The organism is Enterobacter cloacae complex sp. P13B (assembly GCF_014895915.1).
In the GTDB taxonomy this organism is placed as follows: domain Bacteria; phylum Pseudomonadota; class Gammaproteobacteria; order Enterobacterales; family Enterobacteriaceae; genus Enterobacter; species Enterobacter bugandensis.
On the sequence record NZ_JADBQN010000027.1, the window covers coordinates 1 to 85542 of the forward strand.

Genomic DNA, 85542 nt, shown 5'->3' on the forward strand with positions numbered 1-85542 from the left:
ACTCCATAAACGGGTTCTTATGCCTCAGTTGTAAGTGTCTACCATGTCCCCGAACAAGTGTTCACTATGTCCCCGGACCGTACACCCCTAAGGGGAGAGGGGCAAGGTAAAGGTTTTCTATTTCCTCGGGTAAAGCTCTTTACGCTTATAGGGCTCCGTCTCCCCCGGCTTCCGCGTTTTCAGCAGCTTCAGTATCCACGTGTACTGTTCGGTATGCGGCCCCACCAGCAGCTCCACCTCTTCGTTCATGCGGCACGCGATGGTGCGATCGTCCGCAGTCAGCAGGTCGTCCATCGGCGGACGGACTTCAATGCTCAGACGATGCGTTTTACCGTCGTAAACCGGAAAGAGCGGGATCACGCGGGCACGGCAGACCTTCATCAGGCGCCCAATGGCGGGGAGCGTGGCTTTGTAGGTCGCAAAGAAGTCGACAAACTCGCTGTGCTCGGGTCCGTGGTCCTGGTCCGGCAGATAGTAGCCCCAGTACCCCTGACGTACCGACTGAATAAACGGCTTGATGCCGTCGTTACGCGCATGCAAACGTCCGCCAAAACGACGACGTACCGTATTCCAGACAAAATCGTAGATTTTATTGCCCTGGTTATGGAACATCGCCGCCATTTTCTGCCCCTGGGAAGCCATCAGCATTGCCGGGATATCCACGCCCCAGCCGTGGGGCACGAGGAAAATGACCTTCTCATCATTGCGACGCATTTCGTCGATGATTTCCAGCCCTTTCCAGTCAACGCGGTCGATGATTTTTTCCGGTCCTTTCAGCGCCAGCTCCGCCATCATCGCCATGGCCTGCGGTGCGGTGGTATACATCGCGTCGATGATGGCCTCGCGCTCGGCATCGCTTTTTTCAGGAAAACAGTAATAGAGGTTGATCTGCGCACGACGACGCGCGCTTTTACCTAAGCGCCCGGCCAGACGGCCAATTTTTCCCAGTACGGGATCGCGCAGCGCGGCAGGCAGCATAGCGATGCCCGCAAAGGTGTAAACCCCCAGCCAGGCGCCCCAGTTGCGCGGGTGTCGAAAGGATTTTTCAAACTCAGGAATGTATTCAATATTATTTTTTTTTGTTTCCATGCTGGTTCCAGGGTCTGGTGACGCAAAAAATTATTCAGATAGTGTAGCGAGGCAGTCGCCCACGCACAAAAGAAAAAGCCGGCGCATGCTGACACCGGCTTTTTTCACAAAACAGAGAGCTTAGTTTAAGCTCAGCTGCGGTATCACCTCTCTCGCCTGCGCCAGGTAATCGGAACGATCTTTACCTGTCAGGCCTTCGGTGCGCGGCAGTTTGGCCGTCAGCGGGTTCACGGCCTGCTGGTTGATCCACACTTCATAGTGCAGATGCGGGCCAGTAGAGCGTCCGGTGTTGCCGGAGAGCGCGATACGGTCGCCGCGTTTAACTTTCTGCCCCGGTTTGACCAGCAGCTTGCGCAGGTGCATATAGCGGGTGGTATAGGTACGACCATGACGGATAGCCACGTAATAGCCCGCTGCACCGCTGCGTTTTGCCATCACCACTTCGCCATCGCCAACGGACAGCACCGGCGTGCCCTGCGGCATCGCGAAGTCTACCCCGCGGTGAGGCGCAATGCGCCCGGTAACCGGGTTCAGACGACGCGGGTTAAAGTTAGAGGAGACGCGGAACTGTTTCGCCGTCGGGAAACGCAGGAAGCCTTTCGCAAGGCCCGTACCGCTGCGGTCATAGAACTTGCCATCTTCAGCGCGAATGGCGTAGTAATCTTTTCCCTCGGAGCGCAGACGCACCCCCAGCAGCTGGCTCTGCTCGCGCTTGCCGTCCAGCATTTCGCGGGACATCAGGACGGAAAACTCATCGCCTTTCTTCAGCTTACGGAAATCCATCTGCCACTGCATGGCTTTGATCACCGCGCTGATTTCACCGCTGGTCAGGCCCGCATCACGGGCGCTGGAAACAAAGCTTCCGCCCACGGTACCTTTCATCACGCTGTTAACCCAGTCGCCTTTCTGCATTTCACTGGTCATTTTGAAACCGTTTGCAGTGCGGTCATAGGTGCGGGTTTCGCGGCGGGACATTTCCCAGGTCAAACGCTGAAGATCGCCATCCGCCGTTAATGTCCAGGAGAGCTGTTGCCCGATTTTCAGGTTACGCAGGTCTTTATCCGCAGCGGCCAGCTGGCTGATATTGCCCATGTCGATACCGTACTGGTTGAGCACGCTGCTCAGCGTGTCACCGGTAGAAACAACGTATTCGTGGATCCCCGCTTCGTTCTCGGTTTTATCGTCCAGTTCATCCTGAGGGATAGCTTCATCTTCCTGAGCGGCCTGGTCGATAGGCTCGCTGGCTTCAGGCAGCAAAGAGCGGATCTCGCTCTTTTCAAGCTCGATGGTTTTAATGATAGGGGCAGAACTCGGGTGGTAAACATAGGGCCGCCAGACGGCGACCGCTAAGGTGAGAACTGTAAGCGACCCCAGCATAACGCGGTGGGGTCGAGGCAGATTGTTAAATGCCAGGGCGACAGAGCGGGCTATCTGTTGCACGTATTCACTTCCTCGTTAATCTCCTTTCAGGCAGCTCGCATACTGGTTCGCCAGTTGGCTGAGGAACTGCGAATAGCTCGCTTTGCTCAACTGGATATTCGTACCTAGCGGGTCAAGGGTTCCCATGCGCACGGATGTTCCCCTGGCCACGGCTTCTACGACCGCTGGCCTGAACTGTGGCTCAGCAAAAACGCATGTCGCTTTCTGCTCAACCAACTGTGTTCTGATTTCATGTAAACGCTGCGCACCAGGTTGAATTTCAGGGTTGACGGTAAAATGCCCAAGCGGGGTCAGGCCGTAGTGTTTTTCGTAGTAGCCGTAGGCGTCATGAAAAACGAAATACCCTTTTCCTTTCAACGGTGCGAGCTCATTACCTACCTGCTTATCGGTTGCGGCTAATTGTGCCTCAAAATCCTTCAGGTTGGCGTCTAGTTTGGCTCGACTTTGCGGCATAAGTTCCACTAATTTGTCATGGATTGCAACCGCTGAAAGCCGCGCTATCTCTGGGGATAGCCAGAGATGCATGTTGTACTCGCCGTGATGGTGATCTCCATCACCTTTTTCACCCTCTGCAGCGTGATGATCATGTTCGTCACCGTCATCATCCGCCCCTTTCATGAGCAACGGTTTCACGCCGGAAAGCCCGGCAATCGCGACCTGTTTTTCATCAGCAATCTGTTTGGCGGATTTCTGCATGAATGCTTCCATCTCCGGACCAATCCAGACAACTAAGTCTGCGTTTTGTAAGCGTTTTACATCAGACGGACGCAGAGAATAGTCATGCTCTGAAGCCCCGTCAGGGAGCAGAACCTGGGTTTCCGTTACCCCATCGGCAATGGCCGACGCGATGAATCCAAGCGGTTTAAGCGAAGCAACAACGGCAGCGTTAACATCTTGTGCGGTTGTTCCCCAAAGGGCAGCGGATAATGCTGCGAAAAGAAGCGTATTTTTATGTAACATAATGCGACTAATCATCGTAGTGAATGCGTGAAATGTGATATTATAACATTCGTTGACTTCTTCAAGCTTAAATTGACATGACGACTCTGGTTTCTCTCGACAATATTTCGGTCTCCTTTGGCCAGCGCCGCGTCCTCTCTGACGTATCGCTGGATCTCAAGCCCGGAAAAATTCTGACGCTGCTCGGCCCCAATGGCGCAGGTAAATCCACTCTGGTGCGCGTGGTGCTGGGTCTGGTTACACCGGATGAAGGTGTAATCACGCGCGAGGAAAAATTGCGGATCGGCTATGTGCCGCAAAAATTACATCTGGACGCCACCCTGCCGCTGACGGTAAATCGTTTTCTGCGTCTGCGTCCGGGCACGCGAAAAGCCGATATTCTCCCGGCGCTGAAGCGCGTGCAGGCGGGCCACCTTATCGACGCGCCGTTGCAGAAGCTGTCCGGCGGTGAGACGCAGCGCGTTTTGCTGGCCCGTGCGCTGCTGAGCAGCCCGCAGCTGCTGGTGCTGGATGAGCCAACCCAGGGCGTGGACGTCAATGGTCAGGTCGCGCTTTATGATTTGATCGACCAGCTCCGCCGCGAACTGAACTGCGCCGTGCTGATGGTCTCCCATGACCTGCATCTGGTGATGGCGAAAACCGACGAAGTGCTGTGTCTCAACCATCACATTTGCTGTTCCGGCACGCCTGAAGTGGTCTCAATGCACCCGGAATTTATCTCCATGTTCGGCCCTCGCGGCGCTGAACAGCTTGGCATTTATCGCCATCATCATAATCACCGCCATGATTTGCAGGGACGAATCGTTCTGCGTCGGGGAAATGGACACTCATGATTGAACTGTTACTGCCCGGCTGGCTGGCCGGGGTTATGCTTGCCTGCGCCGCAGGCCCACTCGGCTCGTTTGTGGTGTGGCGCAGAATGTCTTACTTCGGTGATACCCTGGCGCATGCGTCGCTGCTGGGCGTTGCCTTTGGTTTGCTGCTGGATGTGAATCCCTTTTACGCGGTAATTGTGGTCACGCTGCTGCTGGCGGCCGGTCTGGTCTGGCTGGAGAAGCGCCCTCACCTCGCGATTGATACGCTGCTTGGCATCATGGCGCACAGCGCGCTGTCGCTGGGTCTGGTCGTTGTTAGCCTGATGTCAAATATCCGCGTTGACCTGATGGCCTACCTGTTTGGCGATCTGCTGGCCGTAACGCCTGACGATCTCATCGCGATCGCCATTGGCGTGGTGGTGGTACTGGGTATTCTGCTGTGGCAGTGGCGGAATTTACTGGCAATGACCGTCAGCCCGGATCTGGCGTTTGTCGACGGCGTGAAGCTGCAGCGCGTCAAGCTGCTGCTGATGTTGGTGACGGCGTTAACGATTGGTGTCGCAATGAAGTTTGTCGGGGCACTGATCATCACATCGCTGCTGATCATCCCTGCCGCCACGGCGCGCCGTTTTGCACGTACGCCAGAGCAAATGGCCGGTATCGCGGTGGTTATCGGGATGATCGCCGTCACGGGCGGGTTAACCTTTTCGGCGTTTTATGACACGCCAGCAGGGCCGTCGGTGGTCTTGAGCGCGGCGGTGTTGTTTGTTTTCAGTATGATGAAAAAGACCGCGCAGTAGTGAGCATGTCCCCGGTGGCGCTTCGCTTACCGGGGCTACCATTTATCGCTACTTACGGCATCGCGGGCGGCGTTATCCCGAAATGATTCCACGCTCGCACCGTCGCCATACGACCACGTGGGGTACGCTGTAAGAAGCCCTGCTGGATCAGATACGGCTCCAGCACATCTTCAATCGTCTCACGCTCTTCGCCAATTGCCGCCGCCAGGTTATCCAGCCCGACCGGCCCGCCAAAGAACTTGTCCAGCACCGCCAGCAGCAGTTTGCGGTCCATATAGTCAAAGCCTTCAGCATCGACGTTCAGCATATCCAGCGCCTGGGCGGCGATCTCGGCGGAAATCGAACCATCGTGCTTCACTTCAGCAAAGTCACGCACGCGGCGCAGCAGGCGGTTGGCAATACGCGGCGTACCGCGGGAACGCTTCGCCACTTCATATGCCCCCTCTTCGCTCATATCCAGCCCCATGTAGCGCGCGCTGCGCCCCACGATATGCTGAAGATCGGGCACCTGATAAAACTCCAGACGCTGAACGATGCCAAAGCGGTCGCGCAGCGGAGAGGTCAACGACCCGGCGCGCGTCGTGGCGCCAATCAGGGTAAACGGCGGCAGATCGATTTTGATGGAGCGCGCGGCCGGGCCTTCGCCGATCATGATATCCAGCTGGTAATCTTCCATCGCCGGATAGAGCACTTCCTCCACCACCGGTGACAGGCGGTGGATCTCATCGATAAACAGCACGTCATGCGGTTCAAGGTTGGTCAGCATCGCCGCCAGATCGCCCGCTTTCTCCAGCACCGGGCCGGAGGTGGTACGCAGGTTGACGCCCATTTCATTGGCGACGATATTCGCCAGCGTGGTTTTACCTAACCCCGGCGGGCCAAAAATCAGCAGGTGATCGAGCGCATCGCCGCGCAGCTTTGCCGCCTGGATGAAAATCTCCATCTGGGAACGAACCTGCGGCTGGCCGATGTACTCATCAAGCAGCTTCGGGCGGATCGCACGATCCACCACGTCTTCTGCCTGAAGGGTGCCTGCCGATACCAGGCGGTCTGCTTCAATCATCCTTTACCTCACAATGCAGCGCGCAGCGCTTCACGAATCAGAGTTTCACTGCTGGCGTCCGGTTTGGCAATTTTGCTCACCATCCGGCTGGCCTCCTGAGGTTTATAGCCCAGCGCCACCAGCGCGGCAACCGCTTCCTGCTCGGCGTCATCATCAGAGGCAGGCGCACCCGGAGCAGTCAGAACCAAATCGGCAGCCGGAGTGAACAGATCGCCGTGCAGACCTTTAAAACGGTCTTTCATCTCAACAATCAGACGCTCTGCGGTTTTCTTACCAATGCCCGGAAGCTTAACCAGCGCCGCGGGATCTTCGCGCTCAACGGCATTCACAAACTGCGGAGCGGACATGCCGGACAAAATCGCCAGCGCCAGCTTAGGCCCCACACCGTTGGTTTTAATCAGCTCGCGAAACAGGGTGCGTTCCTGCTTGTTGTTAAAGCCGTACAGCAGCTGAGCATCTTCACGCACCACAAACTGGGTAAAGACAATCGCCTCTTTGCCCGCGTCCGGCAGCTCGTAGAAGCAGGTCATCGGCATATGGACTTCATAGCCCACGCCACCCACTTCCAGCAGCACTAACGGGGGTTGTTTTTCAATGATGATGCCTCTGAGTCTGCCTATCACGTGACGCTCCTGCGTTCTGGGAGAAATTAACTGCCGACATAATAAAAAAAGGCTGGATGTTTATCCAGCCTGATTTCTGATTATCGTAACCTGCCTCGCGCCAGATTGAGCCGCGACTCGCTCATTTGCATCGCGTTCTGGCTGACGTGGCAGTGGGTAATCGCAATCGCCAGCGCATCGGCGGCGTCGGCCTGCGGGTTCGCGGGAAGCTTCAGCAGGGTGCGCACCATGTGCTGCACCTGGCTCTTCTCCGCACTACCGATGCCCACCACCGTCTGCTTAACCTGACGCGCGGCGTATTCGAACACCGGGAGATTCTGGTTCACAGCGGCAACAATCGCCACCCCACGCGCCTGACCGAGCTTCAGCGCCGAATCCGCGTTCTTCGCCATAAATACCTGCTCAATGGCGAAATAGTCTGGCTGAAACTGGGTGATGATCTCCGATACGCCCGCATAAATAAGCTTGAGGCGCGACGGCAGATCGTCCACTTTGGTGCGAATGCATCCACTGCCGAGGTAGGTTAGCTGGCGTCCCACCTGACGGATAACGCCATACCCGGTGACGCGTGAGCCGGGGTCAATCCCGAGGATAATCGACATCACGCGTCTCCCGTAAACGGTTTACAGGCTCTCATCAGAGAGTCGCTGCAACCTCATCAGAGATTTCACCGTTGTGGTACACTTCCTGCACGTCGTCGCAGTCTTCGAGCATGTCGATCAGACGCAGCAGTTTCGGTGCGGTTTCTGCATCCATATCCGCTTTGGTGGACGGGATCATGGAGACTTCAGCGTTGTCCGCTTTCAGGCCCGCCGCTTCCAGCGCATCGCGCACGGCACCCATCTCTTCCCACGCGGTGTAGACGTCAATGGCACCATCATCGTAGGTCACCACGTCTTCCGCACCCGCTTCCAGCGCCGCTTCCATGATCGCATCTTCGTCGCCTTTCTCGAAAGAGATGACGCCTTTTTTGCTGAACAGATAAGCTACGGAACCGTCAGTGCCCAGGTTGCCGCCGGTTTTGGTGAACGCGTGGCGCACTTCCGCAACGGTACGGTTACGGTTGTCAGACAGACACTCAACCATCACCGCAGTACCGCCAGGGCCGTAACCTTCATAAATGATGGTTTCCATGTTCGCGTCTTCATCACCGCCCACGCCGCGTGCGATAGCACGGTTCAGGGTGTCACGCGTCATGTTGTTAGACAGCGCTTTATCTACCGCCGCGCGCAGGCGTGGGTTAGAAGCCGGGTCGCCGCCGCCCAGACGCGCTGCTGTCACCAGCTCGCGAATGATTTTGGTAAAGATCTTACCGCGCTTGGCATCCTGTGCCGCTTTACGGTGTTTGGTGTTGGCCCACTTACTATGACCTGCCATAAAAAGTTCTCCAAAAATCGCGCCTTCTCAGGCCGCGTTAATTACAAATTCTTCAATCGCCTGCCGGTTGCTCCACGACTTGGTCAGTGCGGCGGCATCCGCCGCGTTCACCCAGCGGTAGTTCAGGTGTTCGGTAAACACGATCTCCCGCTCATGGGGGAGCGCGAGACAGAACCACGACTCCGTGTTGCGCTCAATGCCCGGCGCATAGCGATGACGTAAATGGCTAAAAATTTCAAACTCCACCGTGCGCTGACAGTCCTTCAGGGTCAGTTGCTCATGAGCAACGTCAATGGTGACCTCTTCCTTTACTTCACGCGCGGCGGCCTGCGGCGCGGTCTCCCCCTCTTCCAGGCTGCCGGTAACCGACTGCCAGAAATCAGGATCGTCGCGCCGCTGCAACATCAGCACCCGCTTCGTGTCTTCTGCATAAATGACCACCAGGACAGAAACGGGAAGCTTATATGCCATATCAGTTTTTCTCTTCCTTCTTCACCACTTCAATGCCCAGCTCGGCCAGCGCTGCCGGGTTGGCAAAGCTTGGCGCTTCGGTCATCAGACACGCTGCGGCAGTGGTTTTCGGGAAGGCGATAACGTCACGAATGTTATCGGTGCCGGTCAGCAGCATGGTCAGACGGTCGAGACCGAAGGCCAGACCCGCGTGCGGCGGCGTGCCGTACTTAAGGGCGTCCAGCAGGAAGCCAAACTTCTCGCGCTGCTCCTGCTCGTTAATACCCAGAATGCCGAACACGGTCTGCTGCATTTCACCGCTGTGAATACGCACGGAGCCGCCGCCCACTTCATAGCCGTTGATAACCATGTCATAAGCGTTTGCCACTGCCTCTTCCGGCGCCGCTTTCAGCTCTGCCGCCGTCATCTCTTTTGGCGAGGTGAACGGGTGGTGCATCGCGGTCAGGCCGCCTTCACCGTCGTCTTCAAACATCGGGAAGTCGATAACCCACAGCGGCGCCCATTTGCTTTCGTCGGTCAGGTTCAGGTCTTTGCCGAGCTTCAGACGCAGCGCGCCCATCGCATCCGCAACGACTTTCTTGTTGTCTGCGCCGAAGAAGATCATGTCGCCGTCCTGCGCACCGGTGCGCTCAAGGATCGCTTCCACGATGTCCGCGTTCAGGAACTTCGCCACCGGGCTGGTGATCCCTTCCAGACCTTTCGCACGCTCGGTCACTTTAATATAGGCCAGACCTTTCGCGCCGTAGATCTTAATAAAGTTGCCGTAGTCATCAATCTGCTTACGGCTTAAGGACGCGCCGCCCGGTACGCGCAGGGCAGCCACGCGGCCTTTCGGATCGTTAGCCGGTCCCGCGAATACCGCGAACTCAACGGATTTCACCAGGTCTGCTACGTCCACCAGCTCCATCGGGTTACGCAGGTCTGGTTTGTCGGAGCCGTAGCGACGTTCTGCTTCGGCGAAGGTCATGATCGGGAAATCGCCCAGCTCAACGCCCTTCACGTCGTTCCACAGGCTACGCACCAGGGCTTCCATCACTTCACGCACCTGCTCGGCGGTCATGAAGGAGGTTTCCACATCGATCTGGGTAAATTCTGGCTGACGGTCAGCGCGCAGGTCTTCGTCGCGGAAGCACTTAACGATTTGATAATAGCGGTCGAAGCCGGACATCATCAGCAGCTGTTTGAACAGCTGCGGAGACTGCGGCAGCGCGTAGAATTTGCCTTTATGAACGCGGGATGGCACCAGGTAATCGCGCGCGCCTTCCGGCGTGGCTTTGGTCAGCATCGGGGTTTCGATATCGAGGAAACCGTGGTCATCCATAAAGCGACGCACCAGGCTGGTGATTTTCGCACGGGTTTTCAGGCGCTGAGCCATTTCCGGACGACGCAGATCCAGGTAGCGGTATTTCAGACGCGCTTCTTCAGTGTTGACGTGGTTGGAGTCCAGCGGCAGCGCTTCGGCACGGTTGATGATAACCAGATCGGACGCCAGCACTTCGATAGCGCCCGTCGCCATGTCTGCGTTAACGTTTTTCTCGTCACGCGCACGCACGGTGCCGGTGACCTGAATGCAGAACTCATTACGCAGCTCAGAGGCCAGCTTCAGCGCATCTGCGCGATCCGGGTCGAAGAACACCTGAACGATACCTTCACGGTCGCGCATATCGATGAAGATAAGGCTACCAAGATCACGACGACGGTTGACCCAACCACACAGGGTGACCTGCTGTCCGACGTGGGACTGACGCAGCTGCCCGCAATATTCTGTACGCATGAGATATCCCTTAATTAGCCGCAGGCTAAATGTCGCCTGGTATGCAGGCTACTATGTCGCAGCTTTCTGTATGTCACAACTGGATGAAAAAAGGCGGCTATTATACTGGAAATTCCGCCGGACGATAAGAGCGAACCACCGCCAGACGGTCGTTTGCTGCACTCTTATTGCGCATTCTCACAAAAATTAACAAAATTATCCGACCGATAACAGGTCATCACGTCGTAAGGTGTTACGGAAGTGATTAATTTACCTGGAGTGACGATGTTAACACTTGATGCCCGCAAAACCGCGCTTGTTGTGATTGATTTACAGGAAGGGATCCTGCCCTTCGCCGGTGGCCCGCACGCAGCGGATGAAGTCGTCAGCCGCGCCGCTCGCCTGGCCGAGAAGTGCCGCGCCAGCGGTGCCCCTGTGGTCATGGTGCGCGTCGGCTGGTCCGCTGATTTCGCCGAGGCGTTAAAACAGCCCGTTGATGCCCAGGCGCCCGCGCATGCCCTGCCGGAAAACTGGTGGACGTACCCGGTGTCGCTGGGCAAACGCGACAGCGATATCGAAGTGACTAAACGTCAGTGGGGCGCGTTCTACGGGACCGACCTTGAGCTGCAGCTTCGCCGCCGCGGTATCGACACCATTATTCTGTGCGGCATATCCACCAACATCGGCGTGGAATCGACAGCCCGTAACGCCTGGGAGCTGGGCTTTAATCTGGTGATTGCTGAAGATGCCTGCAGCGCGGCTTCCGCCGAACAGCATCAGGGCAGCATGACCCATATCTTCCCGCGCATCGGACGCGTGCGCAGCACGGATGAGATTTTAAGCGCGCTATGATGTACGTGGGCCTGCCCCAGTGGTCGCACCCGAAATGGGTGCGCCTGGGCATTACCAGCCTTGAAGAGTATGCCCGACACTTTAACTGCGTCGAGGGTAACACCACGCTGTATGCGCTGCCCAAAGCCGAGATAGTCGAACGCTGGCGGGAGCAAACAACGGACGATTTCCGTTTCTGCTTTAAGTTTCCGGCGACCATTTCACACCAGGCCGCGCTGCGCAACTGCGGGGACTTAACGGAAGAATTTTTCACGCGCATGTCGCCGCTGGCGAACCGAATTGGACAATACTGGCTCCAGCTTCCCGCCACGTTTGGCCCGCGCGATCTGCCCTCCCTGTGGCAATTCCTGGATGCCCTGCCCCGCGAATTCACCTACGGCGTGGAAGTCCGACATCAGGACTTCTTTGCGAAAGGCGAAGCCGAAAAAGCGCTCAACCGGGGCCTGCTGGATCGTTCCGTTAACCGGGTGATCCTCGACAGTCGTCCGGTGCACAGCGCGGTACCGCATAACGAGGCCATCGTTGAAGCCCAGCGTAAAAAACCGAAAGTGCCGGTCCACGCCATCGTGACCGCACAGAACCCGATGGTCAGGTTCATCGGCAGCGACAATATGCAGCAAAATCAGGCGATGTTCGCCGACTGGCTGCAAAAACTCGCGAGCTGGGAGCACACCACCACGCCGTACCTCTTTTTGCACACGCCGGATATTGCTCAGGCGCCCGAACTGGTCGATGCTCTGTGGCAGGCCTTGCAGGCCGCGGTGCCGTCCGTGGGCAGCGCCCCTTCCATCCCACAACAATCTTCTCTTTTCTGATATCACCCCCTATCATAGTGAAGTGCCATCTGCCAAAAACAGGGAGTTAGTATGGTCAGCGCGCTGTATGCGGTGTTAGGTGCATTACTGCTGATTAAATTTTCGTTTGATGTTGTGCGCCTCAGGATGCAGTACCGCGTCTCTTACGGCGACGGCGGTTTCTCCGAACTGCAAAGCGCTATTCGCATTCACGGTAATGCGGTGGAATACATCCCCGTTGCTCTCATCCTGCTGCTGTTTATGGAGATGAATGGCGCGGAAACCTGGATGGTGCATATTTGTGGCCTGATGCTTATTGCTGGCTGGTTAATGCATTATTACGGCTTTCACCACCGTTTATTCCGCTGGCGTCGTTCCGGCATGAGCGCGACCTGGTGTTCGCTTTTGCTGATGGTGCTGGCTAACCTGTGGTATATGCCGTGGGAGTTGGTTTTCTCCCTCCATTAGCGCACAATACGCCACTTTATTTTTCCCGGATTTTTACGTTATGTCAGATCGCGACACGCTTTTTTCCGCGCCTATCGCCAGCCTGGGCGACTGGACCTTCGATGAACGGGTAGCCGAAGTCTTCCCGGATATGATCCAGCGCTCTGTTCCCGGTTATTCCAATATTATCTCTATGATCGGTATGCTGGCTGAGCGCTTCGTTCAACCCGGTACGCAGGTCTATGACCTGGGCTGCTCGCTCGGCGCGGCAACGCTGTCGGTACGTCGTAACATTCATCATGATGGCTGCCGAATCATTGCCGTCGATAACTCCCCGGCCATGGTGGAACGCTGCCGTCGCCATATTGACGCGTACAAAGCCCCCGTTCCGGTGGACGTGGTGGAAGGCGATATCCGCGAGATCGAGATTAACAACGCCTCGATGGTAGTGCTGAATTTTACCCTGCAGTTCCTGGTGCCTGAAGACCGCCAGCTGCTGCTGGACAAAATTTACCAGGGGCTGAATCCCGGCGGCGCGCTGGTGCTTTCTGAGAAATTCAGCTTTGAGGATACCAAAGTAGGCGAGCTCCTGTTCAACATGCACCACGATTTCAAACGGGCGAACGGCTACAGCGAGCTGGAGATCAGCCAGAAGCGCAGCATGCTGGAAAACGTGATGCTGACGGACTCCGTGGAAACCCATAAAGCGCGCCTGCACAAAGCCGGTTTTGAGCACAGCGAACTGTGGTTCCAGTGCTTTAACTTTGGCTCTCTGGTGGCGCTAAAAGCCGGGGATGCCGCATGATTGAATTCAGCAACTTTTATCAGCTGATTGCTAAAAATCACCTTTCCCACTGGCTGGAGACCCTGCCGGCGCAGATTGCCGCCTGGCAGCGCGATCAGCAGCACGGCCTGTTAAAGCAGTGGTCAAATGCCGTGGAGTATCTGCCGGAGCTGACGCCGCATCGTCTGGATTTACTGCACAGCGTGACGGCGGAAAGCGCAGAGCCGCTCCCTGCCGGGCAGATCAACCGCATCGAAACGCTGATGCGTAATTTAATGCCGTGGCGCAAAGGGCCGTTCTCGCTGTACGGCGTGAACATCAATACCGAGTGGCGCTCAGACTGGAAGTGGGATCGCGTACTGCCGCACCTTTCCGACCTGACCGGGCGCACCATTCTGGACGTAGGCTGCGGCAGCGGTTACCACATGTGGCGCATGATTGGCGCGGGAGCCCATTTGGCGGTCGGCATCGACCCGATGCAGCTCTTCCTGTGCCAGTTTGAGGCGGTGCGAAAACTGCTCGGCAACGACCAGCGCGCGCATCTGCTGCCGCTGGGCATAGAGCAGCTCCCTGCCCTGAAAGCGTTCGATACCGTCTTCTCGATGGGCGTGCTGTATCATCGTCGTTCCCCGCTTGAACACCTGTGGCAGCTCAAAGATCAGCTGGTCAGCGGCGGCGAGCTGGTGCTGGAAACGCTGGTGATTGAAGGCGATGAGCATGCGGTTCTGGTTCCGGGCGATCGCTACGCGCAGATGCGCAACGTTTACTTCATCCCGTCCGCGCTGGCGCTGAAAAACTGGCTGGAGAAATGCGGATTTGTGGATGTGCGCATTGCCGATGTTTGCGTAACGTCTATCGAAGAGCAGCGCCGTACCGACTGGATGATCACCGAATCGCTGGAGCAGTTCCTCGACCCGGCCGACCACAGCAAAACCGTTGAAGGCTATCCTGCACCGATGCGTGCGGTGTTGATTGCGACCAAGCCGTAGTTTTCCCCTCTCCCCTGTGGGGTGAGGGGATAAAAAAAGGCCCCTGTTGAAATTGCAGGGGCCTGGTACAAGCAAGCATCATATTGGGCGACATGATGCGCGGTAAAAATCGGTACGTTGCTACACGTGATGACGCTCAATCAGCGACTTCATTTCCGCAACCGACTCTCCCTCTACGCCGTAGCGAGAATATTCATCCGCTTCAGCATCCGTCGACATTGACAGCCCTGTATTGCGATAACGCATGGGTGAAGGTATCCATTTCCCCGCAGAGCTGTGAAGCTCTTCCACCCCGGCGTTTAAAAACCGTTCCAGATTGCTGGCACGGACTCCCGCACCCGCCATTATTATTGGAACACCGGAATGTGCTTTTAGTTCCGTAATTAATTGCAGACCTTTTTCCGCAGAAGACTGCTGTCCCGATGTCAGGACGCGCGCCACGCCAAGTTCGGCAAGCGTATCAAATGCTTGCAGGGGATCTTTGCACATATCAAACGCACGATGAAAGGTGACGGCCATTCCTTTCGCGGCGTCCATCACCTGGCGCATCCGCGGCAGATCGACGTGACCATCCTCATCAAGCAGGCCGGTCACCAGCCCCGGGAAGCCCAGGTCACGAACCAGCGCGATATCTTCAAGCATGGCACTGAACTCGCCCGCCGTGTAACAAAAATCGCCGCCGCGAGGGCGAATAATCGGGTGGACCGGGATGGTGACGGCCTGGCGGGCAGACTTCAACACGCCGTATGAAGGCGTTAACCCCCCTTCTTTCGGGGCGGCGCATAGCTCAATACGGTCAGCTCCCATCTGTTGCGCCGTTACGGCACACGCCACGCTGTAACAACAAATCTCCAGCAGCGCCATCTGCTTCTCCTTAAAATCAGCTTAACGCGCCATCATGGCACGCCTCTCGTTTCGTGTCTCAGCGACGAATCACAACTCTCAGGCTTCGCTGGCAACGATCTGCTCAATGGTCCAGGGATGAAATTTCACGGTCACCTGCCCGTCCGTCACGGCCAGCGTCGGGTTAGGCAGACGCTCGCGCTCGCCTTTGGGTGAACTCGTCTTCACAAAAATCCCCGGCTTGCTTAACCCGTCGTCTGACAGCAGGGCCAGGGCGCGCGCGTTCAACGTTTCCGGCTCACCCGGCAGGACGATTTCGATATGCTCCCAGCCTTCGTGCGGATAGCGTTTCTCGCCCGGCCACGGCAGTTCAACCACGGTGAACTGCCAGTGCGCCACGTTCACCGGCTCATGCAGTTTGAACAGACAAATGGGGCGTCCATTGATGATGTTCTCAGAGAGCAACTCGCCGCACTGTTCAAACCCGCGACGCCAGCGCTCGGCGGTGGCATTCTGGTGGCAGCGCAAGGAAATGTGATCCGCCTCAAGCGGCACGATATCCAGACCAAGACGGGTGGCAAGTTCTGTGAACGCCTTTGTGAAGCGCGGTAAATCTGCGGAAATATCATGCAGTTCGTCAATGGATTGCCAGTTCGCCATAAGTCAGTCTCTTTTCGTGTCGCAAAGCCGCTAATTTACTCCGTTGCCCCGTTTTGACCAACCGCAGAATCCGGCTTTTTATGACTGCATGGTTATGCACGCTTTCTTAGCCTGGATTCTGAGCAATCTTCGGGCCCCGCAATGCTGACGCCAGAAGGCATTTGCAGTATACTCCCGCCCTAAATTCTTTAACTGGCGCGGGCGGTTGTAAGCCCGCATCAAAAACGTAAGGTATCCAGGTGAATATTCAGGCTCTTCTCTCCGAAAAAGTCAGTCAGGCACTGATTGCCGCAGGCGCACCTGCGGATTGCGAACCGCAGGTTCGTCAGTCAGCAAAAGTACAGTTTGGCGACTATCAGGCTAATGGCGTGATGGCAGTGGCTAAAAAACTGGGCATGCCGCCGCGACAGCTCGCTGAGCAGGTACTGACGCATCTGGATCTCTCCGGCATTGCCAGCAAAACCGAAATTGCTGGTCCAGGCTTTATCAATATTTTCCTTGAGCCTGCATTCCTGGCGAGCCACGTTGACGCGGCGCTGAAGTCTGACCGTCTGGGCGTTTCCCAGCCGGAAGCGCAGACCGTGGTGGTCGACTACTCAGCCCCGAACGTGGCGAAGGAGATGCACGTAGGCCACCTGCGCTCCACCATCATTGGTGACGCCGCGGTACGCACCCTTGAGTTCCTCGGTCACAAGGTGATCCGCGCGAACCACGTGGGCGACTGGGGCACCCAGTTCGGCATGCTGATTGCTTACCTGGAAAAACAGCAGCAGGAAAACGCGGGTGAAATGGCGCTGGCGGACCTGGAAGGGTTCTACCGCGAAGCCAAAAAGCACTATGACGAAGACGAAGCCTTTGCCGAGCGCGCACGCAGCTACGTGGTGAAGCTGCAGGGCGGGGATCAATACTTCCTCGAGATGTGGCGCAAGCTGGTTGACATCACCATGTCCCAGAACCAGCTTACCTATAACCGTCTGAACGTGACCCTGACTCGCGACGACGTGATGGGTGAAAGCCTGTACAACCCGATGCTGCCAGGCATTGTGGCGGACCTGAAGGCCAAAAACCTGGCGGTGGAGAGCGAAGGCGCAACGGTAGTGTTCCTTGATGAGTACAAAAACAAGGAAGGCGAACCGATGGGCGTGATTATCCAGAAAAAGGATGGCGGCTATCTTTACACCACCACGGACATCGCGTGTGCGAAATACCGTTACGAAACCCTGCACGCCGACCGCGTGCTGTATTACATCGACTCCCGTCAGCACCAGCACCTGATGCAGGCGTGGACTATCGTGCGTAAAGCCGGTTACGTGCCGGACTGCGTGCCGCTGGAACACCACATGTTCGGCATGATGCTGGGTAAAGACGGCAAGCCGTTCAAAACCCGCGCGGGCGGTACCGTGAAGCTTTCCGATCTGCTGGACGAAGCGCTGGAGCGCGCCCGTCGCCTGGTGGCAGAGAAGAACCCGGACATGCCTGCTGACGAACTGGAAAAACTGGCCAACGCCGTCGGTATCGGCGCGGTGAAATACGCGGATCTTTCCAAGAACCGCACCACCGACTACATCTTCGACTGGGACAACATGCTGGCGTTTGAAGGCAACACGGCGCCGTACATGCAGTACGCCTATACCCGCGTGCTCTCCGTGTTCCGCAAGGCGAACATTGATGAAAGCGTGCTGGCGAATACGACAGTGACCATCACGGAAGATCGTGAAGCACAGCTGGCGGCGCGTCTGCTGCAGTTCGAAGAGACGCTGACGGTTGTCGCGCGTGACGGCACGCCGCACGTGATGTGTGCTTACCTGTACGATCTGGCGGGTCTGTTCTCCGGCTTCTACGAGCACTGCCCTATTCTGTCTGCAGAAAATGAATCGGTGCGTAACAGCCGCCTGAAGCTGGCTCAGCTTACGGCGAAGACCCTGAAGCTGGGTCTGGATACCCTGGGTATCGAAACCGTAGAACGTATGTAAAAAAGAAACCCGGCGGTCGCCGGGTTTTTTTATGAATGATTGCGGTTAGTCGTGAACGAGCACCTGGAAGGTATCTAATTCATACTCTCTGCCGTTATAACCGATGCAGCATCCTCTGCTGAGGTGGCTTCCTGCTTTACCAACAAAGAGGCCATTATCGAATTTTGCACGTGCAACGTAGAGCTTAGCACCATTGGCTTCATGCCCCGCCTCAACCATATTCGGTGGGAAATTTTTCCCCTTAACGTCTACCCATTTTAACGCGCCCACGTAAATTTCAAATTCATTACACAGGTGCTCGCTCCCTCCCCACGGTACCCAAGCCGTATTGCCGAACACCCATTTACCCGGATGAATACCATTATTCAGTTTTACGCGAATAACAAACAACGGTGAAGGTCCTTTAATACCTGGCACCCCAATTTCATAACCGGCTACAGGCGCGTCCAACGGAATAAATTCATCTCTTTTCGCTGATTTCCACATAATGATTTCCTTTTCAGTTTAAATAATTATCCGTAAATAAAATGATTAGAACTCTGAGATCGAATGAATAGCCAACTCATTGTTCAGGCTTTGAAAAATAATAACCTTAACCAGTGATTTTTCCTGCCCCTTTGCATGCATGAAACGGCGAAGCGCAATAAAGGTATGCAGTTGGCCAGCCACGAGCTGGCTACCGACAAACAGTAGCGGGGTATAGCCCGCGCCGTCGATATCATTGAAAACCGATTCGAACATTTGAAGATGTTCATCTGACATTTTATCGGCATGCATATTTACAGAAGGATTAATAACAATACTACCCATTGCATTTTCCATTGCGTCACTCCTTAAATGTGTATTGGAAGAGTCTTAATGCAATTAAAAAATAGGATAAATACGGAATGCATTTTGTGAAGAAAATCACACTTTAATAACAGCCTGAATTTATTTTAATTGTATTATTCACGTCGTAAATATAATCAGAACATCATATTTATGGCATATTAAATTTACCCGCCGTTATTATAAAAAAAGCCCCTTTAAGGAGGGGCTTTGCAGTAATGAAATTATTAAGCAGCCGTCAGAAATATTTGCGTAAATACTCCGTCAGGCACAGAATCGCCATTGCCTGGCCATACGGCATCGACGTCAGCGGTATATGACGATAAAAATCGAGATCGCTGCCCATTCCCGTCCCGAACGAGGTTTGCAGCAGCTCCCCTTCCGGCGAGATATTTTGCACAATACCGCGAATCGCTTTCTCCGCCACCTCAGCGTACTCTGCGCCGACATAACGCTTGCGCACGGCCTTCAGAATTCCGTAGGCAAACCCTGCCGTGGCCGACGCCTCCAGATAAGAATCAGGATCGTCCAGCAGCGTGTGCCACAACCCGCTTTCGTCCTGACATTTTGCCAGCGCGGCAACCTGCGCCTTCAGCACCTGCACCAGATAACGGCGCACGGCGTTGTTTTCAGGCAGATCAACCAGTTCGAGGAAGTCGGGGATCACGATGGTGAGCCAGCTGTTGCCGCGCGCCCAGCGGGCCCGGGCAAAGTTATGGTTGCCGTCGTAGCTCCAGCCGTGGAACCACAGCCCGGTCTCCCGGTCCATCAGGTTCTGCACGTGCAGCAGGAACTGATAGATCGCCTCCTCTACGTACTCCGGCTTATTCAGCAGCCTGCCGATTTTCGCCAGCGGCAGCACCGTCATCATCAGCGTGTCGTCCCACATCTGTTGATGATTCTCTTCCGCCAGCGTGATGTGCTGCATGCCCCCATGTTCGGTGCGTGGCATCTCATTCATCGCCCACTCCGCCCAGCTTTCCAGCCACGGCAGCCAGGCCGGGTTTTTGCTCTCTTCGTAGCGATAGGCCAGCGTCAGAAACGGCGACATCGTATTGACGTTTTTGGTGGTGGCGCCTTCCGCAAAGCGGTCGGCAAACCAGCTGTCGATAATGTTGCGCATCCCTTCGTCACCGGTCTGGCAGTAGTACTGCCAGATGCCATACAGGCCGACGCCGTGCGTCCACTCCCATCCGGCCCAGCCTTTGGTGTCGATCACGCGCCCGTCGTCCAGCCGCAGCAAAAATTCACCCGTTTTGTCGTGGATATTGACCAGGTTGTGTGTCACTTTTTGAATCAGTGATTTCAGCTCGTCCCGGGCGATAAAGCGCTCTGGCTGACGCAATAGCGGGCTATGTTTGACAGGCCAAACTTTCATCATCTTAACCTCTGTTGTATGTCGAATTGAGTACCGCGCGATCCTTCAGCGAAGATGCCGCTGGCTTATTGCGATTCAGATAACCGATGTTGTTATTGCCCCAAAGTGACTCATAAGGCATACCGGCCAGCATCTCGACGGTGGCGCGGGCGTGTGGCGTCGCTGACTCCGGCATCGCATGACCACACTCACGCATTTTCGCGGTCTCCTCACGCAGCGTGCTGTGGGTCTGCAAATTAAGCCTGAAGCGCAGGGAAACGAGGAAACCGCAGAACAGCACCAGGATGGTGCCCACGCTCAGGATCAGCAGAATGGTGTGGCTCACTTCCGCAGGCTGTACCTTCTGACCGCTGACAAAGCCGGACATTTGCATCACGATGCCTACCAGCATCACCGCACCGGCCTGTGACGCCTTACGGGTCAGGGTCATGATGCCGGCGAAAATCCCTTCCCGGCGCTGGCCGGTGATCGCTTCATCCACGTCAGCAATGTAGGTATAGGTATTCCATGGCACGTAGTTAATACCGCCGCGACCCAGCCCAGCCACCGCAGAGATCAGCAACAGCAGAGCGTAGACGTCGCTCAGACCGGCGTAATAGAGCATGGCGTAAGAGAGAGACGCCAGGCCAAACAGCACCACCACCATGCGGTAGGACGGCGCAGGTCCGAAGCGAATACACAGCGGGATCATCCCGATCACGGCGAGGAACTGGAAGATAGCCATCGTGCCCAGCAGGTTGGACGCTATTGACGCTTCCTGCATCAGCACAAACACCACGTAATAGGTGAAGACTGCGTTAAATACGTCCTGCGCGATGTAGCCGCCGAGGTACATGCCGAGATGCTGGCGGAAAATCTTGATGCGCAGCGTAGAGCTTAATTCGACAAACAGACGATTGATGCTTTGCCCCAGCGTCAGTTTCTTCTTCTCTTCTTCGGCACGCAGCGCCGCTTCAGACCACTCCTCACGCGGGCGCTCCCAGGTAAAGAACCAGACAAAGGTCAGCATCAGGGCGCACAGCACGGAGAAAACCAGGCTTGCGTAAAAGAATGAGACGGCGTTGTCTTTACCGAAGTGGGTGAGCAGGATCCCCGGCAGGAAGGAGGCCAGAATCGCTGACATCTGCGCCATAGAAATACGCGCCCCGGAGAACTTGGTTTTCTGTTTGAAGTCGTCGGTCATTTCCGGCACCAGCGTCTCGTAAGGCACCAGAATCATGGTGTAGACAATATCAAACACCAGATAGGTCAGCAGGTAGTACCAGAAATTCATGTCCCCTACCCACATCAACGAGTAGCTGAACACGCACGGAATGCCTAGCAGGATAAAGAACTTACGGCGACCAAAGCGCTTTCCAGCCCAGGTCGTACCGAAGTTATCCGTCAAAAAGCCCATTAACGGGCTGACAACAGCATCCAGCACCCTCGCAGCGGCAAAGATGAAGGTTGCTTCAATCGGTGTGAGTCCACAGAATGTGGTATAAAAATACAAAAGCCAGGCCGCCGTCAGGGCGGTCGTACCAGCCCCGAGAAAATCGCCTGCCCCGTAAGCAAGATAATTTGCGAGTCCAATTTTACGTGTTTTCATTGCCGTCAACCCTAAGCAAATTTGGGAGACTCCCTGCAAGTAAGGCTCATCGGGGAGTTTTAACACGGCTACAGTAAATGCAACGACGTCCTGATACCTTTCTGTTTCTGCCATCACGGGCAGGGTAAATGGCAAAAATGCAAAGAGTCGCGTCACGCGTGTCACTAATTTATAAAACAGCGTTTCTGTTGCATCAAAAGGTGAGGTCAATTTTGCGAGACAGCCATCAGAATTGACTGATGGCTGGTGACAAAGGCAGGCAGCTAGCGGTAGTTGACGATGACAGAATTGCTCTGCACCTTCAGCGCCGGGATCAAACGTCCTCCGCCCGGCACTTCCCAGATAAAACGTAAAGGTTCAATGGCCGGCACGCCGTTGAACGCCTGCGTTGTGCCATTTTCGCCGTCGATTTCCGTGCAGCGGGTCTGTGAGCAGAGGCGCACCCGCAGTCCGGCTGGCGTTGGGCCAATCAGCCTGTAGTTCCACACCACCATTCCCATCTGACCAGAAACCGTTTCAGAGGGCGACAGCGGATTAGAAGACATGGCGACACCCCGGTTGCTGAGGGTCACGCCCATGCTGCTTGCCTGCCAGGTCCCTTCCCCGGCAGCCTGAGCCGCCAGCGGGAAGAGCAAAATCCATAGCCATTTCATTATTTTCCTCCAATCGTTGCCGTCATGCGGATATGGCGGTTATCCGACAGCTCCAGATTCGACAGCACAACAAGCTGATTCAGGCTGCGGCGCAGGAAGCGCGACAGCAGCGGACGCAGCGCGTGGTTGACCAGCAGCACCGGCGGCGCGCCCAGCATCTCCTGACGCGCCAACGCCTCCTGAGTTTGCTCCAGCAGGCGATCCGCCAGGCCAGGCTCGAGGCCGCCGCCGCCCTGCAGGGCCTGCAGCAGCAGGCGTTCAAGCGGCGTATCGAGGCCAATCACCTGGACTTCGCCGGTCCCCGGGAACCACTGCTGGGTGATCGCACGCCCCAGCGCCACGCGCACCACCGCCGTCAGCTCGTGCGGATCGCTCTGCAGCGGCGCATGCTCGGCAAGGGTTTCCAGAATGGTACGCATATCGCGGATCGGCACTTTTTCCTCAAGCAGGTTTTGCAGCACCTTGTGCAGCGTAGTTAACGTCAGCACGCCCGGCACCAGGTCTTCCGTCAGCTTCGGCATCTCTTGCGTCACGCGATCGAGAAGCTGCTGCGCTTCCTGACGGCCAAACAGCTCTGCCGAGAATTGCCCAATCAGATGATTAAGGTGGGTTGCCACCACGGTACTGGCTTCGACAACCGTATAACCCTGAATTTGCGCCTGCTCTTTCAGCGCGCTTTCAATCCAGATTGCCGCCAGGCCAAAGGCCGGATCGACGGTCTGCTCGCCCGGCAGCGTGCCTGCTGCAGTGCCAGGGTTAATCGCCAGCCAGCGTCCCGGGTAAGCATCGCCGCTGCCAATTTCAACACCCTTCATCAGAATACGATAGCGCGCAGGCGGCAGGTCCATATTGTCCTTGATATGCACCACCGGCGGCAGGAAGCCCATGTCCTGGGCGAATTTTTTACGGATGCTGCGGATGCGGCCGAGCAGCTCGCCATCCTGCTGGAAATCCACCATCGGGATCAGGCGATACCCCACTTCCATTCCCAGGGAATCTTCCAGTTGAACGTCGTTCCAGGTCGCTTCTACGGCCTGGGTGTTCTCCGGCATTTTCACCGGAACCGGATCCGCAGCCGGCCTGGTCTCACGACCACGCATCCACCAGGCCAGCCCCAGCAGCCCCGCCGTAAACAGCAGGAACACGAGGTTTGGCATCCCCGGCACCAGGCCGAGCAGCCCGAGCACCGCAGCCGCCAGCAGCATCACGCGCGGGTTACTGAAGAGCTGGCCCACCATCTGCTCGCCAACGTCCTGATCGGTACTGACGCGGGTCACGATAACGCCCGCCGCAGTGGAGATAACCAGCGCCGGGATCTGTGCGACCAGACCGTCACCAATGGTCAGCAGCGTATAGCTTTCCGCCGCGTGGCCCATGTCCATCCCGTGCTGCAGTACCCCCACCAGCAGGCCGCCGACCACGTTAATCACCATGATCAGGATGCCCGCGATGGCATCCCCGCGCACAAACTTACTTGCACCGTCCATGGAGCCGTAGAAGTCCGCTTCCTGGGTCACTTCCGCGCGGCGCTTTTTCGCTTCATCTTCGGCGATAAGCCCGGCGTTCAGATCGGCGTCGATCGCCATCTGCTTGCCCGGCATCCCGTCCAGCACAAAACGCGCGCCCACTTCCGCGATACGCCCGGCACCCTTGGTGATAACCATAAAGTTAATGATAACGAGGATGACGAACACCACGATCCCGATAGCGAAGTTCCCGCCCACCAGGAAGTGGCCGAAGGCCTCGACCACCTTACCCGCCGCTGCCGCGCCGGTGTGGCCCTCCATCAGGATGATACGCGTGGAGGCCACGTTCAGCGCCAGTCGCAGCAAGGTGGTAAACAGCAGAATGGTCGGGAACGCGGCGAACTCCAGCGTGCGCTGGGTGAACATCGCCACCAGCAGCACCATAATGGACAGCGCAATATTGAAGGTGAAAAGCAGATCGAGGATGAACGCCGGGAGCGGCAGTACCATCATCGACAGAATTAACAGGATGAGGATCGGCCCGGCAAGGATCTGCCATTGGGTCGATTTCAGGTTGCCGGGCAGGCGCAACATTGCCACCAGATTAGCCATCAGTGTCCTTCTCGTTCATAAAATCCAGCGCGGCAGGCACCGGAAGGTTCTCAGGTTTGACAGGCCGTTGACCGCCGGCCAGACGCCAGCGCTTCAACTGCCATACCCAGGCCAGCACTTCCGCCACCGCGGCGTAGAGCTGTCCAGGGATCTGTTGTCCGATATCCGCGTGGCGGTAAAGGGCTCGCGCCAGCGGAGGCGCTTCCAGGATCGGCACGCGGTTTTCGGTACCAATTTCCCTGATACGCAATGCAATCAGCCCCGCCCCTTTTGCCACCACTTTCGGCGCGCTCATTTTGTTTTCGTCATAGCGCAGCGCCACGGAATAGTGCGTCGGGTTGGTAACGATGACGTCGGCTTTCGGCACGTCTTCCATCATTCGGCGACGAGCGGCGGCACGCTGCATCTGCCGGATGCGCCCCTTCACGTGCGGGTCACCTTCCATCTGCTTGTATTCGTCGCGAATGTCCTGACGTGACATTCGCAGTTTCTTGAAGTGGGAATAGAGCTGGAAGATAACGTCAAAACCCACCATCGGAATAATGCTGAGCACCACCAGCAGCGCGCAAAGCCCGACCAGGTTCAGCGCATTGCTCATCGCGGTAAGGGGCGACTCGCTGATAAGGCGCATCATTTCGGGCCAGTGGTACCAGAGGAAAAACCCTGCGGAACTGCCCATCAGCACCGATTTGAGAATAGCCTTGAGCAGCTCGGCCCCGGTCTGCGCCGAGAACATTTTCGCAATGCCCTGCAGCGGGTTCAGTTTTGAAAATTTAGGTTGCAGCGATTTTCCGCTAAAGACCAGCCCGCCCAGCATCACCGGGGAGACCAGCGCCACCAGCACCACGCCGGTAATCAGGGGCAGTAGCGCAACCATGGCCCCTTTTATCAGCTGAATAATCTGGCTGAGGATCAGATTCGGGTCGTTGACCATGCTGTGGTCAAAACGTAAGCCGGTAGAGAGCATCCCCGCCAGCTTGCGGGCGAGCGACTCCCCGCCCCACCAGATAATGCACACGCCTACGATAAGGATCAGCAGGGAGGTCAATTCTCGGGATCGGGGGATCTGCCCTTCCTCACGCGCCTTTTCTAGTCGGTGGGGTGTGGGGGCTTCCGTTTTGTCGTCGTTCTCTTCTGCCACAGTGCATGCTCAGCCCATTACGTCACGGGTATCATGCCAGCGCAGCGGAAATCCAATTGCGGGAAAAGCCCGTTTATTCGGGCTCTTTTCGGTGATTTTGTCGTAAACCGCCTCAGGCGGCGTAACCCCCTGAGGCGAAATGGACAATCAGAAGCCGAGGCTGTCCAGCAGGTCGTCCACCTGATCCTGGCTTGCCACCACGCCCGCCTTGCTGGCGTCGAGCTGCGGGCCATTGAGCAGGCTTTCGTTCTCGCGTTTTGGACGGGCAGCCGGTTCCGGGATGTTCTCCAGCAGCACCATCAGCAGCTGGCGCTCAATCTCCTGAATCACATCCATCATGCGCTTGATGACCTGACCGGTCAGATCCTGGAAATCCTGCGCCATCATAATGTCCAGCAGCTGGGCGTTGGTGAAGCTGGTGTGGCCCGGCACATCCCCAAGGAACTGACGGGTGTCGGTCACCAGTTCGCGGGCATCCGCCAGCTCGATGGGATTCTCAAACCACTCATCCCAGCGTTGGGTCAGGGCTTTCGCGCCCTTTTCCATCGCATCCTGGTGCGGCTGTGAGGCTTCAACGCTGTTCAGCGCGCGTTCAGCTGCCTGAGCGGTCATCTGCACAACGTAGTCCAGACGGTCGCGGGCGTCCGGGATCGCTTCCGCCGCTTCGGCAATGGCCTGATCCAGCCCCAGTTCACGCAGGCTGTCACGCAGCATGCGCGTCAGGCTGCCGATGCGGACGATGATGTCGCTCGGCGAGTGTTCTTCAACGGGTTTCATTGCAGGTTGCATCATCACCAACACCTCACATGCCGAGTTTCTCGAAGATCTTACCGAGCTTCTCTTCCAGGGTCGCTGCGGTGAATGGCTTCACCACGTAGCCGCTTGCGCCCGCCTGTGCAGCGGCAATGATGTTCTCTTTTTTCGCTTCTGCAGTGACCATCAGCACCGGCATAGACGCCATGCCCGCGTCTGCACGAATGGTTTTCAGTAGCTCCAGACCGTCCATATTCGGCATGTTCCAGTCGGAGATGACAAAACCAAACCCGCCAGCCTGCAGTTTGTTCAGCGCATCCACGCCGTCTTCTGCTTCTTCAACGTTGTTGAAGCCCAGCTCTTTCAGCAGGTTGCGCACAATGCGACGCATGGTGGAAAAGTCATCCACAACCAAAAACTTAAGCTCTTTATCCGCCATAAAATAATACTCCTGAGTCAAATACGTATTGCCTGTCCGGCACTGATTTTCGCCAGCATCTGCTGGCTTACTTGGCTAAGATCGACCACTTCGCTCACGCCACCCATATTGATGGCCTCGCGCGGCATGCCGAACACCACACAACTTGCTTCATTCTGCGCAATCGTCCAGGCGCCAGCCTGGTGCATTGCAAGCATTCCGGCGGCACCGTCGTTGCCCATCCCCGTCAGGATCACCCCAACGGCGTTGCGCCCCGCATGTTTCGCCACCGAATGAAACAGCACATCCACCGACGGACGGTGCCGGTTAACCGGCGGTCCGTCATGAATTTTGATTTGATAGTTAGCGCCGCTGCGCGCCAGTTCCATATGCTTGTCCCCCGGCGCGATATACGCATGTCCCGGCAGCACGCGCTCGCCGTCTTCCGCCTCTTTCACGCTGATCTGGCACAGCTTGTTCAGACGTTCGGCGAAGGAGCGGGTAAAGCCAGGCGGCATATGCTGCGTGATCAGAATACCCGGACTTGAAAGCGGCAATGGCTGGAGTACATGGCGAATTGCCTCTGTTCCTCCGGTTGACGCCCCAATAACCAGCAGTTTTTCCGAGCTGAGTAACGGTCCGGCCTTCAGGGTTGCCGGCGCGGCCATCGGCTTGTGGGCCGCGAGCTTCGCGCGCGAGGCGGTGCGAATTTTCTCGGCGATCATCTCGCTGTACGCCAGCATCCCCTCGCGAATGCCGAGCTGCGGTTTGGTGACAAAATCCACCGCCCCCAGCTCCAGCGCGCGCAGAGTGATTTCCGATCCTTTCCCGGTCAGGGAGGAGACCATCACCACCGGCATGGGACGCAGGCGCATCAATTTCTCAAGGAAATCTATGCCATCCATGCGCGGCATCTCGACATCCAGCGTTAGCACGTCGGGGTTATATTTTTTAATTAAATCCCGCGCTACCAGCGGATCCGGCGCAGTGGCCACCATCTCCATGTCGCTGTGGCTATTGATGATTTCAGTCATGATCTGACGCATCAGCGCTGAATCATCGACAGACAATACCCTGATTTTACTCATGCTTTTTCCTTACTCAGCGCGTATACCGTTTGCCCACGCAGGCTAAACTCACGCGCGAGGTTGCTGAAGTTTTCCGAGTGCCCGGCAAACAGTAAACCGTCAGGCTTGAGCAACGGAACAAACCGACGCAGAATGTCCTGTTGCGTCGTTTTATCAAAATAGATCATGACGTTACGGCAAAAAATGGCGTCGAAAGGCCCCGGCACGTTGTACTGCTTATCGAGCAGGTTAACGGGCGCGAATTCGACGCAGTTCGCCAGCTCTTGGCGTACGCGAACCAGGCCTTCATGCGGCCCCGTACCGCGCATGAAGTAACGCTGCAGCTGCTGCGGCGACAGCGTTTTCAGCTCGTCCTGGCGATACACGCCGTTGCGCGCTTTCTCCAGCACTTCGGTATCGATATCGCTGGCGTAGACCTTCCAGCGTCCCGGCGCCATGCCCAGCGTATCGGCAAGGGTGATCGCCAGCGAGTACGGCTCTTCACCCGTTGAGGCGGCCGCACTCCATACGCGATACTCCCCGGTGCGACGGCGCGCATGCTCGGCCAGAACCGGAAAGTGGTGGGCTTCACGGAAAAAGGCCGTCAGGTTGGTCGTGAGTGAGTTAATAAAAGCCTGCCACTCCGCGCTGTTCTGGTTCGCTTCGAGCATGCTCAGATAACGGCCAAAATCATCCAGCCCCAGCGTACGCAAGCGCCGCACCAGTCGGTTGTAGACCATGTCTCGCTTATGATCCGCAAGCACGATCCCCGCACGCTGGTAGATTAACTGACATATCCGACGAAAATGCGCGTCGGACAGCGCGAGGCGCTGTGTCATCTGCAACAATAATGACGTTTGCCCAGGGGGCATTGGTGATGTCATAGCGCCTTCTTAATTACATTCAGGATACAACTGGCACGGCCTGCGACCGCCCGACTTCTGTTACTGCTTCAACGTGCTCTTTCACATTAAATACCGCGACCAGCCCGGTGAGACGATCCGCCTGGCTGGCCAGCTGATCGGTTGCCGCTGCCGCTTCCTCAACTAACGAGGCATTCTGTTGCGTCACCTGATCCATCTGGCTGACGGCCTGAGCCACCTGCTCTATCCCGCGACGCTGTTCGTCCGACGCCGAGGCAATTTCGCCCATGATGTCGTTAACCCGCGTCACTGAGGTGACGATCTCGTGCATGGTATGCGCCGCCGTATCCACCAGGGCAGACCCCTGCTGGACGCGAGAGACCGACTCTTCAATGAGGGACTTAATCTCTTTCGCCGCGTTGGCGCTGCGGCTCGCCAGGTTTCGCACTTCACCTGCCACCACCGCAAACCCACGTCCCTGCTCGCCGGCGCGCGCCGCTTCCACGGCGGCGTTCAGCGCCAGGATGTTGGTCTGAAACGCAATACCGTCAATCACGCTGATGATGTCGCCGATCTTCTGCGAGCTGGCGGCAATCTCCTGCATGGTGCTGGCCACGTGAGAGGCCTGATCGCCCCCTCTCTTCGCCGTCAGCGCCGCCTGTTTTGACAGGTCAGACGCCTGGCGCGCGTTATCGGCGTTCTGGCTTACCGTCGCGGTCAGCTGTTCCATACTGGCCGCCGTCTGCGCCAGCGACGCCGCCTGCTGCTCGGTGCGGGACGAGAGATCGTTATTCCCCGCCGCAATCTCTGAGATCCCCGTATGCATGGCGTAACTGCCCTGACGCACGTCGGATACCGTTTCCCGCAGCGACCCCTGCATGGCCTTCAGGCTGGCAAAGATCGCCGAAATTTCGTTTTTGCCAAACACCGCCACCGGACGCGCCAGATCCCCCTTCGCAATACTGTCGAAGTGGCTGCTGATAATCGCCAGCGGCTGCACAATCATTCTGCGCGCCCAGAGCAGCGCCCCGCCGGTCAGCAGCCCCGCCAGAATCACAACGACGGCAAAGATAACGCCCGACATGTGATAGCTGGTGCGGCTTGCTTCACCGGCGCGCAGAACAGACTGATTGATATCCTGCTGCCATGCGTCAAAGCTGCCGTCAAACGCCGCCTGAGACGCCTGGACCGGAGCGGTCATGAAGTCCGAAAGCTGGTTGTTCTCAAGCCAGGTCGCCTGGTGGTCCAGATCTCTGTACCACTGCTCAAAGTTCTTTTTCATGGCCGCCTTCAGCGCTTTCTCTTTCTCGCCGTCAGCCGCCTGCGCCGTGAAGGCCTTAAACTGTGCGTCTGCCTGCTTCAGGCTGTCGCGCGCCGTTGCCATCAGCGCCTTAATGTCATCCGGCGGATAGCTGAGCGCGGTTAAGGTTCCTGCCTTGTTCAGCGCAGTGCTTGCCTGCAACAGCACGGCACGCGTTTGTGCCAGTGCGGAGCGCTGCTGATTACTCGCCTCAACGTCCTGCAAATTCTGATAGCCATCGCGAAACGCCCAAAAAGACAACCCGTTACTGCCAACCTGCAACACACCGCAAAGGATCAGAATCAAAAACAGTGTGGTCGAGATACGAATACGATTTAACATCCACGCTCCCATCAAGCGGCAAGCAGCCGCGGTTTAATTGTCAGTCAAAATGTTTCCCAGTTTTCATCTTGTCCGGTCGTTGCAGCACGCGTGCAGGTGACCGCCGTGTCGGCGGCTGGCGCGCGGTACGTAGCTTGCGCAGTGACCGTATTTCCAGCGAGTGAAGCGAGACGAAACGCCGAGACGGCCATCTTCAGACGGCTCGCCTGGTCTTCCAGCGCAGCGGCCGCCGCAGCGGACTCCTGCACCAGCGCGGCGTTTTGCTGTGTCACGCGGTCCATTTCCGATACCGCCAGGGCAACCTGGTCGATACCACGACTCTGCTCATCGGACGCAGAGGCGATTTCACCCATGATGTCCGTCACGCGGGTAACGGCATTCACGATGTCATTCATGGTCTCCCCGGCACTCTCCACCAGCACGGAGCCGGTATCCACGCGGGAGACGGAGTCTTCAATCAGCGACTTGATCTCTTTTGCCGCGTTGGCGCTGCGGCTGGCCAGGTTGCGCACTTCTCCGGCCACCACGGCAAACCCGCGTCCCTGTTCGCCCGCACGCGCCGCTTCCACGGCGGCGTTCAGCGCCAGAATGTTGGTCTGGAAGGCAATGCCGTCGATGACGCTGATGATGTCGGCGATTTTCTTCGAGCTGTCGGCGATTTCGTGCATGGTTTTCACCACGCCATCCACCACGCGACCGCCGCGCTGCGCGGTTTCGGAGGCGCTTTCCGCCAGCTGAGACGCCTGGCGGGCGTTATCGGCGTTCTGCTTCACGGTTGCGGTGAGCTGCTCCATGCTGGCGGCCGTCTCTTCCAGCGCCGACGCCTGCTGCTCGGTACGAGATGAGAGATCGTTATTCCCCATCGCGATTTCGCTGGTGCCGGTATAGATCGCCTCGGATCCGTTACGCACGTTGGCGACGGTCTCGATCAATGAACGCTGCATGTGGTCGACACTGTTGGCCAGCTCGGTGATCTCGTTACGTCCGGAAACGGTCAGCGTTTTGGTCAGATCGCCAGAGGCAATCTCGCGAATATGGGCAATCACGCGGCCGAGAGGGTTCAGCAGGATATGGCGAATGCCGTACCACACAGCGAACAGCACAATGACCAGCGCCAGGGCCAATACCGCCATCTGCCATTTCGCAAAGCGGTAGTCATTCTGGCTTTCAGTAAAGGCCGAGTGATACAGATCGCCGCTGGCCTTCGCGTATTCCCCCAGCGCCGCGCCGAGTGCGTTTTGCATACCCTGCGTCGGCTGTGCGAAGTAGGCATCCATGTTGCCGCTCTCCAGGAACTGAATCAGCTCCGTCAGCCCGGCATGGTAAGCGCTGTATTTTTCATCAATGTTCTGGCTCACCTGTGCCATAGCAGGCTGCGGTGCGATCTTCTTGAAGGCGTTGTAATGTTTAGCGGCGTCAGCGAGGGTCGCCCGGGCATTTTTCAGCAGATCGGTTTTCGCGCTGCTCTGCTGGTTGTTGGGATCCATCATCATGCGCGCGGACGAGCGGCTCAGGTTGATGCGCGTTTGCAGCATCAGATCCCACGTTGAGGTGAGCTCACTCTGCTGCAGGCGGAGATCGTTTGAGGCGGCGAAACTGTCCTGGTTCTGTTTTAAAGACGAGAAAAAAAGCCCGCCGGAGATAAGCTGAAGTAGTGCGAAAATGACCAGCACCATCATGAGCATTGTGACAACGCGGATACGGTTCAACATACAACACCTTCTCATAGATTTATTAACGGTGTTATCGGCACAGGCCACAGGAACTTTACATTTGCGAAAGGGAAAAGCGCGGGGGTTAAAATGCCACGTCGACAATCAGCGTATCGGTGTAGGTACCGGCGGGTGGCGTGGCCTGATTCGTCAGGACTTTGGCGGTGTAGTTATAGGTACGCAGCAGGCCGTCGGCGCTGACCAGCGAGGAAGTCGCGCTGGTCCAGCGTTCGCTGCCGCTGCTGCCCCAGCGGTTAGTCGTGGCTTCTTTATAGATGTCATAACTCAGGTAGTTACTGCCGCTCACCATCCGGCGCACGTTATTCAGCGCGTTGGCACCATTGTTAATCCCGATGGTATAGGTACTGCCTTTGGTACAGGTGACGGCAATCGCCTGCGAGACCGTGGGGAAATTTTGCACCAGCGGCGCACTGTTAAAGTTGACGTCCGGCGTGGTCATGGCGCTGCAGTCGTTGGTGACGTTCATGTTAAGCAGAATGCTGGTCGTTGCGGTTCCCGTTTGATTGATGGTGCAAATACCGAGCGCCCCCACGGAACAGACGCTGTAGTTAACGCTGAAGGTTAACTGCACCTGATACGGCCCGGCAGAGACGTTTTGTCCGGCGACGGTGCGGAAATAGAGCGGAATGTTGTACTGCTTTGACCCGAGCAATCCCAGCAAGGTATTTCCGCTCCAGGTATACGATTTACTTATCTGTACCTCACTGCTGCTCGCGCAACCCGAAAGTCCACACAGCCGGGTGGGGATCACGTCCGTGATGGCGGCATTATCGGTGCGTTTCAGGGTCGCACGACTGTTGGCCGATATCGTTGCTGCGGTGTAGTTCAGCGTCACCGAGTCGTTCGTCAGCAGGTTGAGTATCGCATCACACGCCACCACCAGCGTGCCGGTGGTCTCCACCTCCCCGGAGCCGCTCAGCGCAAACGACGTGACGCTGCCGAACGACGCATTGACCGTGCTGACGGTACAGGCCGCCCAGCTGCCGCCGGAGAGCAGCAGCAGGAGCAACATCACCCAGCGCTTCATGGCCCCTCCCGGCAGACCAGCGGGCCGTAGGTTTGCAGCCTGTGGTCCGGGTTCGCGCCGATGGTCAGCGTTGCCCTGCAGCGTTTGCCTGTCGGCGTCGTGACGTCGAGCAGATTGACGTCGCTGAGGTTTTCCAGCCAGGCAATCCCGTCATATCCCACCACCGCATTGCTGCGCGAGGCGCGTCGAACCTGGCTTCCCACCGGAATGGCCTCCCCCTGCGCGTCGTGCAGGATGACGCTCGCTACCCGCTCCTGTTCCATCGGGAAATCCACCAGATAACCGCTGTGGCGGCGGATCGCCACCCGCCGCTCGGTCTCTTTCAGCCGGGTGTCGGCAGGCAGGTTCAGGGTATTAATACTGTAGCTTGCCGGGTAATAGGCCGAGACGCCGCTCACCAGCAGATACCCGTTGCGGTTGGTTTTACCAACCGGCTGGTTTTCATAGCTGACGGGGACATCCGGCTGGCCATCGGTGCTGATGACCACAAACGCATCGTTGATTTTGTTTGCCGCAAACAGTTCGCCGTCCATCAGCACCAGGGAGCCCATCGCTTCGCTCCACCAGGTCATCATGCCCTTCTCGCCGTACCCGCCCCCCTGCAGCTCGATATTGTTATTGCGCCAGCCCACCGTTCCCTGCTGGTAGTTATTCGATCGCGACTGGTTCGCCCACGCCATATTCCAGCTGAAGCCGCCGTCGGAGGGCATCGAGTGGTTGTAGTTGATGCGCTGCGTGCTGCCTGCATCCGGGGTATTTTCCACGGTGAGCGCCGCGCTGTCGCGTTCGCCCAGCGGCACCTGGAATGACATCGCGACCGTCCAGTCGCCCCGCTGCTGGTCCCGGCTGGCGGCGAGGTAAATGCTGCTGGAGCCCCACAGATTTCGGCTCCAGGAGAGGTTAAGCAGCTCGGTTTTCTGGCTGTCAAAGCTCTCCACGCCGATCCAGGCCGCCCCGATGTTGCCGTATTCCCCCAGGTTGAAGGTCAGGGAATATTGATCGGTATTGCGGCTAAAGCTGGCGATGGGGCGGTCATTTTCGTCGTACACCGTCGGCTGGTCATACAGGGCCAGGTTACCAAAGCCGCGATCGCGGCGGGTATGCTGGGTGGCGAGGCTGAACTCGCTGGTGCTGTACTGGTAGCCCCAGTTGATTTGCCCGCCGTCATCTCCGCGCATCCGGCTCTGGCTGTACGAGGTATTCACCACGCCAAAACGCCCCAGCTTGACCACCGTCCCCGCACCGGCGAGCGCCAGTTCCTCCGCGCCTTCGGCGTGCCCCTCCAGCGTCAGCCAGTCCGTCAGGCCGTAGCGATACGATCCGCTCCCCGCCGCCGGGCCGTAGTCAAAATTCTTAATGCCGTAGTTGCGCCGCAGGCTCCCCAGGGTAACGGCCCCGTCGCTCAGCCCTTCTTTCAGCAGATCGCTGGTGACGTAAAACGGCAGCGTGGTACTCACCTGGCGCCCCAGCGCATCGGTGGTGACCAGCACCGCATCCCCGGCGCCGTTAATGTAGGGCAGGTTCGTCAGGGTGAACGGTCCGGGCTGCAGCTGCGTGGACCCGGAGCGGTAGCCGTTGATGAAGAGGTCGACCGAGGTCGGCACCGCCGCTTCACCTGAAAATTCCGGCAGCGGCCAGGTCACCAGGTCCGGACGCAGGGAGAAATCACGCCCATAGCTGATCCCGCCCATGCGGACGCTGCTGCTCCAGCTCAGGGCATCGCTAATGACATCCCCGGCGGTCCAGGTGGTGGCGTCCTCCTCGTTGGTCACCAGCAGGGTGGTGTCATAGCGGACATAGCCCTCCTGCTGACCGTCGTTGCCGGTGAAATTTTCGCGGGCGTAGCCGGTGGAGGAGAATGAACCGTTTTCATTGAAGTAGCGGAATTCATGCCAGAGCGAGGCCTGCCCGCCGACGTGCTCGGTATGGTTGGTATAAAAATCGTAATTGAGCAGCGCGCCTCTGCCATAGTGAGGCTTACTCTGCGTCGGCTGGCCGCCAAACGGGGTGACGCGGGAGGTTATCCACTCACGGGGCACGGTCAGCAGCAGACGCTGGGCGGGACTGTCGTACTCCACCCGCACCGCCGGAAGCGTGCTGAGATTGACGTCGCCGTTGGGCACATGTTCAGGCGGAAGCCCGGCGCGCAGCAAATCGGCGCTGGAGATATAGTAAGCGCCGTCGCGTTGCGTCACGGGAACCACCAGCCCGGTGTCGTAGTGGTTCAGTACCAGGGCGAGCTGGAAAACCGCCTCCCCGTTTATCGCCTGCGCTTGCGGCGGCGGCGGTAAGCTGTCATCACCCGGTTCGGCCCAGGTACTGGTACTCACGCAAAGCAGGATCATCATTGCGGGCTTCAGTTGACGGGCGTCGACTGCCATTGTGCATCCCTGGCATTAATCTGCGCGCTGATCTGGCTGGGCTGGCGGATCCCGGCCGGAATCGGCCAGCTGCGGGTGCTGCCCGGCAGCACATAGCCCAGCAGGCCATCCGCAATCATGCGCTTTTGTCCCCCCTGCTCCAGCGCCACCTGGCTGAGCCTGACGTGAACATCGCCCTGATTGCGCACTTCAATGGCAGGCTGGCCCGCCACCTGCGTGACGCGCCAGCTTAGGTTACGGGTATCCACGAGGGCATGATGCGCCCCCTCTTTTATTGTCGGGATCCCCTGTCCGTAAACGAACAGCGGTATGGAATAGCGCATCTGCAGTTTAAGGCCGATGGCGGGGTCGGCCTTCGCGTCCGGCTGGGGAATTTCATCCACGATAATGCGATAGGCTTGTTCAACGCCCATCGGAACCGTACCCTGTTTGATCAGGCGGATCAGCTGTTTACTGCCTTTGCCGATGGTGACGATGGGCGGGCTGGCGACCACGTCCTGCTGGGCGGTATAGCGCTCAAAGCCCCCCTCCTGCTTCCAGCGCACAATGCGCACCTGCATCGTTGTGGCACTGTTTCCCTGATTCTGGATCCACAATTCAGTCGCTTTGCTGTCGGCCGACAGCCACGGATCGATGGGCCATAACAGAATGGTCGCCGCCGCCTGCGCCTGTCCTGCCGCCATGGCGGTCACGCCCAACATACTCACCAGGTACCAATGCCTGAATAGTGGCTTCATCGAATGTTCTCCCTTTTTCACCATGACAAGGTCACGGTGAGCTGATCGGAATAGGTGCCTGCCGGGCTAAATCCCGTCAGCAGCGCTACGCCAAAAAGTGGTAGTGCAATATTGTTGCTGTTGGTGTAGGTCACCGGGATGGCCTGGTTGACCCCAATCTCACTGTTCGCCGCCAGTGAACTGCTGCTGTAAAGCCGGTAGCCCACCACGTCGGTGCCGCCTGAACGCGTCATGCGGCGCACCGAGGCGTAGTTTTGCCCGCCGTTGATGCTCATGCTCAGCGCCACGCCCGGCGTGCAGGCGATGGACAGCGCCCCGTTGGGCACAAAGCTGGTGCTGACCGGGGCACTCTCCACGCCGGTATGGGTCCCAAAATCCAGCGTCCCGAAGATCCCGCCGGTCCCCGTCGTGACAGAACATCCCGGCACGACGGTCGCGCTCACCTTAAACGACTGCGACGTCACCGCGCCGGCCCCGGAAACCAGGGTCAGCCCCAGCGCCAGCGCAAAAAAAGGCTGCACAATCCCCTCTGCGCAAGCGCGCAGACTTAAAAAGGAGGCCTTCATGGCTGGAGCTAGTAGGTGACGCTGACGTTGATCGTGTCGGTATAAGTGCCCGGCACCACCGTGACGCTGTTACCGCCGCCGGTGATGCGCCCGTAAAGGGTGTAGCTGTTGACCCCGCCCGCCGTCGACGCGACCGGCAGCGCCGCGTTGTTGGCGATGACGTTGTTAAATCCGCTGTCGCTGTACAGACTGTAAGCCACGCCCTGCGCCGCATTGGCGGTATTGATCAGATAGCGCGCAGGCGTGCCCGGCGTGCCGACCACGGTACCGGGTGCGGTGGAGTTAGTGTTGCCGGTGATCGCCACCGTATAGCTGGCGGTGGTGCACTGAATGGTGAACGTATTCCCGCCGCTGGCGCCGGTGAGCTGGGTGGTCAGCGTGGAAAACGTGGCGGGATGGGTACCAAAATCGAGTGTCCCGAAGTTAATACCGTTTTGCGTGGGCGATCCGTTAATCAGACACCCGTTTGTGAGGGTCAGCGTCGCACCGATGGTGCCGCTGCTGGTCACGGCCAGCGCAGGATGTACCGTTGTCGCCGCCAGTAACGCGCCAGCGCAGATTAAAAGGCGTTTTCTTTTCATTTTCCACCCTCCGGAAGTCAAACGCGTTCCCTTGCCACATTTTATTTATGCTGTTCAAGATGTTAGCCCCGCTTAAGGTTCCTCTGAGAGGGGTTAATGAGAATTTAGTTTACGGATATCGCTTCCACCACCCGCCCCAAAACGCATAATCCTTGTGTCCTATTGACTTAATATTCTTATAAATAACAATGAATTAAAATTATTTTGGCCGCATTTTTATTTTTTCAGAAGAGAATATATCCCTTATAGTGTGATCACCATCACAATATATCGTCATGCTACCAACAACAAAATCAATAAAACTTAAAAACTTGTTGTATCCCCCTACGCTTTGCGTCAATTTATGTGCCGAATATTTTCCCGCGCAGTAATAAAAAATTTATATGTATCGGCGCGGGCGACATCTGATAGCGCATAGAGGGTCTTTTTTCGTGGCAAGTGCAAACAAACTTACACTCTTCATCGTGATATTCATGCTGGCGGGTATTCTTTCAGGGGCGGCAATTCACGAGTACGCATCTGCGGATGCCATCAAAGCCTGGTCGGATAATATTACCCTTCTGACCGATATTTTCCTCCGTCTGATCAAAATGGTTATTGCGCCGCTGGTCTTCAGCACGCTGACCGTAGGCATTATGAAGCTGGGAGAAACCTCCACCATAGGCCGGGTGGGCGGAAAAGCGATGGTATGGTTCATCAGTTCATCCGTGCTTTCTATTCTGGTCGGACTGTTTATCGTCACGCTGGAGCGTCCGGGAAGCGGCCTGAACCTGACTATTCCAACCGAGGCGGTGGATACCGGTCTGGCCGTGGGCGGGATGACGCTGAAAGCGTTCCTGTCTCACACCATTCCCACCAGCATCGCGGGGGCGATGTCGAACAATGAGATCCTGCAGATTGTGGTGTTCTCGATGTTCTTCGGCATCGGCGGCGCGTCGCTGGGGCAGAAATTCAACGCGCCGCTGGTGGCCGCACTGGATGTGGTTTCCCATATCATGCTGAAGGTAACGGGTTACGTGATGTACGTTGCGCCACTGGCCATCTTCGCGGCGATCTCCTCCGTCATTGCCACGCAGGGTCTGGGCATCCTGTTGAACTACGCCTCCTTTATCGGCGGCTACTACGTTGCCATTCTTCTCACCTGCATGGTGCTGCTGGCCGTGGGTTACATGGTGCTGAAAAAAGAGGTGTTTCGCCTGGTCAGCATGCTGAAAGATCCGGTGCTGGTCGCATTCACCACCAGCAGTTCTGAAGCGGCCTACCCTAAAACACTGGAGCAGCTGGAGCGCTTTGGCTGCTCGCGCAATATCGCCTCTTTCGTTCTGCCGATTGGCTACTCCTTCAACCTCGTGGGGTCAATGGTGTACTGCTCGTTTGCCTCGATGTTTATTGCGCAGGCGTACAACATTCACCTGAGCTTCTCTGAGGTGACGGTGCTGATGTTAACCCTGATGCTGGCGTCAAAAGGCATTGCGGGCGTGCCGCGTTCTTCGCTGGTGGTGCTGGCCGCGACGATCCCAAGCTTTAACATTCCGGTGGCGGGGATCCTGCTGCTGATGGGGATCGACCACTTCCTGGATATGGGGCGTTCCGCGATTAACGTGCTGGGGAACGGGATTGCGACGGCGATGCTCTCGCAGAATGAAGGTGCGCGGGAAGCTGAAGCTGAACTGGTAAAGCAGGAAGCGTAATGGCATGAAAAAGGGTGAGGCCTGATGCCCTCACCCCAGCCCTCTCCCACAGGGAGAGGGAGCAAACACAAAAAAACGGCAACCTGGGTTGCCGTTTTGCATTTACCTACGCTACATGATTAGCCGCGATATCCAGCAGCGCCATCTCTTCGCTGTTCAGCAGCTTCTCGATGTTCACCAGAATCAGCATACGCTCGCCGAGCGCCCCCAGGCCGGTCAGGTATTCGGTCGACAGCGTGACCGCAAACTCCGGCGCAGGACGAATCTGGTCAGAGGTCAGGGAAAGCACGTCAGATACGCCATCCACCACGATACCCACCACGCGCTGTCCCAGGTTCAGGACGATCACCACGGTATTGTCGTTGTAGTCAACGTCGCCCTGGCTGAACTTCACGCGCAGATCCACGATTGGCACAATCACGCCGCGCAGGTTGGTGACGCCTTTAATAAACGCTGGCGTGTTAGCGATGCGGGTAACCTGGTCGTAACCACGAATTTCCTGCACTTTCAGGATATCGATGCCGTACTCCTCATCGCCCAAAGTGAATACCAGGAACTCCTGCCCTGATGGCTCGCCCGCCAGTTTCGTTACATTACTCATACCGGTCATGTTATTACCTTCTACTTAATCAGGCGGCTGTGTACGCCACACGTTGTTCACGATTTAATCCCTGAAGCGCCGACACGTCGACGATCAGCGCTACGCTACCATCCCCCAGAATGGTGGCAGCAGAAATACCCGGCACCTTGCGGTAGTTGCTTTCGAGGTTCTTCACCACCACCTGGTGCTGACCAATCAGCTGATCGACCAGCAGCGCGTAGCGACGGCCCGCGCTTTGCAGGATCACCACGATACCCTGCGTGGCCTCGGTCTTCGCCCCGTCCACTTCGAACACTTTCCACAGCTCGACCAGCGGCAGGTACTCACCGCGCACTTCGAGAACGCGCTCGCCGCCCGCCAGCGGATGCAGATCTTCTTCACGCGGCTGGAGGGATTCCATCACCGCGTTCAGCGGCAGAATGAAGACTTCGTCCGCGACTTTGACCGACATGCCGTCGAGGATCGCCAGCGTCAGCGGGAGCAGGATGCGGATGGTGGTGCCGGAGCCCTGTTTAGACTGGATCTCAACGTGGCCGCCCATCTCCTGAATGTTACGTTTCACCACGTCCATGCCAACGCCGCGTCCGGAAACGTCCGTCACCTGCTCGGCGGTCGAGAAGCCCGGCGCGAAGATCAGCATGCCCACTTCTTCGTCGGTCATGTTTTCATTCACCGCCATCCCCTGTGAAATGGCTTTCGCCAGGATGCGCTCGCGGTTAAGGCCCGCGCCGTCGTCGGTCACTTCGATGCAGATGTTCCCGCCCTGATGTTCCGCAGAGAGGATCAGATTCCCGACCGGAGATTTCCCGGCGGCAATGCGGTTTTCCGGCAGTTCAATACCATGGTCGAGGCTGTTACGCACCAGGTGCGTTAACGGGTCGATGATGCGCTCGATCAGGCTCTTATCCAGCTCCGTTGAGCTGCCCATCAGGGTCAGTTCAATCTGCTTATTCAGCTTGCTGGCAAGGTCGCGCACCAGGCGCGGGAAGCGGCTGAAGACATATTCCATCGGCATCATGCGGATGGACATCACCGATTCCTGCAGGTCGCGGGCATTACGCTGAAGCTGGCCCATGCTGGTGATCAGATCGCCGTGCGTGACCGGGTCCAGTTCGTTAGAACGCTGCGCCAGCATGGACTGGGTGATCACCAGTTCGCCAACCAGGTTAATCAGCTGGTCAACCTTCTCAACGGCAACGCGAATGCTGGTGGACTCACTGGAGCGCGCGGCTGGTTTTTCACCACGGCCAGGCGCCGCGGCCTCTTTTGGCACCGCCTTCAGCACCGGGGCCGCTGGGGCCACAGCCGGTGCGGCGGCCTGGGCAACGACAGCAACCTCTTCTTCTGCAGCCGGAGCTGCTACCGCAGCGGCTTCCGTTTCGAAGGCGATCTGGTCGGCTTCAATGACAAAGCACAGCACCGCCACGATATCGTCCTGACTGATACCGTCATCGAGGGTCGCTGCGAGGCTGTCTTTGCCTTTCACTACGTTACTTAATTTCGCCAGGTTACCCAGTTCTTCTTCCAGCAGGTTAACTTCGCTCTCTTTTAGGCGTGACAGCACAACGCGCAGCTTGCCCGCTTGCGCGGCGGCTGGCGCGGCCTCTTCAGCAGCAACCGCATCGACAACGCTCAGCTTTGCCGCAGGGACAACGGCTGCAGCGACCTCACCTTTTGCTTCCAGGGCGAGCTGGCGCAGCGCATTGCAGATGTATTCAAAGCTGGCGGCATCAGGCTCTGCCGAACTTTTATAGGCGTCGAGCTGTTCCTGCATAATATCTTTGGTTTCCAAAAACAGGTTGATAATGTCGGTATTGAGCTGCATCTCACCGCGTCGTGCTTCATCAAGCAGGTTTTCCATTAAATGGGTCGTTTCCTGCAGGATGGTAAATCCAAACGTTCCGGCTCCGCCTTTAATAGAATGCGCCGCGCGGAAGATGGCATTGAGCTGCTCGGAGTCCGGTGCTTCGGGCACCAGATCAAGCAAATGTTGCTCCATATCCGCCAACAGTTCGTCGGCTTCATCAAAGAATGTCTGGTAAAAATCGCTAATATCCATGCTCACGCTATCACCTCGGATTGGCTGGTGGCGATGTTGGAACGGCAGCCGCAGGGACGGCCCCAGGCTGTTTTAAATCGTCCAGTGACTCATTCTGACTTTCGGCGTTTTCGTGCAGGATGGCCTGCTCCGCCTGCTGGTTCAGCACTAAAAGACTGATACGACGGTTGATGGCGTCATCCGGCCCGCGGTCGGAGACCCGCATGGTTGCTGCCATGCCGACTACGCGCAGTACCTTGCCATCATCAAGCCCACCTGCCACCAGCTCGCGACGCGAGGCGTTGGCACGATCGGCAGAAAGCTCCCAGTTGCTGTATCCCTTCTCCCCACTGGCGTACGGGAAGTCATCCGTGTGGCCCGACAGGCTGATTCGGTTAGGAATGCCGTTCAGCACCGGCGCAATGGCGCGTAAAATATCGCGCATGTACGGCTCAACTTCCGCACTCCCGGTTTTAAACATCGGGCGGTTCTGGCTGTCGATAATCTGAATACGCAGCCCTTCCTGGACCAGATCGATTTTCAGGTGCGGCCGCAGCGCGCGCAGTTTAGGATCCGCTTCAATCAGCTGGTCGAGATCGCCACGCAGTTTTTTCAGACGCGCCTGCTCCATCTTGCGTTTCAGCTCGTCGATGTTCGGCTCTTTTTTCACCTCACCCTTCTGCTGGGTGTAATCATCGCCGCCGCCAGGGATCGGGCTTTCGCTGTTAGAGATACGCGGCCCACCGGTCACCGCCGTCGCCAGCGGGGTACGGAAATATTCGGCAATCTGGATAAGCTCCTTCGGGCTGGAGATGGAGATCAGCCACATCACCAGAAAGAACGCCATCATTGCGGTCATAAAGTCGGCGTACGCGATTTTCCAGGAGCCGTGGGAACCGTGCCCGCCGCCCTTGTGCTTGCGTTTTTTGACAATGACGATCGGATGGGACTGGTTTTTCATGCGTCCTCAGTTGTCGTCTGTTGGTTTGGGTTTTTCACCGCGCGCACGTGTTCTTCAAGCTCGATAAACGACGGACGCTCGCTGGAGTAAAGCGTTTTACGGCCAAATTCAACCGCGATCGGTGGCGCGTAACCGTTGAGGTTAGAGAGCAGCGTGATCTTCACGCACTGCATCATTTTGGTCGTTTCCGCGCTTTTCTGGCGCAGCACGCTTGCCAGCGGAGAGATAAAACCATAAGCCAGCAAAATACCGAGGAAGGTGCCCACCATCGCATGGGCAATCAGCGCGCCCAGTTCAGCCGCCGGGCGGTCCGCCGAGGCCAGGGCGTGTACCACCCCCATGACCGCCGCCACGATACCAAACGCCGGAAGGGAGTCGCCCACCAGCGCCAGGCTGTTGGCCGGCACTTCAGATTCGCTTTCGTGGGTTTCGATCTCTTCGTCCATCAGCGCTTCGATTTCGAAGGTATTCATATTGCCGCTGATGATGAGACGCAGGTAATCGACGATGAAATCCAGCATCATGGCGTCCGCCAGAATGCGCGGATAGCTGGCAAAAATTTCGCTCTCTTTCGGGTTTTCGATATCCCGTTCAAGCGAGAACATCCCCTGCTGACGCGACTTCGCCATCAGGCGATAGAGCAGCGCCAGCAGATCCATATACATGCTTTTGGTGTATTTCGAGCGACGGAACAGCAATGGAATTGCCTTCAACGTGCCCTTGATCGATTTACCGTTGTTGCCAACGATAAAAGCCCCTACCCCTGCGCCGCCGATGATAATAAGTTCAGCCGGTTGATAGAGTGCTCCAAGGTGCCCGCCGGTCATCATGTAACCGCCGAAAACTGTACCGAGAACTACCAGGTAACCTAATAAGATAAGCACGACATCATCCTTCCGCTAGTGACTATGGCAAGGACGTCCAGCTCGCAGCGTTTACCGTTTGCGGGGTAAAAAAAAGCAGCGGTAATGACTTACCGCTGCTGGAATCTTGCCCACACGTTCGGGTTAAACAGCTTGTTCGATCTGTTCATCCAGCAGTTGTGGAATAATATCGGCAGCATCCCGGGAAAGTTTACGTCTTTTTACTGCGCGGGACGGCGGCTGACATAAACTACAGGCGAAGCTGCCTGCAGGCTGATGAGCATGGGTAATAAAATTGCCGTCGCAACAATTGCAGCGCGACAGTTCAAGCATTCCGCTCTCAACAAAACGCACCAGCGTCCATGCGCGGGTCAGCGCCAGCAGAGGGCCTTCTTCCTGCTGTGGGCATTGTTCAAGGTAAAGTTTGTACGCTTTGATCACGGCGTCTACGCCGCTACACAAACCGGTTTTGAGAAGATACTGCCAGGCATTACAGAACATGGAAGCGTGGATGTTCTGCTCCCAGGTCATAAACCAGTCCGTAGAAAACGGCAGCATGCCTTTCGGCGGGGGACTACCGCGTAACTCTTTATACAGTTTGATGAGGCGACCACGGCTCAGCTGAGTCTCGCTTTCCAGCATTTGTAAACGAGCACCCAGCGTAATCAGCTCCATGGCCAGCTGTATGTCACGCGCTTCCTGAACAATGCTTTTTTCGCTCATTGCTAGGCCCTTTTCTTACGGGCTGCGTCATCAGGTTGACTGATGTCGCTAAGCAAGCGAGTGGAGAGCAGGATACCGGTATGGATCTGTTGCAGATCGTCCACGCGGGATTCCTGCGTCAGACGCGTTATCGTCTGCGGATTATCAAAACGGAACTGGCACACCAGTTGATTCGTTTCCGCCAGTTTTACCATCTGCGGGAGGGTTAATCCACCCAGCATGGTTGCCATTTCTTCGTTAATACCCAGACGAAACATCGCGGACGCTTTGTCCTGACTAATTAAACGCTGCGCGAGCAGTAAATATGACAAATTGATGTCATAGATATGTTTTAGCAACTCGGATGTATGCATTGTTCCCATCCCGAATAACCAACTATTATTTTTATGCGGAAAGACCGCACCCCGTGATGTCGCCGGGAAATCACCCGGTATAAAAAAGAAAAGGCTAAATGCATAGTTGAATCTAGGTTTGTATTCATCCAAACGCGTAAGGGATGCAACGCGGTTACATCTCTTACAGGTTTTATCATTTCTTACAAATAACTAAGATTTTTCCTAATTCGACGCAAACTCTACTCGCCAGATTTGACACATACAATGCAGCCACCCTCAAATTTAAAAAAAATGTGATCCACGTCACACAATTTAAGTGAATGTTACCCATAAATCCATCAGTATGACTTCTAATTTGCTCATTTTTTAAGCAATCAGCACTATTTTGTATTCTTAATCGACGAATACTCATGCATACGCGTGAGAATAAGTGGCACGCAATGTGCTTTTACCCGTGCGTGCGGTATCAGCAATCGTTTACATCGCGCATGCGTCAGGGACACATTTTGATTACTTCGATAAAACATACAGTTATGCATTTCTGGCAAAAAAATTGTTTCATTGCGTGACCATTCGAAATGCGTTTATAACTTGTTAGAACGATTCAATAGTGAAAGCGAGGATTTGTGTGACTTACGTTAAGTTGTTAATTTTTTTCATTTAGGCGCATTTATCAGTTATTCTTCTTATAAGAATAATTAATGAATAATTATGATAAGCTTCACACTAATGTCGTTTTCAAGTCTTGCGAAACCAGGAAATTCGCGGTAATGGTGATGAAACGCTGTCTGTCAGGCATCTAAGGAGTGCGCCATGAGTTACTCCCATCTTCTTGTTTCTGTTGCCGTTTCCCCCGAAAGCCACCAGCTTGTCGCCCGGGCCGTATCCATCGCCCGGCCGCATAATGCGCGCATCAGCCTCATTACCCTCGCGGCCGAGCCCGAGATGTACAATCAACTGGCGGCCCCGATGCTGGAAGATATTCGTGAGGTTTTGCAGGAGGAAACGCAGCAGTTTCTGCGAGAGCTTGTCGAAAAAGCAGAGTACCCCATTGATCAAACCGTTATTGCGACGGGGGAACTGAATGCCCATATTCTTGATATGTGCCGCAAGCAGAATATTGATTTAGTGATTTGCGGGAACCATAACCACAGCTTTATATCGAGGGCTACCTGCGCGGCAAAATCTATTATCGCCTCAAGCCAGGTTGACGTGCTGTTAGTGCCGCTTGGGGGGGCTTAACCCCCCCAGAGGAATATCAGGCGAGTTTAGGGAAGGTCGCGATCTTTTTTTGCAGATCGCCTTCGTGACTTTGCGGGGCTATTTCGCGTAGATCCTGAATAAAACGCGCCTGCCAGTGATTTATATCGTTATTCCGGATCGTCTCCATCATTTCGGCATGGCGGGAAATTCGCTCCGTCAGCGGCATGGTCAGCGCGCGATTGAGGGCATTTGCCACATCATCCCGATCGTAAGGGTTAACGAGCAGCGCTGAGGTCAGTTCGTTCGCTGCCCCTGCAAACTGGGAAAGCACCAGCACGCCCGGATCCGCCGGGTCCTGAGCCGCCACGTACTCTTTTGCCACCAGGTTCATCCCGTCGCGCAGCGGCGTAACCAGGCCAACGTCGGCGTAGCGGAAGACCTTCATCAGGATCTTACGGTCAAAATGCTGATTCAGATAAAAGAGCGGCGTCCAGCCCAGTTGGCCGTAGCGCCCGTTGATGCGCCCCGCTTCGGTCTCCAGCTGATGACGAATATCCTGATAGGCCTGCACTTCCCCGCGCGACGTTGGCGCGATCTGGGTATAGCGGATTTTACCGTGGTGCTGAGGGTATTTATCCAGCAGCGTTTCATACGCCAGGAAGCGTTCCGGCAACCCTTTGGAATAATCCAGACGCTCTACCGAGAAGATATTCTTCACGTGCTTGAGTTCATTCTTAAGCTGGGCCAGCTTCGGCGGCAGCGGGCCCGAGGCCTGTTCCGCAATTTCGTCGGGTTCAATACCAATCGGATAGACCTCGGTGTGGAAGGTTTTGCCCCACGCCGTATGGGTTTTGCCGCCGTTGGTTACCAGGCGCGTTTTGCCTGACACGGAGTCCAGGAACGCGAGACGGTCATTTTCGGTCTGGAAGCCCAGCAGGTCATAATCACACAGCGCCTCCAGCAGTTCTTCATGCGGCGGCAGCGCGGTGAAAATTTCCGGCGTCGGGAACGGAATGTGCAGGAAGAAGCCAATTCGGTTATTGACTCCCCTTTTACGCAGCTCTCTGGCGAAGGGGAGCAGATGATAATCGTGGATCCATAAAATATCGTCTTCCTCAATTAAAGGCAGCAGTTTATCCGCCAGCAGCGCATTCACCCGCGAGTAGCCCTCGAAGGATTCACGCTGAAATTTCACCAGGTCAAGACGATAGTGAAACGCAGGCCACAGGACCGCGTTGGAGAACTGCGAGTAATACTCGTCATAGTCTTTCTCTTTGAGCGCAAATGATGCCCACGTAATGTTCCCGCGCGTTACCTTTTTAAGCGGTTTCTCTTGTTCATTGATTTCACCGCTCCAGCCAAACCACAGCCCGCCAGCAGCTTTTAAGGCACCTAATACCCCTACCGCCAGGCCACCTGCACTGGCTTTTTTATCATCAGGCGGTGCAATTCGGTTAGAGACGACGACTAAGCGACCCATAATGGTTTCCCCCTTTGTTTTGCGCTATTTGTTGTTGTTGCTGGTTAGCGATATCAGAAATCCACTGCCAGACGGCCTCGACATTCGCCAGACGCCACTCTGCGACAGTGTCACCAGGCCCTACCTTGACGGCGATCCCTCCGGCCTGTTTCACCACGCGAAAACCGGCCTCATCGGTCAGGTCATCGCCAAAAAATACCGGTGTACGTCCCTTAAATGGCGGTTCCGCCATAAACGCCGCAATAGCGGCTCCCTTATTGATGCCCTCAGGTTTTATCTCAACGACGCACTTCCCCGGCTGCAGCGCGAGCTGCGGATGTGCATCGGCCACGCTGCGGGCAATCGCAAAGATCGCCGCTTCGTGATGCGGAGCCTGCCGATAGTGCAAGGCGAACGCCATGCCTTTCGCTTCCAGTTCCGTGCCCGGGAGCGACGCCAGCGCCGAGGAGAGTTCAGTATGTAACGCCTGAATTAAGGTATCGGGGAGTGATACAACATGCAGTTGATCATGGATATCGCGGCGCTCCGCTCCGTGTACACCGGCCAGCGGAAAGTGGTAAGGACTGGCGAGCACGTCCAGCTCGGCCATTGAGCGCCCTGAAATCAATGCCAATGCGCCCTCGTTCAATCGAGAGAGCTGCTGCAAATTCTCTAGCACCGTATCCGGTACGACCACGTCGTCAGGATGCGGCTGGATCCCGGCGAGCGTCCCGTCGAGGTCAAAAAAGAAAGCATATTTTCCGGGCAGTACAGGCGGTGCGGTTAACAAGTCAGCCACCCTAATCCTCCTTACGGTTTACGAGAGGTAAACGCCTTTACCTCTTTCATAGCCATGTAAGTATAGACAGTGTGATGGGCCTCGCCATTTGACAACCGCCCCGCCAGCAAAACTGGCGAGGCGGTTCAGAGGTCAACTATGGTTATTAGTTGAGCAATAAAAAGTCAGCGCTGGGGTTACACGGTACGCTTCGCTTTTTGCTTGTAACGGTCGAAAATCACGGCTGCCAGCAGGATCAGGCCGCGCACGACGTACTGAGAGAACGGCGAAATATTCAACAGGTTCATGGCGTTTTCCACCGTGCCCAAAATCAGGATACCGGCCACCACATATGAGATTTTTCCGATGCCTCCTTTAAGGGAAACGCCCCCTAAAACGCACGCCGAGATGACGATCAGCTCATAACCGATAGAAGTCATTGGCTGGCCGCTGGTCATACGCGACGCCAGAATAATCCCCGCCGCGGCGGAGACCAGCCCGGAGAGCACGAAGATAATAATCTTGGTGCGTACAACCGGCACCCCTGCCAGACGAGCCGCTTCTTCATTGCCGCCGATCGCCAGCGTATTACGGCCAAAGGTGGTGCGGTTCAGCAGGAAGCCGAACAGGATCAGGCAGGCCACGGTGAGCCAGATAGGCGCAGGCAGGCCCAGCCAGTTGGCGTAGCCCAGCGTAAAGAAGCGCTCGTCTTCAATCCCTACCGCTTTACCGTCGGAGATGATATAGGCCAGACCGCGGACTATCTGCATCGTTGCAAGCGTGGTAATCAGGGCATTAATCTTCAGGCGTGCGATAACAAAACCGTTCACCAGACCGCTGATCACGCCGAGCAACAGACCGGCAAAAACGCCAATCCACAGGCTTTCCGTCATGTTGATCACCACCGCCGTGGTGACGCCCGCGCAGGCGATAACCGAGGCCACCGACAGGTCGAAATCACCGGAGGCCAGACAGAAGAGCATGCCGCAGGCCACCATGCCGGACATGGAAATCGCCAGTCCCAGCCCTTTCATATTAATGAAGGTGGCAAAATTAGGGACGAAGATTGCACAGGCGATGAAGAGTGCGGCAAAGACCACCAGCATGCCGTACTGATCCCAGATACGTCCAAAACTAAAAGCCGACTTCGGCGCTCCGGATGTAGTAACAGAGGACATCATTAACTCCTTACTCAGGCGACAGCCTGGCTGACTTTAGGCATGGCGAGGTTCAACGCCTGTTGTTCATTCGCCTGTTCATGAAGTAATTCACCGGCGATTTCGCCTTCGCGCATCACTACAATGCGGTCAGCAACGCCAAGCACCTCAGGCAGATCGCTGGAGGCGAACAGCACCGCCACGCCGCGTTTTGCCAGTTCATATATCACGTTGTAAATCTCGTGTTTTGCGCCCACATCGATACCGCGCGTCGGCTCGTCCAGCAAAATGACCTTCATATCCTCCGACAGCCAGCGGCCTAAAATGGCCTTCTGCTGGTTTCCTCCTGACAGATTCATAATCAGCTGTTCCGGTCCCGGCGTTTTGATATTCAGCGAGCGAATATGATGGTCGGCGTTGCTCGACTCCCAGCCGTCGTTAATCAGGCAACCCGCGCGGATAAATTTACGCCGGGCGGAAATGTTGATGTTGTCGCGCACCGAATGCACCGGAATGATCCCCTCCGCCTTGCGGTCTTCCGGGCAGAGCATCATCCCGGCCCTGATTGCGTGGGCGGGTTTCTGGATATCCACCTGCTCGCCGTCAATGGAGACCTGCCCTGCGGTAATGCGTGTACCGCCGAACAGCCCTTTCATCAGCTCGCTGCGCCCCGCCCCAACAAGGCCAAACAGACCGACGATCTCACCGCTGCGTACGGATAACGAAACCGGCGTTCGCACGCCCGGCGCTTTGACGTTGTCCAGACGCAGGCGCTCGGGGCCGTACTCGCGCGGTTTCCAGTGATAGATATCGCCCAGATCGCGCCCGACCATCGCCTGAACAAGCTGATCATGGTTAACCTGCTGCATATCGGTAAAGGTGCGCACATAGCGCCCATCCTTAAATACGGTGATGGCATCGCTCAGGGCAAATATCTCCTCCATGCGGTGCGACACGTACAAAATGGTGCGGCCTTCCTGCCGCAGCTCGCGGATCACGCGGAACAGGTTTTCGATTTCACGCGCGGAGAGCGAACTGGTGGGTTCATCAAAGGCAATAACCCTGGCGTTACGCGCCAGCGCCTTGGCAATTTCAACCATCTGCCACTGGCCGATGGAGAGGTATTTCAGCGGGGTCTGGGGATCGACGTCCAGACCAAGATGCTTAAGCTGCAGCCCCGCTTCATAATTAAGTAGCGAACGATTCACCACGCCGCTTTTGTGCGGAAGCTGGCCTAAATAGATATTTTCGGCCACGGTCATCTCAGGGATGAGGTGCAGTTCCTGATAGATAATGGCGACCCCGGCGTTGAGCGCCGCCGTGGTATCGGCAAAAGCCACCTCTTCACCGCGAATGGCCAGCGTGCCGGTTGTTGGCGCGTAGTTGCCGCTGAGGATTTTTAGCAGCGTGGATTTCCCCGCTCCGTTTTCCCCCATCAGGGCATGAACCTGGCCGGCATAGCAGTCGAAGCTGATATCGGTCAGCGCGTTAACACCGGGAAACGTTTTCCCGATGCCGCGAAAAGAGAGATACGGATTAGACTGTTGCATAACGACTCCGTGATTCCTGTAGTGTGTACGTCTGGCCCCTTACGGCGAGTAAGGGGCACAATCACAGCGTATTACTTACCGCCCAGTCCCTTTTTCGCCAGTTCCTCTTTGAAGTTGTCGCGGGTAATCAGCACCACGTCGGTCACTTCGGTAAATTTCGGCGGTTCAGCCCCTTTGGTGACCCAGTTGTAGAGCATTTCGCTGGATTTGTAGCCGTGAACGTCCGGGCTTGGCAGCAGAGAGCCGTAGAAGCCGGTGGCCTGCGCTTTGGACAGCTCGCTCACCGCATCCACGCCGTTGATGCCGATCCCGATAACGTCAGGCGCCTTGAAGCCCTGACCTTCCGTCGCGCGCACGCCACCCAGCACGGTGTTGTCGTTCATGCCGACCACCAGCCAGTGCTTCACTTCCGGGTGCTGGACCAGCATAGAGTTCGCCGCGTCAAAGGCGCCCGGGATGTCGTTGGATTTGGTTGGCACTTTATAGATCTGTTTTTCAGGGAAGCCGGCCGCTTTCAGCGCGTCCATTGAACCGGTCGTACGACGACGCGCCGTGTCCAGCTCGTCTGCGGTGATGGCCATGACGGCGGTCTCTTTCACATCCCAGCCGCGTTTCTGCATCTCTTTATAAAGCTCCTGCCCCTGACGTTCACCGATTTTGGTCGCCGCCATCATGACCAGCGGAACGCTGTCCATCGGTTTGCCTTTGGCGTTAACGAACTGATCGTCAACCGCAATAACCTTCATGTCGTAACCGCGGGCTTTCGCCGCAATTGCCGATCCGAGTTTTGGATCCGGAGTGCAGATAACAAAGCCTTTCGCGCCGCTGGCCGCCAGGCTGTCGATGGCGTTCAGGGTTTTTTCACCGTCCGGCACGGCGATTTTAATCACTTCAAAACCTAAATCTTTTCCGGCTTTATCAGCGTATTTCCATTCGGTCTGGAACCAGGGTTCTTCCGGCTGTTTTACCAAAAAACCGAGTTTTAAATTCTCAGCGATAGCGGATTGTGACATAACGGCAGCCAGACCGATGGCCGCCAGCGCTTTAGTAAATTTGTGCATGGTAAACTCCAGCTTTAGCATTCTTTTCTGTAGGGAAGATTTGCGTGCTTCTTATTTAATCGGACTTAAAACAAGGCATTAGCGCTTACCTCGTCATAAGCGTTATTGCTGGTGATAGTTTTAGCGGGAAATTAATCATCCATAAGAGAGCCCCATCACACCGCAGAATTACAGTAATTGCGTACATAAATTCAGCGAAAAATGACATAAAAAAGGCAGGAATTGTCTGACAAATGAAAGCAGGGTAAGCAGAATTATCCATAAGATTAGCTAAGAAATCCCTGATGCCTTACGGCGGATGTCGCTGCGGCTCTCCCCTGACGGGGATCCATGCTTTTTATCAAAAAAACGAACGCATCATGAAAAGGCGTTATTCCGTTAAAATTGACTTAGCGCAAATTCAGCAACGCATCATATATTTGAAATGAATAATCTGTATTTATTTTTCTTACAGAGCATTATTCCGGCTAAATGTTCACGAAAGTAAATCAGTATCCCTCCAAAGACACTTAGCCTTTAATATCAACAGCTTAATAAAATTTCATTTGGTGGCTATATATTTGTATTTTTGTACTATATTAAACTTTGTAATGTATGGTAAACACAGCCTAATTAAGAGTTTTCTTAATCCTGAGACAAAGGTATGCTTATTTATATCGAACACAGGAAGTGAATTTTCGATCGATTTTAGTCACTGCAAAAATTGCAATTCTGTTTTTCTTCGTATTTGCCTGGCTGTCAGGTTAAGCAGCGGACATCACGTCCCACAGTCTATAAGGATATGAGTATGGCTACCCAAACGATGATGCAAAAACTTAACGCGCAGATGAACCTTGAGTTCTACGCCTCGAACCTGCACCTTCACCTAAGTGCATGGTGTTCTGAAAAAAGTCTCACGGGCTCTGCCACGTTCTTTCGTTCACAGGCACAAAGCAACGTCACCCATATGATGCGCGTCTTTAACTTCCTGAAGGCCGCGGGGGCTAACCCGGTTGTTAAAGCCCTTGATGGGATCAACGAAAATTACTCTTCTCTGGAAGAACTGTTCCAGAAAACGCTGGAAGAGCATGAGCAGCGCTGTACGACGCTCAACAAGCTGGCCGATGAAGCCAGAGCACAGCATGACATCATCACTCTTAAATTTTTACGCGATATGGATAAAGAACAGCAGCAGGACGGTATGCTGCTGAAAACGCTGGCGGATGAGATCCACAATGCGCGCCAGGCCGGTTTACGCCCGGAGCAAGCCGACCGCCACCTGCTCGATCTTGTGACGGTGCAGCACCACTAAGCGTTTAACCTGCCTTTGCCCTGGTTCAGGGGGGGCAGGTTCCTTCTTATTTCCCCAACCCTCTGCTTTTGCTGAAATTTAACAAATCAGATCTCGCTCTCAATGATTAACCTTACAAAATGTAATGATTTATTTAATTACATAATCATTGACGAGGGAAAAGCATGATCACCATTGAGTTTGTTGTCATTCTCCTCTGCCTGCTGACGGGAACACGTTTCGGCGGCATGGGGCTTGGGTTAATCAGCGGTATTGGCCTTTTTATTTTGTGTTTTGTCTTTGGGCTCCAGCCCGGCAAGCCTCCGGTTGACGTCATGTTAACCATTCTCGCGGTGATAGGCTGTGCCGCTACCCTGCAGACCGCGGGTGGCCTCAACGTCATGATGCAGTTTGCTGAACGCCTGCTGCGCAAACACCCGCAGCACATTACGCTTCTCGCCCCTTTTACCACCTGGATGCTGACCTTTCTGTGCGGCACCGGGCACGTGGTCTACACCATGTTCCCCATCATTGCGGATATCGCCCTGAAAAAAGGGATCCGCCCGGAACGCCCAATGGCGGTGGCATCGGTGGCATCCCAGATGGCGATCACCGCGTCTCCGGTTTCCGTCGCCGTTGTGTCGCTGGTCTCCATTCTGGCCGCACAGCATGGGATTGGGCACGCCTGGGGGATCCTGGAAATCCTCGCCGTATCGGTTCCCGCTTCGCTTTTCGGCGTCGCGATCGCGGCCCTGTGGAGTTTACGTCGGGGGAAAGATTTGGCTGACGACGGGGAGTTTCAGGAGAAACTGAAAGATCCCAAACAGCGTGAGTTTATCTATGGCGGCACGGAGACGTTAATGAACCAGCGTTTTCCGAAGCAGGCCTACTGGTCGACATGGATTTTCTTTGCCGGTATTGCGGTGGTAGTCCTGCTCGGGGCTTTCCCCGAACTGCGCCCGGCCTTCGAGCTGAAAGGTAAAATGACGGCCCTGTCGATGAACCTCGTCATTCAGATGATGATGCTCATCGCCGGTGCCGTGATGCTGATGGCCTGCAAGGTCAATGCCTCAGCCATCTCAAACGGTGCGGTATTCAAGGCCGGTATGGTGGCGATCTTCTCGGTGTTCGGGGTGGCGTGGATGAGCGATACCTTTTTCCAGGCGCATCTCGATGAGTTAAAGCTGGCGCTGGAAGGGGTGGTGAAAAGCCATCCGTGGACGTATGCCATCGTGCTTTTCCTGGTGTCGAAGCTGGTAAACAGCCAGGCGGCGGCCCTGACGGCCGTGGCGCCGATGGGATTGATGCTGGGCATCGATCCAAAAATGCTGATCGCCTTCTTCCCGGCGTCCTACGGCTATTTTGTTCTGCCGACTTACCCGAGTGATTTAGCCTGCATCGGCTTTGACCGCTCGGGAACAACCCGCATCGGCAAATTCATCATTAACCACAGCTTTATTCTGCCGGGGCTAATTGGCGTGAGCTGCGCCTGCGCGGCGAGCTACCTGCTGGTCCAGACCTTCTTTTAACGTTTTCAACGGGCGACACGCGCGGTCGCCCGTTCGCGTTTTAATGAGACTCGCTCTGCGGCGTAAAGCGCAGTTCAATCAGCGCGATGGCTTTCTGGATCGCGCGAAGCGTCACCGGGTCGGCAGCCGCGGGATGGCTGGCAAAATCGATGTTTTTCAGCTGCGTGGACATCTTTTCGCGCACTTCAACCGGTGCAATAACGTCCAGAACATCAAGAATTTGCTTGATAACCAGCTGACAGGCGACAACGTCAGAGACCAGTTCCTGATCGGCGCTCAGGTTTTGTGACATGGGGGTTTCTCCTTATTCAAAGGCCGCCATAGTATCAAAACGTGGCCCGTGACATCTGCCCTTCATTGCCGCAGGACACAAAAAAACCCGCCGAAGCAGGTTTTTTTTATCAGAACATGGCGCCAGGCGGCACGTCTTTAAAAGTGCGGCAGTAATTGGCCCACATACTTTTCAGGATTTTGCGCAGTTTCATTGTGATGCTCCATTAACTTGTTATACAACTTTATTGTCAATGTGCCTATAATATGACCATCGTCACAAAAATCAATATTTTTGTGACGCATATCACAATTTAAACTGCGCAGTGCGCATTAACCCACGATACTGCGAACAAAATCCTCGATCGCCTTATCCTGGCAATTTTCAAAGAAGCACTGCTGGAAACGCGGGCCGGAAACAGCGGTCTTCACCAGCTCAGGATCGATGGCGCGCAGCGAGTCAAGATAGTTATCTTTTACCACGGCCGCTTTTACCTGGTTCAGAATACCGGCGTTACGCACCTGTGGCTCTTTACGCTCTGGAGGATAACCTTCCCCTTTTCGTCCGGTAAACGCCTTTTCAAAGATAAAGCGAACGTTTAGCTCCGCTCCCCAGCCAAACCCTTTGGCAAAAGGCAGAGAGAGCGCATTGCCGTTATTGATTTGCGCGAAGAGAAACGCGTCTGCGGGATCGATGCAGTAGCCGCAAATCACGCCGGGGTGGATGTTTAACGACATCAGCGCCCCCTGCCCGGTGCCGCAACCGGTGACCACAAAATCCACCGCTTTCGCATTCAGCAAAATGCTCGCCATAATACCCAGGTGGATGTAGGTCAGGTGATGATCGTTTTCGTCGCTCATACCCACGTTGTAAACCGGGAACCCTTTTTCATCGGCTACCGTTTTCAGCTCTTTTAATATGACTGGGTTTTTAGCCGCCTGGCTGTTTTCCATCATCAGTGCAATTTTCATCGTGTCTCTCCAGAATGCGCTGCGGGCGCTCCCCGCCATGGATACCTGTTCCCGTTCATTCTGGCATCAAATAAACAGACTTTCAAAGTAAATGAAATAGAGTTTTAAAAATCCAATGCACGCTCACAATTTTGTGAAGGGGAGGATCTACGCCGTCCGTTGCAAAGAGTGAGGGTAGATCGTCCGGCTATTCCTGGCATTGCAGCGGGCATCTGCGGGTACGATAACGTATTTCCATCCACTCAGAGCGAACCATGAAAAGAGCCATCGTAGTCGCTACAGTCCTGCTGCTCGCGGGATGCAGCGTTAAACGCCAGGCGGAAATCAGCAGCCTCGACGCGCCGAACGGCATTGTCCGCCTCGACTATGGCCAGGCCGTGCTGCAAAACGCCTGGTCCGATGAATATGTTAATAACGGTACCGCGGTAAAAGCCTGTCAGAACATGGGCTATGCCACCGCCTCTGCCTACGGGCAACCGGTCAAAACCTGTACCCTGACAAGCGGCTCTTTGTGCCTGAACGAGAGCGTTACTATCCAGTATAAGTGCATGGGGTATGCCGTTAACCCTAAGGCAAATAATCCCTGGTATTAATCAAAGCTGCCAGCGTTTGCTGGCGCTTTATTTAACTAAGAACAAAAATAATTCGCATTAATAAAAATAAATATCGCCAATGCGTTTTATTCCCATTCGTATTTTAAACGAACAAATATTTAATTTTACGTTTTGCAAATAATTAAATAACAAATTATAGTGTCGCTCATTATGAACCCGTAATAATAATCCGGAGCGCCACCATGCTGAAAACTGAAATGATCGACAAGCTCAATGCGCAAATGAACCTTGAGCTCTATTCATCCCTTCTCTACCAGCAGATGAGCGCCTGGTGCAGCTATCACAGCTTTGAAGGTGCGGCCGCGTTTCTGCGTCGTCACGCCCAGGAAGAGATGACCCACATGCAGCGCCTGTTTGATTATCTGACCGATACGGGCAGCCTGCCGCGCATCGAGAACGTGGCATCGCCTTTTGCTGAATATAATTCTCTCGACGAACTGTTCCGCGCCACCTACGAGCACGAACAGCTGATCACCCAGAAAATTAACGAACTGGTTCATGCGGCAATGATCGGCCAAGATTATCCAACCTTTAATTTCCTGCAGTGGTACGTTGCGGAACAACACGAAGAAGAGAAGCTGTTTAAATCCGTGCTGGATAAATTATCCCTGGTGGGTAAATCCGGCGAAGGACTTTACTTTATTGATAAAGAACTGTCGACTCTCGATACGCAGAATTAATATCAGCGCGGTGCCGGTTTCCGGCGCCGCGTTAATTTACCTTTCCCCTGCATTAAAACACGCATTTTATTCCCCATACGCCTTATTTACGTCACGCCTGACCGTCGCCCCACTCAGGATGGGCAGTAGCGCAATACGTAAACTTTTCATTACACGTCTTGTAACGGTGGTTTGACGAATTACCGCTTTTGCCTTACTCTGCGCCGCAGATTTTGTTGCGGTTAAGCGTCGTTGTAGAGGAAAGCGTGAAGAACAGAACCCTGGGAAGTATTTTTATCGTCGCCGGAACGACGATTGGCGCAGGAATGCTGGCAATGCCTCTGGCTGCCGCGGGAGTGGGATTTGGGATGACCCTGCTGCTGCTTGGCACGCTCTGGGCATTAATGTGCTATACCGCACTGCTGCTGCTTGAGGTTTACCAGCATGTGCCCGCCGATACCGGGCTGGGTTCGCTGGCGGCGCGCTATCTGGGACGCTACGGCCAGTGGATCACCGGCTTTAGCATGATGTTCCTGATGTACGCCCTCACGGCCGCGTATATCAGCGGTGCCGGAGAGCTTATCGCCTCCAGCGTCAACGACTGGTTTGGCTCTGACATTACCCCTGCAACGGGGGCCATCTTCTTTGCGCTTATTGGCGGCGGCGTGGTCTGCGTGGGCACATCGCTGGTCGATCTCTTTAACCGTTTTCTCTTCAGCGCCAAAATTCTGTTTCTGGTTGTCATGCTGGCGCTGCTGGCACCGCACGTGCACAAGGTGAACCTGCTGACGCTGCCGCTGGAGCAAGGGCTGGCGCTTTCCGCCATCCCGGTCATTTTCACCTCGTTTGGCTTCCACGGCAGCGTGCCGAGCATCGTCAGCTATATGCACGGCGATGTCCGCAAGCTGCGTCGTGTGTTTGTTATCGGCAGCGCCATTCCGCTGATCGCCTACATTTTCTGGCAGCTGGTGACGCTGGGTAGCATTGACTCTTCAACCTTCGTCGGGCTGATGGCGCAGCACGCTGGCCTGAACGGTTTTCTGTTGTCGCTACGCGAGGTGGTCACCTCGCCGCACGTGGAGCTGGCGGTTCACCTGTTTGCCGACCTGGCGCTCGCGACCTCGTTCCTGGGCGTAGCGCTCGGCCTGTTCGATTACCTGGCCGACCTGTTCCAGCGTCGCAATACTGCCGCCGGACGGTTACAGACCGGAGCCATTACCTTCCTGCCGCCGCTGGCGTTTGCGCTGTTTTACCCTCGCGGGTTTGTGATGGCGCTGGGCTACGCGGGGGTGGCGCTCTCTGTCCTGGCCCTGCTGCTCCCTTCTCTGCTGGCGTGGAAAAGCCGTCAGCAGCATCCTCAGCAAGGATATCGCGTCGCGGGGGGAAAACCGCTGCTGTGCGTTGTGTTTGGCTGCGGGGTAATGATTATTCTGGTGCAGGTGTTGATTGCCGCCGGGATGCTGCCGGAAGTGGGTTAAAGATAAAAGGGGCTATCATCAGCCCCTTTTTTTATCAGTGCAGGCAGCAGCTCTTAAACTTCTTCCCGCTGCCGCAAGGACACGGATCGTTACGCCCCACCTTCGTGCCGTTCACGACAGGCTTCTTCGCTTCCGGCTGCTGCGGGTTCTCCACCCAGTAGTTGTATAAGCGCAGGGCCGCAGGCTGGATGCTCTCGATGCTGGCGATATACTCCTCTTCGGACAGTTCATCCAGCTTCTCGCTGTTCTCTTCCGTTCCGTGCAGGGCAATCACGTCGAGATCGGCCTTCAGGGTTTCCGGCAAGGCTGACCAGTCCGTCAGCGCCACGCCGCGCATATAGCCATAGCACCACTCTTCGAACACGGTGTAACTCTCACCGTCAACGTCGTTATAGCCGAACAGCGGCTCAAACTGATCCGGGTATTCGCTCAGGCGCTCGGCAATGTCGTTCATATGCTTAAAGCAGAGATCGATAAAACGGTTCATCTCGCGATCGTTTTTCCAGCGAGGGATGTACTTCTCCCCGCCCCACACCGCCACCAGCCAGGCATCTGGCTCAACGACAACAGGGCCGGAAAGCACTGCAGTAAGCATGCCGTCCAGTTCGGACACGTCAATCACGGACGCATCGTCATGACCGTAAGACATTAATGTCTCTTCCAGCCACGCCATTTCGCTTTCATTTAATGGACCTTCCGTCATCGCGGACACTCCTGATAAAAAAGGAAAGGATCCTACCACAGATCGCACGCCTGCCCTGGCTGAAGTTTAGGTCTTTATTGCTGCAAAAGTGTGCAAATCGTGACCGTTGCACAACTTATGGGCTTTATTGTTAACGATGTGTGATCTCCGCTGTAAATTCTTCTCCTGGCGCAGGGCGGGATAACGCGGCGCTCTATACTCAAACATGTCATAACCCCGTCAAGGGGTTAACCATTCTGGCAACGTTTTTGCTTGCTGTTCTTCGCGCGACGCTGCGCATGGAAACCTCGCCGTATCACGCAGGATGCCGTTCGTTTAGTGCATTTTGTTCTTGCTCGTGTTTTTGGATTGGCTGCGCCCTGGGCGTTCAGGCTTACGCCGTGGTGCAAAAACCTCTTTGCTAAGGAACATAATAATGTCGCTGAAATTTATCAAAACGCCTGTTTCTCTTGTGCTGGCCGGTTGTCTGGTAACGGCATTTTCCGCCCGGGCAGATATCGTGATCGGTGTCGCCGGACCGTTCACGGGCCCTAATGCCACCTACGGCGATCAGTACTGGCACGGCGCAACGCAGGCCGCCGAAGACATTAACGCCGCAGGCGGTATTAACGGTGAGAAGATCAAGCTGGTTCAGGGGGATGACGCCTGCGAGCCTAAGCAGGCGGTGGCCGTCGCCAACCGCTTAGTCGACCAGGATAAGGTCAACGCCGTGGTCGGCCATTTCTGCTCCTCTTCCACCATGCCCGCCTCCGAGGTGTATAGCGACGCGGGCATCATCGCGATTACTCCCGGCTCAACTAACCCGCAGATCACCGAACGCGGCATGAGCGACATGTTCCGCATGTGTGGCCGCGACGACCAGCAGGGTCAGGTCGCCAGCGACTTCATTATCGACAAGCTGAAAGCCAAACGCGTGGTCATCATTCACGATAAAGACACCTATGGACAAGGGCTGGCAGACGCCACCAAAGCGGCGCTGGCGAAGCGCGGGGTCAAGGATGTGATGTATGAAGGTTTATCCCGCGGTGAAAAAGACTTTAACGCGCTGGTGACGAAGATCGGCGCGCAAAAACCGGACGTGGTGTTCTTCGGTGGCTGTCACCCGGAAGCTGGCCCGCTGGTTCGCCAGATGCGTGAACAGGGGGTGCAGGCGAAATTCTTCTCCGGCGACTGCATTGTCAACGAAGAGATGGTGACGGCAGCGGGCGGCCCGCAATATACCAACGGCATTTACATGACCTTTGGTAAAGATCCGCGCCTGATCCCGGACGGTAAAGCGGTTATCGACAAATTCCGCGCCGGTAAATTCGAGCCGGAAGGTTATACCCTCTACTCCTATGCCTCCGTACAGGCCATTGCCGCAGCTTTCAAGGCCACCGGCGGCAAGGATTCCGCGAAAGCCAGCGAGTGGCTGAAAGCCAATTCCGTCGACACGGTGATGGGCAAAAAAGCCTGGGACAGCAAAGGCGACCTGAAAGTGTCTGACTACGTGGTTTACCAGTGGGACGACAAGGGAAAATATAAGGAAGTGCAGTAACGGGACGGAATCACGCTCAACGTCGGCGGGCTTGCCCGTCGGCGCGTAATAAACATCAGGCTGCGCGCCTCGCGCAGCCTATAAAACGAGCGCGCTAAGATGAGTACATTCTTCCTGCAGCAGTTAGTCAATGGCTTAACGCTGGGCTCCGTCTACGGCCTGATCGCCATCGGCTACACCATGGTGTACGGCATTATCGGGATGATCAATTTCGCCCACGGCGAAGTGTATATGATTTCCGCCTATCTCTGCGCTATTGGTCTGGCGCTGCTCTCTTTCTTCGGGCTTGAGTCCTTCCCCCTGCTGATTCTGGGTACGCTGGTGTTCACCATCGCGGTAACTGGCGTGTACGGCTGGACTATCGAGCGTATCGCCTACAGGCCGCTGCGCAACTCCACGCGCCTGGCGCCGCTTATCTCCGCCATCGGGATGTCGCTTATCCTGCAAAACTACGCCCAGCTGAGCCAGGGCCCGCGCCAGCAAGGGGTGCCGACCATGCTCGACGGCGTGATTCGACTGCATCTTGGCGACGGGTTCGTGCAGATAACCTACACCAAAGTGTTTATTCTGCTCGCCTCGTTTGCCGGCATGCTGGTGCTTACGTGGATAATCAACCATACCCGGCTGGGGCGGATGTGCCGCGCGGTACAGCAGGATCGCAAAATGGCCTCTATTCTGGGGATCAACACCGACCGGATTATCTCCCTGGTCTTTGTTATCGGCGCGGCGATGGCCGCCCTGGCGGGCGTGCTCATCACCATGAATTACGGCACCTTTGATTTCTACGTCGGGTTTGTGATTGGCATTAAGGCCTTTACGGCGGCGGTGCTCGGCGGTATCGGTTCCCTGCCCGGCGCCATGCTCGGTGGCCTAATCCTGGGCGTCGCGGAAGCCCAGTTCTCGGGCATGGTGAACTCGGACTATAAAGATGTCTTCTCGTTTGGCCTGCTGGTCATGATCCTGATTTTCCGGCCCCAGGGTCTGCTCGGGCGCCCGGTTGTGGCCAAAGTGTGAGGAAGAGAATGATGACATCGCACGGTTTTTCTCTAAAGCGCTGCGTTCTGGACGCGATTTTTTCCGGGCTGATTGCGCTGATTATCTTCGGCCCGATTGCTGGCGTGGTGCTGGACGGGTACAGCTTTAACTTTGCCGGACAACGGCTGGCCTGGATGGTCGGCATTGTAATGCTGGGGCGTTTTCTCTTGAGCGCTTTTTTGGGTACCGCCGCGGGCGCTCGTTTCCAGGCGCGCTTCGAAGCCGATAACGCGGGCGTCTATGTTAGGTCTCCGGACTACAAAAGCCGCATGCGCTGGATTATTCCTCTGGTGATTGCGCTTGCGGTTTGCTTCCCGTTTGTCGCCACCAAGTATGTACTGACCGTCGCCATTCTCGGGCTGATCTACGTGCTTCTCGGTCTGGGGCTGAACATCGTCGTGGGGCTGGCCGGCCTACTGGACCTGGGGTACGTCGCCTTCTACGCGATTGGCGCGTACGGTCTGGCGCTGGGATACCAGTATCTGGGGTTAGGCTTCTGGAGCATGCTGCCGCTGGCGGCAATCATGGCCGCCGCCGCCGGTGCCCTGCTCGGTTTCCCGGTACTGCGCATGCACGGCGACTATCTGGCGATCGTCACCCTCGGGTTCGGGGAGATCATTCGCCTGATCCTGAACAACTGGCTGACCTTCACGGGGGGGCCAAACGGCGTTTCAGCCCCTCCCCCCACTTTTTTCGGCCTGGAATTTGGACGACGCGCGAAAGAAGGCGGCGTGCCTTTTCACGAGTTTTTCCACCTGACCTACAACCCGAACATGAAGTTTATCTTTATCTATACCGTACTGTTCCTGGTGGTGATGCTGGTGCTCTACGTCAAACACCGCCTGACGCGGATGCCGATTGGCCGGGCGTGGGAAGCCCTGCGAGAAGACGAAATTGCCTGCCGCTCGATGGGGTTGAATCACGTCCTGGTGAAGCTCTCCGCCTTTACGCTGGGCGCGTCGACCGCGGGGATTGCCGGGGTGTTCTTCGCAACCTATCAGGGGTTTGTGAATCCGACCTCCTTTACATTCTTTGAATCCGCGCTGATCCTCGCCATCGTGGTGCTGGGCGGCATGGGCTCTACCCTTGGCGTGGTGCTGGCCGCCTTCGTGCTGACGGTAACGCCGGAGTTGCTGCGCAGTTTTGCGGAGTACCGCGTCCTGCTGTTTGGCATGCTGATGGTGGTGATGATGATCTGGCGTCCACGCGGCCTGATCCGCATTAACCGCAGCGGGTTTGCCGTGCGTAAGGGCGTGGCGCCATGAACGGGACGATATTGCGCGTGGAACATCTGATGATGCACTTCGGTGGGATTAAGGCGCTTAACGATGTAAATCTGGACGTGCAGCGCGGCTCCATTACCGCCCTTATCGGGCCAAACGGAGCGGGAAAAACAACCGTGTTTAACTGCCTGACGGGTTTCTATAAGGCCTCCGGCGGCAATATTTTATTTTCTACCCGCACTAAAACGACCAACGTTATTCAGGTCCTCGGACAAAAATTCCAGCCGGGCGACTGGATTAACCCCGCGCAGTTCGGGCAGCGCCTGTTCTACAAAATGTTTGGCGGAACGCACCTGGTGAACCGCGCCGGGCTGGCGCGCACCTTTCAGAACATCCGCCTTTTTCGCGAGATGTCTGTCGTGGAAAACCTGCTGGTCGCGCAGCATATGCGCGTTAACCGCAATCTGCTCGCCGGGATCTTAAACACGCCGGCATATCGGCGGGCAGAAAGCGATGCCCTGGACAGGGCCTTCTACTGGCTGGAGGTGGTGGACCTGGTGGAGTGCGCCAATCGCCTGGCGGGAGAGATGTCGTACGGGCAGCAGCGGCGTCTGGAGATCGCGCGGGCAATGTGTACCGGGCCCGAGATGATCTGTCTGGATGAGCCCGCCGCCGGGCTTAACCCGGTCGAAACGCATAAGCTGAGCAGCATTATTCGTTTCCTGCGCGATCGTCATGACATCACGGTCTTACTGATTGAACATGATATGGGGATGGTGATGGAGATTTCGGACGACATTATCGTGCTCGACCACGGCGATGTCATTGCCAGAGGGAAACCCGAACAGATCCAGCATGATGAAAAGGTGATTGCTGCCTACCTGGGTACGGACGAAAGCGAGGTGTCCCTATGACCGAACCGCTGCTGGCATTTCGCAAGGTGGATGTGTTCTACGGTGCCATTCAGGCGCTGAAGCAGGTCTCCCTGGAGGTCAATAAAGGTGAGACCGTGGCGCTGATTGGCGCGAACGGCGCGGGTAAATCGACACTGCTGATGTCTATCTTTGGCCAGCCGCGCATCCGGAGCGGGCAGATTCTGTTCAGTGGTGACGACATTAGCCATCAATCCACCCACTACGTCGCCTCCGGCGGCATTGCGCAGGCGCCTGAAGGCCGGCGTGTCTTCCCGGATATGACCGTCGAAGAGAACCTGCTGATGGGAACCATCCCCATCGGCAATCGGTTTGCGGCTGAAGATATGCAAACCATGTTCGACCTGTTCCCTCGCCTCAAGGAGAGGCGCAAGCAGCGCGCGATGACCATGTCCGGCGGGGAGCAGCAGATGCTGGCGATCGCCCGGGCGCTGATGAGTCGTCCCAGACTGCTGCTGCTGGATGAACCGAGCCTGGGCTTAGCGCCGATAGTGGTAAAGCAGATCTTCCAGACGCTGCGCGAGCTGGCCCGCAACGGCATGACCATTTTTCTGGTGGAGCAGAATGCGCACCATGCGTTGAAGCTTTCCGACCGCGGATATGTGATGGTTAACGGGCAGATCCGGTTGAGCGGCAGCGGGGAGGAATTGCTGGGGAATCAGGAGGTGAGGAAGGCGTATTTGGGCGGATATTAAAACGCCCGCGATAGCGGGCATAAAGATGCCGTATGGATTAACCAAACACCATTATCCAAACAGATAGTGGTTTAATTCCGATCACCCTTATTTACAAAAAACTGCAACTTACAGGCGTAATGTTTCCTTGTTAACCATTAAGTCTATAAGGGATTAAATTATGTGGAGTGCCCACAAAGCCGCAGTTTACGCCCGCCAGCATGCGGGCGAGCATAGCCAGAAAAGATGTGCAGAATTTGTTTCAAAAGCCATTCGCGCTGGCGGTGCTAATCTGCAGAACACACATTATGCTAAGGATATGAAAAGCAATTTGATTTTGGCTGGCTTCCATCAGATTTACGGCGAGCCTGTTGAGGGTGACGTGGCAGTGATCCAGCCTACAGCCCATCACCCCTATGGCCATGCATGCATCTATGGCGGGAACGGCGTCTGGTACTCTGATTTTGTTCAGCGAACAATGTATCCGGGAAAAGAATACCGGGAAGTACAGCCAGCGTATGCAATATACAGGCATGACTAACATGAAAAAAATAATTCTTGCTGCCCTGCTTCTGCCCACTCTCGTATCAGCTGCACAGAAGCTACCCCCTGAGGCATCCGCCGCCCTTCAGTTTAATAAGTGGTACATCTCGCAGATTCTTAGCGGGAAAGAGCCAATAAAAAACTATGAAGCGCTGAGCCGATACGTTACCCGCGAAACAATCAGCAAACTCAAAGCCATGGATAAGCTGGATCCGGATGAATATGACGTGCCTGACGTCGATATGTTCATAAAGGCCCAGGGATATGATGATGACTGGGGCATCGTCAGTGCGCGGGCATTAGATTACGATGCCGCATGCATGCAGGTGTATATATCATTCGGCAAAAAGCGGGATCACACCGTGATTGACTGCATGGTCAAAGAAAATGGCGCATGGAAAGTTCAGTCCGTGGCAAGCGTGAATATTTCTGACAACCTGAGCGCAGAATGATATCGGCGATATGACAGGGGTACTGATGCAATGCATCTTCGCGAATCCCTGTCGTATCGCCGACAAATACACCTTCGCTCTGGATAACTGAATAACTGAATAACTGAATAACTGAATAATAACAATGATGCAAGAAAGTGGATTTCAGGCACAAAAAAACCACCTTTCGGTGGTTTCACGACACTGCTTATTGCTTTGATTATTCTTTGTTTCCCATGGTACCCGGAGTGGGACTTGAACCCACACAGCGCGAACGCCGAGGGATTTTAAATCCCTTGTGTCTACCGATTCCACCATCCGGGCTCGGGAAGAAAGTGGAGGCGCGTTCCGGAGTCGAACCGGACTAGACGGATTTGCAATCCGCTACATAACCGCTTTGCTAACGCGCCGTAAAACTTTTCTAACTGACACCCGCTATTGCGCATGTCTTTAATCTGGAGCGGGAAACGAGACTCGAACTCGCGACCCCGACCTTGGCAAGGTCGTGCTCTACCAACTGAGCTATTCCCGCATGTTATCAAGTTAACTGCTAACCACTTGATTTCATTATCGTCCGGCTTGCTGTGCCGCCGTTCGATGCGTTGCATTCTACTGATATGACGTGATGAGTCAACGTTATTTTTTGCTTGTCTGGATTGTTTGCTGAAAATTACGGCGAAACGATCACTGATCAAGCAAATCCCCGCGCGCAGCGTTCAAATATTGCAGCATTGACCACAGCGTCAGCACTGCCGCCACCCACAGGAGGCCAATCCCCGCCCACTCAACCCAGGCGTTCGGACGCCAGAGCATCCACACCAGCGCCGCCATCTGCGCCGTCGTTTTCACTTTACCAATCCAGGATACCGCCACGCTGCTGCGTTTCCCCAGCTCCGCCATCCACTCACGCAGCGCAGAGATGATGATCTCACGGCCAATCATAGTTGCGGCGGGCAGCGTCACCCACCAGGTATGATAGTGCTCAGCCACCAGCACCATCGCGATCGCGACCATCACTTTATCCGCTACCGGATCGAGAAAGGCGCCGAAACGGGTGCTCTGGTTCCAGCGGCGCGCCAGATAGCCATCAAACCAGTCAGTTACCGCTGCGATAAGGAAGATCAATGCGCAGGCGAACGGTGCCCAGACGACCGGCAGGTAAAACGCCAGCACAAAGAACGGAATGAGTACAACACGAAAGAGAGTGAGCAACGTAGGGATATTATATTGCATAGTGACGGTAACTATTTGTTGTCAGTAAAATTTAGCTCTATGTTGCTACAGAGCCCTCAATGTTTCAACGAGTAGTAGATCTTTTCTGCCAGCCCTTGCGAAATACCCGGCACTTTTGCAATTTCCTCCATACTGGCGTTGAGTAATCCTTGCAATCCGCCCATATACTTCAGCAGCATCTGGCGGCGTTTTGGCCCAACGCCCTCAATAGTCTCAAGCGTGCTCGTGTTTTTGACCTTCGCCCGTTTTTTGCGGTGGCCGCTGATGGCGTGATCGTGTGATTCATCGCGAATATGCTGAATGACGTGCAGCGCCGGGGAGTCCGGCGGCAGGCTGAAGCCCTCACCTTCCGGCTCAAAAAACAGCGTTTCCAGACCGGCCTTTCGATCGGCCCCTTTTGCCACGCCTAACAGCAGCGGATGGTTTTTGTCCCACTCAACGTCGAGCGACTCGAATACCGCTTTCGCCTGACCTAGCTGCCCTTTCCCACCGTCGATAAGAATCACGTCCGGGATCTTGCTCTCTTCAATCGCTTTACCGTAGCGACGGCGCAGCACCTGATTCATGGCAGCATAGTCATCACCCGGCGTGATGCCGGTGATGTTATAGCGGCGATACTCGGCGCGCAGCGGGCCGTTGGCGTCAAATACCACGCAGGACGCCACCGTCTGCTCACCCATCGTATGGCTGATATCGAAACATTCCATTCGCTTCACTTCCGGCAACTTCAGGAGCGTCGCCAGCGCGGTTAAACGCTGGCTCACCGTCGATTGCTGGGACAGTTTAGTGGTGAGCGCCGTCGCCGCGTTGGTCCGCGCCAGCTTCAGATAGCGTGCACGGTCGCCGCGCGGTTTGGTTTGAACATTGACCCGGCGCCCCGCCAGTTCAGAGAGCGAATCGGCCAGCAGGGTTTTATCATCGAGGCTAAAATCGAGCAGGATCTCCGAGGGCAGCGTACGCATCTGGCTGCCCTGAAGATAAAACTGGCCAACAAAGGTTTCCACCACTTCACCCAGCTCGGTGCCGCCAGGCACCTTCGGGAAATAGCTGCGGCTGCCGAGCACTTTGCCCTGGCGAATAAACAGCACATGCACGCAGGCCATGCCGGCGTCGAAGGCCACGCCAATAACGTCGAGATCGTCGCCGGTATTTGAGACAAACTGTTTCTCAGTGACTCTGCGCACCGCCTGGATCTGGTCGCGGATCCGCGCAGCCTCTTCAAACTCAAGTGCGGCGCTGGCTTTTTCCATTCTGGCGATCAGCTGGGTTAAAACCTGATCGTCTTTGCCAGCTAAGAACAGGCGTACATACTCTACCTGCTGCGCATACTCGTCTTCACTGACCAGCCCGGCAACACAGGGGCCAAGGCAACGCCCAATCTGGTACTGTAAACACGGGCGCGAGCGGTTGCGGTAGACGCTGTTTTCACACTGGCGGATCGGGAAGATTTTTTGCAGCAGCGCCAGCGTCTCCCGCACGGCATAGCCATTCGGGAAGGGACCGAAATATTCCCCTTTCGCGTGTTTTGCGCCGCGGTGCATCGCCAGACGCGGATGGGTGTCACCACTCAGAAAGATAAACGGATAGGATTTGTCGTCCCGCAGCAGCACGTTATAGCGCGGCTGGTAAAGCTTAATATAGTTGTGCTCAAGCAGTAGCGCTTCCGTCTCGGTATGCGTCACGGTGACATCAATATTCTGAATGAGTGAGACCAGCGCTTCGGTCTTACGGGAGGCAAGGTTACTGCGGAAATAGCTGGAAAGACGCTTTTTAAGATCTTTGGCCTTCCCCACATAGATAACCGTACCGCCAGCGTCATACATCCGATAGACGCCTGGCTGGCTGGTTACGGTTTTCAGAAATGCTTTTGAATCGAATACATCACTCACTGACTTAACAACGTCTCCGCGTTACATAAACCATGCCGGATGGCCAGATGAGTCAGTTCAACATCACCATGAATGTTCAGTTTACTGAACATACGATAACGATAGCTGTTGACCGTTTTCGGGCTGAGATTCAGCTGCTCTGAGATCTCATTCACTTTCTGACCCTTGGTGATCATCAGCATAATCTGCAATTCACGCTCAGACAAACTGGCAAACGGTGATTCCGTTTTCTCGGGTTCGATCTGGCTCAGCGCCATCTGCTGCGCAATGTCGGAGGCAATGTAACGCTGCCCGGCAAATACAGAACGGATAGCATTGACGACCTCCTGCGGTGCGGCGCCTTTGCTGAGGTAACCGGCTGCCCCCGCCTGCATCACCTTCGCGGGAAGCGGATTTTCAGTATGCACGGTCAGCATGATGACTTTTGTATCAACAAAGGTACGCGCGATTTTGCGTGTTGCCTCAAGGCCACCGATACCGGGCATATTCATATCCATCAGCACCACATCGGCCGAGTTTGTGCGGCACCATTTTACGGCATCTTCCCCACAGCACGCCTCACCGGCAACTTTTATACCTTTAATATCTTCAAGAATGCGTCGTATCCCTGCGCGCACCAGTTCGTGGTCATCAACAAGAAGGACGTTGATCAAAGGAAATGTCTCCAGAATAGGGATAACGCTACTGAGTGATAATTTGGCTTATATTAACGGTTTTCATCACAAGATTAAAACGTTAAAAAATCGGCTATTCGATTTTGCTCTCGTTTTTGGAAATTAGCCTGTACAGTCCATGGAAAGAGAGCCCTTGCCATCAGAGCTTTTGCGGCAATTTTTAAGCATCTGTATTCAAAAAGTTACAAAAAGCTTGCACGCTTTCCTCGCGGAAAAACTGTTCTCAATTTTTGTAACAATAATTAACGGCGAGTAAACCAGGCGCAAACAATTAATAGCCGTACCAGAGCATCAGTTTACCGGCTGGCTCTGTTTACGCAAATAAACACTGGCGTAAAAGTACGAAAAACAACCGCTGCATTTTTTGCTGCAGCTTGTGGTATACTCCGCCGCCTTGACTTTCGTCGTCGCGCTTTAGCGCCGTTTAATAATGAGGAAAATAAATGAGCACACCTGAATTTGCCACTGCGGAGAATAACCAGGAACTGGCACAGGAAGTAAACTGCCTGAAAGCGCTGCTAACGCTGATGCTGCAGGCGATGGGCCAGGCTGATGCTGGTCGTGTGATCATTAAAATGGAAAAACAAATCGCGCAGATGGAAGACCAGGCGGAATCGGCCGTATTTGCTAACACCGTTAAGCAAATCAAACAAGCGTACCGCCAGTAACAAAAAACGGCTGGATGCAGTGCATTCAGCCGTCCACTCGTCTGTCACGCAGAACGTACTCTCTAATCAGATCAGTCCCGTAGCCGCCGCATAACAGGCAATCTGCGTCTTGTTTGGCGCATTAAATTTTTTCTGCATATTCTTCTGATGGAAGTTAACCGTATTCTCTGAAATAGAGAGAATGATGGCTATTTCCGCCGACGTCTTCCCTTCCGCGGTCCATTTCAGAATTTCTCGTTCGCGTTTGCTGAATTTCATCTCAGGCGGCATAACCATCTTATCTTCAAAACGCAGCAGCGCGGTTAATGCCATTTGCACCAGCATCTGCAGCCGCAACTCTATTTCCTCGCCGGCAAACGGTCCTTCCTGCGCGCGAGTACGGGAAACAGAGAGGAAGCCGAGCGCATGATTAGGCAGCATCAGACACTGCGTTATTCCCGAACGTAGACCGAAGTCCTGCGCCCCATGCCATAATTCCTGAGCATCCGCAAATAATTCGTCCGTCCAGGGTAAATGCCCCTGAATGAAATTCTCCGGCTTTAGCACCGGATCGATGGTGAAATAGTTCTCTGATTGATATTGCGCCAGCCACTGTTGCGGATAAGTGGCATGCACAGCAATTTTAGGCCGCGTAAACGGCACCGGATGGCGCACACAGAGTGAGTAGTAATCGAATTCCAGCGCCTGAGTTTGTCGCTGAAGTTCATGATATACCTCGGCAGCACAGGTCAATTCCTGAAACCGCAGGGAGCAATCCCGTCGCCAGGTGAAAAAGTCTGAATCCTTCATACTTACTAAAAGAAGCCTCTGAAAAGATAATCATTATTATGGTGAATATAACCTAACACATAAAACTTATTTCTAACTACAAAATATCGGCACTAGCACAATTAACTGTGCTATGGATAAGGATTATTCTGTTCGGGTAGAATAAAAGAACACCATTTAAGGCGATGAGCGAGAATTATTTGCTCCAGAAGAACTTTCTGGAGCAAATGAGTACATAAATGCTACTGCATAAGGAATTTTTCCAGGAACTGACGGGTTCGCGGTTGCTGAGGGTTAGCAAATAAGCTTTTCGCCGGTCCCTGCTCCACAATCCGCCCCTGGTCCATAAAGATGGCTCTGTCCGCCACGTCGCGCGCAAAGCTCATTTCATGGGTCACGATAACCATCGTGCGTTTTTCCTGCGCCAGCTGGCGGATGGTGTTCAGCACCTCACCCACCAGTTCTGGATCGAGCGCGGAGGTCGGTTCATCAAACAGGATCACGTCAGGGCGCATCGCCAGCGCGCGCGCGATGGCCACGCGCTGCTGCTGCCCGCCCGACAGGCGGCGCGGATAGCTGGTCTCTTTCCCTGCCAGCCCGACTTTGGCGAGCAACTCGCGGGCGCGTGCCGTCGCTTCCTCTTTGGGCTCACCTTTTACAATGACCGGTCCTTCAATAATATTTTCCAGCACCGTGCGGTGCGGGAATAGATTGAAGCTCTGGAACACAAAGCCAACATGCTGACGCAGGCGGCGAATCAACCCTTTCTGCTGGCTGATGGATTTACCGGCATCAATCGTTATCTCCCCAACCCGAATGGTGCCCCCTTCCGGCTGCTCAAGCAGGTTGATACTACGCAGCAGCGTGGTTTTCCCCGACCCGCTCGGCCCAATAATCGCCACGACTTCTCCCTGCTCAACTTCTAGGTCGATGCCGTGGAGCACCGTTTGCCCGTGGAATTTTTTCACCAGGTTTTTGACGTCAATTGCACTCATTTTGGATCACGCTCCTGGCGGTTAAGCTGGTTTTCAAAGTAGTTTTGCAGAGCAGACAACACCGTCGCCATCACCCAGTAGATCAGCGAGGCGGCCAGATACATGGTGAAAACTTCAAGGGTGCGCGAGGTAATGAGCTGCGCCTGACGGAACAGCTCCGGCACCTGGATGGTTGCCGCCAGAGAGGTATCTTTTACCAGGCTGATGAAGCTGTTGCTCAGCGGCGGAAGCGCTACCCGCGCTGCCTGCGGCAGAATGGCGCGACGCAGCGTCTGCCACGGCGTCATCCCGATACTGGCCGCCGCTTCCCACTGGCCTTTATCAATCGACGAGATCGCCGCGCGCAGGGTTTCGGAGGTATAGGCCGCCGTGTTAAGCGACAGGCCAATCATCGCCGCCGGGATCGGATCGAGCTCGATGCCGAACTGCGGTAAACCGTAGTAGATCATAAAGAGCTGAGCGATAAGCGGCGTACCGCGAAACACGGAAATATAAAAGCGCGCCAGCCAGCGTACCGGCAGGATGGGCGACATGCGCATTAAGGCCAGTACAAAGCCCAGCACAAGACCGAAGAACATCCCGCCGATACTGAGCTGTAGCGTGAATACCGCACCTTTCAGCAGGAATGGCAGGGAATCAATAACCAGTTGAATACTTTCTTGCATTATTATTTTTCGACCTGATTTTTAGACATGAGGATGATAAGCAAACAGCGCGGGCGCCCCGCCGGTGTGCACAAATAAAATCGGCCCTTCATCCTTAAAGCGTTTCTGCGCAATGCCATCGATAAGCCCGGCCATCGCTTTACCCGTATAGACCGGATCGAGCAGTATACCTTCAAGGCGCGCCAGCAGCTTAACGGCTTCCATCCCCTCTTCATTAGGCGTACCGTAGCCCGGCGCAAAATAGTCATCCCAGAGCAGGATCTCGGCCCTGGCCTTCAGCTCCAGCTGCTCTGCCACCGCCTGTTGCAGCGCCACTACTTTTGGCTTCTGGTCCGCGACGCTGCGGGAAACCGTCACGCCAATCAGCTCGACATCCGGCAGAAGCTGTTCCAGCCCCACCGCCAGCCCGGCATGCGTGCCCGCGCTTCCGGAGGCGACAACGACCGACGAGAGGCCAACGGCGCCATCGCACTGCTGGGCGATTTCCAACGCGCTTTCCACATAGCCCAGCGCGCCCAGCGCGTTCGAACCGCCGACGGGAATAACGTAGGGGCGGAAACCCTGCGCTTCCAGACGCGTCGCCAGCTCATCGAGCTGCGCGGTCGGGTCGGTCAACGCATCCACCATCTCCACCTGCACGTTAAACAGATCCAGCAGCAGACGGTTACCGTTGGACAGATAGTTTTCAGCCCGCGTGCCAATCGGGTTTTCCAGCAGAGCCACGCAGTGAAGCCCGAGTTTTGCCGCCACGGCGGCCGTCTGACGAACATGGTTGGACTGAATGGCCCCGGCAGTAATAAGCGTATCCGCGCCTTCGCGCAGCGCGTCAGCCGCCAGAAACTCCAGCTTGCGCAGCTTATTGCCCCCCATCGCCATCGGCGTCACGTCATCGCGCTTAATAAAAATATCGCGTCCCAGATAATCAGAAAATCGCGGCAGGTACTCCAGCGGCGTCGGCGCACCGATAAACTCCAGACGGGGAAAGCGCGTTAAATCCTGTAGTGACATGGACTCTCCGGTAACTCAGACAAAATGTGATATTTTTCATTATGCACGCAGACGCGTAAGAAATAAAAAAGGCGCTTTTAAAAGCGCCTTTTTTCCAGGTCACCGACTTATTTGGTGACGTCTGCCCCGAACCACTTCTCAGACAGCGCCTTCAGGCTGCCGTCTTTCTGCATGTCAGCAATCGCGGAATCAATGGCTTTCACCAGATCCTCGTTGCCTTTACGGACGGCCACGCCGGATTCCTGACGAGAGAACGCATCACCCGCTACTGCCAGGGTATTGTTGGTTTTCTTCACCAGATCCAAAGCGGCCAGACGGTCAACCAGAATGGCGTCGATACGGCCTACGCGCAGGTCCTGATATTTCGTCGGGTCATCATCATAGGTGCGGATGTCCACGCCCTGAACGTTCTGGCGCAGCCACTCTTCGTAGTTAGTTCCCAGACCGACGCCGACTTTTTTGCCTTTCAGATCGGCAGCGGATTTAATGGAGCCTTCGTTACCTTTCTTCACCAGCGCCTGAATACCGGACACGGTGTACGGCGTGGAGAAGTCATACTTCTTCTTACGCTCGTCAGAAATGGTCACCTGGTTAATCACCACGTCAATGCGTTTTGAATCCAGTGACGCCAGCATACCGTCCCATTTGGTCGGTTTCAGGGAGGCTTTAACGCCGAGGTGCTTCGCCAGTTCTTCTGCAAATTCCACTTCAAAACCGGTCAGCTTGCCGTCATCGCCCTGGAAGCTGAACGGAGGATAGGTTCCTTCCAGCCCGACCAGCAGCGTACCGCGCTCTTTTACTTTATTCAGCAGGTTTTCTGCGGCGAACGTTTTCACGCTCATGCCCGCAACCAGCGCGACGGCCATAACACCCATCAGCGCCTGACGACCCAGAAGTGCAAATTTCATAAATACCCCGATATAGTGGAATTTTTACGTAGTGTAGAGAAATCGCCTGCAACGTCAAAGGCGACTGCGCTACATCTTATTCTTTTTTAATATATATCAGAAGTTGTTCCGGCGAGCGCTTTCTGCTTCACGGAACCCGGCATTTGCACCTTATATTGCGCATACTTGCGCAGCGCAATACGGTAGTTGTTGGTGCTGGTTGCAGGCAGCCACGGCTCCAGATTTTCATCCAGATAACCGGTCTTCAGCAGATCGCGAGAGATATTGTTAACGCTCAGATGCTGCCCAAGACGGCGCAGGCGAACCACATATTCGCGCACGGTGCCGTGGCTCATCTCCGTTTGTTCAAACAGGAATTGTTTGAAGCCGATGATATCGAAGAAGTCGCTTTGCTCTTTGCAGTGGAGATCGCCACAGAAACGGCAAAGCGCCACCCACTCTTTTTGCTCTTCGAGCCACGCGGCTTCATCCATTAACGTGTCGAGGCGAGAGATAGCGATTTTATTCACGATCTCGCCCCGGCGAACCAGCGTGATACGATCGAGTAATTTGTTACAGTGGGCGCAATGCGTCTGGCTGTGTTTAAAGTCTTTCAGGTAGCGGCTTAAAGGCCGTCTTTTAGATTGCTGCACCGTCATGATAACTCCTGGTTGTCAATACGTTGTGCGGCATTTTTCGGGTGATTGGATCACCTATAACTTACCCAGTTTGGTTCGTAAGCGTTTAATGGCCTGGCTGTGCAGCTGGCTAACCCGCGACTCCCCCACCTCCAGAACCGCGCCAATCTCTTTGAGATTAAGCTCTTCCTGGTAATAAAGGGTCAACACCAGCTGTTCGCGCTCGGGCAGAGCTTCAATCGCTTCCATTACGCGCTGGCGTAAATTCCCTTCCATTAAATGGTGTAACGGGTTTTCCTGCTGGTGCTCGTCCGTCACCAGCTCGATGCTATCGCCATGCTCTTCGCGCCACTCGTCATAGGAGAAGAGTTGGCTATTATTGGTATCGAGCAACATCTGACGATACTCTTCAACAGCAATGCCAAGACGTTCCGCCACTTCGGTTTCCGTTGCGTTGCGTCCCAGTTCCTGTTCCAGCTGCCCCATCGCATGCGCCACTTCGCGCGCGTTGCGGCGAACGCTGCGCGGCACCCAGTCGCGGCTGCGCAGCTCGTCCAGCATCGCACCACGAATACGCTGAACTGCGTAAGTCGTAAATGCCGTTCCTTGCAGAGCGTCGTATCGGTCAACTGCATTCAATAACCCGATACCGCCCGCCTGTAGCAGATCGTCAAGTTCCACGCTCGCCGGCAAACGCACCTGGAGGCGCAATGCTTCGTGACGCACCAGCGGGACATAACGCTGCCACAGCGAGTGTTTATCCATTACACCTTCAGCGGTATAGAGTGAATTCACGATAAACAGCCCTGCGTTAGTTGAGTTATCGGCATGATTATCCGATTCTGCAGGGCGTTCAATTGGATGAATAATGGGTGAAATGGGGGGTTATTTTGAGATTAGATCAGGAAAAACAGCAGCCAGTGGTTTTTCCGCAACTGGCTTGCTGAATGTTATAATGCACTCTTTAATGACTAACTGCATATTTTTTATAGATTTTTCCCAATTGCCGAGTGACTTTTTTTGTATTCTCAATAGTAATATCAGTAGGCATGAGACCACGCTTTTGTTTAAAACGTTGCAAAGCCACTGTCACTATCGCCCTGAAAGTGAGTTCGCCTGAAATTGTGGATTGCTTAGTACTCCATCCTTCATCACCAATATAATCTTGTGAGTCTGCGATGTCTGCAAAATAACCGAACGGAGGATGCATGCCAGCATCAATAATCGCAATAGTATGATCAACATGCTCAAGAGCATTATAGAAACGTTCGTCCATCAGACCCACTGTATCGAGCGCCAATGCAGTGTAGTAACTAAATGCTCCCACGCAGGAAGGGAACATAAATAGTTTTTCACTTGCATAATCGCACCGCATTCGCACGAGTGGCTGTCCCTGTGGATTAACATTCAGTAACCCATGCTGACTAAAATTAAAATGTTGTATGCCTGTGAGTCGGGCCATTTCAATATAGCGAAGAAAAACATCATCCCGTTTAACAAAAACGTCATCCTCAATAAGAAAATAGTGGTCAACGCCTTTTTCTTGCAGATATGACAGGGCCCGATTTTTGCTGCACCCGACCCCGAGATTTTCCTCATTCAAAATATAACAACAATCAAGACCTGAATACTCAGGATAATGTTGTCCGTCATTAATAATAACCAGTTCATCAATATATTGGCGCGGCAGAGAGTTAAATAGTTTAAGCAAACCGTCTTTACGATTAAAAGTGACGATCCCCACACCAATTTTTTCACCCTGATACATACATCATTTACCTATTCTTCGTTTCAGACACCGCCAGTTTCTGACGCTTTCCCACTTGGGTACAAGCATTAGCCTATCCAGGCACGTTGCCAATCATCCAGACCACTCTCTCTTAGCATCCAGTCTCGGTGTACTGCGTTGCGCAGTTGTTCCCCAGCCTTATTAAGTGCATTCCTGTCGTAAATATGCTCACGAACAGCAGAAATCCACGCACTGGGGGTATTTTTTACCCGATGAACGGGCAGGCCACAGCGATAGGGTTCGATATCGGTGCAGATAATGGGGAATCCACAACTTCCCAGTTCTAAGAGACGAAGATTACTTTTACATTCATTGAACCGATTCTGTTCAAGCGGGACCAATGCCAGATCAAGATCAAGTTCACTCAACTTTTGCGGATAATGTTCAAAAGGTACAGGTAAATGGAATTCACAATTGACACCTGCAGGTTTCATCCCCATAAACACCCATTCCACTTCATCCTGTAATTCATGAATGATAGGTAACAATATTTCAAGATCGCCCGTATGGCTCGAGCCTCCTGCCCAGCCTACACGAGGTTTTTTGCCACAACGTTTAGCAGACTTGAGGGTTCCCCACAGTTCCATATCCAGACGATTTTTTGCCACACGGATATCCGAATGGAAACGAGAATAAGCTTCAGCCAGCGGCTCAGTCGAAACAACAACCCAGTCGGCCAGAGCAAGGGCTGAACTCAGGCGATTCTGAATGTCTTTTGGCACATTCTCCCTGAAAATATTTTTCTCCGGGACGTCTAAATAGTAATCATCAAATTCCATAATAATTTTGGCATTACAGACCTGACGATAGCGTTTTACTGTCTGAGGAATATCATCAGCAATAGGTACTTCAAGAATCAGTCGATCGGGCTGGAATTGGGCCACTTCCATCACCGTTGGCAGTCCCAAGATCAATCCACCATCAGCTTTCAGCTCTTGCTGAAGTGCATGAAGAGGTTTAATGACGCGATAATTACCACATCCTGTCCAGTTAATGTGGGTCCCCATGATCACAGGTAACGGCCTTCCTGGCAGCGCATTCGGTAAGCGCGACATACGTGTATTTAGGCTGAATGTCGACCCGAGACGGTTCATATTAGAATTATAATAAGGATCACGTGCCAGTTCTGCTCCCCATTTATCAAGTAGCGCATCATGACATGCTTCATCCGCATGAGTAGCGACTGAAAATTTTTCTGGGAACAAACGCGAAGCTCCGCCAAGGTGCTTAACGCTGCTAAAAGGTGTCCACAAGGTGATATAACCTTGCGCTTTTGCTTTTAATGCCAAATCAACGTCAGCGTAGTAGATCGGGAAATTCTCTTCATCGAATCCGCCAAGCTCATCAAATACTTCTTTACGCATCATCATGCAAGCCGCACTTACTGCATGAGCGCCCCGAGGGATCTTCAACCGGCTAAGAAAGCCGCTTTCTTCCTGAGAGCTTCCTCTCCCACAGACAGTCACGCCGTCATTGATGCCCGTGATATACCCACCATGCTCCAGCGTGCCATCAGGATAGACAAGTTTACTACCTACTATACCGACTTCCGGGCGTTGAGCGAGTTCGAGCAATGCCCCCATCCAGTTGCCTTCATTAATTTCAATATCATTATTCATAAACAACAGGTATTCACCTGTTGCATAACGGCTGGCATAGTTGTTGATAGAGGCAAAGTTAAACGCCGCATCCCAGCGCAGAACTTTAATTTGCGCCAACTGCATGGACTCAAGCTGGTCCAAGTACTTTCTCGCATCTTCATCAGTAGAACCATTATCAACAATAATAATTTCATACAGATGGTACGCCGTTTTCTCCATCAGAGAGTCTATACACCGCTGGAGTAACACCAGACGGTCCCGTGTTGGAATAATCACCGACACCTTTGCGATGGCTGGAAGTTGATACATCACGAACTGAACGCCAGGCTCTTCGCCAGCTACGATCTTTGCATGTATGCCACAGCGTGAAAGATGCGCGGCAGTGATGATTTTCATTTCATCCATGATGGCGGGATTTTTACACCACTCACTAATGCTGATGGTCCCGGAGATCAACGCCTCAGGAATATGGCCGATTACGAGAGGACCTTTTTCTTCAATTAATTTCCAACAAATATCGATATGACTCAAATACTGATAGTCAGTATTAAAGTCATTGTGGCGACTTACTGCATCTTTTGAAACAAAGACACTGGAACCGATGTAAGGATGTGCACGCAGCATATCTATATCACATTCCGGCTTCAGAATTAAGCCATCTTCATCATCATTACGTATAACGAGCTCGTCAAAATACCAAAGTTCCCGCCGGGGATCACGCATCGTAAACTCGGCACAGGTAAGTAGCGCATGCTCTTCCAGAGTATTGCCCGAGTCCATAATGAGCAGATTAGTTGACGTGATTTCATCCACCGCCCGGTTGAGATTATCCACGAAGCGTATTGTCGGGCAATCGTTAATATCAAATGATGGCAGTTTTCCTACTACGATGATTGCGTCGGCACTTAGTGTTTGGTTATTAACAGAAAGCAAACTCGCACGCAGCTTATTTCGATCGCCTTCGCGATCAATAATTATGACAGTAATACTGGCACAGGTAGGGAAAGACTGAAGCAAAGTCCCTATAATAGCGGAACGCAGCGGAGTTGGTTTTCTTTCATTTATCCAACTACTCACCGATCGCGTTGTTTCTTCCCCAAAACTGTCCATAACCTTACGATGAAATTCAAGGTTACTGTGCTGTTCCTGCGAAATTTGTAGTTTTTTCGGCGCAGGTAAACGATCCAGTATCTTGCCTACGCAGGTGTCTAAAGAAAATTGCGCGTTTGCTTCAGCCCGGTATTCCCAGGCCCAGCAGGCTGCCTGCGGGTAACCGTCAAGGATTTCTTTGACCCAGCGGTTTTGGTTAACAATTTTGGAAGCACCTGTCAGTGCAAAATGATAATCAGTTCGTTCCAACAGATTTGCTTCTGTTAGATAACCATGCGAGGAAATACCGTCTGATATCACAACCGGCAACCCCATACTCATGGCATATACAGCGCGCGCTTCATCGCCAATAATTAGCTGATATTGTGACAGCAATTCTGGGGTTACGGGGCCAGGCGCAGAGTCCAGATTATAATAATCTAGTTCAATATTTTTGGTCTTGAATAACTCAATAAGCTCCACTAAATTCTTATTATAACCAGTAGAAATCAGCAGTGCTTTTTCGAGTTTATCTGTGAAGACCCTTCCGGCAGAAGAAAATTGATTATTAATGGTAAGCGGAAAAATCTTGATCCGCGGTTGTTTAATGCCCTTTTCAACTAAGCGGACATAGCTGGCGGTTGAGCAGGCAAAACTGGTGCTAGAAAGCGCATTTTCAGCATCTGCGCCATAGGGTAAATCATAGTCAGCATAGCTGTAAAAATGATGAAAGAAGACCCTGGAAACACAATCTCCTCGCATAAAAGTCGTATTCAGTACGGCCGGGATATAGCCGTTAAATATCCACATCAGGTCGTAGGAAGCATGCAACTTACCATTGGGTTGTTCCAATAACCGAATGTTTTTATTTTCATTTATGACATTTAAATTGTTGAGCCAATACCGACCCGTTGTTTTGGCAACAACATCGACCTGCCAGTTATGACGATGAAAATATTCTATCAAATCAAAAAATATACTCTCGTGTTGACCGTAGTGTTCGAACCTGTCAATGGTAAGTAAAATTTTGCGCATAATATTTTCAAGTCTATCAACATAAAAGTGGAGTGAGGCAATATAACAAAAACCCGGCAACGCCGGGTTTTGAAATATCAAGGGCGTAAGAATTAACGCAGCAGAGACAGCATTGCCTGAGGAACCTGGTTTGCCTGAGACAGTACAGAAGTACCAGCCTGTTGCAGGATCTGTGCACGTGACATGTTAGACACTTCGGTTGCGTAGTCAGCATCCTGGATACGAGACTGTGCAGCAGACAGGTTAGTCACTGAGTTGTTCAGGTTGTTAACTGTAGATTCGAAACGGTTTTGCATTGCACCCAGGTTGCTACGCGCGCCGTCGATACCTTTAAGAGCAGTATCAACTGCATCAATAACCGCTTTTGCAGTGGCGTTGTCGCTAATTGCTGCAGTACCGCCAGAAAGTGCAGTACCCGATGCCAGGGAGCTCAGTTTAGCATTGATCAGAGAATCAGAGCCGATGCTGATGGTATCACCGGCTTTAGTGTTCGCACCAACCTGAATGGTTACGCCGCCGCTCTGAGAACCATCCAGCAGGTTTTTACCGTTGAAGTTCGCAGCACCTGCGATACGGTCAATTTCAGATAGACGCTGGTTGATCTCGGTATTGATAGAGGCCATGTCAGTATCTTGGTTGGTGCCGTTTGCTGCCTGTACAGACAGTTCACGGATACGCTGCAAGTTGGTGTTAATTTCGTTCAGGTTGCCTTCAGCAGTCTGAATCATAGAGATGCCATCGTTGGCGTTACGAGCAGCCTGAGTCATGCCCTTGATCTGTGAATTCATGCGGTTAGCAATCGCCTGACCAGCAGCATCGTCTTTCGCGCTGTTGATACGCAGGCCAGAAGACAGACGCTCAATCGCAGTACCCAGAGCAGACTGAGATTTATTCAGGTTGTTCTGAGTAGACAGGGATAACAGGTTAGTATTGATTACTGACATATTTTAATTCCTTCAAATTGGATTCTAGGGTCGGTGCTTAACACTCACGGCGTCTCTCACCGTCAAAAAGGTTATCGACGAACGTCATGAAGACTTTAGAATTTTCATTGAGTTTTTTTTAATTAACTGATTTTAAATGAAAAATATTCATCAGCATGGTAAAAAACCACGATTTCTACTGGCGTTCAGCCTTTTATTGTAAGAAGAAATATCCCCGAACTGCATCCTTCCTACCGATAACAAAGAGGGTATATGCCGAAAGGAATGCCGCTTATTCTGCCGATAATTTTATCAACTAATGATTAAACTATTTTCTCCTCTCGCCGATAACTAGCTGAAACTACCATTGACTAAAGGAAACAATCTAATGGCAAGTGCAACAATCAGTAGTCTTGGCGTCGGCTCAGGTTTGGACTTACAGACGCTCTACACTAACCTTGAAACCGCTGAAAAAACAAAATTAACAACAATAACGAATCAGCAAACCTCTTATAATGCGCAGCTCAGCGCATTCAGTAAGCTGCAAAGTGCGATGCAAACGCTCAATACCGCCACTGCAGCACTCTCTAAAACTGACACATGGAACGCAACAGCAGTCGGATCGACCAATGCCTCCTTTACGGCAACCACGGCAACGGGAGCCACCGTCGGCAGCTATACCGTTCAGGTTAAATCGCTGGCAAAAGCACAGGTACTGACTACTGCGAGTCAGGCTAGCGCGACCTCGCAGTTAGGCGCAACAACGGGTGGAACTCGTACGATAACCATTGCACAAGCCGGCTCGACAACGCCGCTGACCGTTACGCTCGGTGATTCCGATACCTCATTAAATGGAATCGCCAGCGCGATCAACAAAGCGAACGGGAACGTTACTGCTACCGTCATTAAAGCGAAAGACGGTGACTACACTTTAATGCTGACCTCTAAAACATCTGGTACAGCAAATGATATGACGGTGAGCGTCTCGGGCGACAGCACATTACAAAATATCATTGGATATGATTCTTCAACTCACACAGGCGTGATGAATCAACAGACGGCATCCAAAAATTCGCAAGTTATTATCAACGACATCACGATTGAGCGTTCAACTAACACGATTACTGATGCCCTGCCGGGTATTACCCTGAGTCTTAAAAATGAGAGCACGAGCAGTGAAAATCTGGATATTACTCGTGCTGCTGACACCACTCAAAAAGCCATAACTGACTGGGTAACTGCCTATAATGCTTTACAGTCGACCATTACATCCGTCACCAAATATATAAAGGTTGATGCCGGTGAAAGCCAGTCTGCAAATAACGGCGCGTTAATTGGCGATAGCACGGTACGCTCGGTGCAATCTCAGCTACGCGGATTATTAACTGAGGTGCAGTCAGGCTCTTATGCAATCCTGGCTCAGCTGGGTGTCACGCAAGATACCGCGACGGGGGCCGACGGTTCGTTAGGCAATCTTAAGATTGACTCGACCAAATTGAGCAAAGCGTTAACGGATAATCCAGAAGCGGTACAGGAATATTTTGCCGGTGATGGGAAAGCAACCGGCCTTGCGACACAAATGGGCACGATGCTCACAAACATGTTAAGCACGACCGCGGGTAAAGAAGGGATTATCAAGAATGCGACTGACGGTATAAACACGACGCTTAAAACGCTTGATCAACGCTATGACGCGATGGAAGCAAATATAGAAGCCACAATGGCGCGATATAAGGCGCAATTCACGAATCTGGATACGTTGATGAGCAAAATGAACAATACATCCACCTATCTGAAACAGCAATTTAGTTCGTCCAGCAGTTAAGGAATAATCATGTACTCACAAATTGGTGCGCGTGCATATCAACAAATCGGTCTTGAAAGTGCGGTAATGAGTGCAAATCCGCACCAACTTGTGACCATGCTTTTTGACGGGGCACTCAGTGCCCTTGTCCGTGCTCGGCTTTTTCTCAACGAGGGTCGTGTTGCCGAAAAAGGTGAAGCTTTGTCGAAAGCGATAAATATCATCGACAACGGGTTGAAGGCTGGTTTGAACATGGAGATTGAAGGTCCGCTTTCTGCGAACCTTGCAGCACTTTATGACTATATGATTCGTCGTCTGTTACACGCTAATTTACGTAATGACGAAGGGGCAATTGTCGAAGTTGAGGACTTATTGAATAACATTGCTGACGCGTGGAAACAAATTGGCTCTAATGTCTCCTCTCACCAGGATAATTTTTAATGAACAACCCCAACTCTGCTCTTAGCGCCTGGCAGGCGCTACATGATCTCAGCCTTTCAATGCTCAAGCTGGCTAAAGCAGGCCAGTGGGACGATCTCATCACGCAAGAAATCACTTATGTTCAACTTATTGAAAATATTTCGCTTAATCCAATAGCATCAGCACCACGGCCCCATATCGAACAGGCCAGATTCTTGCTTGAAAACGTGCTCAAAAATGAAAGTCAACTCAAAGAGTTACTGGCAATTCGAATGGATGAGCTTAGGCATCTCATCGATCAAACCGGCAAACAGCAATCCATCACCTCTACCTATGGAAAGCTGTCAGGGAATATTCTTTATCCAGAAAGTGTTACCCGCGACACACAATTATGATTTCTTCATCCATACTCCAGAAGTCTGCCATATGGCTTCTGGAGCACGGACGATGAAAAACCCCACCCTGTTACAATGCTTTCACTGGTATTACCCCGCTGGCGGTGAATTGTGGCGAGAAGTCACGGCGTTAGCCCCCAATCTTAATGAAATCGGCATCAACATGATCTGGCTGCCGCCCGCGTATAAAGGGGCTTCCGGCGGGTATTCGGTTGGCTATGACTCTTACGATCTGTTTGACCTCGGCGAGTTTGACCAGAAAGGCAGTATCGCCACGAAATACGGTGACAAAGCGCAGCTGCTGGAAGCCATCGACGCCCTCAAAAGCAACGAGATTGCCGTCCTGCTGGACGTGGTGGTGAACCACAAAATGGGGGCTGATGAGAAAGAGCCTGTCCGCGTGCAGCGCGTGAACGAACAGGACCGTACACAAATTGATGATGAAATCATCGAGTGTGAGGCCTGGACTCGCTACACCTTCCCCGCCCGCGCCGGGCAATATTCGCAGTTTATCTGGGATTACAAATGCTTTAGCGGCGTCGACCATATTGAAAACCCGGATGAAGACGGGATCTTTAAAATCGTCAACGACTACACCGGCGAAGGCTGGAATGACCAGGTCGATGATGAGATGGGCAACTTCGATTACCTGATGGGCGAAAACATCGACTTTCGCAATCACGCCGTCACCGAGGAGATCAAATACTGGGCCCGCTGGGTCATGGAACAGACACGCTGCGACGGTTTTCGTCTGGACGCCGTCAAGCATATTCCCGCCTGGTTTTACAAAGAGTGGATTGAGCACGTTCAGGAAGTCGCCGAACAGCCGCTGTTTATCGTGGCGGAATACTGGTCTCACGAGGTGGATAAACTGCAGGCCTATATTGACCAGGTCGACGGTAAAACCATGCTGTTTGATGCCCCGCTGCAGATGAAATTCCACGAAGCGTCGCGCCAGGGACGTGATTACGACATGAGCCAGATCTTCACCGGCACGCTGGTGGAGGCCGACCCGTTCCATGCGGTGACCCTCGTCGCGAACCACGACACTCAACCCTTGCAGGCGCTGGAAGCCCCGGTCGAAGCCTGGTTTAAACCGCTGGCGTACGCGCTGATCCTGCTGCGGGAAAACGGCGTGCCGAGCGTCTTCTATCCGGATCTGTTCGGCGCAAGCTATGACGATACGGGAGGGGACGGTGAAACGTACCATATTGATATGCCGGTGATTGAGCAGCTTCACGAGCTGATCCTCGCCCGCCAGCGTTTTGCCCACGGCGTGCAGACGCTCTTTTTTGACCATCCAAACTGCATCGCCTTCAGCCGCAGCGGCACGGAAGACGATCCCGGCTGCGTGGTGGTGATGTCGAACGGCGACGACGGCGAGAAGGTAATTTGCCTGGGGGAAAACTACGGCAACAAAACGTGGCGTGATTTTCTCGGCAATCGTGAAGAAACGGTCACCACCGCGGCGGATGGCGAAGGCACCTTTACCTGTAAAGGGGGAAGCGTCAGCGTGTGGGTGATTGAGGATGCGTTGTAGAACGGGAAACGTGCGGCCTGATGCCCTCACCCCGGCCCTCTCCCACTGTACAGTCCGGGGACAT

The 85542-nt window shown here is 54.6% G+C and carries 84 protein-coding genes and 3 tRNA genes; 27 read left to right on the forward strand and 60 right to left on the reverse strand.

Annotated elements, in window-relative coordinates:
- Window positions 1–117 precede the first annotated feature (117 nt).
- The 3 genes from lpxM to znuA form a co-directional block, all read right to left on the reverse strand.
- Complete coding sequence (lpxM, locus tag IM273_RS12645) at window positions 118–1089, reverse strand: lauroyl-Kdo(2)-lipid IV(A) myristoyltransferase (RefSeq protein WP_193051482.1); 972 nt, start codon at window positions 1087–1089, stop codon at window positions 118–120.
- Between the two features lie 120 nt (window positions 1090–1209).
- Entirely contained in the window at window positions 1210–2529 is a 1320-nt protein-coding gene (gene mepM, locus IM273_RS12650) for a murein DD-endopeptidase MepM (protein ID WP_193051481.1), read from the reverse strand.
- Window positions 2530–2544: 15 nt separating this feature from the next.
- The gene (gene znuA / locus IM273_RS12655) at window positions 2545–3489 is read right to left on the reverse strand and encodes a zinc ABC transporter substrate-binding protein ZnuA (RefSeq protein ID WP_028013620.1); all 945 of its coding nucleotides are present in this window, start codon (window positions 3487–3489) and stop codon (window positions 2545–2547) included.
- 77 nt (window positions 3490–3566) lie between these two features.
- On the opposite strand from znuA, the gene znuC reads away from it, so the two are divergent.
- Window positions 3567–4322 (forward strand): zinc ABC transporter ATP-binding protein ZnuC, encoded by a 756-nt coding sequence (znuC, locus tag IM273_RS12660; RefSeq protein WP_028013621.1) that lies wholly within the window; start codon window positions 3567–3569, stop codon window positions 4320–4322.
- On the forward strand, window positions 4319–5104 hold the full coding sequence (znuB, locus tag IM273_RS12665; RefSeq protein ID WP_041909449.1) for a zinc ABC transporter permease subunit ZnuB: 786 nt from the start codon (window positions 4319–4321) through the stop codon (window positions 5102–5104). Before znuC ends, znuB begins: the two co-directional genes overlap by 4 nt.
- A 52-nt stretch (window positions 5105–5156) precedes the next feature.
- Here the strand turns inward: znuB and ruvB are convergent, their stop codons facing one another.
- The 6 genes from ruvB to aspS form a co-directional block, all read right to left on the reverse strand.
- Window positions 5157–6167 carry a Holliday junction branch migration DNA helicase RuvB gene (gene ruvB, locus IM273_RS12670; RefSeq protein WP_028013623.1) on the reverse strand — a complete coding sequence of 337 codons (1011 nt, stop codon included), beginning with the start codon at window positions 6165–6167 and terminating at the stop codon, window positions 5157–5159.
- An 8-nt stretch (window positions 6168–6175) separates the two neighbouring features.
- Entirely contained in the window at window positions 6176–6790 is a 615-nt protein-coding gene (gene ruvA, locus IM273_RS12675) for a Holliday junction branch migration protein RuvA (RefSeq protein ID WP_028013624.1), read from the reverse strand.
- 80 nt (window positions 6791–6870) lie between these two features.
- Window positions 6871–7392: a crossover junction endodeoxyribonuclease RuvC gene (gene ruvC, locus IM273_RS12680; RefSeq protein ID WP_193051479.1), complete on the reverse strand. Its 522-nt coding sequence runs from the start codon at window positions 7390–7392 to the stop codon at window positions 6871–6873.
- Between the two features lie 34 nt (window positions 7393–7426).
- Window positions 7427–8167, reverse strand: a complete 741-nt coding sequence (locus IM273_RS12685; RefSeq protein WP_003859747.1) for a YebC/PmpR family DNA-binding transcriptional regulator — start codon at window positions 8165–8167, stop codon at window positions 7427–7429.
- Window positions 8168–8194: 27 nt separating this feature from the next.
- Window positions 8195–8638, reverse strand: coding sequence for a dihydroneopterin triphosphate diphosphatase (nudB, locus tag IM273_RS12690; RefSeq protein WP_059353978.1), 444 nt, complete (start codon window positions 8636–8638; stop codon window positions 8195–8197).
- Window position 8639: 1 nt separating this feature from the next.
- Window positions 8640–10412 carry an aspartate--tRNA ligase gene (gene aspS / locus IM273_RS12695; protein WP_193051477.1) on the reverse strand — a complete coding sequence of 591 codons (1773 nt, stop codon included), beginning with the start codon at window positions 10410–10412 and terminating at the stop codon, window positions 8640–8642.
- Between the two features lie 264 nt (window positions 10413–10676).
- Here aspS and IM273_RS12700 point away from each other — a divergent pair, with 264 nt between their 5' ends.
- From IM273_RS12700 to cmoB, 5 genes are read left to right on the forward strand one after another with little or no spacing between them, the layout of a single operon-like run.
- Window positions 10677–11243 (forward strand): hydrolase, encoded by a 567-nt coding sequence (locus IM273_RS12700; RefSeq protein WP_047367817.1) that lies wholly within the window; start codon window positions 10677–10679, stop codon window positions 11241–11243.
- The gene (locus tag IM273_RS12705; protein ID WP_193051475.1) at window positions 11240–12058 is read left to right on the forward strand and encodes a DUF72 domain-containing protein; all 819 of its coding nucleotides are present in this window, start codon (window positions 11240–11242) and stop codon (window positions 12056–12058) included. Before IM273_RS12700 ends, IM273_RS12705 begins: the two co-directional genes overlap by 4 nt.
- A 51-nt stretch (window positions 12059–12109) precedes the next feature.
- Window positions 12110–12505 carry an MAPEG family protein gene (locus IM273_RS12710; protein ID WP_193051473.1) on the forward strand — a complete coding sequence of 132 codons (396 nt, stop codon included), beginning with the start codon at window positions 12110–12112 and terminating at the stop codon, window positions 12503–12505.
- 40 nt (window positions 12506–12545) lie between these two features.
- Window positions 12546–13289 carry a carboxy-S-adenosyl-L-methionine synthase CmoA gene (gene cmoA, locus IM273_RS12715; RefSeq protein WP_193051471.1) on the forward strand — a complete coding sequence of 248 codons (744 nt, stop codon included), beginning with the start codon at window positions 12546–12548 and terminating at the stop codon, window positions 13287–13289.
- Entirely contained in the window at window positions 13286–14257 is a 972-nt protein-coding gene (gene cmoB, locus IM273_RS12720; RefSeq protein WP_028013632.1) for a tRNA 5-methoxyuridine(34)/uridine 5-oxyacetic acid(34) synthase CmoB, read from the forward strand. Before cmoA ends, cmoB begins: the two co-directional genes overlap by 4 nt.
- Window positions 14258–14377: 120 nt before the next feature.
- Here cmoB and cutC read toward each other — a convergent pair whose 3' ends face one another.
- Window positions 14378–15121, reverse strand: coding sequence for a copper homeostasis protein CutC (cutC, locus tag IM273_RS12725; RefSeq protein ID WP_136343476.1), 744 nt, complete (start codon window positions 15119–15121; stop codon window positions 14378–14380).
- A 78-nt stretch (window positions 15122–15199) separates the two neighbouring features.
- Entirely contained in the window at window positions 15200–15760 is a 561-nt protein-coding gene (locus tag IM273_RS12730) for a VOC family protein (RefSeq protein ID WP_045260319.1), read from the reverse strand.
- 239 nt (window positions 15761–15999) lie between these two features.
- Here IM273_RS12730 and argS point away from each other — a divergent pair, with 239 nt between their 5' ends.
- Complete coding sequence (argS, locus tag IM273_RS12735) at window positions 16000–17733, forward strand: arginine--tRNA ligase (protein ID WP_045260320.1); 1734 nt, start codon at window positions 16000–16002, stop codon at window positions 17731–17733.
- 45 nt (window positions 17734–17778) lie between these two features.
- Here the strand turns inward: argS and IM273_RS12740 are convergent, their stop codons facing one another.
- The 18 genes from IM273_RS12740 to IM273_RS12825 form a co-directional block, all read right to left on the reverse strand.
- Complete coding sequence (locus tag IM273_RS12740) at window positions 17779–18219, reverse strand: DUF3421 domain-containing protein (RefSeq protein ID WP_193051469.1); 441 nt, start codon at window positions 18217–18219, stop codon at window positions 17779–17781.
- A 45-nt stretch (window positions 18220–18264) separates the two neighbouring features.
- Entirely contained in the window at window positions 18265–18555 is a 291-nt protein-coding gene (locus IM273_RS12745) for a hypothetical protein (RefSeq protein WP_028013637.1), read from the reverse strand.
- 244 nt (window positions 18556–18799) lie between these two features.
- Window positions 18800–19939: a glycoside hydrolase family 105 protein gene (locus IM273_RS12750; RefSeq protein WP_193051484.1), complete on the reverse strand. Its 1140-nt coding sequence runs from the start codon at window positions 19937–19939 to the stop codon at window positions 18800–18802.
- 4 nt (window positions 19940–19943) lie between these two features.
- Window positions 19944–21527: an MFS transporter gene (locus IM273_RS12755; RefSeq protein WP_193051467.1), complete on the reverse strand. Its 1584-nt coding sequence runs from the start codon at window positions 21525–21527 to the stop codon at window positions 19944–19946.
- A 263-nt stretch (window positions 21528–21790) separates the two neighbouring features.
- Entirely contained in the window at window positions 21791–22183 is a 393-nt protein-coding gene (locus IM273_RS12760; RefSeq protein ID WP_028013640.1) for a flagellar protein FlhE, read from the reverse strand.
- On the reverse strand, window positions 22180–24258 hold the full coding sequence (gene flhA / locus IM273_RS12765) for a flagellar biosynthesis protein FlhA (protein ID WP_028013641.1): 2079 nt from the start codon (window positions 24256–24258) through the stop codon (window positions 22180–22182). The genes IM273_RS12760 and flhA overlap by 4 nt, the downstream gene beginning before the upstream one ends.
- On the reverse strand, window positions 24251–25399 hold the full coding sequence (flhB, locus tag IM273_RS12770; RefSeq protein WP_028013642.1) for a flagellar biosynthesis protein FlhB: 1149 nt from the start codon (window positions 25397–25399) through the stop codon (window positions 24251–24253). The genes flhA and flhB overlap by 8 nt, the downstream gene beginning before the upstream one ends.
- A gap of 147 nt (window positions 25400–25546) precedes the next feature.
- Complete coding sequence (cheZ, locus tag IM273_RS12775) at window positions 25547–26191, reverse strand: protein phosphatase CheZ (protein WP_028013643.1); 645 nt, start codon at window positions 26189–26191, stop codon at window positions 25547–25549.
- A 10-nt stretch (window positions 26192–26201) separates the two neighbouring features.
- Entirely contained in the window at window positions 26202–26591 is a 390-nt protein-coding gene (gene cheY / locus IM273_RS12780; RefSeq protein WP_008500431.1) for a chemotaxis response regulator CheY, read from the reverse strand.
- 17 nt (window positions 26592–26608) lie between these two features.
- Window positions 26609–27658, reverse strand: a complete 1050-nt coding sequence (locus IM273_RS12785; RefSeq protein ID WP_014884341.1) for a chemotaxis response regulator protein-glutamate methylesterase — start codon at window positions 27656–27658, stop codon at window positions 26609–26611.
- A complete protein-coding gene (gene cheR, locus IM273_RS12790; RefSeq protein WP_014884342.1) occupies window positions 27655–28521 on the reverse strand; it encodes a protein-glutamate O-methyltransferase CheR in 867 nt (288 codons plus the stop codon). Before cheR ends, IM273_RS12785 begins: the two co-directional genes overlap by 4 nt.
- A 19-nt stretch (window positions 28522–28540) precedes the next feature.
- Window positions 28541–30142 carry a methyl-accepting chemotaxis protein IV gene (tap, locus tag IM273_RS12795; protein ID WP_059358211.1) on the reverse strand — a complete coding sequence of 534 codons (1602 nt, stop codon included), beginning with the start codon at window positions 30140–30142 and terminating at the stop codon, window positions 28541–28543.
- 44 nt (window positions 30143–30186) lie between these two features.
- Window positions 30187–31854 carry a methyl-accepting chemotaxis protein II gene (tar, locus tag IM273_RS12800; RefSeq protein ID WP_193051465.1) on the reverse strand — a complete coding sequence of 556 codons (1668 nt, stop codon included), beginning with the start codon at window positions 31852–31854 and terminating at the stop codon, window positions 30187–30189.
- A gap of 85 nt (window positions 31855–31939) precedes the next feature.
- Window positions 31940–32902, reverse strand: coding sequence for a spore coat U domain-containing protein (locus tag IM273_RS12805; protein WP_028013646.1), 963 nt, complete (start codon window positions 32900–32902; stop codon window positions 31940–31942).
- Window positions 32899–35283: a fimbria/pilus outer membrane usher protein gene (locus IM273_RS12810; protein WP_045260326.1), complete on the reverse strand. Its 2385-nt coding sequence runs from the start codon at window positions 35281–35283 to the stop codon at window positions 32899–32901. The genes IM273_RS12805 and IM273_RS12810 overlap by 4 nt, the downstream gene beginning before the upstream one ends.
- Complete coding sequence (locus IM273_RS12815) at window positions 35259–36020, reverse strand: molecular chaperone (RefSeq protein WP_045260435.1); 762 nt, start codon at window positions 36018–36020, stop codon at window positions 35259–35261. Before IM273_RS12815 ends, IM273_RS12810 begins: the two co-directional genes overlap by 25 nt.
- A gap of 17 nt (window positions 36021–36037) precedes the next feature.
- A complete protein-coding gene (locus IM273_RS12820) occupies window positions 36038–36586 on the reverse strand; it encodes a spore coat U domain-containing protein (protein WP_028013649.1) in 549 nt (182 codons plus the stop codon).
- Window positions 36587–36594: 8 nt separating this feature from the next.
- On the reverse strand, window positions 36595–37167 hold the full coding sequence (locus tag IM273_RS12825) for a spore coat protein U domain-containing protein (protein ID WP_028013650.1): 573 nt from the start codon (window positions 37165–37167) through the stop codon (window positions 36595–36597).
- A gap of 431 nt (window positions 37168–37598) precedes the next feature.
- Here IM273_RS12825 and IM273_RS12830 point away from each other — a divergent pair, with 431 nt between their 5' ends.
- Window positions 37599–38858, forward strand: coding sequence for a dicarboxylate/amino acid:cation symporter (locus IM273_RS12830; protein WP_028013651.1), 1260 nt, complete (start codon window positions 37599–37601; stop codon window positions 38856–38858).
- Window positions 38859–38964: 106 nt separating this feature from the next.
- Here IM273_RS12830 and cheW read toward each other — a convergent pair whose 3' ends face one another.
- The 6 genes from cheW to flhD form a co-directional block, all read right to left on the reverse strand.
- Window positions 38965–39468, reverse strand: coding sequence for a chemotaxis protein CheW (cheW, locus tag IM273_RS12835; protein ID WP_014884351.1), 504 nt, complete (start codon window positions 39466–39468; stop codon window positions 38965–38967).
- A 19-nt stretch (window positions 39469–39487) separates the two neighbouring features.
- Entirely contained in the window at window positions 39488–41524 is a 2037-nt protein-coding gene (cheA, locus tag IM273_RS12840; protein WP_028013652.1) for a chemotaxis protein CheA, read from the reverse strand.
- 4 nt (window positions 41525–41528) lie between these two features.
- A complete protein-coding gene (motB, locus tag IM273_RS12845; protein WP_028013653.1) occupies window positions 41529–42458 on the reverse strand; it encodes a flagellar motor protein MotB in 930 nt (309 codons plus the stop codon).
- Window positions 42455–43342, reverse strand: coding sequence for a flagellar motor stator protein MotA (gene motA / locus IM273_RS12850; RefSeq protein WP_008500417.1), 888 nt, complete (start codon window positions 43340–43342; stop codon window positions 42455–42457). Before motA ends, motB begins: the two co-directional genes overlap by 4 nt.
- Window positions 43343–43465: 123 nt before the next feature.
- A complete protein-coding gene (flhC, locus tag IM273_RS12855) occupies window positions 43466–44044 on the reverse strand; it encodes a flagellar transcriptional regulator FlhC (protein WP_013096051.1) in 579 nt (192 codons plus the stop codon).
- A gap of 2 nt (window positions 44045–44046) precedes the next feature.
- Window positions 44047–44397 carry a flagellar transcriptional regulator FlhD gene (gene flhD, locus IM273_RS12860; RefSeq protein ID WP_028013654.1) on the reverse strand — a complete coding sequence of 117 codons (351 nt, stop codon included), beginning with the start codon at window positions 44395–44397 and terminating at the stop codon, window positions 44047–44049.
- Between the two features lie 795 nt (window positions 44398–45192).
- Here flhD and uspC point away from each other — a divergent pair.
- A complete protein-coding gene (gene uspC / locus IM273_RS12865) occupies window positions 45193–45621 on the forward strand; it encodes a universal stress protein UspC (RefSeq protein ID WP_028013655.1) in 429 nt (142 codons plus the stop codon).
- A 16-nt stretch (window positions 45622–45637) separates the two neighbouring features.
- Here the strand turns inward: uspC and otsA are convergent, their stop codons facing one another.
- The 5 genes from otsA to araF all read right to left on the reverse strand — a co-directional run bounded on the left by otsA (window position 45638) and on the right by araF (window position 51587).
- Window positions 45638–47062: an alpha,alpha-trehalose-phosphate synthase gene (gene otsA / locus IM273_RS12870; protein ID WP_028013656.1), complete on the reverse strand. Its 1425-nt coding sequence runs from the start codon at window positions 47060–47062 to the stop codon at window positions 45638–45640.
- Complete coding sequence (gene otsB / locus IM273_RS12875) at window positions 47037–47840, reverse strand: trehalose-phosphatase (RefSeq protein WP_028013657.1); 804 nt, start codon at window positions 47838–47840, stop codon at window positions 47037–47039. The genes otsA and otsB overlap by 26 nt, the downstream gene beginning before the upstream one ends.
- A 176-nt stretch (window positions 47841–48016) precedes the next feature.
- On the reverse strand, window positions 48017–48997 hold the full coding sequence (araH, locus tag IM273_RS12880) for an arabinose ABC transporter permease AraH (RefSeq protein WP_032644894.1): 981 nt from the start codon (window positions 48995–48997) through the stop codon (window positions 48017–48019).
- A gap of 14 nt (window positions 48998–49011) precedes the next feature.
- Window positions 49012–50526, reverse strand: coding sequence for an L-arabinose ABC transporter ATP-binding protein AraG (gene araG / locus IM273_RS12885; protein ID WP_028013659.1), 1515 nt, complete (start codon window positions 50524–50526; stop codon window positions 49012–49014).
- A gap of 71 nt (window positions 50527–50597) precedes the next feature.
- Window positions 50598–51587 (reverse strand): arabinose ABC transporter substrate-binding protein AraF, encoded by a 990-nt coding sequence (gene araF / locus IM273_RS12890; RefSeq protein ID WP_193051463.1) that lies wholly within the window; start codon window positions 51585–51587, stop codon window positions 50598–50600.
- 787 nt (window positions 51588–52374) lie between these two features.
- On the opposite strand from araF, the gene IM273_RS12895 reads away from it, so the two are divergent.
- Entirely contained in the window at window positions 52375–52878 is a 504-nt protein-coding gene (locus IM273_RS12895; RefSeq protein WP_028013660.1) for a non-heme ferritin-like protein, read from the forward strand.
- A gap of 164 nt (window positions 52879–53042) precedes the next feature.
- Window positions 53043–54386: an anaerobic C4-dicarboxylate transporter gene (locus IM273_RS12900; RefSeq protein WP_028013661.1), complete on the forward strand. Its 1344-nt coding sequence runs from the start codon at window positions 53043–53045 to the stop codon at window positions 54384–54386.
- 40 nt (window positions 54387–54426) lie between these two features.
- Here the strand turns inward: IM273_RS12900 and IM273_RS12905 are convergent, their stop codons facing one another.
- From IM273_RS12905 to IM273_RS12915, 3 genes are all read right to left on the reverse strand, one after another.
- Window positions 54427–54678: a DUF2766 family protein gene (locus tag IM273_RS12905; RefSeq protein WP_028018595.1), complete on the reverse strand. Its 252-nt coding sequence runs from the start codon at window positions 54676–54678 to the stop codon at window positions 54427–54429.
- A gap of 109 nt (window positions 54679–54787) precedes the next feature.
- The gene (gene azuC, locus IM273_RS12910; RefSeq protein ID WP_014884364.1) at window positions 54788–54871 is read right to left on the reverse strand and encodes a stress response protein AzuC; all 84 of its coding nucleotides are present in this window, start codon (window positions 54869–54871) and stop codon (window positions 54788–54790) included.
- A gap of 118 nt (window positions 54872–54989) precedes the next feature.
- Window positions 54990–55628, reverse strand: coding sequence for an RpiB/LacA/LacB family sugar-phosphate isomerase (locus tag IM273_RS12915; protein ID WP_028013662.1), 639 nt, complete (start codon window positions 55626–55628; stop codon window positions 54990–54992).
- Window positions 55629–55882: 254 nt separating this feature from the next.
- Between IM273_RS12915 and yecR the strand changes: the two genes are divergently transcribed.
- From yecR to tyrP, 3 genes are all read left to right on the forward strand, one after another.
- A complete protein-coding gene (gene yecR / locus IM273_RS12920) occupies window positions 55883–56221 on the forward strand; it encodes a YecR family lipoprotein (RefSeq protein ID WP_069733035.1) in 339 nt (112 codons plus the stop codon).
- A 203-nt stretch (window positions 56222–56424) separates the two neighbouring features.
- Window positions 56425–56922: a non-heme ferritin gene (ftnA, locus tag IM273_RS12925; protein ID WP_028013664.1), complete on the forward strand. Its 498-nt coding sequence runs from the start codon at window positions 56425–56427 to the stop codon at window positions 56920–56922.
- A gap of 245 nt (window positions 56923–57167) precedes the next feature.
- Window positions 57168–58379 carry a tyrosine transporter TyrP gene (tyrP, locus tag IM273_RS12930; protein WP_193051461.1) on the forward strand — a complete coding sequence of 404 codons (1212 nt, stop codon included), beginning with the start codon at window positions 57168–57170 and terminating at the stop codon, window positions 58377–58379.
- A gap of 34 nt (window positions 58380–58413) precedes the next feature.
- On the opposite strand, the gene IM273_RS12935 is transcribed toward tyrP, so the two are convergent.
- Entirely contained in the window at window positions 58414–59082 is a 669-nt protein-coding gene (locus IM273_RS12935) for a YecA family protein (protein ID WP_193051459.1), read from the reverse strand.
- A gap of 415 nt (window positions 59083–59497) precedes the next feature.
- Between IM273_RS12935 and IM273_RS12940 the strand changes: the two genes are divergently transcribed.
- From IM273_RS12940 to IM273_RS12970, 7 genes are all read left to right on the forward strand, one after another.
- On the forward strand, window positions 59498–60619 hold the full coding sequence (locus tag IM273_RS12940) for a branched-chain amino acid ABC transporter substrate-binding protein (RefSeq protein WP_028013667.1): 1122 nt from the start codon (window positions 59498–59500) through the stop codon (window positions 60617–60619).
- Window positions 60620–60718: 99 nt separating this feature from the next.
- Window positions 60719–61633 carry a branched-chain amino acid ABC transporter permease LivH gene (locus IM273_RS12945; protein ID WP_193051457.1) on the forward strand — a complete coding sequence of 305 codons (915 nt, stop codon included), beginning with the start codon at window positions 60719–60721 and terminating at the stop codon, window positions 61631–61633.
- 11 nt (window positions 61634–61644) lie between these two features.
- Window positions 61645–62919, forward strand: a complete 1275-nt coding sequence (gene livM, locus IM273_RS12950; protein WP_047367831.1) for a high-affinity branched-chain amino acid ABC transporter permease LivM — start codon at window positions 61645–61647, stop codon at window positions 62917–62919.
- Window positions 62916–63791 carry an ATP-binding cassette domain-containing protein gene (locus tag IM273_RS12955; RefSeq protein WP_048956507.1) on the forward strand — a complete coding sequence of 292 codons (876 nt, stop codon included), beginning with the start codon at window positions 62916–62918 and terminating at the stop codon, window positions 63789–63791. Before livM ends, IM273_RS12955 begins: the two co-directional genes overlap by 4 nt.
- On the forward strand, window positions 63788–64504 hold the full coding sequence (locus IM273_RS12960; protein WP_045631541.1) for an ABC transporter ATP-binding protein: 717 nt from the start codon (window positions 63788–63790) through the stop codon (window positions 64502–64504). Before IM273_RS12955 ends, IM273_RS12960 begins: the two co-directional genes overlap by 4 nt.
- 160 nt (window positions 64505–64664) lie before the next feature.
- Window positions 64665–65024: a CHAP domain-containing protein gene (locus IM273_RS12965; protein WP_100170076.1), complete on the forward strand. Its 360-nt coding sequence runs from the start codon at window positions 64665–64667 to the stop codon at window positions 65022–65024.
- 1 nt (window position 65025) lies between these two features.
- Entirely contained in the window at window positions 65026–65478 is a 453-nt protein-coding gene (locus tag IM273_RS12970; RefSeq protein ID WP_028013673.1) for a DUF3828 domain-containing protein, read from the forward strand.
- Window positions 65479–65694: 216 nt separating this feature from the next.
- Here the strand turns inward: IM273_RS12970 and IM273_RS12975 are convergent.
- From IM273_RS12975 to uvrY, 6 genes are all read right to left on the reverse strand, one after another.
- Window positions 65695–65781, reverse strand: a tRNA-Leu gene (locus IM273_RS12975).
- A 12-nt stretch (window positions 65782–65793) separates the two neighbouring features.
- A tRNA-Cys gene (locus tag IM273_RS12980) sits at window positions 65794–65867 on the reverse strand.
- 46 nt (window positions 65868–65913) lie between these two features.
- Window positions 65914–65989, reverse strand: a tRNA-Gly gene (locus IM273_RS12985).
- Window positions 65990–66141: 152 nt separating this feature from the next.
- Window positions 66142–66690 carry a CDP-diacylglycerol--glycerol-3-phosphate 3-phosphatidyltransferase gene (gene pgsA, locus IM273_RS12990; protein ID WP_008500348.1) on the reverse strand — a complete coding sequence of 183 codons (549 nt, stop codon included), beginning with the start codon at window positions 66688–66690 and terminating at the stop codon, window positions 66142–66144.
- Window positions 66691–66746: 56 nt separating this feature from the next.
- Window positions 66747–68579 (reverse strand): excinuclease ABC subunit UvrC, encoded by a 1833-nt coding sequence (uvrC, locus tag IM273_RS12995; protein ID WP_041909391.1) that lies wholly within the window; start codon window positions 68577–68579, stop codon window positions 66747–66749.
- A complete protein-coding gene (uvrY, locus tag IM273_RS13000; protein WP_013096026.1) occupies window positions 68576–69232 on the reverse strand; it encodes a UvrY/SirA/GacA family response regulator transcription factor in 657 nt (218 codons plus the stop codon). The genes uvrC and uvrY overlap by 4 nt, the downstream gene beginning before the upstream one ends.
- A gap of 464 nt (window positions 69233–69696) precedes the next feature.
- Between uvrY and IM273_RS13005 the strand changes: the two genes are divergently transcribed.
- On the forward strand, window positions 69697–69921 hold the full coding sequence (locus IM273_RS13005) for a DUF2594 family protein (RefSeq protein ID WP_014832453.1): 225 nt from the start codon (window positions 69697–69699) through the stop codon (window positions 69919–69921).
- 66 nt (window positions 69922–69987) lie between these two features.
- Here the strand turns inward: IM273_RS13005 and sdiA are convergent, their stop codons facing one another.
- The 10 genes from sdiA to IM273_RS13055 form a co-directional block, all read right to left on the reverse strand.
- Window positions 69988–70710: a transcriptional regulator SdiA gene (gene sdiA, locus IM273_RS13010; RefSeq protein WP_193051455.1), complete on the reverse strand. Its 723-nt coding sequence runs from the start codon at window positions 70708–70710 to the stop codon at window positions 69988–69990.
- A 221-nt stretch (window positions 70711–70931) separates the two neighbouring features.
- On the reverse strand, window positions 70932–71684 hold the full coding sequence (gene tcyN / locus IM273_RS13015) for an L-cystine ABC transporter ATP-binding protein TcyN (RefSeq protein WP_028013676.1): 753 nt from the start codon (window positions 71682–71684) through the stop codon (window positions 70932–70934).
- On the reverse strand, window positions 71681–72349 hold the full coding sequence (gene tcyL, locus IM273_RS13020) for a cystine ABC transporter permease (RefSeq protein ID WP_028013677.1): 669 nt from the start codon (window positions 72347–72349) through the stop codon (window positions 71681–71683). Before tcyL ends, tcyN begins: the two co-directional genes overlap by 4 nt.
- Window positions 72350–72370: 21 nt before the next feature.
- Complete coding sequence (gene dcyD, locus IM273_RS13025; protein ID WP_193051453.1) at window positions 72371–73357, reverse strand: D-cysteine desulfhydrase; 987 nt, start codon at window positions 73355–73357, stop codon at window positions 72371–72373.
- Between the two features lie 107 nt (window positions 73358–73464).
- Complete coding sequence (tcyJ, locus tag IM273_RS13030) at window positions 73465–74265, reverse strand: cystine ABC transporter substrate-binding protein (RefSeq protein ID WP_028013679.1); 801 nt, start codon at window positions 74263–74265, stop codon at window positions 73465–73467.
- An 86-nt stretch (window positions 74266–74351) separates the two neighbouring features.
- Window positions 74352–74903, reverse strand: coding sequence for a flagella biosynthesis regulatory protein FliZ (gene fliZ, locus IM273_RS13035; protein WP_028013680.1), 552 nt, complete (start codon window positions 74901–74903; stop codon window positions 74352–74354).
- A 54-nt stretch (window positions 74904–74957) separates the two neighbouring features.
- The gene (locus IM273_RS13040) at window positions 74958–75677 is read right to left on the reverse strand and encodes an RNA polymerase sigma factor FliA (protein WP_014170714.1); all 720 of its coding nucleotides are present in this window, start codon (window positions 75675–75677) and stop codon (window positions 74958–74960) included.
- Window positions 75678–75846: 169 nt separating this feature from the next.
- Entirely contained in the window at window positions 75847–76650 is an 804-nt protein-coding gene (locus tag IM273_RS13045) for a glycosyltransferase family 2 protein (RefSeq protein ID WP_193051451.1), read from the reverse strand.
- Window positions 76651–76718: 68 nt separating this feature from the next.
- Window positions 76719–80396, reverse strand: a complete 3678-nt coding sequence (locus IM273_RS13050; RefSeq protein ID WP_192987302.1) for a glycosyltransferase — start codon at window positions 80394–80396, stop codon at window positions 76719–76721.
- A 92-nt stretch (window positions 80397–80488) separates the two neighbouring features.
- Complete coding sequence (locus IM273_RS13055; protein ID WP_049000131.1) at window positions 80489–81340, reverse strand: flagellin domain-containing protein; 852 nt, start codon at window positions 81338–81340, stop codon at window positions 80489–80491.
- A 367-nt stretch (window positions 81341–81707) separates the two neighbouring features.
- On the opposite strand from IM273_RS13055, the gene fliD reads away from it, so the two are divergent.
- Genes fliD through amyA form a run of 4 tightly spaced genes read left to right on the forward strand, consistent with a single transcriptional unit; the run spans window position 81708 to window position 85478 of the window.
- Entirely contained in the window at window positions 81708–83144 is a 1437-nt protein-coding gene (fliD, locus tag IM273_RS13060) for a flagellar filament capping protein FliD (protein WP_193055546.1), read from the forward strand.
- 9 nt (window positions 83145–83153) lie between these two features.
- Window positions 83154–83564: a flagellar export chaperone FliS gene (gene fliS / locus IM273_RS13065; RefSeq protein ID WP_049000129.1), complete on the forward strand. Its 411-nt coding sequence runs from the start codon at window positions 83154–83156 to the stop codon at window positions 83562–83564.
- The gene (gene fliT, locus IM273_RS13070) at window positions 83564–83938 is read left to right on the forward strand and encodes a flagella biosynthesis regulatory protein FliT (protein ID WP_049000127.1); all 375 of its coding nucleotides are present in this window, start codon (window positions 83564–83566) and stop codon (window positions 83936–83938) included. The genes fliS and fliT overlap by 1 nt, the downstream gene beginning before the upstream one ends.
- Window positions 83939–83990: 52 nt before the next feature.
- Entirely contained in the window at window positions 83991–85478 is a 1488-nt protein-coding gene (gene amyA / locus IM273_RS13075) for an alpha-amylase (RefSeq protein WP_047367839.1), read from the forward strand.
- Window positions 85479–85542: the final 64 nt, after the last annotated feature.

Coding starts and splice junctions, on each gene's coding strand:
- IM273_RS12940 (WP_028013667.1), top strand. CDS start 59,498: ATGTCGCTGAAATTTATCAAAACGCCTGTTTCTCTTGTGCTGGCCGGT.
- IM273_RS12810 (WP_045260326.1), bottom strand. CDS start 35,283: ATGGCAGTCGACGCCCGTCAACTGAAGCCCGCAATGATGATCCTGCTT.
- IM273_RS12945 (WP_193051457.1), top strand. CDS start 60,719: ATGAGTACATTCTTCCTGCAGCAGTTAGTCAATGGCTTAACGCTGGGC.
- fliD (WP_193055546.1), top strand. CDS start 81,708: ATGGCAAGTGCAACAATCAGTAGTCTTGGCGTCGGCTCAGGTTTGGAC.
- dcyD (WP_193051453.1), bottom strand. CDS start 73,357: ATGTCACTACAGGATTTAACGCGCTTTCCCCGTCTGGAGTTTATCGGT.
- ruvB (WP_028013623.1), bottom strand. CDS start 6,167: ATGATTGAAGCAGACCGCCTGGTATCGGCAGGCACCCTTCAGGCAGAA.
- uspC (WP_028013655.1), top strand. CDS start 45,193: ATGAGTTACTCCCATCTTCTTGTTTCTGTTGCCGTTTCCCCCGAAAGC.
- IM273_RS12965 (WP_100170076.1), top strand. CDS start 64,665: ATGTGGAGTGCCCACAAAGCCGCAGTTTACGCCCGCCAGCATGCGGGC.
- cmoA (WP_193051471.1), top strand. CDS start 12,546: ATGTCAGATCGCGACACGCTTTTTTCCGCGCCTATCGCCAGCCTGGGC.
- cheZ (WP_028013643.1), bottom strand. CDS start 26,191: ATGATGCAACCTGCAATGAAACCCGTTGAAGAACACTCGCCGAGCGAC.
- IM273_RS12705 (WP_193051475.1), top strand. CDS start 11,240: ATGATGTACGTGGGCCTGCCCCAGTGGTCGCACCCGAAATGGGTGCGC.
- IM273_RS13005 (WP_014832453.1), top strand. CDS start 69,697: ATGAGCACACCTGAATTTGCCACTGCGGAGAATAACCAGGAACTGGCA.
- yecR (WP_069733035.1), top strand. CDS start 55,883: ATGAAAAGAGCCATCGTAGTCGCTACAGTCCTGCTGCTCGCGGGATGC.
- IM273_RS12955 (WP_048956507.1), top strand. CDS start 62,916: ATGAACGGGACGATATTGCGCGTGGAACATCTGATGATGCACTTCGGT.
- IM273_RS13050 (WP_192987302.1), bottom strand. CDS start 80,396: ATGCGCAAAATTTTACTTACCATTGACAGGTTCGAACACTACGGTCAA.
- flhA (WP_028013641.1), bottom strand. CDS start 24,258: ATGGCTAATCTGGTGGCAATGTTGCGCCTGCCCGGCAACCTGAAATCG.
- tar (WP_193051465.1), bottom strand. CDS start 31,854: ATGTTGAACCGTATCCGCGTTGTCACAATGCTCATGATGGTGCTGGTC.
- tcyJ (WP_028013679.1), bottom strand. CDS start 74,265: ATGAAATTTGCACTTCTGGGTCGTCAGGCGCTGATGGGTGTTATGGCC.
- IM273_RS12710 (WP_193051473.1), top strand. CDS start 12,110: ATGGTCAGCGCGCTGTATGCGGTGTTAGGTGCATTACTGCTGATTAAA.
- IM273_RS12960 (WP_045631541.1), top strand. CDS start 63,788: ATGACCGAACCGCTGCTGGCATTTCGCAAGGTGGATGTGTTCTACGGT.
- IM273_RS12730 (WP_045260319.1), bottom strand. CDS start 15,760: ATGGCGAACTGGCAATCCATTGACGAACTGCATGATATTTCCGCAGAT.
- fliT (WP_049000127.1), top strand. CDS start 83,564: ATGAACAACCCCAACTCTGCTCTTAGCGCCTGGCAGGCGCTACATGAT.
- IM273_RS12820 (WP_028013649.1), bottom strand. CDS start 36,586: ATGAAGGCCTCCTTTTTAAGTCTGCGCGCTTGCGCAGAGGGGATTGTG.
- pgsA (WP_008500348.1), bottom strand. CDS start 66,690: ATGCAATATAATATCCCTACGTTGCTCACTCTCTTTCGTGTTGTACTC.
- IM273_RS12825 (WP_028013650.1), bottom strand. CDS start 37,167: ATGAAAAGAAAACGCCTTTTAATCTGCGCTGGCGCGTTACTGGCGGCG.
- amyA (WP_047367839.1), top strand. CDS start 83,991: ATGAAAAACCCCACCCTGTTACAATGCTTTCACTGGTATTACCCCGCT.
- livM (WP_047367831.1), top strand. CDS start 61,645: ATGACATCGCACGGTTTTTCTCTAAAGCGCTGCGTTCTGGACGCGATT.
- cheR (WP_014884342.1), bottom strand. CDS start 28,521: ATGACATCACCAATGCCCCCTGGGCAAACGTCATTATTGTTGCAGATG.
- IM273_RS12905 (WP_028018595.1), bottom strand. CDS start 54,678: ATGTCACAAAACCTGAGCGCCGATCAGGAACTGGTCTCTGACGTTGTC.
- sdiA (WP_193051455.1), bottom strand. CDS start 70,710: ATGAAGGATTCAGACTTTTTCACCTGGCGACGGGATTGCTCCCTGCGG.
- araF (WP_193051463.1), bottom strand. CDS start 51,587: ATGCACAAATTTACTAAAGCGCTGGCGGCCATCGGTCTGGCTGCCGTT.
- azuC (WP_014884364.1), bottom strand. CDS start 54,871: ATGAAACTGCGCAAAATCCTGAAAAGTATGTGGGCCAATTACTGCCGC.
- IM273_RS12815 (WP_045260435.1), bottom strand. CDS start 36,020: ATGAAGCCACTATTCAGGCATTGGTACCTGGTGAGTATGTTGGGCGTG.
- IM273_RS12900 (WP_028013661.1), top strand. CDS start 53,043: ATGATCACCATTGAGTTTGTTGTCATTCTCCTCTGCCTGCTGACGGGA.
- IM273_RS12750 (WP_193051484.1), bottom strand. CDS start 19,939: ATGAAAGTTTGGCCTGTCAAACATAGCCCGCTATTGCGTCAGCCAGAG.
- cmoB (WP_028013632.1), top strand. CDS start 13,286: ATGATTGAATTCAGCAACTTTTATCAGCTGATTGCTAAAAATCACCTT.
- znuA (WP_028013620.1), bottom strand. CDS start 3,489: ATGTTACATAAAAATACGCTTCTTTTCGCAGCATTATCCGCTGCCCTT.
- motB (WP_028013653.1), bottom strand. CDS start 42,458: ATGAAAAACCAGTCCCATCCGATCGTCATTGTCAAAAAACGCAAGCAC.
- IM273_RS12700 (WP_047367817.1), top strand. CDS start 10,677: ATGTTAACACTTGATGCCCGCAAAACCGCGCTTGTTGTGATTGATTTA.
- aspS (WP_193051477.1), bottom strand. CDS start 10,412: ATGCGTACAGAATATTGCGGGCAGCTGCGTCAGTCCCACGTCGGACAG.
- IM273_RS12755 (WP_193051467.1), bottom strand. CDS start 21,527: ATGAAAACACGTAAAATTGGACTCGCAAATTATCTTGCTTACGGGGCA.
- nudB (WP_059353978.1), bottom strand. CDS start 8,638: ATGGCATATAAGCTTCCCGTTTCTGTCCTGGTGGTCATTTATGCAGAA.
- flhD (WP_028013654.1), bottom strand. CDS start 44,397: ATGCATACATCCGAGTTGCTAAAACATATCTATGACATCAATTTGTCA.
- IM273_RS12745 (WP_028013637.1), bottom strand. CDS start 18,555: ATGGAAAATGCAATGGGTAGTATTGTTATTAATCCTTCTGTAAATATG.
- lpxM (WP_193051482.1), bottom strand. CDS start 1,089: ATGGAAACAAAAAAAAATAATATTGAATACATTCCTGAGTTTGAAAAA.
- tcyN (WP_028013676.1), bottom strand. CDS start 71,684: ATGAGTGCAATTGACGTCAAAAACCTGGTGAAAAAATTCCACGGGCAA.
- ruvC (WP_193051479.1), bottom strand. CDS start 7,392: ATGTCGATTATCCTCGGGATTGACCCCGGCTCACGCGTCACCGGGTAT.
- IM273_RS12970 (WP_028013673.1), top strand. CDS start 65,026: ATGAAAAAAATAATTCTTGCTGCCCTGCTTCTGCCCACTCTCGTATCA.
- araH (WP_032644894.1), bottom strand. CDS start 48,997: ATGTCCTCTGTTACTACATCCGGAGCGCCGAAGTCGGCTTTTAGTTTT.
- otsA (WP_028013656.1), bottom strand. CDS start 47,062: ATGGGTCGCTTAGTCGTCGTCTCTAACCGAATTGCACCGCCTGATGAT.
- znuB (WP_041909449.1), top strand. CDS start 4,319: ATGATTGAACTGTTACTGCCCGGCTGGCTGGCCGGGGTTATGCTTGCC.
- IM273_RS12740 (WP_193051469.1), bottom strand. CDS start 18,219: ATGTGGAAATCAGCGAAAAGAGATGAATTTATTCCGTTGGACGCGCCT.
- IM273_RS12895 (WP_028013660.1), top strand. CDS start 52,375: ATGGCTACCCAAACGATGATGCAAAAACTTAACGCGCAGATGAACCTT.
- IM273_RS12935 (WP_193051459.1), bottom strand. CDS start 59,082: ATGACGGAAGGTCCATTAAATGAAAGCGAAATGGCGTGGCTGGAAGAG.
- IM273_RS12785 (WP_014884341.1), bottom strand. CDS start 27,658: ATGAGTAAAATCAGGGTATTGTCTGTCGATGATTCAGCGCTGATGCGT.
- cheW (WP_014884351.1), bottom strand. CDS start 39,468: ATGACCGGTATGAGTAATGTAACGAAACTGGCGGGCGAGCCATCAGGG.
- cheY (WP_008500431.1), bottom strand. CDS start 26,591: ATGGCGGATAAAGAGCTTAAGTTTTTGGTTGTGGATGACTTTTCCACC.
- IM273_RS13045 (WP_193051451.1), bottom strand. CDS start 76,650: ATGTATCAGGGTGAAAAAATTGGTGTGGGGATCGTCACTTTTAATCGT.
- flhC (WP_013096051.1), bottom strand. CDS start 44,044: ATGAGCGAAAAAAGCATTGTTCAGGAAGCGCGTGACATACAGCTGGCC.
- fliZ (WP_028013680.1), bottom strand. CDS start 74,903: ATGACGGTGCAGCAATCTAAAAGACGGCCTTTAAGCCGCTACCTGAAA.
- ftnA (WP_028013664.1), top strand. CDS start 56,425: ATGCTGAAAACTGAAATGATCGACAAGCTCAATGCGCAAATGAACCTT.
- fliS (WP_049000129.1), top strand. CDS start 83,154: ATGTACTCACAAATTGGTGCGCGTGCATATCAACAAATCGGTCTTGAA.
- tcyL (WP_028013677.1), bottom strand. CDS start 72,349: ATGCAAGAAAGTATTCAACTGGTTATTGATTCCCTGCCATTCCTGCTG.
- tap (WP_059358211.1), bottom strand. CDS start 30,142: ATGTTAAATCGTATTCGTATCTCGACCACACTGTTTTTGATTCTGATC.
- IM273_RS12805 (WP_028013646.1), bottom strand. CDS start 32,902: ATGAAGCGCTGGGTGATGTTGCTCCTGCTGCTGCTCTCCGGCGGCAGC.
- IM273_RS13055 (WP_049000131.1), bottom strand. CDS start 81,340: ATGTCAGTAATCAATACTAACCTGTTATCCCTGTCTACTCAGAACAAC.
- IM273_RS12685 (WP_003859747.1), bottom strand. CDS start 8,167: ATGGCAGGTCATAGTAAGTGGGCCAACACCAAACACCGTAAAGCGGCA.
- znuC (WP_028013621.1), top strand. CDS start 3,567: ATGACGACTCTGGTTTCTCTCGACAATATTTCGGTCTCCTTTGGCCAG.
- araG (WP_028013659.1), bottom strand. CDS start 50,526: ATGCAACAGTCTAATCCGTATCTCTCTTTTCGCGGCATCGGGAAAACG.
- cutC (WP_136343476.1), bottom strand. CDS start 15,121: ATGGCGCTGCTGGAGATTTGTTGTTACAGCGTGGCGTGTGCCGTAACG.
- IM273_RS12915 (WP_028013662.1), bottom strand. CDS start 55,628: ATGAAAATTGCACTGATGATGGAAAACAGCCAGGCGGCTAAAAACCCA.